The 114,967-nt window shown below is 72.1% G+C and carries 95 protein-coding genes, 3 pseudogenes and 1 riboswitch (2 of these 99 only partly in view); of the genes and pseudogenes, 62 read left to right on the forward strand and 36 right to left on the reverse strand.

Annotation, left to right across the window (positions count from 1 at the left end; genetic code table 11):
• Positions 1–1,103, forward strand: partial view of an FAD-dependent oxidoreductase gene (locus tag AMK22_RS07360; protein WP_073782507.1) — the 3' portion only. It extends 169 nt beyond the left edge of the window; 1,103 of the gene's 1,272 nt are visible here — the last part of the coding sequence; its start codon lies beyond the left edge, outside the window; its stop codon occupies positions 1,101–1,103.
• Positions 1,104–1,168: 65 nt separating this feature from the next.
• On the opposite strand, the gene AMK22_RS07365 is transcribed toward AMK22_RS07360, so the two are convergent.
• Positions 1,169–2,569 carry an amino acid permease gene (locus AMK22_RS07365; RefSeq protein ID WP_073782509.1) on the reverse strand — a complete coding sequence of 467 codons (1,401 nt, stop codon included), beginning with the start codon at positions 2,567–2,569 and terminating at the stop codon, positions 1,169–1,171.
• 360 nt (positions 2,570–2,929) lie between these two features.
• Here AMK22_RS07365 and AMK22_RS07370 point away from each other — a divergent pair, with 360 nt between their 5' ends.
• Entirely contained in the window at positions 2,930–3,670 is a 741-nt protein-coding gene (locus tag AMK22_RS07370) for a class I SAM-dependent DNA methyltransferase (RefSeq protein ID WP_073782511.1), read from the forward strand.
• A gap of 16 nt (positions 3,671–3,686) precedes the next feature.
• Here the strand turns inward: AMK22_RS07370 and AMK22_RS07375 are convergent, their stop codons facing one another.
• On the reverse strand, positions 3,687–7,487 hold the full coding sequence (locus AMK22_RS07375; protein ID WP_073782513.1) for a CHAT domain-containing tetratricopeptide repeat protein: 3,801 nt from the start codon (positions 7,485–7,487) through the stop codon (positions 3,687–3,689).
• An 81-nt stretch (positions 7,488–7,568) separates the two neighbouring features.
• Here AMK22_RS07375 and AMK22_RS07380 point away from each other — a divergent pair, with 81 nt between their 5' ends.
• Positions 7,569–7,964: a hypothetical protein gene (locus tag AMK22_RS07380; protein ID WP_073782515.1), complete on the forward strand. Its 396-nt coding sequence runs from the start codon at positions 7,569–7,571 to the stop codon at positions 7,962–7,964.
• A gap of 10 nt (positions 7,965–7,974) precedes the next feature.
• Positions 7,975–8,901, forward strand: coding sequence for a hypothetical protein (locus tag AMK22_RS07385; RefSeq protein ID WP_073782517.1), 927 nt, complete (start codon positions 7,975–7,977; stop codon positions 8,899–8,901).
• Positions 8,902–9,113: 212 nt separating this feature from the next.
• Here the strand turns inward: AMK22_RS07385 and AMK22_RS07390 are convergent, their stop codons facing one another.
• Together AMK22_RS07390 and AMK22_RS07395 are read right to left on the reverse strand one after the other, a co-directional pair.
• The gene (locus AMK22_RS07390) at positions 9,114–11,357 is read right to left on the reverse strand and encodes a serine/threonine-protein kinase (protein ID WP_073782518.1); all 2,244 of its coding nucleotides are present in this window, start codon (positions 11,355–11,357) and stop codon (positions 9,114–9,116) included.
• Between the two features lie 234 nt (positions 11,358–11,591).
• The gene (locus tag AMK22_RS07395; RefSeq protein ID WP_073782859.1) at positions 11,592–12,014 is read right to left on the reverse strand and encodes a secondary thiamine-phosphate synthase enzyme YjbQ; all 423 of its coding nucleotides are present in this window, start codon (positions 12,012–12,014) and stop codon (positions 11,592–11,594) included.
• Positions 12,015–12,216: 202 nt separating this feature from the next.
• On the opposite strand from AMK22_RS07395, the gene AMK22_RS07400 reads away from it, so the two are divergent.
• Positions 12,217–13,425: an NAD(P)-binding domain-containing protein gene (locus tag AMK22_RS07400; RefSeq protein ID WP_079185978.1), complete on the forward strand. Its 1,209-nt coding sequence runs from the start codon at positions 12,217–12,219 to the stop codon at positions 13,423–13,425.
• A gap of 296 nt (positions 13,426–13,721) precedes the next feature.
• On the opposite strand, the gene AMK22_RS07405 is transcribed toward AMK22_RS07400, so the two are convergent.
• Positions 13,722–15,527 carry an ABC transporter ATP-binding protein gene (locus AMK22_RS07405; protein ID WP_073782520.1) on the reverse strand — a complete coding sequence of 602 codons (1,806 nt, stop codon included), beginning with the start codon at positions 15,525–15,527 and terminating at the stop codon, positions 13,722–13,724.
• 167 nt (positions 15,528–15,694) lie between these two features.
• Here AMK22_RS07405 and AMK22_RS07410 point away from each other — a divergent pair, with 167 nt between their 5' ends.
• The 5 genes from AMK22_RS07410 to AMK22_RS07430 all read left to right on the forward strand — a co-directional run bounded on the left by AMK22_RS07410 (position 15,695) and on the right by AMK22_RS07430 (position 24,803).
• Positions 15,695–16,138: a MarR family winged helix-turn-helix transcriptional regulator gene (locus AMK22_RS07410; protein WP_073782522.1), complete on the forward strand. Its 444-nt coding sequence runs from the start codon at positions 15,695–15,697 to the stop codon at positions 16,136–16,138.
• A gap of 94 nt (positions 16,139–16,232) precedes the next feature.
• Positions 16,233–19,184, forward strand: a complete 2,952-nt coding sequence (locus AMK22_RS07415) for an FAD-binding and (Fe-S)-binding domain-containing protein (protein ID WP_073782523.1) — start codon at positions 16,233–16,235, stop codon at positions 19,182–19,184.
• A 259-nt stretch (positions 19,185–19,443) separates the two neighbouring features.
• The gene (locus tag AMK22_RS07420; RefSeq protein WP_079185960.1) at positions 19,444–20,940 is read left to right on the forward strand and encodes a Gfo/Idh/MocA family protein; all 1,497 of its coding nucleotides are present in this window, start codon (positions 19,444–19,446) and stop codon (positions 20,938–20,940) included.
• Between the two features lie 186 nt (positions 20,941–21,126).
• On the forward strand, positions 21,127–23,025 hold the full coding sequence (locus AMK22_RS07425) for an ABC transporter transmembrane domain-containing protein (RefSeq protein WP_073782524.1): 1,899 nt from the start codon (positions 21,127–21,129) through the stop codon (positions 23,023–23,025).
• Positions 23,022–24,803, forward strand: a complete 1,782-nt coding sequence (locus AMK22_RS07430; RefSeq protein WP_073782525.1) for an ABC transporter ATP-binding protein — start codon at positions 23,022–23,024, stop codon at positions 24,801–24,803. Before AMK22_RS07425 ends, AMK22_RS07430 begins: the two co-directional genes overlap by 4 nt.
• A 62-nt stretch (positions 24,804–24,865) precedes the next feature.
• Here the strand turns inward: AMK22_RS07430 and AMK22_RS07435 are convergent, their stop codons facing one another.
• Positions 24,866–25,657, reverse strand: a complete 792-nt coding sequence (locus AMK22_RS07435) for a metal-dependent hydrolase (protein WP_073782526.1) — start codon at positions 25,655–25,657, stop codon at positions 24,866–24,868.
• A 140-nt stretch (positions 25,658–25,797) separates the two neighbouring features.
• On the opposite strand from AMK22_RS07435, the gene AMK22_RS07440 reads away from it, so the two are divergent.
• Both AMK22_RS07440 and AMK22_RS07445 read left to right on the forward strand, forming a co-directional pair.
• The gene (locus AMK22_RS07440) at positions 25,798–28,311 is read left to right on the forward strand and encodes a DEAD/DEAH box helicase (protein WP_073782863.1); all 2,514 of its coding nucleotides are present in this window, start codon (positions 25,798–25,800) and stop codon (positions 28,309–28,311) included.
• Positions 28,312–28,360: 49 nt separating this feature from the next.
• Positions 28,361–29,233, forward strand: a complete 873-nt coding sequence (locus AMK22_RS07445; RefSeq protein ID WP_073782527.1) for an acyl-CoA thioesterase — start codon at positions 28,361–28,363, stop codon at positions 29,231–29,233.
• Between the two features lie 10 nt (positions 29,234–29,243).
• Here AMK22_RS07445 and AMK22_RS07450 read toward each other — a convergent pair whose 3' ends face one another.
• Positions 29,244–29,483, reverse strand: a complete 240-nt coding sequence (locus AMK22_RS07450) for a DUF6011 domain-containing protein (RefSeq protein ID WP_073782528.1) — start codon at positions 29,481–29,483, stop codon at positions 29,244–29,246.
• A 164-nt stretch (positions 29,484–29,647) separates the two neighbouring features.
• On the opposite strand from AMK22_RS07450, the gene AMK22_RS07455 reads away from it, so the two are divergent.
• Positions 29,648–30,136 carry a glutathione peroxidase gene (locus tag AMK22_RS07455; RefSeq protein WP_073782529.1) on the forward strand — a complete coding sequence of 163 codons (489 nt, stop codon included), beginning with the start codon at positions 29,648–29,650 and terminating at the stop codon, positions 30,134–30,136.
• A gap of 48 nt (positions 30,137–30,184) precedes the next feature.
• Here AMK22_RS07455 and AMK22_RS07460 read toward each other — a convergent pair whose 3' ends face one another.
• Positions 30,185–31,411 carry an acyl-CoA dehydrogenase family protein gene (locus tag AMK22_RS07460; protein WP_073782530.1) on the reverse strand — a complete coding sequence of 409 codons (1,227 nt, stop codon included), beginning with the start codon at positions 31,409–31,411 and terminating at the stop codon, positions 30,185–30,187.
• Between the two features lie 172 nt (positions 31,412–31,583).
• Between AMK22_RS07460 and AMK22_RS07465 the strand changes: the two genes are divergently transcribed.
• Positions 31,584–32,234, forward strand: a complete 651-nt coding sequence (locus AMK22_RS07465) for a TetR family transcriptional regulator (RefSeq protein ID WP_073782531.1) — start codon at positions 31,584–31,586, stop codon at positions 32,232–32,234.
• Positions 32,235–32,289: 55 nt separating this feature from the next.
• Here AMK22_RS07465 and def read toward each other — a convergent pair whose 3' ends face one another.
• Entirely contained in the window at positions 32,290–32,844 is a 555-nt protein-coding gene (gene def, locus AMK22_RS07470; protein ID WP_073782532.1) for a peptide deformylase, read from the reverse strand.
• 105 nt (positions 32,845–32,949) lie between these two features.
• Here def and AMK22_RS07475 point away from each other — a divergent pair, with 105 nt between their 5' ends.
• From AMK22_RS07475 to AMK22_RS38160, 5 genes are all read left to right on the forward strand, one after another.
• Entirely contained in the window at positions 32,950–34,188 is a 1,239-nt protein-coding gene (locus AMK22_RS07475; protein WP_073782533.1) for a Mur ligase family protein, read from the forward strand.
• Positions 34,189–34,222: 34 nt separating this feature from the next.
• The gene (locus AMK22_RS07480) at positions 34,223–34,951 is read left to right on the forward strand and encodes a type 1 glutamine amidotransferase (protein ID WP_073782534.1); all 729 of its coding nucleotides are present in this window, start codon (positions 34,223–34,225) and stop codon (positions 34,949–34,951) included.
• A gap of 143 nt (positions 34,952–35,094) precedes the next feature.
• Complete coding sequence (locus AMK22_RS07485) at positions 35,095–36,120, forward strand: 6-phosphofructokinase (RefSeq protein ID WP_073782535.1); 1,026 nt, start codon at positions 35,095–35,097, stop codon at positions 36,118–36,120.
• A 114-nt stretch (positions 36,121–36,234) separates the two neighbouring features.
• The gene (locus AMK22_RS07490) at positions 36,235–37,185 is read left to right on the forward strand and encodes a cytochrome c oxidase assembly protein (protein WP_073782536.1); all 951 of its coding nucleotides are present in this window, start codon (positions 36,235–36,237) and stop codon (positions 37,183–37,185) included.
• 66 nt (positions 37,186–37,251) lie between these two features.
• A complete protein-coding gene (locus AMK22_RS38160; RefSeq protein WP_107430486.1) occupies positions 37,252–37,410 on the forward strand; it encodes a hypothetical protein in 159 nt (52 codons plus the stop codon).
• Positions 37,411–37,445: 35 nt separating this feature from the next.
• On the opposite strand, the gene AMK22_RS07495 is transcribed toward AMK22_RS38160, so the two are convergent.
• Positions 37,446–37,841 (reverse strand): SSI family serine proteinase inhibitor, encoded by a 396-nt coding sequence (locus tag AMK22_RS07495; protein WP_073782537.1) that lies wholly within the window; start codon positions 37,839–37,841, stop codon positions 37,446–37,448.
• Positions 37,842–38,089: 248 nt separating this feature from the next.
• Positions 38,090–39,694: an alkaline phosphatase D family protein gene (locus AMK22_RS07500; RefSeq protein WP_242433864.1), complete on the reverse strand. Its 1,605-nt coding sequence runs from the start codon at positions 39,692–39,694 to the stop codon at positions 38,090–38,092.
• A gap of 308 nt (positions 39,695–40,002) precedes the next feature.
• On the opposite strand from AMK22_RS07500, the gene AMK22_RS07505 reads away from it, so the two are divergent.
• The 6 genes from AMK22_RS07505 (at position 40,003) to AMK22_RS07530 (ending at position 51,396) form a co-directional block, all read left to right on the forward strand.
• Positions 40,003–42,885: an alpha-L-rhamnosidase gene (locus AMK22_RS07505; protein WP_143203523.1), complete on the forward strand. Its 2,883-nt coding sequence runs from the start codon at positions 40,003–40,005 to the stop codon at positions 42,883–42,885.
• A complete protein-coding gene (locus tag AMK22_RS07510; protein ID WP_073782540.1) occupies positions 42,882–44,189 on the forward strand; it encodes an ABC transporter substrate-binding protein in 1,308 nt (435 codons plus the stop codon). Before AMK22_RS07505 ends, AMK22_RS07510 begins: the two co-directional genes overlap by 4 nt.
• Entirely contained in the window at positions 44,186–45,145 is a 960-nt protein-coding gene (locus tag AMK22_RS07515) for a carbohydrate ABC transporter permease (RefSeq protein ID WP_073782542.1), read from the forward strand. Before AMK22_RS07510 ends, AMK22_RS07515 begins: the two co-directional genes overlap by 4 nt.
• Positions 45,142–46,038, forward strand: coding sequence for a carbohydrate ABC transporter permease (locus AMK22_RS07520; RefSeq protein WP_242433865.1), 897 nt, complete (start codon positions 45,142–45,144; stop codon positions 46,036–46,038). The genes AMK22_RS07515 and AMK22_RS07520 overlap by 4 nt, the downstream gene beginning before the upstream one ends.
• Positions 46,039–46,047: 9 nt before the next feature.
• Positions 46,048–50,127, forward strand: a complete 4,080-nt coding sequence (locus tag AMK22_RS39955; RefSeq protein ID WP_073782544.1) for a hypothetical protein — start codon at positions 46,048–46,050, stop codon at positions 50,125–50,127.
• Between the two features lie 219 nt (positions 50,128–50,346).
• Entirely contained in the window at positions 50,347–51,396 is a 1,050-nt protein-coding gene (locus AMK22_RS07530) for an NAD-dependent epimerase/dehydratase family protein (RefSeq protein WP_073782546.1), read from the forward strand.
• Between the two features lie 91 nt (positions 51,397–51,487).
• On the opposite strand, the gene AMK22_RS07535 is transcribed toward AMK22_RS07530, so the two are convergent.
• Together AMK22_RS07535 and AMK22_RS07540 are read right to left on the reverse strand one after the other, a co-directional pair.
• Positions 51,488–53,065 carry an alpha/beta hydrolase gene (locus tag AMK22_RS07535; RefSeq protein WP_073782548.1) on the reverse strand — a complete coding sequence of 526 codons (1,578 nt, stop codon included), beginning with the start codon at positions 53,063–53,065 and terminating at the stop codon, positions 51,488–51,490.
• A 422-nt stretch (positions 53,066–53,487) separates the two neighbouring features.
• Positions 53,488–53,805, reverse strand: coding sequence for a type II toxin-antitoxin system Phd/YefM family antitoxin (locus tag AMK22_RS07540; protein ID WP_073782867.1), 318 nt, complete (start codon positions 53,803–53,805; stop codon positions 53,488–53,490).
• Positions 53,806–53,905: 100 nt separating this feature from the next.
• On the opposite strand from AMK22_RS07540, the gene AMK22_RS07545 reads away from it, so the two are divergent.
• From AMK22_RS07545 to AMK22_RS07555, 3 genes are all read left to right on the forward strand, one after another.
• Positions 53,906–54,544, forward strand: coding sequence for an ATP-dependent Clp protease proteolytic subunit (locus AMK22_RS07545; protein ID WP_073782550.1), 639 nt, complete (start codon positions 53,906–53,908; stop codon positions 54,542–54,544).
• A 7-nt stretch (positions 54,545–54,551) separates the two neighbouring features.
• Positions 54,552–54,863 (forward strand): hypothetical protein, encoded by a 312-nt coding sequence (locus AMK22_RS07550; protein WP_073782552.1) that lies wholly within the window; start codon positions 54,552–54,554, stop codon positions 54,861–54,863.
• A gap of 365 nt (positions 54,864–55,228) precedes the next feature.
• A riboswitch (cyclic di-AMP (ydaO/yuaA leader) is annotated at positions 55,229–55,393 on the forward strand.
• 3 nt (positions 55,394–55,396) lie between these two features.
• Positions 55,397–55,870, forward strand: coding sequence for a C40 family peptidase (locus tag AMK22_RS07555; protein ID WP_073782554.1), 474 nt, complete (start codon positions 55,397–55,399; stop codon positions 55,868–55,870).
• A gap of 120 nt (positions 55,871–55,990) precedes the next feature.
• Here AMK22_RS07555 and AMK22_RS07560 read toward each other — a convergent pair whose 3' ends face one another.
• Entirely contained in the window at positions 55,991–56,422 is a 432-nt protein-coding gene (locus tag AMK22_RS07560; protein ID WP_073782869.1) for an ATP-binding protein, read from the reverse strand.
• A 303-nt stretch (positions 56,423–56,725) separates the two neighbouring features.
• On the reverse strand, positions 56,726–57,868 hold the full coding sequence (locus tag AMK22_RS07565) for an 8-amino-7-oxononanoate synthase (RefSeq protein WP_073782556.1): 1,143 nt from the start codon (positions 57,866–57,868) through the stop codon (positions 56,726–56,728).
• Positions 57,869–58,010: 142 nt separating this feature from the next.
• On the opposite strand from AMK22_RS07565, the gene bioB reads away from it, so the two are divergent.
• The 3 genes from bioB to bioD are packed head-to-tail and all read left to right on the forward strand — an operon-like array spanning position 58,011 to position 61,222.
• On the forward strand, positions 58,011–59,234 hold the full coding sequence (gene bioB, locus AMK22_RS07570; protein WP_073782558.1) for a biotin synthase BioB: 1,224 nt from the start codon (positions 58,011–58,013) through the stop codon (positions 59,232–59,234).
• The gene (locus AMK22_RS07575; protein WP_073782560.1) at positions 59,227–60,531 is read left to right on the forward strand and encodes an adenosylmethionine--8-amino-7-oxononanoate transaminase; all 1,305 of its coding nucleotides are present in this window, start codon (positions 59,227–59,229) and stop codon (positions 60,529–60,531) included. Before bioB ends, AMK22_RS07575 begins: the two co-directional genes overlap by 8 nt.
• A 1-nt stretch (position 60,532) precedes the next feature.
• Positions 60,533–61,222 carry a dethiobiotin synthase gene (bioD, locus tag AMK22_RS07580; RefSeq protein WP_073782563.1) on the forward strand — a complete coding sequence of 230 codons (690 nt, stop codon included), beginning with the start codon at positions 60,533–60,535 and terminating at the stop codon, positions 61,220–61,222.
• A gap of 119 nt (positions 61,223–61,341) precedes the next feature.
• Here bioD and AMK22_RS07585 read toward each other — a convergent pair whose 3' ends face one another.
• Genes AMK22_RS07585 through AMK22_RS39430 form a run of 3 tightly spaced genes read right to left on the reverse strand, consistent with a single transcriptional unit; the run spans position 61,342 to position 62,087 of the window.
• Positions 61,342–61,713: a fic family toxin-antitoxin system, toxin component gene (locus AMK22_RS07585; protein WP_073782565.1), complete on the reverse strand. Its 372-nt coding sequence runs from the start codon at positions 61,711–61,713 to the stop codon at positions 61,342–61,344.
• Positions 61,710–61,937 carry an antitoxin gene (locus AMK22_RS07590; protein WP_073782567.1) on the reverse strand — a complete coding sequence of 76 codons (228 nt, stop codon included), beginning with the start codon at positions 61,935–61,937 and terminating at the stop codon, positions 61,710–61,712. Before AMK22_RS07590 ends, AMK22_RS07585 begins: the two co-directional genes overlap by 4 nt.
• 9 nt (positions 61,938–61,946) lie before the next feature.
• A complete protein-coding gene (locus AMK22_RS39430; protein ID WP_158072028.1) occupies positions 61,947–62,087 on the reverse strand; it encodes a hypothetical protein in 141 nt (46 codons plus the stop codon).
• Here AMK22_RS39430 and AMK22_RS07595 point away from each other — a divergent pair.
• From AMK22_RS07595 to mug, 6 genes are all read left to right on the forward strand, one after another.
• Entirely contained in the window at positions 62,086–62,550 is a 465-nt protein-coding gene (locus tag AMK22_RS07595) for a GNAT family N-acetyltransferase (protein WP_073782569.1), read from the forward strand. The genes AMK22_RS39430 and AMK22_RS07595 overlap by 2 nt on opposite strands.
• A 247-nt stretch (positions 62,551–62,797) precedes the next feature.
• Entirely contained in the window at positions 62,798–64,138 is a 1,341-nt protein-coding gene (locus AMK22_RS07600; protein WP_073782571.1) for a hemolysin family protein, read from the forward strand.
• Positions 64,135–65,154 carry a hemolysin family protein gene (locus tag AMK22_RS07605; RefSeq protein ID WP_073782573.1) on the forward strand — a complete coding sequence of 340 codons (1,020 nt, stop codon included), beginning with the start codon at positions 64,135–64,137 and terminating at the stop codon, positions 65,152–65,154. Before AMK22_RS07600 ends, AMK22_RS07605 begins: the two co-directional genes overlap by 4 nt.
• 253 nt (positions 65,155–65,407) lie before the next feature.
• The gene (locus AMK22_RS07610) at positions 65,408–66,256 is read left to right on the forward strand and encodes an SGNH/GDSL hydrolase family protein (RefSeq protein WP_073782575.1); all 849 of its coding nucleotides are present in this window, start codon (positions 65,408–65,410) and stop codon (positions 66,254–66,256) included.
• 68 nt (positions 66,257–66,324) lie between these two features.
• Positions 66,325–67,758 (forward strand): adenylosuccinate lyase, encoded by a 1,434-nt coding sequence (gene purB / locus AMK22_RS07615; protein ID WP_073782577.1) that lies wholly within the window; start codon positions 66,325–66,327, stop codon positions 67,756–67,758.
• A gap of 19 nt (positions 67,759–67,777) precedes the next feature.
• Positions 67,778–68,332 carry a G/U mismatch-specific DNA glycosylase gene (mug, locus tag AMK22_RS07620; protein ID WP_073782579.1) on the forward strand — a complete coding sequence of 185 codons (555 nt, stop codon included), beginning with the start codon at positions 67,778–67,780 and terminating at the stop codon, positions 68,330–68,332.
• A 222-nt stretch (positions 68,333–68,554) separates the two neighbouring features.
• On the opposite strand, the gene AMK22_RS07625 is transcribed toward mug, so the two are convergent.
• From AMK22_RS07625 to AMK22_RS07635, 3 genes are all read right to left on the reverse strand, one after another.
• Entirely contained in the window at positions 68,555–68,992 is a 438-nt protein-coding gene (locus tag AMK22_RS07625) for a hypothetical protein (protein ID WP_073782581.1), read from the reverse strand.
• A gap of 184 nt (positions 68,993–69,176) precedes the next feature.
• Positions 69,177–69,914: an ABC transporter permease gene (locus AMK22_RS07630; protein WP_199883147.1), complete on the reverse strand. Its 738-nt coding sequence runs from the start codon at positions 69,912–69,914 to the stop codon at positions 69,177–69,179.
• A 2-nt stretch (positions 69,915–69,916) separates the two neighbouring features.
• Positions 69,917–70,855 (reverse strand): ABC transporter ATP-binding protein, encoded by a 939-nt coding sequence (locus AMK22_RS07635; RefSeq protein WP_073782585.1) that lies wholly within the window; start codon positions 70,853–70,855, stop codon positions 69,917–69,919.
• A 108-nt stretch (positions 70,856–70,963) separates the two neighbouring features.
• Here AMK22_RS07635 and AMK22_RS07640 point away from each other — a divergent pair, with 108 nt between their 5' ends.
• The 3 genes from AMK22_RS07640 to AMK22_RS07650 all read left to right on the forward strand — a co-directional run bounded on the left by AMK22_RS07640 (position 70,964) and on the right by AMK22_RS07650 (position 74,048).
• Positions 70,964–72,136 carry a sensor histidine kinase gene (locus AMK22_RS07640; RefSeq protein ID WP_073782587.1) on the forward strand — a complete coding sequence of 391 codons (1,173 nt, stop codon included), beginning with the start codon at positions 70,964–70,966 and terminating at the stop codon, positions 72,134–72,136.
• A 4-nt stretch (positions 72,137–72,140) separates the two neighbouring features.
• The gene (locus AMK22_RS07645) at positions 72,141–72,791 is read left to right on the forward strand and encodes a response regulator transcription factor (RefSeq protein ID WP_073782589.1); all 651 of its coding nucleotides are present in this window, start codon (positions 72,141–72,143) and stop codon (positions 72,789–72,791) included.
• Positions 72,792–72,890: 99 nt separating this feature from the next.
• Positions 72,891–74,048, forward strand: a complete 1,158-nt coding sequence (locus AMK22_RS07650; RefSeq protein ID WP_073782591.1) for an ROK family protein — start codon at positions 72,891–72,893, stop codon at positions 74,046–74,048.
• Positions 74,049–74,193: 145 nt separating this feature from the next.
• Here the strand turns inward: AMK22_RS07650 and AMK22_RS07655 are convergent, their stop codons facing one another.
• From AMK22_RS07655 to AMK22_RS07665, 3 genes and pseudogenes are all read right to left on the reverse strand, one after another.
• Positions 74,194–74,961 carry a GntR family transcriptional regulator gene (locus AMK22_RS07655; protein ID WP_073782593.1) on the reverse strand — a complete coding sequence of 256 codons (768 nt, stop codon included), beginning with the start codon at positions 74,959–74,961 and terminating at the stop codon, positions 74,194–74,196.
• 320 nt (positions 74,962–75,281) lie between these two features.
• Complete coding sequence (locus tag AMK22_RS07660) at positions 75,282–76,166, reverse strand: RNA polymerase sigma-70 factor (RefSeq protein WP_073782595.1); 885 nt, start codon at positions 76,164–76,166, stop codon at positions 75,282–75,284.
• A gap of 261 nt (positions 76,167–76,427) precedes the next feature.
• Positions 76,428–77,045 (reverse strand): annotated as a pseudogene (locus tag AMK22_RS07665) (EamA family transporter); the annotation flags it as partial.
• On the opposite strand from AMK22_RS07665, the pseudogene AMK22_RS07670 reads away from it, so the two are divergent.
• The 5 genes and pseudogenes from AMK22_RS07670 to AMK22_RS07690 all read left to right on the forward strand — a co-directional run.
• Positions 77,041–77,460 (forward strand): annotated as a pseudogene (locus AMK22_RS07670) (PLP-dependent aminotransferase family protein); the annotation flags it as partial. The pseudogenes AMK22_RS07665 and AMK22_RS07670 sit on opposite strands and share 5 nt — an antisense overlap.
• A gap of 400 nt (positions 77,461–77,860) precedes the next feature.
• A complete protein-coding gene (locus tag AMK22_RS07675) occupies positions 77,861–79,441 on the forward strand; it encodes an alkaline phosphatase D family protein (RefSeq protein WP_073782597.1) in 1,581 nt (526 codons plus the stop codon).
• A gap of 71 nt (positions 79,442–79,512) precedes the next feature.
• Positions 79,513–80,886, forward strand: coding sequence for an SWIM zinc finger family protein (locus AMK22_RS07680; RefSeq protein WP_073782599.1), 1,374 nt, complete (start codon positions 79,513–79,515; stop codon positions 80,884–80,886).
• The gene (locus AMK22_RS07685) at positions 80,883–83,582 is read left to right on the forward strand and encodes a DUF7824 domain-containing protein (protein ID WP_073782601.1); all 2,700 of its coding nucleotides are present in this window, start codon (positions 80,883–80,885) and stop codon (positions 83,580–83,582) included. The genes AMK22_RS07680 and AMK22_RS07685 overlap by 4 nt, the downstream gene beginning before the upstream one ends.
• Before the next feature lie 205 nt (positions 83,583–83,787).
• Complete coding sequence (locus AMK22_RS07690; RefSeq protein ID WP_073782603.1) at positions 83,788–85,269, forward strand: GNAT family N-acetyltransferase; 1,482 nt, start codon at positions 83,788–83,790, stop codon at positions 85,267–85,269.
• Positions 85,270–85,444: 175 nt separating this feature from the next.
• Here AMK22_RS07690 and AMK22_RS07695 read toward each other — a convergent pair whose 3' ends face one another.
• Positions 85,445–86,764, reverse strand: a complete 1,320-nt coding sequence (locus AMK22_RS07695; protein ID WP_079185962.1) for a trans-sulfuration enzyme family protein — start codon at positions 86,762–86,764, stop codon at positions 85,445–85,447.
• Between the two features lie 59 nt (positions 86,765–86,823).
• Here AMK22_RS07695 and AMK22_RS07700 point away from each other — a divergent pair, with 59 nt between their 5' ends.
• The gene (locus AMK22_RS07700) at positions 86,824–87,321 is read left to right on the forward strand and encodes an Lrp/AsnC family transcriptional regulator (protein ID WP_073782871.1); all 498 of its coding nucleotides are present in this window, start codon (positions 86,824–86,826) and stop codon (positions 87,319–87,321) included.
• Between the two features lie 102 nt (positions 87,322–87,423).
• Positions 87,424–89,109 (forward strand): DUF885 domain-containing protein, encoded by a 1,686-nt coding sequence (locus tag AMK22_RS07705; RefSeq protein WP_073782873.1) that lies wholly within the window; start codon positions 87,424–87,426, stop codon positions 89,107–89,109.
• Positions 89,110–89,415: 306 nt separating this feature from the next.
• Here AMK22_RS07705 and AMK22_RS07710 read toward each other — a convergent pair whose 3' ends face one another.
• The 4 genes from AMK22_RS07710 to AMK22_RS07725 all read right to left on the reverse strand — a co-directional run bounded on the left by AMK22_RS07710 (position 89,416) and on the right by AMK22_RS07725 (position 95,696).
• The gene (locus AMK22_RS07710; RefSeq protein ID WP_073782605.1) at positions 89,416–92,595 is read right to left on the reverse strand and encodes an AAA family ATPase; all 3,180 of its coding nucleotides are present in this window, start codon (positions 92,593–92,595) and stop codon (positions 89,416–89,418) included.
• Complete coding sequence (locus tag AMK22_RS07715; protein ID WP_073782607.1) at positions 92,592–93,758, reverse strand: exonuclease SbcCD subunit D; 1,167 nt, start codon at positions 93,756–93,758, stop codon at positions 92,592–92,594. Before AMK22_RS07715 ends, AMK22_RS07710 begins: the two co-directional genes overlap by 4 nt.
• 198 nt (positions 93,759–93,956) lie before the next feature.
• Complete coding sequence (locus tag AMK22_RS07720; protein WP_073782609.1) at positions 93,957–94,904, reverse strand: ornithine cyclodeaminase family protein; 948 nt, start codon at positions 94,902–94,904, stop codon at positions 93,957–93,959.
• A gap of 165 nt (positions 94,905–95,069) precedes the next feature.
• The gene (locus AMK22_RS07725; protein WP_073782611.1) at positions 95,070–95,696 is read right to left on the reverse strand and encodes a YigZ family protein; all 627 of its coding nucleotides are present in this window, start codon (positions 95,694–95,696) and stop codon (positions 95,070–95,072) included.
• A gap of 58 nt (positions 95,697–95,754) precedes the next feature.
• Here AMK22_RS07725 and AMK22_RS07730 point away from each other — a divergent pair, with 58 nt between their 5' ends.
• Together AMK22_RS07730 and AMK22_RS07735 are read left to right on the forward strand one after the other, a co-directional pair.
• The gene (locus tag AMK22_RS07730; RefSeq protein WP_073782614.1) at positions 95,755–96,165 is read left to right on the forward strand and encodes a CoA-binding protein; all 411 of its coding nucleotides are present in this window, start codon (positions 95,755–95,757) and stop codon (positions 96,163–96,165) included.
• A 119-nt stretch (positions 96,166–96,284) separates the two neighbouring features.
• Positions 96,285–97,136: an aminoglycoside N(3)-acetyltransferase gene (locus AMK22_RS07735; protein ID WP_242433866.1), complete on the forward strand. Its 852-nt coding sequence runs from the start codon at positions 96,285–96,287 to the stop codon at positions 97,134–97,136.
• A gap of 12 nt (positions 97,137–97,148) precedes the next feature.
• On the opposite strand, the gene AMK22_RS07740 is transcribed toward AMK22_RS07735, so the two are convergent.
• Complete coding sequence (locus tag AMK22_RS07740) at positions 97,149–97,721, reverse strand: helix-turn-helix domain-containing protein (protein WP_073782616.1); 573 nt, start codon at positions 97,719–97,721, stop codon at positions 97,149–97,151.
• A gap of 104 nt (positions 97,722–97,825) precedes the next feature.
• On the reverse strand, positions 97,826–98,581 hold the full coding sequence (locus AMK22_RS07745) for an acyltransferase (protein WP_073782877.1): 756 nt from the start codon (positions 98,579–98,581) through the stop codon (positions 97,826–97,828).
• Positions 98,582–98,735: 154 nt separating this feature from the next.
• Between AMK22_RS07745 and AMK22_RS07750 the strand changes: the two genes are divergently transcribed.
• Positions 98,736–99,278, forward strand: coding sequence for a gamma carbonic anhydrase family protein (locus AMK22_RS07750; protein WP_073782618.1), 543 nt, complete (start codon positions 98,736–98,738; stop codon positions 99,276–99,278).
• Positions 99,279–99,614: 336 nt separating this feature from the next.
• Here the strand turns inward: AMK22_RS07750 and AMK22_RS07755 are convergent, their stop codons facing one another.
• Complete coding sequence (locus tag AMK22_RS07755) at positions 99,615–100,067, reverse strand: DUF4442 domain-containing protein (RefSeq protein ID WP_073782620.1); 453 nt, start codon at positions 100,065–100,067, stop codon at positions 99,615–99,617.
• 173 nt (positions 100,068–100,240) lie between these two features.
• Here AMK22_RS07755 and AMK22_RS07760 point away from each other — a divergent pair, with 173 nt between their 5' ends.
• Positions 100,241–101,311: a hypothetical protein gene (locus AMK22_RS07760; protein ID WP_073782622.1), complete on the forward strand. Its 1,071-nt coding sequence runs from the start codon at positions 100,241–100,243 to the stop codon at positions 101,309–101,311.
• Positions 101,312–101,399: 88 nt separating this feature from the next.
• On the forward strand, positions 101,400–102,716 hold the full coding sequence (locus AMK22_RS07765; protein ID WP_073782879.1) for an MFS transporter: 1,317 nt from the start codon (positions 101,400–101,402) through the stop codon (positions 102,714–102,716).
• Here the strand turns inward: AMK22_RS07765 and AMK22_RS07770 are convergent.
• The 3 genes and pseudogenes from AMK22_RS07770 to AMK22_RS07780 all read right to left on the reverse strand — a co-directional run.
• Complete coding sequence (locus tag AMK22_RS07770) at positions 102,678–103,523, reverse strand: spermidine synthase (protein ID WP_073782624.1); 846 nt, start codon at positions 103,521–103,523, stop codon at positions 102,678–102,680. The two genes, AMK22_RS07765 and AMK22_RS07770, sit on opposite strands and share 39 nt — an antisense overlap.
• Positions 103,524–103,545: 22 nt before the next feature.
• Positions 103,546–104,391 carry a patatin-like phospholipase family protein gene (locus tag AMK22_RS07775; RefSeq protein WP_073782626.1) on the reverse strand — a complete coding sequence of 282 codons (846 nt, stop codon included), beginning with the start codon at positions 104,389–104,391 and terminating at the stop codon, positions 103,546–103,548.
• A 73-nt stretch (positions 104,392–104,464) separates the two neighbouring features.
• A pseudogene (locus tag AMK22_RS07780) lies at positions 104,465–105,373 on the reverse strand (GTP-binding protein); the annotation flags it as partial.
• Between the two features lie 46 nt (positions 105,374–105,419).
• Between AMK22_RS07780 and AMK22_RS37325 the strand changes: the two are divergent.
• A complete protein-coding gene (locus tag AMK22_RS37325; RefSeq protein WP_158072029.1) occupies positions 105,420–106,910 on the forward strand; it encodes a recombinase family protein in 1,491 nt (496 codons plus the stop codon).
• Positions 106,911–106,964: 54 nt separating this feature from the next.
• Here the strand turns inward: AMK22_RS37325 and AMK22_RS07800 are convergent, their stop codons facing one another.
• Positions 106,965–107,183 (reverse strand): hypothetical protein, encoded by a 219-nt coding sequence (locus AMK22_RS07800; RefSeq protein WP_073782628.1) that lies wholly within the window; start codon positions 107,181–107,183, stop codon positions 106,965–106,967.
• Positions 107,184–107,335: 152 nt separating this feature from the next.
• On the opposite strand from AMK22_RS07800, the gene AMK22_RS07805 reads away from it, so the two are divergent.
• The 9 genes from AMK22_RS07805 to AMK22_RS07835 all read left to right on the forward strand — a co-directional run.
• On the forward strand, positions 107,336–108,088 hold the full coding sequence (locus AMK22_RS07805) for a hypothetical protein (RefSeq protein WP_073782630.1): 753 nt from the start codon (positions 107,336–107,338) through the stop codon (positions 108,086–108,088).
• A gap of 918 nt (positions 108,089–109,006) precedes the next feature.
• Complete coding sequence (locus tag AMK22_RS07810) at positions 109,007–109,264, forward strand: hypothetical protein (protein ID WP_073782632.1); 258 nt, start codon at positions 109,007–109,009, stop codon at positions 109,262–109,264.
• Between the two features lie 80 nt (positions 109,265–109,344).
• On the forward strand, positions 109,345–110,316 hold the full coding sequence (locus AMK22_RS07815) for a hypothetical protein (RefSeq protein ID WP_073782634.1): 972 nt from the start codon (positions 109,345–109,347) through the stop codon (positions 110,314–110,316).
• A 13-nt stretch (positions 110,317–110,329) separates the two neighbouring features.
• Positions 110,330–110,704, forward strand: coding sequence for a hypothetical protein (locus AMK22_RS39105; protein ID WP_143203524.1), 375 nt, complete (start codon positions 110,330–110,332; stop codon positions 110,702–110,704).
• A gap of 61 nt (positions 110,705–110,765) precedes the next feature.
• Positions 110,766–111,215, forward strand: coding sequence for a phage terminase small subunit (locus AMK22_RS42245; RefSeq protein ID WP_443333274.1), 450 nt, complete (start codon positions 110,766–110,768; stop codon positions 111,213–111,215).
• A gap of 134 nt (positions 111,216–111,349) precedes the next feature.
• Complete coding sequence (locus AMK22_RS39435) at positions 111,350–111,496, forward strand: hypothetical protein (RefSeq protein ID WP_158072030.1); 147 nt, start codon at positions 111,350–111,352, stop codon at positions 111,494–111,496.
• A 296-nt stretch (positions 111,497–111,792) separates the two neighbouring features.
• Entirely contained in the window at positions 111,793–112,119 is a 327-nt protein-coding gene (locus AMK22_RS39110) for a hypothetical protein (RefSeq protein WP_143203525.1), read from the forward strand.
• Positions 112,120–112,218: 99 nt separating this feature from the next.
• Positions 112,219–112,488: a hypothetical protein gene (locus AMK22_RS07830; RefSeq protein ID WP_073782637.1), complete on the forward strand. Its 270-nt coding sequence runs from the start codon at positions 112,219–112,221 to the stop codon at positions 112,486–112,488.
• Positions 112,481–114,967: the 5' portion of a peptidoglycan DD-metalloendopeptidase family protein gene (locus AMK22_RS07835; protein WP_073782638.1), read on the forward strand. It continues 2,181 nt past the right edge of the window; the window shows 2,487 of its 4,668 coding nt (coding positions 1–2,487); the start codon lies at positions 112,481–112,483; the stop codon falls past the right edge of the window. The genes AMK22_RS07830 and AMK22_RS07835 overlap by 8 nt, the downstream gene beginning before the upstream one ends.

Below are 114,967 nucleotides of genomic sequence, written 5' to 3' on the forward strand. Positions count from 1 at the left end.
ACCTGGGCCTGGCCGGACGGTTCGGCCGGCTGCCGCAGCGTCGGGTGACGACGGTCCAGGTGCCCCTCGGACCGGACCGCTCGCTGGTCACCGTCGGGGACATCGGCGCGTTGCGCGGCCCGTACAACTACATCGCGATGGTGCCGCAGTGGGATCTGCTGAACCTCCTCGTGGACGAGGCCGCGCGGGAGCCGTCCTTCTCTCTCCGGATGAACACCGAGGCGATCGGGTTCCTGTGGGAGCGCACCGGTTCACGTCCCGGCCGCGCGGGGCGCAGGGCTCGGGGAAGGGTCACCGGGGTGCGGTATCGCACGTCCGACGGCCGCGTCGGCGAGCTGCGCGCCACGCTCACCGTCGCCTGTGACGGCCGGTTCTCGCTGGCCCGGTCGCTGCCCGAACTGGGGCTGCGGAGCTTCGCCTGTCCGATGGACGCCTGGTGGTTCAGGCTGCCGCGGCGGGACGGCGACCCGCACGGGCTCGTGGGAGGCGTCGGCGACCGGTTCTTCAGCGCCATGATCGACCGCGGGGACTACTGGCAGTGCGCCACGATGATCCCGAAGGGGACCGACACGCGGCGCCGCGCCGCCGGCCTCGACCGGTTCCGGGGCGAGTTCGCGGCCGGCGTCCCCTGGCTCGCGGACCGCGTGCACACGCTCGGCTCGTGGGACGACGTGAAACTGCTCGACGTACGGCTCGACCGCCTGCACCGCTGGCACCGCCCCGGACTGCTGTGCATCGGCGACGCCGCGCACGCGATGTCACCGGTGTTCGGCATCGGGATCAACCTCGCGGTCGAGGACGCGGTGGCCGCCGCCCGGTACCTCGTCGGGCCGCTGCGCGAGGGCGCGGTCGGTCTGCGGACCGTGCGCCGGATCCAGCGCCGCCGTCTGCCGACGACCGTCGCGACGCAGACCCTTCAGCGCCTCGCCCACACGAACATCATCGAACCGGTCCTCTCGGGCCGCCCGGCGTTCGGCGACGCGAGGCGCGCCCAGCGGCTGAGCGAGCTCGTCACGACCTCGCGGTGGCTGAACCGTCTGCCTGCGTACTTCTTCGCCTACGGGGCCCTGCGCGAGCGCCCGCCCACCGCCTCGGTGCGCTGAACGCGCACGGCGGACCGGCGTCGGACATCACGCGCCGGACACCGGGGACGCGGGCGCGGGCGGGGTCAGGCGCGCGCCTTGCGGGCCGACATCCAGGCGTAGACGAGGACTCCCGCGAAGAGGAACAGCACGCCCTGATAGACGGCGGCGTAGCCGGAGCCCGCGAGGAGCCACATGGAGAAGCCGAAGGCGGCGAGGGCGAGCGCGGCGTCACGGGCGAGGCGGGCCGGGCGGACCCGGTCGCGCCGCCCCGAGGCGAGGAAGTACAGCTGGGCCGCCGTCGCCAGCAGGTACGGGACGGCAGCGGTGAAGGTCGTGATCAGCACCAGGATCTCGAACACCCGGGCCGACCCGGCCATGTAGTTGTAGACGGTCAGCAGGGAGGCGAGCACGGCCGCGACGACGACCCCGAAGGTGGGCACTCCGCGTCGCTTCACCACGAAGCGGTCGGGGAACAGCCCGTCGCGGGCCGCCGCGTACGCCGTCTGGGCGCTCAGCAGCGTCCAGCCGTTCAACGCGCCCACGATCGACACGAGCGCCGCGCAGGCGACCACCGCGCCGCCCCACGTACCGCCGAACATGACGTCGACGGCGTCGGTGAAGGGCGCCTTCGACGTGAGCAGCTCGTCGTGCGCGACGGTGCCGAAGACGGCGAGCGTGCCCAGCAGGTACACCAGCGCCGCACCGAGCGTGCCGAGGACCGTCGCCCGGCCGACGTTGCGCCGGGGGTCGCGCACCTCCCCCGCGCTGACCGCCGCCGACTCGACGCCGAGATAGCTGAAGAGCAGGATCGCGGCGGACGCGGAGACCGCGCCGAGGGCACTGCCGCCCGTGGCCCGGAAGGGGCCGAGGTTGTCCGCGTCGAAGAAGAACATCCCGCCGACCGCGACCAGCAGCAGGGGCACGAACTTCAGCACGGTGGAGACGAGCTGCACCGCGCCCACGTAGCGGGTCCCGGCGAGGTTGGCGAGGGCGGGCGCCCACTGCACCACGAGTGCGGCGGTCATCATCGGCCACGGCGAACCGTGCAGGGGCAGCAGCACGTCCAGGTAGCCCACGGCAGTGACGGCGAGCGCGGCGTTGCTCACCCAGGAGGTGATCCAGTACGACCAGGCGGCCAGGAAGCCCGCGAAGTCGCCGAATGCCTCGCGCACGTAGACGTACGGCCCGCCGGTGCGCGGGTCGCGCCGCGCGAGCCGTCCGAAGACGAGCGCGAGCGCGATGGCCCCGAGCGTGAGCACTCCGAAGGCGACGAGGCTGATGGTGCCGTACGGGGCGACGGACGCGGGGAGCAGGAAGATGCCGCCGCCGATGATGTTGCCCATGACCAGGGCGGTCGCCACCGGAAGCCCGAAGCGTCGGGCGTGCCGGCCGTCCCCTTCCCGCTCCGGGGGCCGCGAGGACCCCGGCGAGGCCGCGGAGGCCGGGGCCGGAGCCGATGGTGGAACGGTTCCGGTGTCGCGCATGGGTGGTGTGCCTTTCGTCCTTCCGGGATGCCGTCGCCCGCCCCCGCGGGCCGCGTCACGGCCCCCGGGCGGCGCCACGGCAGCGGGCGGGTGCGCGGGCGCACACCTCTGCCGTGGTCATCGCCCGGGGATTTCCTCCATGCTCGGATATCGGACACCTCAGACAAAATCACCGCCGAATGTTCGGCGAATCATCCGCTTCGACCGGAAAACGGACGGGTTCGAGCGCATGGGTCGGCGCATCCTTCACCGGGAGCCCCGGCACCGCCCTCACCAGGAGCCCCGGCACCGCCCGCGCCGGGCCCACCCGAATGGAAAACACGTCGACATCGCCCCTCGCCTCCGGCACAGTGACCGCCCATGACGAGCAGCGAGCTGTGGACCCGCGCGACCGCCGAACGCTACGACGCCGAGGAGAGCGAGAGGTCCTCGCCCGCCTTCCTCGGACCGACTCTCGACTTCCTCGCCGAACTCGCCGGGGACGGCCGGGCACTGGAGTTCGCCGTCGGAACCGGGCGGGTGGGCGTCCCGCTCCGGGAACGCGGCGTGCCGGTCGTGGGCATCGAACTGTCCGAACACATGGCCGCGGTCCTGCGGCGCAAGGTGGACGAGGAGACCCTTCCGGTCGCCGTCGGGGACATGGCCACGACCACCGTCCCGGGGAAGTTCAGCCTGGTCTACCTCGTGTACAACACGATCACCAACCTGCTCACCCAGGACGAGCAGGTCGAGTGCTTCCGGAACGCCGCCCGCCATCTGGCCCCCGGCGGCCGGTTCGTCGTCGAGCTGGAAGTACCGCCGCTGCGGTTCCTTCCGCCCGGACAGGTCGCGGTGCCGTTCGACGTCTCCGAACGACATCTCGGCTTCGACACCTTCGATCTGGCCGAGCAGATCCTCGTCTCGCACCACCTCACCCGCGACGGCGACGACGGCCGCTACCGCCGCGGCGAGTCCCGGCACCGGTACGCCTGGCCGGCGGAGCTCGACCTGATGGCACGGCTCGCGGGGCTCGAACGGGAACGACGCGTCGCGGACTGGAGCGGGGAGCCGTTCACCGAGGACTCCACGAAGCACGTCTCCGTGTGGCGCAAGCCGGTCTGAGGCCGCCGCCCGGTCCTCAGGGCCCCGCGTGCACCTGGCAGGCCCACAGGCTCGGGGTCCGCGGATAGGTGTCGCGCAGGGTGCGCACGGCCCGGTGCAGGGCCTCGGCCGCACGGGCGACGTCGAGTGCGCCGTCGCCCGTGTTCAGCGCTTCGTAGACGCTCAGCGCGACCTCGGCCCCGATGGCGTCGTCGACGTGCCACAGCGAGCCGACGACGTGGGGGAAGCCGGCCATCTGGAAGGCGCTGACGATGTGCACGGCCTCGTCGGCGAGCTCGGGGCTGGTGCGCAGGGTGTCGCAGGCGGAGAGGTAGGCGAGCCGGACCGACGGCAGCCGCAGCCGGGCCAGGTCGCGCACGGTCAGCGGGTGCGCGGTGTGGTCGTGCAGGACGAGCCTGCTGCCGGAGGGACGTTCCGGGTCGCCCAGGGCGTGGCAGGCGAAATGGGCGTGGGCGTGGTGGTGCAGGGCGGAGACGACCGCGGAGCGGGTGGCGTCCGCGTCCGCCAGCAGCGAGGCGCCGGGGAGGAGGCTGGCCAGCTGGTCCGCCTCCCGGCGTGCGCCCGGGAGCGGGGCCTGGCCGGTGGCCCCCGCGACGCTGACCACGAGCGTGCCGCCGCCCGCCGGGCGGGCGGCGCGGCGACGGGCGTGGTGCAGGGCCCGCAGTGTCGGTGTGTACGAGGAGACCACCCGGTCCAGGGCGCCCGCGGCGTCGACGGGGGCCGCCGCGTGCAGGGGCAGCGTGCCCAGGAGACCGCCGGGCGACCACCACACGCGGGTGGCCTCGGGGAGGCGGTCGAGGACCGGACCGGTGACCGCCCGCCACAGCCAGGCGAGGGTCTCCCGTACCTCCTGTTGGGCACGACGCGACTGCTTGCGGGAGGTCCCGGGTGTCTCGATGCGGACCAGTGCGTCCTGGAAGGTGCGCCGACGCGCCGCCGTCGTCCGCTGGTCGAGCCCGGGGAGGGGCACGGCGTCGATGGAGTGCTCGGTGACGACCAGGGCGTCGCTGCCGTACGGCGAGATGTTGACCAGGATCACCGGGCCCGCCGCGGCGGTCGCGCGCAGTTCGCGCTCGCCCCACTCACGCACCGGACGCAGCATGCCCAGCTCGGGATGTTCGGCGCGGATCCGGTCCGTGAGGTCCCGCCACTCGGCCGCCAGCCGCTGCCGCAGATCGGCGCGGGCGTCGGGGCCGGGCGGTCGTTCTTCGAGGAACTCCCGGGTGCCGGTCGCGGTGTCGAGGGCCTCCCGGAGCTCCTCGAAGCGGTCGGCGAGGTCCGGGGCGGTCGCCCGGAGCCGCGTCAGATCGCTGTCGGCGTCGAAGGCGTGGGAGAGGATCACGCCCCTGGCCTGTTCGAGCAGTCCGACCGCGAGCCCGGGCCGGCCACAGCGCACCGCGCAGGCCGCCGCCCGGGCACCCAGCCCGACGGTCCCGCTCAGCAGGAACTCCTGGTCGTCGCGGACGAGATGACGGGGCGCCACGGAATGCAACAGGTCGACCGCCAGGGCGTACCCGTCCAGGGCTCCTTCCCAGTCGCCCAGCTCCGCCCGGACATCGCCCCAGGCCCGCGCCGCGTCCATGCGCAGGGAGGGCGCGCACTGCTGCTCCAGGGCCGCCGACCGGAACACGTCGGCCGCCGCGGTCAGGTCGGATCCGCGGCGACGGCGGCCGGGCCTCCGGTCGCTCAGCATGCGGCCGAGGTTCGACAGGCGCAAGGTGCGGTGGGGGTGACCGGGCGGGGTGGCCTCGACGGCCCGGCGGAAGAGCGCGACCACTTCGTCGCGGAGCGCGGACGACACCAGGATGCGGGGGGTCAGGAGCCGTGCCCCCGCCGCCACCGTCAAAGCACCCGCCAGCTCGGGCGAGTTCGCGGGCAGCGCCGCGATCACCGCGTCGGCCAGCTCGCGCGCCTCGCGGGCGTCGCCGGTCCGCGGCGTCCGTGCGAAGCGTGCCATCAGGGCGATGGCGAGGTTGTGGCGCCGACGGGGCAGCAGCGGGTCGTCCTCCGGGGTGAGGGCGAGCGCCTCTCTGAGCAGCGGTACCGCCTCGTCGAGCCCGCCGACCGGATCGGCGGCGCGTTCGAGACCGATGACCAGACCGATCCCCGTCGAGCTCAGCAACGCCGCGCGGTGCGCACGGCCCAGGCCGGGCAGCGCGGCGGCCCGACGCCGGCACTCCTGGGCCTCCAGCAGGTCCTCGCCGTCCTCGGTCAGCTGGTGACGCAGGCCCAGCGCCGCACCGAGGTTGAGCAGCCGCACTCCGAGCATCCGGTGCCCCTCGGAGGTGAGTGCCACCGCCTCCCGATGGGCGCGCACCGCCTCGTTCAACTCCCCGGGATCTCCGGAGCGTTGATAGCCGGCGGTCAGCACCAGGCCGAGATCGTCGAGCGTGGTGGGGCGGTCCGGGTGCCCCGGCGGTGCGAGCGCCTCGGCCTGCCGCAGTCGGCGCAGCGCCTCCGCCAGATCCGGCCCGTTCGCCTCCGGGTCGCGCGTGTAGCGGGTGTACAGGGCCATCGCGGTGGCGAGAAGCGGTGGTCGGGAGCCGTCCGGCGGCTCCGTCGAGGCGGTGGCCGGGCCGATGAGGCCGAGCGCCGCGTCCAGATCGGCCCGAGCGCCGGTCGCGACGGAACGGGCGCGCAGGGCGTTGCCCAGCGCGTTGCGCAAGGCGGCGCTCCGACCGGGATGCGTGGCCGCCCGAAGCGCCTCGGTCAGCACCGCGACCGCCTCGTCCAGGTCCTCGGTCCGGCCTGTGTACTGTGCCCTCAGCACGAGGGCCATGCCCAGGTCATGGCCCGCCGTCGCGGGTTCCGGATCGCCGGGCAGTGCCCGGCGGCACAGCTCCACCACCTCGTCGCACTCCTCGGGCGTCGCGCCCTCCCGCTGCCGCAGCAGCAACAGCGCACGCTTCAGGACGTCGAGACCGTAGGGCGGCCGGGGACTCCCGGGGGCTGTTTGGGCCAGTGCGTCACGTGCGATGCCGACCGCCTCGTGCAGGTCCTCCGGGTCGTACGAGCGCAGGTAGCGGTCCAGGAGCCGGGCGCCCAGGGCATCGAGGGCGAGGAGCCGCTCGGGCGACCCGGCCGGGATGGCCTTGAGGGCGCGGTGGGCCAGCCGGACCGGATCCGCGGTCTCGGCCTCTCCGGACCTGTCCCGGAGCATGTCGCCGAACGGGTCCCCGAACGGCCAGGTCGTCCCGGCCAGGTCCAGCGCCCGGGACAGGCCCGCGCGCCGGTCCGTGTACCGGGGGTCGTACTCCGGCGTCGCGAGGACGGCGAGGCCGCCGCATCCGACCGCGGTGGCGAGCCGGATCTCGGGCGGGGGCAGCTCGGCGCCGAGGGCCGCGGCCAGTCGGTGGAGCCGGCGGACGTCTTCGGAGGCCCCCGGCGGCGGGTCGTACTGCCGTCCCTCCGCCACGATCAGCCACGCGGCGCACTGGGCCGCCCACTCGGCGGGTCCGTCCGCGTCCGCCGGGTCGGGGCGAACGGCGGGATCGGTGGCCGCGTATCGTGCCGCCAGCTCCGGCGGCACCAGCCCCGGATCGGCGACCCAGACCGGGAAGAGCAGTGTTCCCGCCATGCACCCGTGCACGCCGCCGTGCTCCCCCGGTCCGGCCATCGCGTGGGCGAAGCAGAGCCACCCGGCCGCGTGCCGGGCCTCCAGGTCGGTCCTGACGTCGGCGGTCCGCAGCAACCCCCGCAGTTCCGCGTCCGCCTCGGGGCCGAACACCACGGCCCCGTCCACCCCGCCGTCCGCGGTCCCGGCCCGCGCGAGGCGCGCACGGATCGCCCGCAGGAACCAGTCCCGGTCGTACCTCACCCCGCCGCTCCCCCCACCGTCCGATCTCCTCGTCACGTCCATGCACGCCCAACTCTGCCCGATCTACGGCACACTTGGACCATGACCGCGTCTTCCGACCTCCCTCGTGCCGATCCCAGGGCGGCGGCGTCGTTGTGCGTCCTGCTCGGCTCGCCGGACGCTCTGCGACAGCCCGGGGTCCGGGAGGCGGCCGAGCACGCGCGGGACCTGCTGCGGTCGGGCGCGGGCGCCGACGAACTCGCGGCCTGCTACCGCGCGCTGGACACGGCGTTGCGCCGGGCCGGGGACGCGCGCGGGCTGGTCGACGGATCCCGGAGCTGGACGGCCCCCGGCGTCTCGCCCCACATCAAGGTGGCCGTGTGCCCCGGACCGGCCCGGTGCCCGCGCGTCGAACGGGCCCGCGACCTGCTCCCCGCCCCGCACTGCGCGGTCAACGGCACGCGCATGCGCAAGGGCCGGCTGGGCTCCGCCCAGTGACCCCGCTCCCGTGAATCCCCTCCTCGCCACCCTGGGCGGCAAACTCACCGAACGCTGGCTGAACCTGCTGGTGCTCCCGGGCGCGCTCTTCCTCGCCGTCACGGCCGTCGGCACCGCCCTGGGTCACCGCCACTGGCACGACATCGACCGGCTGCGCACCGCTCTGGACGACCTCGCCACCAGGCCCGCCCTCGACCGCGCGGGCACCGCCGCGCTCCTGGTCGCCCTCATCCTGCTCGCCGCGACGGCGGCCTCGCTCGCCGCGCAGTTCCTCGGCGGCGTGATCGAGCGGTACTGGCTGCGCTTCGGCCGGGACCCGCTCTCGCGCGCCCTCACCGTCCGCCGCGTCCGCAGGTGGAGGGAGAGGGACGCGCGGCTCGGCGCGGCCGTCGGCCGCGCCGGCTGGACAGGTGCCGGGCCCGACGACACGGTGACGGTCCCGAGCGGCACACTGGCCCGGATCCAGTCCCTCACCGAGGCCCGCGACCGTGTCGCACTGCGCGAACCGGCCCGCCCCACCTGGTACGGCGACCGCATGCAGGCAACGGCCGACCGTGTCGAGGCGGCCTACGGAGTGGACCTCGCCGCCCTCTGGCCCCGGTTGTGGCTGGTCCTCCCCGAACCCGCCGTACGCCACATCCAGTCGGCCCACGACTCCTTCAGCGCCGCCGCCCGCCTCGCCGCCTGGGCCGTCGGCTACGCCCTGCTCGCCTGCTGGTGGTGGCCTGCCGTCCTGGCCGCCCTCGGCTGCGCTGCCGTGGCCCGCTCCCGTGCGCGCACCGCCCTGGACGCACTGGCGGGCCTCGTCGAGGCCGCCGTCGACGTCCACGGCCGCGAACTGGCCACCCGGGTCGGCCTGCTCCCGCCGGAGGCACAGGGGCTGCTGGCCCATGACACGGGGGACGGGATGTCTGCGGTGTTCAGAAAGGCCGAGTGACCGCCGCCGGTCCGTGACACCGACGCACCCGCCGTGGCCCGGCCGGTGAGCGGCCCCGGTCGTTGAGCGGTCCCGGTCGGTGAGCGGCCCCGGTCGGCCCAGGAGGCCGAGGCGCGCGGAAGGGCACCTCGGCGCCGGCCGCGTGGGCGACCGGGCGAGCCGCCGAGGTGTCCACACGGCGGGGAAGGCGGCGGCGCCCGGTGCCGCCCGGGTCAGCCCGACTTCGGCGGCTTCTGCGCGTCGAAGGCGAAGAGGGTGTTCTTGGCCGCGGCCACGATCACCGTACGCCCCGAAACGGTCACGCGCGGGCTCGCACCCTGCTCGCCCGTCAGACCATCGGCCCGCGGGTCCGTCGTCCACAGGGATTTGCCGTCGTACGGCGCCAGTGCGACCACCCGGCCGGTGGCCGAGCTGAAGTACAGCGCGTCGGCTCCCGCGACGGGACCCGACGCACCCTCCACGGCAGTCTGCCGCGACCACTTCTTCCGGCCGGTCGCGGGGTCGAGCGCCGTGACGAGACCGGTCTGCCCGCTCACGTAGACGGTGCCGTCCGCCATGCCGGGCGTCCCCGCGTATGTCTCGGCCAGCCGGGAGTACGTGACCTTCCGGGAGGCCGGGTCCACCCGCGCCACCCCGTCGTAGCCGGCCAGTGTCGCTCCTTCCTTGTGTCCCTGAAGGAGTACGAGCCTGCCGTCGGCGACGCCCATCGGCACGGCGGGGCCGTCGACCGCGATGGGCCCGCCCAGTGCCCCCGAGGATCGGTCGACCGTGCGCAGGGTGGGGTGGCGCACCTCCAAGGCATCCACCTCCGCATCCGTCGCGCACATCGCGAGGAGCTGTGGGCCCACCGGGACGGGAGCGCACTGCGCACCCGCGGGGAACGACGTCGTCCAGGCGATCTCACCGCTGTGCGCGTCCCGGGCCTCGAAGCGGGAGTTGGAAGCGTCGACCGTCACGACGGCGGAGCCGACCACGAGGGCGTCCTGGCTCCGACCCGTGACGGCCATCGACTGGGCGCCGGACGGCACGGACCACAGCTCCCGGCCGTTGTCGGCGTCGATGGCCACCACCTCGCTGGGAGGGTCCTGCGGGGCGTCCTGGGCGGCGATGCGGTATCCGAGCACCGTGTCGCCGGTGACGCCCACCAGGTGCATGCCCTGGACGGGGACACCCGGGCTCTTCGCCGTCCACACCCGCGAGCCGTCCAGGGTCCTGATACGGGTCGCGACGACACCGCCGCCCCCGCAGAACAGCGCGTCGCCGCGCGCGACGCAACGCAGTTCGTCGGGGATGTCCTCACGACCGCCCTGCACGGTCCTGCGCCACGGCTCGAAACCGTCCGGAAGCGCGGCACCCGGCGTCACGACGCCGTTGCCCTTGCCGCCGCCATCGTTCCCCCCGAAGCCGCCCGCCTTCAGCGCGGCGGCTCCCCCGCCGATCGCCGCCACCGCGACCGCGGCCGCGAGCACAGGACGCCATCGGCGACGCAGACGGCGGCCGACGGGGGTGCCGGTGCTCCCTGTGCCGGGACCGGCCGGGGCGGTGGTCGGGGCTGACGGCGCCGGGGTGTCCTGCGTCGCGAAGTGATGCTGAGTGATCACGTCGCGGGTGCAGCCCGCGCCGACCCCGTTCGCGTCGGTCCCACCGAGGTCGGCCGGCAGGTCCCGCAGCAGCACGAGGAGTTCGTCCGCGGAAGGGCGTCCCTCGGGCTCCTTGTCCAGGCATGATTCGACGACCGCGCGCAAAGCCGCCGGCACGGCGCCCAGCGACGGCTCCTCGTGCACCACCTGATATGCCGTCATGTATGGGCTGTCCGCATCGAACGGCCCGCGGCCCGTCGCCGAGTAGACCAGCAGCGTCCCCAGCGAGAAGACATCGGACCGCGGCCCCACACCACGCGGCGCCTGCAACTGCTCCGGCGACATGAAGGGCGGCGTACCGATGACCCGCCCTGTCATCGTCAACGTCTGCTGGTCCACGGCGCGCGAAATGCCGAAGTCGATGACGCGCGGGCCCTCGGGCGAGAGCACGACGTTCGAGGGCTTCAGGTCACGGTGGACGACCCCCACCCGGTGGATGTCGCGCAGTGCCTCCGCCAGCCCGATGGCGAGCCTCCTCAGCTCCGCTCCGTTCAGCGGGCCCTTCGTGGCGATGTGCTGGGCGAGCGTGTGCCCCTCGATATAGGTCGTCGCCATCCACGGCTGCTCGGCCTCAGGGGCAGCATCGACCACGGCGGCGGTGAACGCGCCGCTCACCCGCCTCGCCGCCGCCACCTCCTGCCGGAAACGGATGCGGAACTCGTCGTCCCCCGCGAACTGCTGGTGGATCAGTTTGATCGCGACAGGTCGCCCCGAACTCGTACGGGCCAGAAAGACCGTGCCCATGCCACCCGAGCCGAGCCGAGCCTCAAGCGGATAACCGCCGATCTCGACCGGATCACCTCCGCGCAGCGACACTCTTCCCGCCCTCCCGTCCCCCGTGCACCTCTGCCACCAGGGGCCTGCGTACCTGTCCTGCACACAAACTAGCCGCAGGGCAGTACGGCACAGCAAAGCGGGTGACGAACAGGAAGCCCAGAGCTGCTCCCGTGCCGCACACGACGAAGCCCCGCCAAGAGCATGACGGAGGTCCGTCGTGTCGTGGAACACCGCACGGTGCGGCCCGTCGCCACGGACCGACGAAGCGATGGACTAACCGACGAAGCTCAGTCGCACCTGACGGTCGGGATTGTCCTTGTTGGTGTCGACCAGGCACACCGACTGCCACGTCCCCAGTCCGAGTCGTCCGCCGATCACCGGCAGCGTCGCGTGCGGGGGCACGAGGGCGGGCAGCACGTGATCGCGTCCGTGTCCGGGCGAGCCGTGACGGTGCTGCCAGCGGTCGTCGGCGGGCAGCAGGGAGTGCAGGGCCGCGAGCAAATCCTCGTCACTGCCGGAACCCGTTTCGAGCACGGCGATTCCGGCGGTCGCATGCGGCACAAAGACATTGAGCAGCCCGTCCCTGGCGGCGGCGGTCCGGGCGAGGAACTCCTCGCAGTGACGCGTCAGATCGGTGACGGTCTCCGTCGTCCCGGTGGTGATGCGCAGGACGCTGGTGCTGAAGGGGGATGACATGCCTCCCATCTTGCCGCCCTCACGGCGAGGTCGCGCCGTCCACGCCTTCCGCACCCAAACGCGCCTTCCGCACCCAAACGCGCCTTCCGCGCGGGAACGCGCGGGGTTCCGCCGAACGGGGCTTTCGCGGCGGCGCAGGAAGATCCTCACCGTCGGCACGGTTAGTAGAAGCGTGAACAACACTGAGGTGGCCGCAGCGCACATGGTCGATGTCGTCGTGATCGGCGCCGGACAGGCGGGCCTGTCCGGCGCCTACCATCTGCGGCGCGCGGGCCTGGAACCCGACCGCGACTTCGTCGTACTGGACCACTCGCCGCGCCCCGGTGGCGCCTGGCAGTTCCGCTGGCCCTCGCTGACGTACGGCAAGGTGCACGGCATGCACGCGCTTCCCGGCATGGAGCTGACCGGCGCCGACGACGACCGGCCCTCCTCCGAGGTGATCGGCGCGTACTTCGACTCCTACGAGCGCGCCTTCGACCTGCGGGTCCACCGGCCGGTGGACGTGAGCGCGGTGCGCGAGGGCGACGGCGGCCGACTGCTCGTCGAGACGTCCGAGGGCACGTACGCCACCCGCGCCCTGATCAACGCCACCGGCACCTGGGACCGCCCGTTCTGGCCGCGCTACCCGGGGCAGGAGAGCTTCCGCGGGCGGCAGTTGCACACGGCGGACTACCCCGGGCCCGACGCGTTCGCCGGTCTGCGGGTGGTGGTGGTCGGCGGCGGTGCCTCCGGCACCCAGCACCTCATGGAGATCGCCGAAGTGGCGGCCGGGACGTACTGGGTGACGCGTCGGCCGCCGGTCTTCCGGGAGGGACCGTTCGACCAGGACCGGGGCCGGGCCGCCGTGGCGCTGGTGGAGGAACGGGTACGTCGCGGACTGCCGCCGCAGAGCGTGGTGAGCGTGACCGGCCTTCCGTTGAACGACGCCGTGCGACGGGCCCGCGCGGAGGGAGTGCTGGACCGGCTGCCGATGTTCGACCGGATCACGCCGACCGGGGTCGCCTGGGACGACGGCCGGACGGTCGACGCCGACGTCATCCTCTGGGCGACCGGGTTCCGGGCCGCCATCGATCACCTCGCGCCGCTGAGGCTGCGCGAACCCGGCGGCGGCATCGGGCTCGACGGCACGCGGGCGGTCAGGGACGCACGCGTCCATCTCGTCGGATACGGGCCGTCCGCCAGCACCATCGGCGCCAACCGGGCCGGGCGGGCCGCGGTGCGCGAGATCATGCGGCTCCTCGCGACACCGGCAACCGGCGTCGGCCGCGCGGGCACGGCCTCGGAAACGGCTTCGGCCCCGGAAGCGGGCGCGATCCATGCCGTCCTGCCGCGGACCCGTCGACCGGTACGACAGACAGCTCAACTCACAGAACACACGAACACGGGATCGGATGTTCGCTGGAACGCGTGATCGTTTCGCATTTCGTTGCTCAGCGCCCCCGCGACGGATGATGATTACAGGGCGCAAGCAACGGGCTGCAGACCGCGACTGCGCTGTCCCACATATGCACCATGTACAAGGAGAAAATCCTCATGAACATCCTCACCAACCTGCTCGCCGGCATCGTCCACTTCGTGGGTTGGCTCGTCTGATCGTTGTTCCGCCCGGCGCCGTCGCTCCCCGTCCCACGGGATCGGCGGCGCCGCCGCGTGTACGGGCCACTCGGGACCGCACACCCGGCCTCGCCGATCAGGTCGCCACCGGGGTCAGGTGGCCACCGGGGCCAGTCGGCTGTCGCGCCGGACGAGCGCGGCATAGCGGCCGTCCTGCCGGAGCAGCTCGTCGTGGGTGCCGCGTTCGGTCGCGCGACCGCCGTCGAGGACGACGATCTGGTCCGCGTCGCGGACGGTGGAGAGCCGGTGGGCGATGGTGATGGTGGTACGGCCCGCGGAAAGCGCGTCGATCGCTTCCTGAACCGCAAATTCCGTACGGGTGTCCAGGGCGCTCGTCGCCTCGTCGAGCACCAGCACCGGCGGATCGCGCAGGATGGTACGGGCGATGGCCAGGCGCTGCTTCTCGCCGCCCGAGAAGCGGTAGCCCCGCTCCCCGACCAGGGTGTCGTAGCCGTCGGGCAGTGCGGCGATGTGGTCGTGGATCTGCGCCGCGCGGGCGGCCGCCTCGATCTCGGTGTCGGTCGCGTCCGGTTTGGCGAAGCGCAGGTTGTCGGCGACCGAGGCATGGAAGAGGTACGTCTCCTGGGAGACCACCCCCACGGCCCGCGCCAGGGTGTCGAAGTCGAGCTCGCGCACGTCGACGCCGTCGATCAGGACCCGGCCGCCTGTGACGTCATAGAGCCGGGGCACGAGGTAGCTGAGGGTGGACTTGCCCGACCCGGTGGGTCCGACGATCGCCAGGCTGCCGCCCGCCGGTACGGTCACGTCGATGTCGCTGAGGGTCGGACCGTTCTTCTCGTCGTAACTGAAGTCGACGTGCTCGAAGCGGACCTCTCCGCGGATCCTCTCCAGCCGGACGGGGTGCTCGGGCTCGTTGATCTCCACGTCGAGGTCGAGGTATTCGAAGATCCGCTGGAAGAGCGCGAGGGACGTCTGCATCTGCACTCCGGTGGAGAGCAGGCTCACGGCCGGCCGGAACAGCGCCTGCTGGAGCGAGACGAAGGCGACGAGCGTGCCGATGGAGACGGCCGGACCGCCCGATCCCAGGGCCAGCCCCGCCGCCCAGTAGATGACGGCGGGCATGGCGGCCATGACGACGCCGATCGTCGCCATCCGCCACCGCCCGGCCATGCTGGAACGCACTTCGAGGTCGACCAGCTTCTCCGACTCCTCGGCGAAGCCCTTGGTGAGGGAGTCCGCCCGGCCCATCGTGCGGCCGAGCAGGATGCCGCTGACGGAGAGCGACTCGGTGACCGTCGCGGCCATGGCGGCCATCTGCTTCTGGCGGCGGGTGGTGATCTTCTTGCGTTCGCGGCCGACCTTGCGGCTGATCCACACGAAGACCGGCAGCAGGAGCAGCGAGACCAGGGTGAGCCGCCAGTCGAGCGCCAGCATGGCGACGACCGTGGCGACGACCGCGGTGAGGTTGGAGACCAGCGAGGTCGCGGTGGAGGTGACGGTCGCCTGCATGCCGCCGATGTCGTTGGCGATGCGGGACTGCACCTCGCCGGTCCTCGTCCGGGTGAAGAAGGCGAGCGGCATGCGCTGCAACTGGGCGTAGACCGCGGTGCGCAGATCGTGCATGACGCGCTGGCCGACCGTGGTGGAGATCAGCGTCTGCAGGACCCCGAGGACGCCGTTCATCACGGCGGCCACGATCATCCCGAGGGCGAGCAGCGACAGCAGTCCCGTGCGCGCCTGCGGAATGGCGGTGTCCAGGATCTCGCGCAGCAGGAACGGCGAGGCGACCGACACCAGGGACGAGGCTCCGACGAGCAGCGCCACCAGGGCGAGTCGGCCTCGGTAGGGACGGAACAGGCGCAGGATGCGACGCACCTCGGCGGGCGGGTGTTCTTCGTCCCGGGGCGGGGGCGTCCAGTTGATTTCGTCGGGTTTCATGGGCTCCTTCGACGGTGCGGGGTCGTGGGGACCCGGGGTCCGGCCGGTCCGGCATCCGGCCCCGGGGTGGTTCGGGTCCGGATCGAGGGCCGGGTCTCCAGCATTTCGAGAGCTTAGCTCATTGTTACCTTCACTCACAATGAATGTGGTCCTGATATTATTCCGTCATGGACTCCTCCGACGCAGACGGCGTACTCGCCGAGCAGTTGCTGCGGGTGACCCGCAGGCTCCAGCGGATCCAGAGTCGCCAGCTGGAGCCGATCGGCATCACTCCCGCGCAGTTCCGGCTGCTGCGCATCGTGGCCCATTACGACGGGCCGCCCCGGATGGCGGATCTGGCCCAGCGGCTGGACGTCGTCCCGCGCGCCGTGACGAGTCTGGTCGACGGCCTGGAGGCGAGCGGCCGGGTGCGCCGCGCCCCCGACCCGGACAACCGCCGGGTGATCCGGATCGAGATCACCGAGGAGGGTCTCGCCACCCTCCGGTCGCTGCGCGACGCGCGCCGGGCCGCCGCGGAGGAGATCCTGGCCCCATTGACCACCGATCAGCGCGAGGTGCTCGGCGGGCTGTTGTCCGCCCTGGTCAACGGCATGCCGGAGCGTCGCTGCTAAACCTGTGGGAACGCGCGTCCGGCCGGTCCGTGCCCGGCACGCACCGGCCGGACGTACCGAACGAACAGAACAGAACCGCCGAGGAGAGCCCGACATGCCGCTGCTGGAGCCGAAGCCCGAAGCACTGCGTCCCGGTGCGGTGCGCACGCCGTCCCCGGACCGGGTCCCCGACCGGCGGTCCCCGGGCACGCCCGAACCGCTCCGCAGCGCACTGATCGGCCTGCTGGGGGCCGAGAAGGTGCTGTGGAAGGTCTCCGACCTGGTGAAGTACGCCTCCGACGCCAGCCCCTACCGGTTCGTGCCCCAGGTCGTCGTGGTCCCGGAGGACATCGCCGACGTCGCGGCGATCCTGTCGTACGCGCACGACAACGGCCGCGAGGTCGTCTTCCGTGCGGCGGGCACCAGCCTGAACGGCCAGGCGCAGGGCGAGGACATCCTGGTCGACGTGCGCCACCACTGGGCGGGCATCGAGGTGCTGGACGGCGGCGCACGCGCCCGTGTCCGGCCCGGGACGACGATCGTGCGGGCCAACGCCACGCTCGCCCGCCACGGCCGGCTGCTCGGCCCCGACCCGGCCAGTGCCATCGCCTGCACGGTCGGCGGAGTCGTCGCCAACAACGCCTCGGGCATGACAGCGGGCACGACCCGCAATTCGTACCGCACCGTCTCCTCCCTCACGTTCGTCCTGCCGAGCGGCACGGTCGTCGACACGGGCGCCCCCTCGGCGGACGAGGACCTGGCCCGGGCCGAGCCCCGGCTCTGCGAGGAACTGCTGGCGCTGAAGGCGGAGATCGAGGCGGACGCCGAGCTGACCGCGCGCATCCGGGCCAAGTACGAGATCAAGAACACCAACGGCTACCGCCTCGACGCCTTCCTGGACGGGTCGACGCCCGTCGAGATCCTGCGGGGGCTGATGGTCGGCTCCGAGGGCACCTTCGGCTTCATCTCCGAGGTCGTCTTCGACACGCTTCCGCTGGACCGGCGCGTCTCCACCGGCCTGCTGTTCTTCCCCTCCCTGACCGCGGCGGCGGCGGCCGTGCCGCACTTCAACGCGGCGGGGGCGATCGCCGTCGAGCTGATGGACGGCAACACGCTGCGCGCGTCGGTAAGCGTCCAGGGCGTGCCCGCGGACTGGGCCGGGCTCCCGAAGGAGACCACGGCGCTGCTGGTGGAGTTCCGGGCCCCGGACGAAGCGGGACAGGAGGCGTACGAGCGGGCCGCCGCGTCCGTCGTCGAGGGGCTCGACCTGGTCGCGCCGGTGGCCTCGGTGACCAATGAGTTCACCCGTGACGCCCAGGTCATCTCGGGTTACTGGAAGGCCCGCAAGGCGTTCGTCACCGCGGTCGGCGGATCGCGGCCCTCGGGGACGACGCTGATCACGGAGGACTTCGCGGTGCCTCCCTCCCGGCTGGCCGAGGCCTGCGAGGCCCTGCTCGCGCTCCAGGCGGAACATGGTTTCGACGCCGCCGTCGCCGGGCACGCGGCGCACGGCAACCTCCACTTCCTGCTCGCCTTCGACGCGGCGAAGCCGTCCGACGTCGAGCGCTACGCCGCGTTCATGGACGACTTCTGCCGACTGACGGTGGAACGCTTCGACGGCTCCCTGAAGGCCGAGCACGCCACCGGCCGCAACATCGCCCCGTTCCTGGAGCTGGAGTGGGGCCCGAAGGCCACCGAGCTGATGTGGCGCACGAAGCAGGTCATCGACCCGGACGGGGTACTGGCCCCGCGCATCGTCCTCGACCGCGACCCCAGGGCCCATCTGCGCGGACTGAAGACCATCCCCAAGGTGGAACTGATCGCGGACCCCTGCATCGAGTGCGGCTTCTGCGAACCCACCTGCCCCAGCCACGACCTGACCACGTCCCCGCGCCAGCGCATCGTGCTGCGCCGGGAGATGATGCGGCAGACGGGCGGCTCACCGGTGGAGTCGCGGCTGCTGGACGCGTACGGCTACGACGCCGTCGACACCTGCGCGGGCGACTCGACGTGCAAGCTGGCCTGCCCGGTCGGCATCGACACGGGCGCCATGATGAAGGACTTCCGCCACCGTCGGCACTCGCCGCGCGAGGAGCGGATCGCGGCGCTCACCGCGAAGAACTTCAAGGCGGTCGAGGCGGCGGCACGCCTCGCGGTCGCCGCGGCCGACCGGATCGGCGACCGCATCGGCGACGGACCGCTGGAGACGATCACCGGGCTCGCCCGCAAGGCCGTACGCCCCGATCTGATGCCCGAATGGCTTCCCGAGACCCCGGGCGCCGCCGCCCGGAAGCTCCCCCGCACCTCCCGCGTCGGGGCGAAGGCCGTCTACTACCCGGCGTGCGTGAACCGCATCTTCGGCGGCCCGGAGGGCCATCGCGGCCCGTCCCTGCCGCAGGCCGTCGTCGCCGTTTCCGCCCGCGCCGGGAAGCCGGTGTGGATCCCGGACGACGTCGCGGGCACCTGCTGCGCGACGATCTGGCACTCGAAGGGGTACGACGAGGGCAACACCGTGATGGCCAACCGCATCGTGGAAGCGGCCTGGGGCTGGACGGCCGGCGGCAGGCTGCCCCTGGTCGTCGACGCCTCGTCGTGCACGCTGGGCATCGCCCACGAGGTGGTGCCGTACCTCACCGACGACAACAGGGAGCTGCACCGGGAGCTGACCATCGTCGACTCCCTGGTCTGGGCGGCCGACGAACTGCTCCCCGGGCTGACGGTGCTCCGCAAGGTCGATTCGGCGGTGCTGCACCCGACGTGTTCCATGCAGCATCTGGGCGATGTGGAGCAGTTGCGCACGGTCGCGGAGGCCTGCGCGCAGGAGGTCGTGATCCCCGACGACGCCGGATGCTGCGCCTTCGCGGGCGACCGCGGGATGCTGCACAAGGAGTTGACGGAGTCGGCCACGGCCAAGGAGGCGGCGGAGGTGAACACCCGTGAGTACGACGCGTACCTCTCCGCCAACCGCATGTGCGAGATCGGCATGGACCGGGCCACGGGCCACTCGTACTACTCCGTGCTGATGGAACTGGAACGGGCGACGCGGCCGGGAGCGGTCGTGCGCTGACCCGCGCGGGGCCGCCCGGCGACCGCCTCACGGCCGGTCGTCCGACGGCCCGCCGACGTCCTCACCCGCCGGGTGGGTCCGGTCATGACCGGTCCCACCCGGCTTTCGCACGGGCACGAGGCCCGTGGTTCACGAAAGTCCATGGTTTGGGACCAGGAGTCCAATCGTTCCCCTTGCGCGTCGACGGACTCGACGACCAAGGTCCTCCACGAGGTTCATTCACCGGCCGCGCACGTCAGACCCCCCTTCTGGAGGATCGATGAACGACGCAGCACAGCACGACGACGGTACGCAGCACGACGCCACGCAGCACGGGAATCCCCGGCACCACGGCGCGGAGAGCGGCGACCCGGGCCCGATGAGCCGCCGCTCCGTCCTGTGGACGACCGCCTCGGTGGCCGGTGCCGGGCTCGCGCTCGGCGGTCTCGGCGCCGGGACCGCGTCCGCCGCCCCCGTCCCGGACCCGCAGTCGGCCGGCGCGGAACAGGCGTCCGCGCCGCGGCGCCAGGGGCGCACCATGGTGGGGGTTCCGTTCGACCGGCGCTCCACCGTCCGGGTCGGACTGGTCGGGCTCGGCAACCGCGGTGGCAGCATGATCGACCTCTTCCTCGCCATGGAAGGCGTACGGGTCGTCGCCGTCTGCGACCCGGTCAGGGCCAAGGCCGAGCGAGCGGCGGCGAAGGTGGGTGCCGCGGGGCAGCCGTCGCCCGCCGTCTACACCAACGGCGAGAACGACTACGAGAACCTCTGCAGGCGCGGGGACATCGACTTCGTCTACGTGGCGACGCCCTGGGACTTCCATTTCGAGATGGCGAGGACCGCCCTGCTGAACGGCAAGCACGTCGGCGTGGAGTGCCCGATCGCGCTCCGGCTGGACGAGCTCTGGGAGTTGGTCGACCTCTCCGAGCGCACCAGGCGTCACTGCATGCAGTTGGAGAACTGCTGTTACGGGCGCAACGAGATGCGTGTGCTGCGCATGGCGCACGCCGGGCTCTTCGGCGATCTGCTGCACGGCGCGGGCGCGTACAACCACGACCTGCGCGGCCTGATGTTCGATCCGGAATACTACGAGGGCCCGTGGCGCAGACTGTGGCACACCCGGCTGCGCGGGGACCTCTACCCCAACCACGGCTTCGGTCCGGTCGCCAACTACATGGACATCAACCGCGGCGACCGTGCGGTCAGCATCACCAGCGTCGGCTCCCCGTCGCTGGGACTCGCCGAGTACCGCAGGAACAACATGCCGCCCGGCGACCCGAGCTGGAAGGAGACCTACATCGAGTCCGACCGTACGATCAGTCTCGTCCAGACCGCCAAGGGCCGGGTCATCCGGCTGGAACACGACGTGTCGACCCCGCACCCGTACTCGCGGATCAACAGTCTCGGCGGGACGAAGGGCGTCTTCGAGGACTACCCCGCGCGCATCTACATCGAGCCCGACCACACGAACGACGCCTGGGGCGACTTCTCCCGGTACGCCCAGTGGGACCACTGGCTCTGGAAGGAACACGCCAACCCGCCGGGCGGACACGGCGGAATGGACTACCTGCTGGTGTTCCGGCTGATGCAGTGCATGCGGCTGGGCCTCGTCCCGGACTTCGACGTGTACGACGCGGCGACCTGGACGGCGCCCGTGCCGCTGAGCCATCTGTCCATCAAGGCGAAGGGCGCGCCGCAGCAGATCCCCGACTTCACGCGCGGTGAATGGAAGAAGGCCCGTTCCGGCATGGATTCGGAGCAGCCGGAGCAGATCTGACGGTCCGTGCGCGGGCCGCGGGGCCCCGGCTCCGCGGCCCTCCTCCGCCGCCGGTGCGGCGGCCGGGGCATGTCCAGAACGACTCCCCCGGGAAAAATCGATTGCTCCGGCCGCCGGGCCGGGGACAACCTGGGTCGGGTTTGCGGCTTTCTCCGAGCCGTCCGGCACACCGACCCCTGGGACGTCATGAAGATTCGCGATCTTCCGTACTCGGATCCCGGCGTTCCCGACGTCCGCTCGGGCCCGCGTTTCCTGCTCTGGCTGGGGCGCGGTCAACTCCGCGGCCAGTTCAAGGCGATGGGGTGGGGGCTGCTCCACCAGTGCGCGCTGGCCGGGTTCTCGCCCGCGGTCGGGTTCGCCGTACAGGCGGCCGTCGACCGTTCCGGCGCCCGGCTCGCGTGGTCGGGCGCCCTGTTCGCCGTCCTGGGCGTGCTGATCGCGCTGGGCGACACCATGCTCCACCGGACCGCCGTCACCAACTGGATCACCGCCGCCGCGCGCGTCCAGCAACTGCTGGCGCGCAAGACGGCGGAGCTGGGTTCGGCACTGACCCGCCGCGTCGCCGCAGGCGAGGTCGTCGCCGTGTCCACCGGCGACGTCGAGAAGATCGGCTGGTTCGTCGAGGCGCTCTCCCGCTTCGTCGCGGCCGTCGCCGCGATCGTGCTGATCTGCACGGCGCTCGTCGTCCATCTGCCCGCGCTGGGCGTCCTGGTGGCGCTCGCCGTGCCGTTGCTGGCCCTGGCCGTGCTGCCGCTGCTCCCCCGGGCCGCCCGGCGCGCCGATCTCCAGCGCGAGAAGGCGGGACGGGCGACCGAGCTGGCCTCGGACACCGTGGCCGGGCTGCGGGTGCTGCGCGGGATCGGGGGCGAGGAGCTGTTCCTCGGCCGTTACCGCCACGCCTCGCAGGAGGTCCGCCGGGCGGCGGTGCACAGCGCGCGGATGTGGTCGCTGATCTCGGCGGTCCAGGTGCTGCTTCCGGGGCTGCTGCTCATCTCGCTGGTCGGGTACGGGGCGGCGCTGGCCCGCGACGGCCGGATCGAGGTCGGGCAGCTGGTCACGGTGTACAGCGCGGCGGCGCTGATGCTGTTCCCGCTCCGTCGCGTCGAGGAGATCGCGATGGCGTACTCCTTCTCCCGGCCCTCCGCCCGCCGCGCGGTGCGGGTGCTCTCGCTGCGCCGCAGCGACTCGCCCGCGACCACCGGCTCCCCGGCTGCCACAGCCGCGCCTTTCGGCGACCTGTACGACCCGGTCACCGGGCTGCTGGCACCGGCCGGTCTGCTCACCGCGGTGGTCTGCGGCGATCCGGACGAGGCGGGCCGCCTGGCCGAACGGCTCGGTGGCCACGCCCCTGCGGGAACGGGCGCCGGCACGGACACCGCGACCGGCACCGGCCCGGACGAGGGCGTGCCGGAACGTACGGGGGCCGGTGCCGCGACCGGGCCGCAGCCGCCGTCCGTCCTCCTCGGGGGCGTGGCCCTGGACGAACTCCCGCTGGACACGGCCCGGACCGCCGTACTGGTCCAGGACAAGGATCCGGTGCTGCTCTCCGGCACCCTGCGCGAGCTGCTGGACGTCCCTTCGTCCGGGCGGGTGCCCGCCGACGAGGCGTTGTCGGCCGCCCGGTGCGGCGATGTGCTGGACGCGCTGGCGCAGGCGCCCACCGCCTCGGGCGGCGACCCGATGACGGCCCGCATCACCGAGCGCGGCCGTTCGCTCTCGGGCGGGCAGCGCCAGCGGCTCGCCCTGGCGCGTTCTCTGGTGACGGATCCGGAGGTGCTGGTCCTCGACGAGCCGACCTCGGCCGTCGACTCCCACACGGAGGCCGGGGTCGCCACCGGGATCAAGGAGGTGCGCCGGGGGCGCACCACCGTGGTGCTCGCCTCCTCGCCGCTGCTGCTCGACGCGGCGGACCGGGTGGCGCTGGTGCGCCGGGGCACGGTCGTCGCGGTCGGAACGCACCGTGAACTGCTGCACACGCAACCGCGCTACCGGGCGGTGGTCACGCGCGAGACGGACGAGGAGATCGCTGACCGGGCCGCCCGGGGCCCGCACGAAGCCGACGAGGAAATCGAGGAGCGGGCATGATCGGCGTCGCGAGACCCTCCCACGACCCGGCGGCGCCGGAGTCGGCGACGACCCTGCCGGTGGGCACCCCCGCCACGGTGCGGAGCTACGTGCGGGAGCTGCTGCGGCGCCATCGCGGGCCGTTCGCCCTGCTCGTCTCGTTCAACGCCGTCGCGGTGATCGCCTCGGTCGTCGGCCCGTACCTGCTGGGCGGGCTGGTCCAGGACCTCGCCGACGGCGTCGGTGACCTGCGCCTGGAGCGCACGGTCACGGTGTTCGCGCTGGCGCTCGTCGTGCAGACGGTCTTCACCCGGCTGATGCGGCTGCGCAGCGCGATGCTCGGTGAGGAGATGCTCGCCGATCTGCGCGAGGACTTCCTCGTGCGGTCGGTGCGGCTGCCGCCGGGTGTGCTGGAGCGCGCGGGTACGGGCGATCTCCTGTCCCGGATCACCACGGACATCGACCGGCTGGCCGAGGCGATGCGCGAGGCCGTGCCGCAGCTGACGATCGGCGTGGTGTGGGCCGGGCTGCTGATCGCCGCGCTCACGGCGACGGCCCCTCCGCTGGCGCTCTCGGTCCTGGTCGCGCTGCCGCTGCTGGTCGTGGGCTGCCGCTGGTACTTCCGGCGGGCGCCTTCCGCGTACCGTTCGGAGGCCGCCGGATACGCGGCGGTGGCAGCGGTCCTCGCGGAGACGGTGGACGCCGGGCGGACCGTGGAGGCCCACCGCCTGGGAGCGCGGCGGGTGGCCCTGTCGGACACCCGCGTCGGGCAGTGGACCGCGTGGGAGAGGTACACGCTGTTCCTGCGTTCCGTGCTGTTCCCCGTCATCAACGCCACCTATGTGCTGATCCTCGGTGCGGTGCTGATGCTCGGCGGCTGGTTCGTGCTGGAGGGCTGGCTGACCGTCGGCCAGCTGACGACGGGTGCGCTGCTGGCGCAGATGATGGTCGACCCGATCGGGCTGATCCTGCGCTGGTACGACGAGCTGCAGGTGGCGCAGGTGTCGCTGGCGCGACTGGTCGGCGTCCGGGACATCGAACCGGACGCGGGCGACGCCGGGGTCGTCCCGGACGGCCGGGACGTACGGGCCGACGAGGTGCGCTTCGGCTACCGCGCCGGGCTGGACGTCCTGCACCGGGTGTCCCTGGACGTGGCGCCGGGCACACGTCTGGCGCTGGTCGGTCCGTCCGGGGCGGGCAAGTCCACCCTGGGCCGGCTGCTGGCGGGGATCTACTCCCCGCGCACCGGTGAGGTCACGCTGGGCGGGGCGCGGTTGTCGCGGATGAGGGCGGAGGACGTACGGACGCATGTGGCGCTGGTCAACCAGGAGCACCACGTGTTCGTCGGGTCGCTGCGGGACAATCTGCTGCTGGCGCGGGCGGGTGCCGAGGACGCGGAGCTGTGGGCGTCGCTCGCGGCGGTCGACGCGGACGGCTGGGCGAGGGCCCTGGAGGAGGGGCTGGACACCGAGGTCGGTTCCGGCGGTCTGGCGCTGACCCCGGCCCAGGCCCAGCAGATCGCCCTGGCCCGGCTGGTCCTGGCCGATCCGCACACGCTGGTGCTGGACGAGGCCACGTCGTTGCTGGATCCGCGGGCCGCCCGGCATCTGGAGCGGTCACTGGCCCGCGTTCTGCAGGGCCGTACGGTCGTGGCGATCGCCCACCGGCTGCACACCGCGCACGACGCGGACGTGATCGCGGTGGTGGAGGACGGCCGGATCAGCGAGCTGGGCAGCCATGACGCGCTGGTGGCGGCGGACGGCGCGTACGCGGCGCTGTGGCGGTCCTGGCACGGCTGAGGCGGCGGACCCGGCCGCCCCTCGCGCGCCCCGACCGCCGCGGCCGGGGCGCGCGGCGCGGGTCAGAAGATGTTCAGCGCGGCCGCCCCGCCCAGCCCGCCGAGCACCATGAACACGGGCATCAGTACCTTCAGCTCGACCCAGCTGCCGGCCCTGAACCGCATGGCCTTCGGCGGTCCGATCGGGTACCAGCGCTTGCGGCCCACCGGTATCGGCCACAGGATCGGGCAGCCCGAGACGGTCAGCGCGTCGCCGATGTCGTGGACGAGGGCGCCGAGCACGATCGGGAGCCCGAGCCACAGGTACTCCTGGCCGGGGGCGGTGAACAGCCAGTCCGATCCGTTCCCCGGCTGGTCCAGCACGCCCGCCAGGATCCAGGCGCTGGTCGCGCCGAGCAGCCACACCAGCACGTCGCTGGACATCCGGGCGGCCCGCCACAGCAGCCCTTCGACGGCCAGCACCAGGTGGACGAAGAGGATCCCGAGGACCGCCCACCGGCCGCCGGTGATCGCCGCGAGGGAGGCCCCGGCACCGACCAGGACCGCCCAGAGCCAGGTGTGCGTCAGGGTCCGGTGACCGCCGTTCCTGCGCGGGTCGCCGGAGCCCCGGGTGGCCTTGTACACGGCGTGCGAGAGCGTGTCGACGACCTCGCAGAGCCACCGGGAGACCGGCCCGAAGGAGCGGGAGATCGTCGCGGACTTGTGGTCGAGGTCCGGGGCGAGCGCCGCCCCGGCGGTGATCAACGCCCCGACGACGAGCACCGGCCACGGCATCGCGTGGTCCGTCGCCGAGACCGCCGCGCCCACCCCCAGCCAGGCCGCCGCCCCGGACAGTGAGTGTGCCGGTCCCATCATGGTGCTTCCCGCCCCCAGTTCCATGTCGCCGCCACGACCGCTGCGGCGCGGCCGAGTTGAGTGGGAAAGCGTATCGTCCGTGATCTTCATACAGTCGTCCGGTTCCCTCATCCGGGCGGAAGGCAGGCAAGATGGGGGGCGTGACCCTTATCGATCAGCTGCCCCCGACCGACGACCCCGACGCCCTCTTCGAGGCTTTCTCGTCATGGACCGAGACCCGGGGCATCACCCTCTATCCGGCTCAGGAGGAGGCGCTGATCGAGGTGGTGTCCGGGGCGAACGTGATCCTTTCCACCCCGACCGGCTCCGGGAAGAGCCTGGTCGCGGCGGGTGCGCACTTCACGGCACTGGCCCAGGACAAGGTCACCTTCTACACCGCGCCGATCAAGGCCCTGGTCTCGGAGAAGTTCTTCGACCTGTGCAAACTGTTCGGCACGGAGAACGTGGGCATGCTCACCGGCGACGCCTCGGTCAACGCCGACGCCCCGGTGATCTGCTGCACGGCCGAGGTGCTGGCGTCCATCGCGCTGCGTGACGGGAAGTACGCGGACATCGGCCAGGTCGTGATGGACGAGTTCCACTTCTACGCCGAGCCGGACCGCGGCTGGGCGTGGCAGATCCCGCTGCTGGAGCTGCCGCAGGCCCAGTTCGTCCTGATGTCGGCCACGCTCGGCGACGTCAGGATGTTCGAGGAGGACCTGACCCGCCGTACCGGCCGCCCCACGTCCGTGATCCGCTCCGCCACCCGGCCGGTGCCGCTCAGCTACGAGTACCGGCTGACCCCGATCACCGAGACGCTCACCGAGCTCCTCGACACCCGGCAGGCGCCCGTCTACATCGTGCACTTCACCCAGGCCGCGGCCGTCGAGCGGGCGCAGTCGCTGATGAGCATCAACATGTGCACGAAGGAGGAGAAGGAGAAGATCGCCGATCTGATCGGCAACTTCCGCTTCACCACCAAGTTCGGCCGGAACCTGTCGCGCTACGTGCGGCACGGCATCGGGGTGCACCACGCGGGCATGCTGCCGAAGTACCGGCGCCTGGTGGAGAAACTCGCCCAGGCCGGTCTGCTGAAGGTGATCTGCGGTACGGACACGCTCGGTGTCGGCGTCAACGTCCCCATCCGCACCGTGCTGTTCACGGCGCTCACCAAGTACGACGGCACCCGTGTGCGCACGCTGCGCGCCCGGGAGTTCCACCAGATCGCGGGCCGGGCCGGGCGTGCCGGTTTCGACACGGCGGGCTTCGTCGTGGCACAGGCGCCCGAGCACGTCATCGAGAACGAGAAGGCGGTCAGGAAGGCGGGCGACGACCCGAAGAAGAAGCGCAAGGTGGTCCGCAAGAAGGCCCCGGAGGGCTTCGTCGCCTGGTCGGAGACCACCTTCGACAAGCTGATCCAGTCCGATCCGGAGCCGCTCACCTCCCGCTTCAAGGTGACGCACACGATGCTGCTGTCCGTGATCGCGCGCCCCGGCAACGCCTTCGAGGCGATGCGGCGCATGCTGGAGGACAACCACGAGCCGCGCAAGGCGCAGCTGCGCCACATCCGCCGGGCCATCGCGATCTACCGCTCGCTGCTGGACGGCGGTGTGGTGGAGCGGCTCGACGAGCCGGACGCGGAGGGCAGGATCGTCCGGCTCACCGTCGACCTCCAGCACGACTTCGCGCTCAACCAGCCGCTGTCCACCTTCGCGCTCGCCGCGTTCGACCTGCTGGACCCCGAATCCCCCTCGTATGCCCTGGACATGGTCTCCGTCGTCGAGTCGACGCTCGACGACCCGCGCCAGATCCTCGCCGCGCAGCAGAACAAGGCGCGCGGCGAGGCGGTCGGGCAGATGAAGGCCGACGGCGTCGAGTACGAGGAGCGGATGGAGCTGCTCCAGGAGGTCACGTACCCGAAGCCGCTGAGCGAGCTGCTGTGGCACGCGTACGACGTCTACCGCAGGAGCCACCCGTGGGTCGGCGACCACCCGGTGTCGCCGAAGTCCGTGATCCGTGACATGTACGAACGCGCCATGACGTTCACGGAGTTCACCTCCCACTACGAGCTGGCCCGCACCGAGGGCATCGTGCTGCGCTACCTCGCGAGCGCGTACAAGGCGCTGGAGCACACCGTCCCGGACGACCTCAAGTCCGAGGACCTCCAGGACCTGATCGCCTGGCTCGGCGAGATGGTCCGCCAGGTGGACTCCAGTCTGCTCGACGAGTGGGAACAGCTCGCCAACCCGGAGCTGGAGACCGCCGAGGAGGCGCAGGAGAAGGCCGACGAGGTCAAGCCGGTCACGGCCAACGCCCGCGCGTTCCGGGTGCTGGTGCGCAACGCGATGTTCCGCCGGGTCGAGCTGGCCGCGCTGGATCAGGTCGCCGAACTGGGCGAGCTGGACGGCGAGTCGGGCTGGGACGAGGACGCGTGGGGCGAGGCGATGGACGCCTACTGGGACGAGTACGACGACCTGGGCACCGGCCCGGACGCGCGCGGCCCGAAGCTGCTGAGGATCGAGGAGGATCCCGCGCACGGCGTGTGGCGGGTCCGGCAGACGTTCGCCGACCCGAACGGCGACCACGACTGGGGCATCGGCGCGGAGATCGATCTGGCCGCCTCCGACGAGGAGGGGCGCGCCGTCGTCCGTGTCACCTCCGTCGGCCAGTTGTGAGGGCGTACGCCATGAGGGCCGCGCCGCTGCGAGAGTGGAGACGAACCGCATGACGAACCCCGCCGAGCGTCTGGTCGACCTGCTCGATCTGGAACGGATCGAGGTCGACATCTTCCGGGGGCGCAGCCCCCACGAGTCGCTGCAACGGGTGTTCGGCGGCCAGGTCGCCGGGCAGGCGCTGGTCGCGGCCGGGCGGACCACGGACGGGGACCGGCCGGTGCATTCGCTGCACGCGTACTTCCTGCGTCCGGGGCGCCCGGGGGTGCCGATCGTCTACCAGGTGGAGCGCATCCGGGACGGCCGGTCGTTCACCACCCGCCGGGTCACGGCCGTTCAGCAGGGCCGGACGATCTTCAGCCTGACGGCGTCGTTCCACCGTCCGGAGGAGGCCGGTTTCGAGCATCAGCTGCCGCCCGCCCGGGAGGTTCCCGGCCCCGAGGAGCTGCCGACGGTCGCCGAGGAGGTGCGGGCGCATCTCGGGGAGCTGCCGGAGGCGCTGGAGCGGATGGCCCGCCGCCAGCCGTTCGACATCCGGTACGTCGACCGGCTGCGCTGGACGCGGGACGAGGTGAAGGGGGCGGATCCGCGCAGCGCGGTGTGGATGCGCGCGGTCGGGCCGCTGGGCGACGATCCGCTGGTGCACACCTGCGCGTTGACGTACGCCAGTGACATGACGCTGCTCGACGCGGTCCGGCTCCCGGTGGAACCGCTGTGGGGTCCGCGCGGCTTCGACATGGCGTCGCTGGACCACGCGATGTGGTTCCACCGGCCGTTCCGGGCGGACGAGTGGTTCCTCTACGACCAGGAGTCGCCGATCGCGACCGGCGGCCGGGGGCTGGCGCGCGGCCGGATCTACGACCGCGCGGGCAACCTGCTGGTGTCCGTGGTGCAGGAGGGGCTGTTCCGGACCCTCGGCTCGTAGTCGTACCGCTTCAGACGCCGGGCAGCGGGTCCTGCTCGACCTCGTGGCGGCGGGTGCGGATGTCCGGGGGCGCGGGGTGCAGTTTGACATCGCAGGAGGGGCCGAGTCCGGTACGGCGCGACTCCGTCCCCGTGAGGGGGCGGCCGCACAGGCGACAGCGCACCGTCCGTCGGAGGGGGGTCCGGCCGGCTGTGCCGTTCTCGGCCGCGGGCTCGGCGCCTGGTTCGAAGAGGGGTTCTGCGGGGTCCACGGCACGATCGTCCCAGGCGGGCGTCTGCTCTGCGACTTCCCGGCGACACACGACGCGAGGAGTTCACGGGTGAGCGCCCCGGGAGACCCGGCGTTCGAGTTCGTGTCGATCAGCTCGCGGGCAGGACAATGGCTGTTGGAAGCCACCCTCACAAGGAGCGCCGCATGCCCCTGTACGACATCCCCCTGCGCACCCTCTCCGGCGAGCCCACCTCGCTCGCCGAATACCGCGGCCGCGCGGTCCTGTTGGTGAACGTCGCGTCCCAGTGCGGGCTCACCCCGCAGTACGCGGGCCTGGAACGGCTGCAGAAGGCGTACGCGGACCGGGGCTTCACCGTGCTGGGCGTGCCGTGCAACCAGTTCGCCGGCCAGGAGCCCGGGAGCGCCGAGGAGATCCGGACCTTCTGCTCGACGACGTACGGGGTCACCTTCCCGTTGCTGGAGAAGACCGAGGTGAACGGTGAGGGACGCCACCCGCTCTACGCCGAGCTGACCGCGCTGACGGACGCGGACGGCGAGGCGGGCGACGTGCAGTGGAACTTCGAGAAGTTCCTCATCTCGCCGACGGGCGAGCCCGTCGCGCGGCTGCGTCCGGGCACGGACCCGGAGGCCGCGGAGCTGGTGGCCGCCATCGAGGCCCAGCTGCCCGCCTGACGGCCGGCTGCGCGCGGGCCCGCACCTCCCGCGGGCCCGTGCGGAGGGTCAGCGGATCTGCATGCCGGAGAGGGTGCGGGCGATCACCAGGCGCTGGATCTCGCTCGTGCCCTCGAAGATGGTGTAGATCGCCGCGTCCCGGTGCATCCGTTCCACCGGGTACTCGCGGGTGAAGCCGTTGCCGCCGAGGATCTGGACGGCCTGTGCGGTGACCTTCTTGGCCGTCTCGCTCGCGTAGAGCTTGGACATGGAGCCCTCGGCCGAGGTGAACGGCTTGCCGGTGGCGGCCATCCAGGACGCCCGCCAGACCAGCAGCCGGGCCGCGTCGATCTGCGTGCGCATGTCCGCGAGCTGGAAGGCGATGCCCTGGTTGTCGATGATCGGCCGGCCGAACTGGGTGCGGGTCTTCGCGTAGTCCAGCGCCACCTCGTAGGCGGCGCGGGCGGTGCCGACCGCCATGGCGCCGACGGAGGGGCGGGACGCCTCGAACGTGGCCATCGCCGCGTTCTTCACCCGCTCACCGCCGGACGCGGCGCGCTCCCGGGCCCTGGCCAGCCGCTGGTCGAGCTTCTCCTTGCCGCCGAGCAGGCAGTGCCCGGGGACGCGCACGTCCTCCAGGACCACCTCGGCGGTGTGCGAGGCGCGGATGCCGTGCTTCTTGAACTTCTGGCCCTGGGAGAGGCCGGGGGTGTTCGGCGGCACGATGAACGAGGCGTGCCCCTTGGAACCGAGCTCGGGTTCGACCACGGCGACGACGACGTGCACGTTGGCTATGCCGCCGTTGGTCGCCCAGGTCTTGGTGCCGTTCAGCACCCACTCGTCCTTCGCCCGGTCGTACACCGCGCGGGTGCGCATCGAGGCGACGTCGGAACCGGCGTCCGGTTCGGAGGAGCAGAACGCCGCGACCTTGACGTCGTCGGCGTCGCCGTACATCTGCGGGATCCAGGTGCCGATCTGCTCCTCGGTGCCGTTGGCGAGGACGCCCACGGCCGCCAGGCCCGTACCGACGATCGACAGGGCGATGCCCGCGTCGCCCCAGAACAGCTCCTCCATCGCCATCGGGATGCCGAGCCCGGTGGGGTCGAAGAACTGCTGGGCGTAGAAGTCGAGGGAGTAGATGCCGACCTTGGCCGCCTCCTGGATGATCGGCCAGGGGGTTTCCTCACGCTCGTCCCACTCCGGGGCCGCCGGGCGGATCACGTCGGCGGCGAAGCCGTGGAGCCAGTCGCGCACCTGCTTCTGGTCGTCGTTGAGTTCGAGCGTGAACTCGGCCATGTTGCCCCTCCAGGTATTGCCCTGAAATCAATGGTTACTTGCGGTAACAGAAGTCTGTTACCGGTAAGTAGCCCGTGTCAACCGGACGGGTGCCGATCCGCGCCCCGCGGGGTGGGGTGTTACGTTGCGCAGGCACGACGCACGGGAACGGCGGGGGCGGGGAGAGGGCGACATGGAGACCACACGACGGGCCGAGCGGCAACGGACAGCGGCCGAGAACCGCCGCCGCGAGCTGCTGGAGGCCGCCGACCGCGTGGTGCTCAGGGACGGGCCGGGCGCCTCGATGAACGCCATCGCCGCCGAGGCCGGGATCACCAAGCCCATCCTCTACCGGCACTTCGGCGACAAGGGCGGCCTCTACCGCGCCCTCGCCAAGCGCCACACCGACGCCCTGCTGATCGCCCTGCGGGCGGCGCTCGACGCGCCCGCCGAGCGCCGCCGGCGCGTGGAGTCGACGCTCGACACCTATCTCGCGGCCATCGAGGCCCGGCCCCAGGTCTACCGCTTCCTGATGCACCCCTCCGACGACTCGGCGGCCTCGGCGGAGCGGGGCTTCGACGTCGGACGGCACTCCGCCCCGCTGCTGCGCAGACTCGGCGAGGAGCTCGCCAAGGTGATCGCCGAGCGGGTGGACCTGGGACCGGACGGCGAGGTGATGGCCCGCATCTGGGGTCATGGCATCGTCGGCATGATGCACGCCGCGGGAGACTGGTGGCTGGGGGAACGGCCCTGTTCCCGCGAACAGTTGGTACGCAGCCTGGCGGATCTGCTGTGGGGCAGGCTGGCAGCCGTGGACGACCGGCCCGGGGGCCCGGGGTTCTGAGGGCGCGGCCGACCGCACCCCGCGCCCGGCTCGCTCGTGCCGCACCCCCTCCGCGTCAGCCGCCCCGCGCCCAGGGTGCCCGGCGGGCCGCGCGCAGCGCCCTGGACCGGCGCAGCCCGGTGAGCCGGTCGGTGTAGACCCTTCCGTCGAGGTGGTCGCACTCGTGCTGGAGGCAGCGGGCGAAGAAGCCGGTCCCGGTGATCAGGACGGGCTCGCCCCCGAGGGTCGTGCCCTCGACGACGGCCCGGTCGAAACGCTGGGTACCGGCCTCGATGCCGGGGAGCGAGAGACAGCCCTCCGGGCCGCGCACGGTGACGCCGTCCGCCTCGACCAGGCGCGGGTTGACGACGTGTCCGAGGTGCCGGACGTCCTCGTCGTCGGGGCAGTCGTAGACGAACACGCGCAGCGGCACACCGATCTGATTGGCCGCGAGCCCCACGCCGCCTGCCGCGTACATGGTGGCGTACAGGTCCTCGACGAGGCGGGCGAGCGAGGGGCCGAAGTCCGTGACGGGATCGCAGGCGCCATGCAGCACCGGGTCTCCGAGCAGGCTCATGGCGCGAACCAGTCCGGAACTGCCGGGGATCGGGCGGTTTCGCATGGCGGCCATCGTACGTTCCGGCCGCCCCGGGCGGTCCCGCCGGTGCCGAGGTGCGGTGTCCGGGCCGGACATCGATAGGCTGGGCGCGGACCGATGCAAGGAGGATCTAGGACGATGGCAGGCAACACGGAGCCGCTGTCGCCGCGGGCCAAGCTGGCCGTGACGGCGGGCAAGGCCGCGGCGGCGGTGTCGCGCGCCGCGGGGCGCGGCAGCGGATCGGTGATCGGCGGCCGGGTGGCGCTCAAGCTCGACCCCGACCTGCTGGGGCGGCTGGCGCAGCACCTGGACGTGATCCTCGTGTCGGCGACGAACGGCAAGACGACGACGACCCGGCTGATCGCCGAGGCGCTGCGGGCCGCGGGTCCGGTCGTGTCCAACGCGCTCGGCGCGAACATGCCGGCCGGCATCACCTCGGCGCTGGCGGGCGGCTCGGACGCGCAGTACGGCGTGATAGAGGTCGACGAGAAGTACCTCGCCGGGGTCGCGCGCGACACGACGCCCAAGGTGATCGCGCTGCTCAACCTCTCCCGCGACCAGCTGGACCGCGCCGCGGAGACCCGGATGCTCGCGGAGAAGTGGCGCGAGGGCCTGTCCGGCTCGAAGGCCGTGATCGTCGCCAACGCGGACGACCCGCTGATCGTCTGGGCGGCGTCCTCGTCCCCCAACGTGGTGTGGGTGGCGGCGGGTCAGGCGTGGAAGGACGACGCCTGGTCCTGCCCGTCGTGCGGCGGTGTGATGCAGCGCCCCGGTGACGACTGGTTCTGCGGCGAGTGCGGATTCCGCCGCCCCGCCCCCAGCTGGGTCCTGCACGGCGACTACGTCCTGGACCCGCACGGTTCGGCCTGGCCGATCCACCTCCAGCTGCCCGGCCGTGCCAACAAGGCCAACGCGGCCACGTCGGCCGCAGTGGCCGCGGTCTTCGGTGTGCCGCCGCAGGTCGCGCTGGAGCGCATGTACCAGGTACAGGCCGTGGCCGGCCGCTACGACGTCGTGACGTTCCTCGGCCGCGAACTGCGGCTGCTGCTGGCGAAGAACCCGGCCGGCTGGCTGGAGACGTTCTCCCTGATCGATCCGCCGCCGACCCCGGTGGTCCTGTCCGTCAACGCCCGCGGCGCGGACGGCACCGACACCTCCTGGCTGTGGGACGTGGACTACACCCAGCTCGCCGGCCACCCGATCTTCGTGCTCGGCGACCGCAAGCTGGACCTCGCGGTCCGGCTTGAGGTGGCCGGGCTCGACTTCCGGGTCTGCGAGAGCCTCGACGAGGCCGTGCAGCAGGCCCCGCCCGGCCGTATCGAGGTCATCGCCAACTACACCGCCTTCCAGGACCTGCGCCGTCGTGTCGGCAACTGACCCCGGCCCCGGCCACCTCCGGAGAGGACGAAGCATGAGCAACAACGGTCTGCGTGTCGTCTGGGTGTACCCGGACCTTCTCAGCACCTACGGCGACCAGGGCAACGCGCTGGTGGTCGAGCGCCGGGCGCGGCAGCGCGGCCTCGACGTGCACCGCGTCGACGTCCGCAGCGACCAGCCGATCCCGACGTCCGGCGACATCTACCTGGTCGGGGGCGGCGAGGACCGGCCGCAGCGCCTGGCCGCGGAGCGGCTGCGCCGCGACGGCGGACTGAACCGGGCCGCGTCCAACGGCGCGATCATCTTCTCGGTCTGCGCCGGGTACCAGATCCTCGGCCACGAGTTCATCAACGACCTCGGTGAGCGCGAGCCCGGTCTCGGGCTGCTCGACGTGGTCTCCACCCGCGGCGAGGGGGACCGGTGCGTCGGCGACGTGCTCGCCGACATCGACCCGCGGCTCGGCCTGCCGCCGCTGACCGGGTTCGAGAACCACCAGGGCGTCACCCACCTCGGGCCGACGGCGCGGCCGTTCGCCCGGGTGCAGTTCGGCCGGGGCAACGGCACCGGGGACGGCACCGAGGGCGCGTACAACGACACCGTCTTCGGCACGTACATGCACGGGCCCGTGATGGCGCGCAACCCGCTGATCGCGGACCTCCTGCTGAAGCTGGCGCTGGATGTCAACGCCCTGCCGCCGACGGACGACCGCTGGTACGAGGCGCTGCGCGCCGAGCGCATCGCCTCGGCGACCCAGCCCGCCTGATGAGGCACTTTTCGCTCAGCTGAGCGGCGTCCAGCAGGCGGACGCCCGGTTCGGTCCCGCCACCCCGCGCCGGTAGGGTGGCGGGCATCCAACCGGACGACGGGGTCCGGTCGTCGGCCCACGTTGCAAAGGTTTCCCGGGCAATGCGAATTGGTGTACTCACCTCCGGCGGCGACTGCCCCGGCCTGAACGCCGTCATCCGTTCCGTCGTGCACCGCGCGGTGGTCGACCACGGCGACGAGGTCATCGGCTTCCACGACGGGTGGAAGGGCCTCCTGGAGTGCGACTACCGCAAGCTCGACCTCGACTCGGTCGCCGGCATCCTCGCCCGCGGCGGCACGATCCTCGGTTCCTCCCGGGTCCAGCCCGCCCATCTGCGCGGCGGCGTCGAGCAGGCCAGGGGGCACGTCGCCGACCTCGGTCTCGACGTGATCATCCCGATCGGCGGCGAGGGCACGCTGAAGGCGGCCCATCTGCTCTCCGAGGCAGGCCTGCCGATCGTCGGCGTCCCCAAGACCATCGACAACGACATCGCCGCCACCGACGTGACCTTCGGCTTCGACACCGCCGTCGGTGTGGCCACCGAGGCACTCGACCGGCTCAAGACCACCGCGGAATCGCACCAGCGGGTGCTGATCGTCGAGGTCATGGGCCGCCACACCGGCTGGATCGCCCTGCACTCGGGCATGGCGGCCGGGGCGCACGCCATCGTCGTGCCGGAGCGGCCCTTCGACATCGACGAGCTGACCAAGGTGGTCGGCAAGCGCTTCTCGGCCGGCAAGAAGTTCGCGATCGTCGTCGTCGCGGAGGGCGCCAAGCCGCGCGAGGGCTCCATGCAGTTCGAGCAGGGCGCCAAGGACATCTACGGGCACGAGCGGTTCGCCGGCGTCGCCACGCAGCTCTCCACCGAGCTGGAGCAGCGTCTGGGCAAGGAGGCCCGCCCGGTGATCCTCGGTCATGTGCAGCGCGGCGGCACCCCGACGGCGTACGACCGTGTGCTCGCCACCCGCTTCGGCTGGCACGCGGTGGAGGCGGCGCATCGCGGCGAGTTCGGGATGATGACGGCGCTGCGGGGCACGGACATCACGATGGTGCCGCTGGCGCGGGCCGTCGAGACGCTGAAGACGGTTCCGGCCGAGCGGTACGCCGAGGCCGAGTGCGTGCTCTGACCTCCTCCCCTCGCCCCGCACAACCGCCCCCGGTCGCAGCCGTGACCGGGGGCGGTTCTACTCTGGTCGGGACAACCGGCGCGTATCGGGGACGTCCACAGCGGGAGTGAACAGATGGATCACAGCGGGCACGGCATGAACATGGATCTGCCGCCGTTCACGCTGGAACGGGGGCTGCAGTTCTCCCCCGACGCGTTCTTCCTCATCGGCTGCCTTCTCGCACTCGGCCTGTACGGGTACGGCGTGCTGCGGCTGCGCGGGCGCGGGGACGCCTGGCCGGTGGGGCGGACGGTCTTCTTCTTCGTGGGCGTGCTGAGCATCGCCCTGGTGATGTGCACCAAGCTGAACGACTACGGCATGGTCATGTTCAGCGTGCACATGGTGCAGCACATGGTGATCAGCATGCTGTCGCCGATCCTGGTGCTGCTGGGGGCCCCGGTGACCCTGGCGCTGCGCGCGCTGCCGGTCGCGGGCCGCGGCCGTACCGGCCCGCGCGAGCTGCTGCTCAAGCTGCTGCACAGCCGGTACATGAGGGTCATCACGCATCCGGTCTTCACGATCCCGATGTTCATCGCCAGCCTGTACGCCCTGTACTTCACTCCGCTGTTCGACTTCCTGATGGAGTCGAAGACCGGGCACATCGCGATGATGGTGCACTTCCTCGCGGTCGGTCTGGTGTTCTTCTGGCCGATCATGGGCGTGGACCCGGGTCCGCACCGGCCGGGGTACGTGATGCGGATGCTGGAGCTGTTCGCGGGAATGCCGTTCCACGCGTTCTTCGGCATCGCGCTGATGATGGCCACGACGCCGATGGTCGACACGTACGAGCACCCGCCGGCCTCGCTCGGCATCGACGCGCTGAGCGATCAGAGCGCGGCGGGAGGCATCGCCTGGGCGTTCAGCGAGATTCCCTCGGTGCTGGTGCTGATCGCGCTGGTCTTCCAGTGGTACCGCTCCGAGCAGCGGGCGGCGAGGCGTTCCGACCGCGCGGAGGAGCGGAACGGCGACCGGGAGCTGCAGGCGTACAACGCCTATCTCGCCTCCTTGCAGGCGCGCGGGCGGTAGCGGCGGGCCCGCCTCCGGGGTGACGATGGCACCCACGGCCGCGTGGCCGGTGAGGAGGGTGCGGACATGTCCGGGTCCACGAAGTCCATGGGCGTGATCACCTTGGTCGCCCTGGTGGTGGTCACCGCGTACACGGTGGCGCTGGGGAGCAGCGGCTGGCTCTGGTTCGGCTGGGTGGTGCTCGGGCTGATCACCCTGGGGATGGCCGCGACGCGCCGGTCCTGAGCCGCCGCCCTCCTGCCCGGCCCCGGCGGTCCGGTTCAGAACCGGAAGACGGGCCCGGTGGCGACGTCCGTCTCGCAGGGGTTGGGGAAGGTCCGGCGCCAGGAGACGCGGCGTCCGTCCCAGGTGCCGGTGGCCTCGGCCGTCACCGGGTCGGACTCCTTGGTGCACAGGTGCGGGTCGCCGGGCAGGGCGTCGAGATCGCCGTCCGCCGCCGCGAGGTCCGCACAGGCGGCGACCGCGTGGGGGTGGTGGGTGCCGGGCACCGGCGGGCAGAGCAGTCGGACGCCCCTGATCCAGGTGTTCCCGCCGCCCGAGACGGTGAGGAGGAGGTCCCCCTTCGCCACCGGCTTCCCGGGCGGGACGGCCACCGCGGGGGCCGCGGCGGTGAGGGTGATCAGTGCGGCGGTGGCGAGTACGGTGCGCAGACGCATCGGGGTTCTCCTGTGGCGGGGGTACGGCCGTCCCCGGGCGGACCGGGCGTGTCCCGGACGGGCCGGGCGCGCTGCCCTCGGGGAACCCCGCATGGTGCTCGTGGGAGCTCGCCCGGACAAGGCGCCACGCCGCCGGTGCCCCGTCCGGGCGCGGGCCGTGCGCCCGGACGGGGCACCGGGCGGTCCGCGTCACGGTGCGCCGCCCGCGACGGCGTCGGCTCCCCCGGCAGGAGACTGCGATGTCCCCGTCAGGCGGGCCGGACCCCGGGGCGGCCCGCCTCCGTCACGAGCGAGAGGCGGGTCGAGACGGGGGCGCCGGGCGTGGTGACGTACGGGAGCACCCGGAAGTCGGCCCGGCACCGCTCCTGGGTGAGCGAGCAGCGCACGTAGCCGCGTTGGAAGTTGGTGAACCTGATGTGCTCGTTCGCGGCGAGGAGCCGGGCGCCGGACGGGTCGAGGTCCATGCCGTCCTTCGAGGTGGAGATGGACGAGCCGACGAACTCGACACCGAGCGTGGGTGATTCCGGGTCGTCGAAGTCGCGCTTGAGGTCGGCGGCGAGGTGGCGGTGCATGTCGCCGGTGAGCACGACGGGGTTGTTCACGGAGCGGTCGGTGATCTCCTTGAACAGCCGCCTGCGCGCGTCGACGTAGCCGTCCCAGAAGTCCATCACGAACGACTGGCCGGGGCCGGGATCGGTGTCGACCTGGGACACCGGGATCTGCTGGGAGATCATGTTCCAGGTGGTGTCGGAGCGGCCGAGGCCCCGGTACAGCCACTGTTCCTGCTCCGGGCCGAGGACGGTCCGGCCGGGTGCCAGCCGCTCCGCGCAGCCGCTCCTGGTGCCGTCGCCGCAGGGCTGGTCGTCGCGGAAGAGCCTGGTGTCGAGGATGTGGAAGGTGGCCATCCGGCCGTAGCGCAGGCGGCGGTACATCCGGGCCTCGAAGCCGTTCGGCCTGTTCCCCAGCCTCAGCGGCAGATGTTCGTAGTACGCCTGGAAGGCCGCCGCCGCGCGACGCCGGAAGACCACCGGGTCCTGGTCGGGTTCGTCGTCGGTCTTGGACCGGTCCCGCGCCCAGTTGTCCTCCACCTCGTGGTCGTCCCAGACGAGGGCGAACGGATGGGCCCGGTGGGCGGCCATGAGGTCGGGGTCGAAGCGGTGCAGGGCGTGGCGGTTGCGGTACTCCACGAGGGTTGTCGGCTCGGGGCGCAGTTCGGCGGCGACGGGGACGCCGCGCACGCCGCCCATGGCGTCGATGGGGTTCTCGTAGATGTAGTCGCCGAGGTGCAGGACCAGGTCGATGTCCTCCGCGGCGAGGTGCCGGTAGGCAGTGTAGAAGCCCTCGAACCACGCCTGGCAGGAGACGAAGGCGAAGCCGAGTTCCTTGGGGCGGCTGCCCGGCGCGGGCGCGGTGCGGGTGCGGCCGACGGGGCTCAGCACCCCGCCGGCGCGGAAGCGGTAGTAGTAGTGCCGCCCCGGTCGCAGTCCGGAGACCTCGACGTGGACGGAGTGGGCGAGTTCCGGCACCGCCCGCGTGCTCCCCCGGCGCACGACGGTCCGGAAGCGTTCGTCCTGGGCGACCTCCCATCGGACGTCGACGGATTTCGGGGGCATGCCGCCGGTCCCGTCGGGGGTCAGGGGCCGGGGTGCCAGACGCGTCCACAGCACCACCCCGTCCGGCCAGGGATCGCCCGAGGCCACTCCCAGGGCGAACGGGTCGTCCCGGAAGGGCGTGCCGCCCCACGCGTCGGACGCGGTCAGCCCGGCGGCGGCGAGGGCCATGCCGGCCGTTCCGCCGAGCATCGCCCGTCGCCCGAACCCCCTGGCGCCGCCCACCCCACTGTTCATTCGCATGGAACTCGTCCCTTCGTCGGGCGGGATCCCGTCCGGTACGAGGTGGGATCGGTACGTGATTTCACGTCCGCCCATGTGGTAATCACACGCTGAATATCACACGGGATCAACCGCCACAAGACCGCACGCTGGGGGCGCAATGCCCTTCGGGGAAGGGCAGTTGGGCGGAGTTCGACCAGGTGACGGGGCGTCCCGGACGGGGCCGGAGCATACCCTTGACACCCCTTTGAGGTGCTCCTAATCTCCACGCCACAGAATGGCCGTTACATTTCACATCGGGAAACTCGGGGCGACGGAAGGACGTGCTCGTGTCCGATTCCTCGGCAGTGGACGCGCCCGTTCCCCGCTCCGCCGAAGGCGGCCCCGAGGAGCACCCCGGGGCACGGCCGCTCGGACTGTCCGGGCTGCGGTGCGAGCACCGCACCACGCCTCTGGGAATCGACGAACCGTCACCGCGGCTGTCCTGGCGGTCGGCGTCCGGGCTGCGCGGCGACGACCCCGTGGCCCACCGGGTCCGGGTCGCCGAGCACCTCGCGGACCTGGACGGGGACGAGCATCTGCTGTGGGACACCGGCCGGGTGACGGACGACGGCGCGATCGCCGTCGTGTACGCGGGGCCCGCCCTGCGGGAGCACACCCGCTACCACTGGCGGGTGTCCGTCTGGACCGCCCGCGCGGCACGGCCCGTCGACGCCACGTCCTGGTTCGAGACCGCCTTTGTCGGCGGCGCGCCCTGGCGTGCCTCCTGGATCGCCCACGACCCGGGTCCGGTCGCCGTGATGGACGCCCCCACCGAGGGCTCCCTCGCGCTCGACAGCCACGGGCTCGCACCGTGCCCCCTGTTGCGGCGCGCCTTCACCGCCCCGGCCGTCGCGCGCGCCCGGCTCCATGTCACTGCCCGCGGCCTGTACGAGGTCCGGCTCAACGGGGCACGGATCGGGGACGCCGAACTCGCGCCCGGCTGGACCGATTACAACCGCCGCGTCCAGTACCAGACCTACGACGTCACCGCCCTGCTGCGGGACGGCGAGAACGTGCTCTCCGCGACCCTCGCCGACGGCTGGTGGAGCGGGTTCGTCGGCTTCGAGCCGCGCAGGGCCGGAGCCCATTACGGCTCGTTCCCCCGGTTCCTGGCCGAACTCCACCTCACCGGAGCGGACGGCCGGAGCAACGCCGTCGTCACCGACGGCACCTGGCGCACCGGGGCCGGAACCGTGCGTCACGCGGACCTGCTGATGGGCGAGTGCCACGACCTGCGGTACGCGGCCGAGGGCTGGGAGCTGCCCGGCTTCGACGACTCCGGCTGGTCACCGGCGCTGGTCACGGACACCGACCACCGGCTGCTCGTGGCGTCCGTCGACGAGCCCGTCCGGGCGACGGCCCGGCTCGGCCCGCGTGCGGTCACCCGCCTCTCCCCCGACACGCATGTGGTCGACTTCGGGCAGAACCTCGCGGGCCGCGTGCGGCTGCGGATCGGTGAACTGGCCGCCGGGGCGCGGGTGGTGATCCGTCATGCCGAGGCGCTGGACGGGTCGGGCGGTCTATACACGGCGAATCTGCGCACCGCGGCCGCGACCGACGTGCTCGTCGGGGACGGCCGCCGGGACATCGTGTTCGAGCCGCGTTTCACCTATCACGGGTTCCGTTACGCCGAGATCCGCGGGCTTCCGGAACTCGCCGCCGACGACGTCGTCGCCGTGGCCCTGCACAGCGACACGCCGTGGGCCGGGGAGTTCGACTGCTCGGACCCCGAGCTGCGGCGCCTCCACGACTGTGTGGTGTGGGGGCAGCGCTCGAACTTCGTGAGCGTCCCCACGGACTGTCCGCAACGCGACGAGCGGCTCGGCTGGATGGCCGACGCGCAGGTGTTCCTGCCGACGGCCGCGCTCAACGCGGACGTGGCCGCGTTCTTCACCAAGTGGCTGCGCGACGTGGACGACGCCCGCACCCCCGACGGCGGGTTCGGCAACGTGGCCCCGCGCCTGGCCGGGGTCGCGGACGAGGGGGCGCCCGGCTGGGGCGACGCCGGGGTGATCATTCCGTGGCACCTCCACCGGGTCTACGACGACGACCGGTTCCTGTCCCGTGCGCTGGACGGCATGTGCGCCTGGGTGGAGCTGATCCGCCGTCACAACCCGGATCTGGTCTGGCGGGGACGGGTGGGCCCGCACTTCTCCGACTGGCTCGCCCCCGGCACCCCCACCCCCCGCGACGTCGTCGCCACGGCGTACTTCGCGCACAGTGCCCGGCTGACCGCGCGGGCCGCGGGCGTCCTGGGCCGCGAGGAGGTCGCGGCCCGCCACCACCGGCTGGCCGACGCCGTCCGCGCCACGTTCACGGAGCGCTTCGTCACCGTCGCGCACTCCCCGGGCGGCGGCCGGCCGACGGTACGCGTCGCCGGGGACACCCAGACCGGCTGTCTCCTCGCGCTCGCCTTCGACCTGGTGCCCCCCGGCCTCGTCGCCGGGGTCGCGGACCGGCTCGCCGAACTCGTGGAGGCGGCGGGGCCCGCCCTGCTGACCGGGTTCCTCGGGGTCGCGCTCGCTGCGCCCGTCCTCGACGCGCACGGACGGGCCGACCTCGCCCACGCGCTCCTGCTGCGCGACGAGGTCCCGTCGTGGCGGTTCCCGCTGCGGCACGGCGCCACCACCGTCTGGGAGCGCTGGGACGGGTGGACCCCGGACGCGGGCTTCCGGGCGCCGTCGATGAACTCCTTCAACCACTACGCGCTCGGTTCGATCGGCGAGTGGCTGTACCGGGGTGTCGCGGGGCTCGACCAGGCGCCGGACTCGACCGGCTACCGGCACCTGCGGATCCGGCCACGGCCCGGCCCCCTGCGCCACGCACGGGCCCGTCATGAGTCGGTGCGCGGCACGATCGAGGTGAGCTGGGAGCGCGACGGCGGCCGGATCTCGCTGCGCGTCCTGGTGCCGCCCGGCTCCACCGCCGATGTGTACGTGCCCACCACGGACCCCCGCTCGGTCCGGGAGTCGGGAGCGGTGCCGGGTGCCGACGACGCCCATGTCACCGAGCTCGCGTCGACCGCGGACCACGTCCTGTACCGGGTGTCCTCCGGCGTCTACCGCTTCACCGCCGCCCTTCCGCCGCCGGGCCCGCACGCCGCGTCCGCCCCGGTCCGCCCCGCACCAGCACCTCCGCCCGCCCGTTCGCACGAGGAGGACACACCATGACGACGGGTTCCCAGGACCGGCCCGGCCGGGGCGCGTTCGGCCGCCGGGGGTTCCTCCGGGCCGGTGGCTCGCTCGCGGCGCTCGTGGCGCTTCCGCCCGTGCTGACGGCCTGTTCCTCATCGGACGACGGTTCCGGGGAGCTGCGTGTGGTGGGCGTCGCCGACCAGCAGAAGCCCTTGGAGGAGATGGTCGGGCGGTACCGCGCCTCCCACCCCGCCGTCCGGTTCGCGACCTCCTTCGCGCCCACGGACCAGGTGCAGACGCTGGTGCGCACAAGGCTCGCCGGGGGCAACGCCCCCGACGTCCACGTGCTCTACCCCGGCAGCGGCAGCGCCATGTCGATGGCCGAACTGGCCCGCGCCGGGCTGCTCGCCGACCTCAGCGGCCAGCCGTGGACCGAGGAGGTCCCGGAGAACTTCCGCTCCGCGTACCGGCGCGAGGGCAGGACGTACCTGTACTCGGCGGGAAGCAGCGTCATCGGCGCCATCCACAACAAGCGGGTCTTCGCCGAGGCGGGCGTCGAACCGCCCCGGACCTGGAGCGAACTCCTCGACGTGTGCGCCAGGCTGAAGGCGAGGGGCGTGGTGCCGATCGCACTCGGCGCGCAGACGCCCTGGGTCACCCAGCTGATCACGTACGCCCTGGTGCCCAACGCCGTCCACGCGAAGAACCCCCGCTTCGACGCCGACATGGCCGCGGGGCGGGCGCACTTCCGCGGCTCCGGGTGGGCCGACGCGCTGGGCAGGTACCAGGAACTGCAGCGCTCCGGCTTCTTCAACGCGAACCCCAACGGCACGACCTACGAGCAGCAGACCGCGATGGTCGCGGGCGGGAAGGCGGCGATGGCCGTGCAGGTATCCGCCGTGCTCGCCGGCTTCCGTCAGGCCGCCAGGACACCGGACGACCTCGGCATGTTCCCGTTCCCCGGCAACGACGACGCGGCGGACCAGTGGATCCCGGCGGGCGTCGTCGTCGGCCTCGGCGTCTCCGCGCACTCCCGGAGAGCGGCGTCTGCGAAGTCGTTCGTCGAGTTCCTGGGCCGGCAGGAGAACGTCGACCGCTGGGCGCGTTCCGTGGCCGCGATCCCGTTCAGACGCGGCCCCGCCACCCGTGTCGATCCCGTGCTCGAGGAATTCCTGCCGCTCATCGACGCCGGCCGGGCGGTCCCGTTCATGGACCAGAACTGGCCCAACCCCGAGGTGCAGCCCGCCCACTTCGCCGCCGTGCAGGACCTCCTCGCGGGGAAGACGGACGTCGACGGCGCCCTGGGACGGATGGACGAGGCGTACGGGAGGACGCCGTGACGGGCACGTTCGAGCGGTCCGCGCCCGCCGCCACCGGCCGGTCCGGTGCCGGGCCGCGGCCCGGCGCCCGCCCGGCCCGGCACCGCGACCACACCGCCCCGCCCTGGCGTTTCGTGGTCCCGGCGCTCGTCGTGTACGGCGTCGTCGTGCTGTACCCGAGCCTGGCCGGGGTGATGTACGCCTTCACCGACTGGTCCGGCATCGGCGGCTTCTCGTTCACCGGCCTGGGCAACTTCCGCACCCTGCTCGACGACGAGCGCGCGCTGGGGTCCGTCGGCAACACCCTGCTGCTCACCGTCGTCGTGGTCGTCGTCCAGAACGGCATCGGACTGCTGCTCGCGCTGGGCGTCCACGCCCGCCTCAGGTCCCGGGCCGTGCTGCGGCTGGTCTTCTTCGCACCGGCCGTCGTCAGCCCCGTCATGGTCGCGATCCTGTGGAAGTACGTCTACAACCCGGACAACGGCGCCGGTCTCAACGGCCTCCTGGGGGCGGTCGGGCTCGGCGGGCTGCGCCAGGACTGGCTGGGCGATCCCTCGCTCGCCCTGTGGTCCGTCGCGGCCGTGGTCGTGTGGCAGTACGCCGGGTACTCGATGGTCGTCTTCCTCGCCGGGCTCCAGGGCGTGCCCGCCGAACTGCACGAGGCCGCGCGCATCGACGGCGCCGGTGCCTGGCAGCGCTTCCGCCACGTCACCTGGCCCCTGCTGGCACCGGCCCTGACCATCAACGTGATGCTGTCGACCATCGGCGGGCTCAAACTCTTCGACCAGGTCTACGCCGCCACCAACGGCGGCCCCGGCACGGCCAGCGAGACCCTGTCGACCGTGCTGTACAAGGAGGCGTTCGTCTACGGGAAGTTCGGCTACAGCACCGCCGTGGCACTGGTCCTCGCCCTGTTCGTCGCCGCGGTCTCGCTGGTCCAGCTCCGGGCCCTGCGCGCGAGGGAGGTCACCGCGTGAACGCCGCGCCGGCCCCGCCGTCCGTGAAGGCGCGTCCCGGACGCGGGCACCGGATCCGGAGCCGGGCCGCCTCCCGGCGCGGATACGGGCCCTACGTCCTGGAACTCGTCATGGCGGCCGTCGCCGTCGTGTTCCTGTTCCCGGTGTACGCGCTGGTCACCCTGGCGCTGAAGGACCCCCGGCAGATCGCGGACTCGCCGCTCGCCCCGCCCTCGCCGCCCACGCTCGCCAACTTCGGCGACGCCTGGTCCTCCGCGTCGCTCGGCCCGGCCCTGGTCAACAGCACGGTCATCACCGCCACGAGCCTGCTGCTCCTCGTCGTCCTGGGCTCCACCGCGGCCTGTTTCCTCGCGCGCCGCGCCCGCGGCGTCGGCCACGGGCTGTACGTCCTCTTCCTGCTCGGCATCGTGCTGCCGTTCCAACTGGGCATGATCCCGCTCTACGAGCTCGTCGACGGCCTGGGCTGGCTCGGCACGTACCAGGGCATGGTGCTCTTCTACACGGGCATCCAGCTGCCGTTCACCGTCTTCCTGTACACCGGATTCATCCGGGCCCTGCCGTCGGACTACGCGCAGGCGGCGCTCATCGACGGCTGCGACCACCTCCAGGCGTTCACCCGGGTCGTCTTCCCCCTGCTGCGCCCCGTGACCGGCACGGTGATCATTCTGAACGCCGTGTTCGTCTGGAACGACTTCTTCACCCCGCTGCTGTATCTGGGCGGGTCCGACAAGGAGACCGTGCCCGTGGGGGTGTTCGCCTTCGTCGGCCAGTACGTCTCCGACCACGGGCTCGTCTTCGCCGGACTCGTGCTGGCCGCGCTGCCGGTCCTGGTGGTGTTCGCGTTCCTCCAGCGCTATGTGATCAAGGGATTCGCGGGCGGTCTCAAGGGCTGAGGGGAACTCATGACGGATCGGGACGGACCGCCGCTGCCCCCGTGCGTCGCCGAGGTCGTCACCGATCCCCCGCGCGCCTTCTCGCCCGTCGCCCTGTGGTGGTGGAGCGGGGAACCGCTCGAACGCTCCCGGTTGCGGGCACAGCTGGAACGGTTCACGCGGGGCGGGGTGCACCAGGTCGTCCTGATCGGCCTGGCGCCGTCGGGGCCGCTGTTCGGCTCCGACGCGGACGACCCGCCATTCATGTCCGAGGCGTGGTGGTCGCTGGTCGACGGCGTGTGCGAGGACGCGCGGGCGCTCGGCGCGCGTCTGTGGTTCTACGACCAGCTCGGCTTCTCCGGCGCCGACCTCCAGGCACGTCTCGTCGACGAGGAGCCCGCCCACGCGGGGCGCGGCCTCGACCGGCTGCGGTCCGTCGTCACCTCCACGGCGGCACGGCCGGGCGAACTGCGGTGCCCGCCGGGCGCCCGGCCGCTCGCGGGGCGCGCCGAACCGGTCGACTCCGCCGGACGCGTCGTCGGACCTGCGGTCCGGGTCGCGGTGGACGACGGCGTCGTACGGGCGCCGGGCCCCGGCCGCTGGAGGCTGACGCTCCATCACCACACCGCGCTCGGTTTCGACTACCTCGGCATCCGGGCGTGCGCGGCGCTGCTGGACCGGGTGCACGGGGAATTCGAGCGCCGCCTCGGCGACCGGCTGGGGAGCGTGGTCGTCGGCTCGTTCCAGGACGAGCTGCCGGCGCTGCCCACCTGGTCCACCGGTTTCGCCGACACCTTCCTGCGGCGGCGCGGCTACGACCTCGTCGAACGGCTGGACGCCCTGTACGAGGACGGGGCGGATCCGGACCCCGCGCTCGTCCGGCACGACTACCAGACCACCCGCGCCGAGCTGGCCGAGCAGGCCTTCTTCCGGCCGCTGGCGGACTGGCACGCACGGCACGGCCTGCTCGTGGGCTGCGACCAGCAGGATCCGGCCCGTGCCGGACACCCCGTCGCGGGCGTGGAGCTGTACGCCGACTACGCCCGCACCCACCGCTGGTTCCCGGCGCCCGGCAGCGACCATCACGGGGACGCGCGCATCCACTCCTCGCTCGCCCATCTGTACGACCGGCCGCGCACCTGGATCGAGGCATTCCACTCCACCGGCTGGGGCGGCACCCCGGAGGAGACGTTCGACTGGCTGCTGCCGTGGCTCCGTGCCGGTGCGACCCTCTACAACCCGCATGCCGTGTACGGCACTACGAAGGGCGGCTGGTGGGAGTGGGCGCCTCCGGCGACCGACTGGCGGCAGCCCTACTGGTGTCACCACCGTGTCCTCGCCGACGCGGTGACCCGGCTCTGCGCGCTGCTGAGCCTCGGCCGCCATCTGTGCGACGTCGCGGTCCTGCTGCCCACCACCACGGCACAGGCCGGCACGGCCCTGGACGGTGTCACGGAGGCGGCGGCGCGGGCCCAGTCGGCCTATCTGGAACTCGTCGGGGACATGGCCTGGTTCACGGCCCGGCCGGGGATCCTGGACCGTCTCGGTCTCGACGCGGACGTCATCGACGACGCCTCGCTGACGCGTGCGCGGGTGGTCGCGCCGCCCGGCGGGGAGGCGCGGCTGAGGGTCGCGCAGGAGGCGTATTCGGCGCTCGTGCTGCCCGCGTGCACGGTCCTCGAACACGGCACGGCCCGCAGGATCGTCGAATTCGCCTCCGCGGGCGGCACGTTGGTCGCGGTCGGCGCCCTCCCCGAACGGGTCGTCGGCCCCGACCGCGACGGACTGCGGGAGGAGCTGGGCGCGTGCTTCACGGACGGCCGTGCCGTGTTCCTCCCCGGGACCGACGACGAGGGCGCGCTCGCGGCGGCGTTCGCGCGGGTGGATCCGGCCGTCCGCGCCCCGGTGCCGGCGCTCGCGCGTCGTACGGACGATGCCACGGTGGTGTTCCTGACGGCGGCGGCCCCGCGGGCGACCCGGGCGTCCGTCGCGACGCCGGACGCGCGCGGGGCCGCATTGGGATGGCTGGACGCCCGGTACGACTTCGATCCGGGCCGCTACGCGCGCCGCGCGCGGGTTCGGGTGCGGGACGTGGCGGGACCGGCCGTCCTGGTGGACCCGTTCGGCTCCGCGCCCCGGGCGCTACCGGTGCGTGCCCTCCCGCTCTCGGACGGCGGCGCGCGGGCCGTGGAGGTCGACGTCCCCTTCGACACGGGCCCGGCCGCCGTGCTGGTCTTCCCCGACCGGCTCCCGGCCTCGGTGCCCGCCGCTCCCCGGCCGCCCCGTCCCGTCCCCGGACCGGCCGTCGTCGAGATCCCTGCCGACGCGGACTGGGACGTCGTGCTGGTGCCGACCCTCGACAACACCTGGGGCGACTTCGCCCGCCCCGCGTCCGGTCCGCCCACCGGCCCGGCGGTCACCGAGTGCCGGACCTTCCGGCACCGGGTGGAGGCGGCCGGGGAGGACGGGGTGCGCGACGGGTGGGCCCGGCCGGACCTCGGGCGCGGACCGGTCACGGACACCGTCCACGCGACGTTCGGCCCGCACGCCGTCGTGGACCGGGACGGGCCGGGTCACGGCACCCGGTCGGTCCTGGTGTGGTCCGATTCCCTGGGCATCCGCAAGGACCCGGTCCACCGCGCCGTTCTGGGGCCCAAGGGGCATGTCCCGGAGGAGTTCGTCCACCTCGGTCCCACCGCCGCCGGAGAGGTGGTGCGCCTGCGCACGGAGCTGTTCCTCGACGCCGCCTTCGACGGCCATCTCGCGATCGGGGCCGCCGGGGCGAAGCGGGCGCGGTTCGACGGCGTGCCCGTGCCGCTGGACGACGGGGGCCATCTCGCGACGGGGCCGGTCCGGGCGGCGGCGGGCCGCCATCTGCTGGAGCTGGAACTGACGCCCGATCAGGACACCGACCTCCGTGCGTATGTGGCGCTCGTGCGCGATCCGGGGCGCTGTCGGCGCCCGGAGTGGATCCATGCCTCGGGGCCGATGGGAACGACGGTCCGGCTCCCGGCGGTCCCCGTCCGGGCCGTCGTCCAGGTGGCATCGCGCGTGCCCTGCGTCGTGCGTGTCAACGGACGGGTCGTGGGCCGACAGGGCGGATTCGACCCGTACGCCGCGCACGCGGTGCCGCGGGTGCGGCGGCACGAGGTGGCGGGGGCCCTGCGCGTCGGCGACAACGAGATCACCGTGCAAGCGTCGCCCGGGGCCGACCGGGCGGTCCTGGTGGACGCGTTCTTCGAGGACGGGCGCGGCGGCCCGGTCACGGCGCTGCACAGCGATGCCGGCTGGTGGGCGGGAACGGCGGCGGGGCGGGTGCCGGTCGCGGTCCGTCGTGAGCAGGTGGGCGATCCGGCTGCCCTGCATCTGCGCCGCCGTCCGCATCCGCTGCCGGGTGCCGCCTGGCTGGATCCGGACGCGGACGACGGGACGGTGCTGCCGGTCCGGTTCGCGGTGCCCGGCGGCCGGGGGGCGGTGGAGTGGCTGTGGTGCGAGCTGCCTCCGGGGGCCGCGCGGCTGTCGGCGCAGGTGCGCGGCGCGACGCGGGTGTTCGTGGACGGTGCCGAATGCGCCGTGTCCGTGGCCGTCGGCGCGCGGGGCGTGCGGACCGTCTCGGTGGAACTGCCGGCCACCGGTCCTCTCGGACCCCGCACGGCCGCCCTGCGCATCCGGACGGTCCCGGGCCGGGAGGGGGGCGCGGCCCTGGCCGGTCCGCTGCGCTGCGAGGTCGGTCCCGGGCGGATGCGCGTCGGCGACTGGGAGACGCGGGGACTGGCCGAGTACAGCGGGGGGGTGCGGTACCGCCGTGTGGTGACCGTGCCCGGCGGAACCGGCGGGGACCGGGTGTCGCTGGATCTCGGACGGGTCCGCGGAACGGCCGAGGTGCGGGTCGGCGGCGTCCTCGCCGGGGTGCGGGTGTGCTCCCCGTACGTGTTCGATCTGACCGGACTCGCCGACCCTGGGGACAACGTCCTCGACGTCCTCGTGTTCAACACGCTGGCGCCACACCTGGACGCGACGAGCCCGACCCACTTCGTCTTCCCGGGCCAGCGCGTGAGCGGGCTGCTGGGTCCGGTGGTGCTGCGGGTCGGTGGTCCCGCTCCGGTGTGAGCGCGGCGCACCGCCCACGCGCATCGCATCCGCGTCCCCGGCGGGCCCGGAGCGCTCCGGGCGGGAGGGCGGGCGCTTCGGGCGGCACCCTCCCGGTGCACGCACGCGGCAGGCCCGTCCGACGAACCGCTGGAGTTCCCCGAACCGTCACGCCGACAGCGAATCCGCGCTCGGTGAACTCCACTGCCACGGGCGGTGGTTCCGGCCTAGCGTCGCCTCATGAGCATGGGAAGCGCATGGGTACTGGGAGCGACGGGACAGATCGGGCGGGCGGCCGTGCGGGCGCTCGTCGAGGACGGCTGGGAGGTGACGGCCGCTTCGCGCGGCGGTGGCAGGGACGAGCGGTGGGACGGCGCGGTGCGCGCGGTGGCCCTCGACCGGAACGAGGACGGGGCGCTCGCGGCGGCGCTGGGCGACGGCTGCGACGTACTGGTCGACGCCGTGGCGTACGGGGCGGACCACGCCCGGCAGTTGACCGGTCTCGCGGACCGGATCGGTTCGGCGGTGGTCATCTCCAGCGGCGCGGTGTACGCGGACGAGCGGGGGCGCGGCTTCGACACGCAAGACGAACCCGACGGGGCTCCGCGCTACCCCGTGCCGATCCCCGAGACGCAGTGCACCGTGCCCCCGGGCGACGCCACGTACGCGACGCGGAAGGTGCGACTGGAGCGGGATCTGCTGGCGGCGGGCGAGGCACTGCCGGTGACGCTGCTGCGGGCGGGCGCGATCCACGGGCCGTACTGCCGTTCGCCCCGCGAGCTGTATTTCGTGAAGCGGGTCCTGGACGGCCGGGCGCGGCGGGTGCTCGCCTTCGGGGGCGCGTCCCGCTTCCACCCCATCCATGTCTCCAACCTGGCCGAGCTGATCCGGCTGTCCGCGCGACGGCCCGGTTCGCGGGTGCTCAACGCCGGGGATCCGCAGACGCCGACGGTCGCGGAGATCGGCGAGGCCGTCGACGCGGTGCTCGGCCGACGGACCGAGAACGTGCTGATGACGGGCGCGCCCGGGAAGGACGGGGTCGGCTCCACCCCGTGGACCATTGCCCATCCCGTCGTGTACGACATGGCGGCCGCGGAGCGCGAACTCGGATACCGGCCGGTGACCGGGTACGTGGAGTCCCTTCCGGAGACAGTCGAATGGCTTGCCGGCCGGCTGGAGGGCAGGGACTGGACGGAGGCGTTCCCCGTCCTGCTCCGGTCGTACGGAAGGCAGCTGTTCGACTACGACGCGGAGGACGCCTGGCTGGAGGCGTACGACCGCGGGGCATGAGACGCGGTGCCGCGCACGGCACGGGCGGCCGGTGGTCGAAACCACCGGCCGCCCGTGGCCCTTCACTCGCGTCGCGGTCGTGCTCGCGTCACTACGGCTTCGGTGTGGCGTGCGGGTCGCAGGTCACGTCGGCGCGGTCGGTCTTGCCGGTGAGCAGGTAGGCGTCCACCCGCTCGTTGACGCAGGGGTTGACCAGGCCGGTCACACCGTGCGAACCGGCGTTCCGCTCGGTGATGAGGCGCGAGCCCTTGAAGCGCTTGTGCAGTTCGACGGCGCCCACGTACGGGGTGGCGGCGTCGCGCTCGGACTGCACGATCAGCACCGGAGGAAGTCCCTTGCCGGTCTTCACGTTCAGCGGGCTCTGCTGCTTGGCCGACCAGGTCGCGCACGGCAGGTTCATCCAGGCGTTGGCCCAGGTCATGAACGGGTACTGCTCGTGCAGCCGGGTGTTGTCGCGGTCCCACTTCCGCCAGTTCGTGGGCCACTTGGCGTCCGTGCACTCGACGGCCGTGTACACGGCGTTGCCGTTCTCCGACGCGATGTTCCCCTTGATGTCCGACATGTCCGGGGCCGCGGCGTCGACGAGTGCCTGGGTGTCACCCTTCAGGTACTCGCTCCAGGTCCGGGCGACGGGCACCCAGGAGGAGTCGTAGTAGGGGGCGCTCTGGAAGAAGCCGATGAGTTCGGCGGGGCCGACCACTCCGCCGATCGGGTTCTTCTTGGCGGCGGCACGCAGCGTCAGCCACGCCTGCTCGACCTTCTCGGGGGTGTCGCCGATGTGGAAGACGGAGTCGTTCTTCGCGACCCATGCCTTCCAGTCGTCCCAGCGCTTCTGGAAGGCGATGTCCTGGTTGAGGTTGGCCTGGTACCAGATGTTGTCCCGCGCCGGATCGACGACGCTGTCGACGATCATGCGGCGGACGTGGTCGGGGAACAGGGTGCCGTAGACGGCGCCCAGGTAGGTGCCGTAGGACACGCCGAGGAAGTTGAGCTTGTTCTCGCCGAGGGCGGCACGGATGACGTCCAGGTCGCGTGCGGTGTTCGGCGTGGTCATGTGCGGCAGCATGTCGCCGCTGCGTTCGGCGCAGCCGTCCGCGTACTCGGCGGCGAGCTTGCGCTGGGCGAGCTTGTCGGCCTCGGAGTCGGGTACGGGGTCGGCCTTGGGGGCCTTGACGAACTCCTGGGGGTCGATGCAGGAGATGGGCGCGGAGTGCCCGACGCCGCGGGGGTCGAAGCCCACGAAGTCGTACGCCTTCGCCGTGTTCGTCCAGAGCGGGCTCTTGTTGGTGATCCGGGTCGGGAACCTCAGGCCCGAACCGCCGGGTCCCCCCGGGTTGTAGAGCAGGGCGCCCTGCCGTTCGCCCTTGGTGCCGGTGCTGACGTGCCGGTCGACGGCCAGCCGGATCTGCTTGCCGTCGGGCCGGGCGTAGTCGAGCGGCACGGTCACCCAGCCGCACTGGATCGGCTTGGCCAGACCCCAGTCGGCCGGGCAGTCCTTCCAGTCGATGCCGGACCGGGCCGCCCGGGCCGCGGCCAGTTCGACACCGCGCGCCTCGGACACGCGGTGGTGACGCCCCTCGGCTGTGGCCGTCGGCGCGGTCACCGCGCCCGATATGAGCATGCCCGCCACCAGGGCACCGGCCGAGCCGAGAGCTGCTGTGCGTCTCAAGTGGAACCTCCCCCAGGCCTGAAGTGCCGCCGGTGGCGACGTGATTCATCCAGGACCTCTCGCGGATCCTGTCGGCTGTGAGGTTCCTGAGAACAGGCCGCGTACCCACTTCTTTACCGAATCGATAACCGGACGCCCGTATCCCGCTGAGCGGTGTTCGGCGCCCACCGGGCCTCTCGCGCTCCGCGGCCCCCTGCGCCCCACCTCCTCGCAGGCCCCGGGGGATGCGGCTCCGTGCCGTACGCGTCGAGCGCGCGGCGTCGGCACGTGGCGGGCTGCCGGACGCGCGAGCTGGTCGACAAGCCCCCTCGGGGGCGTCGCGGAGCGCGCGCCGGCTCAGCGCGTACGGCGCGCCCCCGAGCGCCCGTCACCTCGGCGCGCGCGGCGCCCGCGCGGCGCGGGTCATCGGCGGTGCGCCCGGCTCAGCGCCCCGGCTCGTCGCGCCCCGCACGCTCCTCGTGTCCCGCGTGCCCCGTTCCCGTGTGCTCCGCCGCGATGCCGAACCGTCGGCGTTCGCCGGGAGCGGACACCGAGGAGCCGATCGAGGAGACCGAGCTGATCACCCGCTCCTCGGCGGCCTTCGCTCCGCTTTCCAGTCGCTCCAGGTCAGCGGCCGAGACGAGGGCGACGAGCGGTTTGCCGTGCCGCGTCACGACCACGCGCTCGCCGCCGTAGACGACGCGGTTGATCAGTTCGGCGAGCTCAGCTCGGGCTTGCGTCACCGGAATCTCGTAGGCCATGCTCCCCATCATAGCCTTCTGTACGTCCTGTACATTTTTTACAGATGCGGACGCGAGCCCGGTCCAGAGCCGCGTGCATCCTGCGAGGAGAGGCAACGCCATGCCGTTCCGCCCCACCGCCCGACACGTGCTGCCCGAGTTCACCGAGCGCACACCCCACGGGACCCGCACCTTCGACCCGTACTCCAAGCTGCTCGCCGAGCGGATCGTCCTGCTCGGCACCGAGGTCGACGACACCGCGGCCAGTGATCTGATCGCGCAGTTCATGTACCTGGAACACGCCGCCCCTGACCGGCCCGTCTCCCTCTACATCAACTCCCCGGGAGGCTCGTTCGCGGCCATGACCGCCGTCCACGACACGATGGAGTACCTCACCTGCGAGGTGGAGACGTACTGCCTGGGCCGGGCCGACGCCTGGGCCGCCGTCCTGCTCGCCGCGGGCGCCCCGGGGCGGCGGCACGTACTGCCGGGGGCGCGCGTCGTGATGCGCCAGCCCGCGCTCGCCGAGCCCGTCCACGGCCGGCCGTCCGATCTGGAGATCGAGGCGCGGGAACTGGAACGGGTCCGCGAGACGCTCGTCACCCTGCTGGCCCGTCACACGGGCCGCGACGCCGGGCGGATCGACGAGGACATCGAGCGCGACCTCGTTCTCGACGCTGCGGGCGCCCGGGCCTACGGCCTGGTGGACCACGTCGTGGAGAGCCGGAAGACGTCGTTCCCGTCGCCCGGCTCGCGGTGAGGACCCGATGCGCCCGTCCGATCCTCCCCCGCTTCCGGCGCTGACCCGTGCGGAGGGGGAGTTCATCGACTGCTACCTCGACGTCCTCGACCAACTGGGCCGGATCAACCCGGCCCGCGGCAGCGACACCTACGGGGCACTGCGCGCCGCGCAGGCGCTGGCCTCGCACGCCCGGGCACTGCGGGACGCCCTGGCGCTGATGCACGAACGCGGCGAGACGCGGATCCACGCCGGGACCCTGGCACGGGCGCTGCGCGCCCTGGACGGGGAACGCCGGTCCGCTCGCGTCACCCTGCCCCCCGTGACACCCGGTCGATAGGTCGCCCGTTCGCTCCGCGGGTCGATCCCCCGTCAACTCCGCCGCACGACACGCCCGATGTGCAATCTGATTTTCCTACTCTTTTCAGAGTAAGAAACGGCGTTTTCGGCGAAATCTCGACTTGCGGACTCCTGGGGGCGGTGGGCGAAATCCGCCCTCCCGCCCCTGGTGGGCGACCGGTTGGCATGCGCGGCGCGCCATCCAAATGCGTCAGCTCCACTCGAGCGGTTCAGTCGTGAGGACTCTCACATATCGCCGTTTCAGCTCGGAAATCCGACTGTCGGTGAGTCAAGATCCCTGGGACGACAAGCCCCCGCCACCGCGGCGGGGCGGTCCGAGCGGACGCCGAGTCCTGCCGCCGCCCGGATGACTGGTCGACAGAAGTGGATCGGCAGGAGTGGAGGACCCAAGCACAACGGGTCGACCGGAACATCGGTCGTCCCTCGGGGTGAAGCCGCCGAGCGCGGCCGGGCACCTTCGCCAGCCCGAACCCGACAGGTCATCCTTCACAGGCGGCTGACGAAGGGTTGCGCATGACTGCGCAGGTTCATGTCCCGTCTCTGCTCGCCCGGGCCGGTACGGCCTCGGTTCTGACACTGGCCGCCGTCGGCGGCACCATGCTCGCCCCGGGCGCCGTCACGGAGGCCCAGGCGGCCACCCCGTCGCTCAAGGCGCTCAACGTCGCGGCGTCGAAGAAGGGCTCGCCGTACAGGTGGGGCGCCACCGGCCCTCACCGCTTCGACTGCTCCGGGCTGACGGTCTACTCGTTCAAGAAGGCGGGCAAGAAGCTCCCCCGCACCGCCCAGCAGCAGTACAACAGGACCCGCCACGTCTCGGCCTCGAACCGCAAGCGCGGAGACCTGGTCTTCTTCCACTACGGCCGAAGCGTCTACCACGTCGGGATCTACGCCGGGCACAACAAGATCTGGCACTCGCCTAGGACCGGCGCGGTGGTCCGGCTGGAGAAGATCTGGTCGAAGAGCGTCTACTACGGACGCGTCCGCTGACCCACGGTCCCGGGGCCGGAGCCGCCGAACGGCTCCGGTCCGCAAGGCCGGGCACGTGCGGCACGAGAGAAACCGGTCGGCCGGACGGTCGGCCCGAAAGACGGTCGGCCCGAAGGACGGTCAGTCCGGCGCGGAGGCGTCCCACGGGAGCTCGATCCATACCGTCTTGCCCCCGTCCGAGGTGGGTGTGACGGAGAGCCGGCCACCGCACTCCTCGGCCAGCATCCGGATGATCACCATGCCCCGCCCGTTGTCCTGCTGGACGGCGACGGGCAGCCGGCGGGGCCGGCGCGGATGGCTGTCCGTCACTCCCAGGAGCAGCAGTTCCTCCCGCTCCAGCCTCAGATCGACGGTGAAGGTGGGCGACTGCCCGAAGGTGTGCTGGACCGCGTTGGTCGCGAGTTCCGAGACGACGAGCCGCAGGGCGTCGGCGAGTTCGGTGTCCGCGGCCAGTCCCCATTCGGTGAGCACCCGGGACACGTGTCCACGGGCCGCCGGGACCGAGGCCGGCTCGCTCGGCAGAGTGATGCTTGCTTCCCGCTGGTCCGCCATGCCGAGCCACCCCTCTCCCACCCGGACCGACATGCGCCCGGTCCTGGTTGCGCTTCGCGCCAGACTGCCACTCGTCCCGCCCTCTGTGACGCCGATCCACCAAGATGTGCGGATATCTGTCGCTCGATGCGGTGAACTCCGTCCCGGAAATCCGTACGTGCGCGCCACGCCGTCCGGTCGGTACGAATCACTCGGCAGGAGAGGGACGAGGCCCGCGTGTGCGACGGCGTGGCAGGGACGGCGGGCGGCGGGGGCGAGGGGGTCCGGGAGCGTCCGTGGTCCCCCGACCGGCTCCGGGGCCCGTCAGCCCACGGGGGCGGTGCGCCGTACGGTCTCCACCGCCACCGCGATCTGCTCGTCGGTCAGGTCGGCGCGCGCGGTCAGCCGCAGCCGGGAGACGCCGTCCGGCACCGACGGCGGCCGGAAGCACCCGACCACGACCCCCTCCGCGCGGCAGTCCGCCGCCCAGCGCACCGCCGCGTCCGCCGACGGGGCCCGTACGGAGACCACGGCGGCGTCCGGACGCACGGCTGCCAGACCGGCCGCGGTCAGCCGCCCGTACAGCCCCGCGGCGACCTCGCGGACCCGCCCGGTGCGTTCCGGTTCCCGGCCGAGCAGGCGCAGGCCGGCGAGCGCGGCGCCCGCGGCGGCCGGCGCGAGGCCCGTGTCGAAGATGAACGTCCGGGCCGTATTGACGAGGTGTTCGATCACCCGGGCGGGACCGAGGACCGCTCCGCCCTGGCTGCCGAGGGACTTGGAGAGGGTGAGCGTGGCGACGACTCCCTGGTCGCCCGCGAGGCTCGCGGCGGCGAGCGCGCCCCGGCCGCCCTCCCCCAGCACCCCCAGGCCGTGCGCGTCGTCGACGAGCAATGCGGCCCCCTCCGCCCGGCAGGCCGCGGCGAGCGCCGGCAGCGGCGCGGCGTCGCCGTCGACCGAGAAGACCGAGTCGGTGACCGCCAGCGCGCGCCCTTCGTGCGTCCGCAGGGCCTTGCGCACGGCGTCGGGGTCGGAGTGCGGGACGACGACGGTCCCGGCCCGGGACAACCGGCACCCGTCGACGATCGAGGCGTGGTTGCCCGCGTCGGAGACGATCAGCGAGTCGCGGCCGGTGAGGGCGGTGAGGGCGGCCAGATTGGCCGCGTACCCCGACGACAGCACCAGCGCCGCCTCGAACCCGCAGAATTCGGCCAGTTCGCGTTCGAGTTCGGCATGCAGATCGGTGGAGCCGGTGACAAGCCGTGAACCGGTCGCCCCGCCGCCCCAGCGGCGTGCGGCCTCGGCCGCCGCCCCGGTGACCTCGGGGTGCCGGGTGAGGCCCAGGTAGTCGTTGCTCGCGAGATCCAGGGACGCCGTCTCGGCGGGCCGCGGGCGGAGCGTACGGACGAGTCCGGCGTCCGCGCGGCGGCGTGCCGCGTCGTCGATCCAGTCGAACGGGGCGTAGGACATGAGCGGTCCCTTTTGTAGGCAGTTCACAGACCCTAACCGCGGGAACAGCGGGTCATGGTGTGGCAATACACACACCCTTCCCGGGGTGTGTTGTCCGGTTCCTCCTTGGCGACAGGGCGGGCCATGGGACAGGATCAACGCCATGGACCTCCTGAACACGCTGGTGGACAAGGGGCTGCGGCGCGAGCTGCCGACCCGCGAAGAAGCCCTCGCCGTACTGGCGACCTCGGACGACGACCTGCTCGACGTGGTGGCCGCGGCCGGAAAGGTGCGCCGTCAGTGGTTCGGGCGGCGGGTGAAACTGAACTACCTGGTCAATCTCAAGTCCGGGCTCTGCCCCGAGGACTGCTCGTACTGCTCGCAGCGGCTCGGTTCGAAGGCCGGGATCCTCAAGTACACGTGGCTGAAACCGGACGAGGCGTCGAAGGCCGCCGCGGCCGGGGTGGCGGGGGGCGCCAAGCGGGTGTGCCTGGTGGCGAGCGGCCGCGGTCCGACGGACCGCGACGTCGACCGGGTGTCGGAGACCATCGAGGCGATCAAGGACCAGAACGACGGCGTCGAGGTGTGCGCCTGCCTCGGGCTGCTCACCGACGGGCAGGCCGAGCGGCTGCGTTCGGCGGGCGCCGACGCGTACAACCACAACCTCAACACGTCCGAGGAAACGTACGGGGCCATCACCACCACGCACACCTACACGGACCGGGTGGAGACCGTGCGGCAGGCGCAGGCCGCCGGCCTCTCGGCGTGCTCCGGGCTGATCGCGGGGATGGGCGAGAGCGACGCCGACCTGGTCGACGTGGTCTTCTCACTGCGCGAACTGGACCCGGACTCGGTGCCGGTGAACTTCCTGATCCCGTTCGAGGGGACCCCGCTGGCGAAGGAGTGGAACCTCACCCCGCAGCGGTGTCTGCGCATCCTGGCGATGGTCCGGTTCGTCTGCCCGGACGTGGAGGTACGGCTCGCGGGCGGGCGCGAGGTGCATCTGCGCTCGTTGCAGCCGCTGGCCCTGCATCTGGTCAACTCGATCTTCCTGGGCGACTACCTCACCAGCGAGGGGCAGGCCGGGCAGGCGGACCTGGACATGATCGCGGACGCCGGTTTCGAGGTGGAGGGCGCGGACACGTCGACGCTTCCCGCGCACCGGGCCGCGGCGGGCGGCTGCGACGGGCACGACGGGGGGTGTGCGCCGTGCGGCGACACGCCCGCGGAAGCCGCCGGCTGTGGCGACGCGCCCCCGCAAGCCGCCGGCTGTGGTGACGCGCCCGCCGAGGCCGTCATCGGTGGTGCCGACGCCCCGGCCGCGCGTCCGGATCTGGTGGCGGTGCGGCGGCGCGGCGCGGGTACGGATCTCGCTCCCAATGCCTGAGTCCTTCTCCCCCGCCGAACTGCGGTCGCTGGACCGCGCCCACGTCTGGCATCCCTACGGCCCGATGCCGGGACGCCAGGATCCGCTGGTCGTGGAGTCCGCGTCCGGCGTACGGCTGCGGCTGGCCGAACCGGCCCACGGGCACCGCGAGTTGGTCGACGGCATGTCGTCGTGGTGGTCGGCGGTGCACGGCTACAACCACCCGGTGCTCAACGCGGCGGCACGCGGCCAGCTGGACCGGATGAGCCATGTGATGTTCGGGGGGCTCACCCACGAGCCCGCGGTCCGGCTGGCCGCCCGGCTGGTCGAGATCACCCCGGAGCCGCTGCGGCACGTCTTCCTCGCCGACTCGGGTTCGGTGTCGGTCGAGGTCGCGGTGAAGATGTGCCTGCAGTACTGGCGCTCGGTGGGGCGACCCGCCAAGCAGCGGCTGCTGACCTGGCGCGGCGGCTATCACGGGGACACCTGGCAGCCGATGTCGGTGTGCGACCCCGAGGGCGGCATGCACGAGCTGTGGTCGGGCGTGCTGCCCCGGCAGGTCTTCGCGGACGCGCCGCCGGGCGGCTTCCACTCGGAACCGGACCCGGAGTACGCACGCCAACTGCGGGAACTGATCGCGGAGCACGCGGACCGGCTGGCGGCGGTGATCGTGGAGCCGGTGGTGCAGGGTGCGGGCGGGATGCGCTTCCACTCCCCCGCCTACCTGACGGTGCTGCGCGAGGCGTGCGACGCGCACGACGTCCTGCTGGTGTTCGACGAGATCGCCACGGGGTTCGGCCGTACGGGGACGTTGTTCGCGGCCGGTCACACGGGGGTCTCACCGGATGTCATGTGCGTGGGCAAGGCGTTGACCGGCGGATATCTGACGATGGCGGCGACGCTGTGCACCTCACGGGTCGCCGAGGGCATCTCGCGGGGCGAGGTGCCGGTGCTGGCGCACGGTCCGACGTTCATGGGCAATCCGCTGGCCGCGGCCGTGGCGTGCGCGTCGGTGGATCTGCTGCTGGACGGGGACTGGCAGCGGGACGTCGAGCGGATCGGTGCGGGGCTGCGGGACGGTCTCGCCCCGGCGGCGGACCTGCCCGGGGTGCGGGAGGTGCGGACGCTGGGCGCGATCGGCGTCGTTCAGCTCGACCACGAGGTGGACATGGCCGCCGCGACCCGTGCGGCGGTACGGGAAGGGGTGTGGCTGCGGCCATTCCGCGATCTCGTCTACACCATGCCGCCGTATGTGACCGACGACGACGACGTGGCGCGGATCTGCCGGGCCGTGTGCGCGGCCGCGAGGGAGGGCTGAGATGAGCGTTCTGGTGGTGTCGGGCACCGACACCGAGATCGGCAAGACCGTCGTGACCGCCGCCGTGGCGGCGGCGTGGCGGGACCGGCGCGTCGCGGTCCTCAAGCCCGCGCAGACGGGTCTGGCGCCCGGTGAGCCGGGGGATGTCGCGGAGGTGGCACGGCTGGCGGGCGGCCATGTGACGGCGGTCGAACTCGCGCGCTTCCCGGAGCCGTTGGCGCCCGCCACGGCCGCCCGGAGGGCCGGCCTCCCGCCGGTGCGCCCGTACGAGATCGCCGAGGCCGCCGAGAAGCTGGCGACCGAGCACGACGTGGTGCTGATCGAGGGCGCGGGCGGTCTGCTGGTCCGTTTCGACGACACGGGCTCGACCCTCGCCGACGCGGCCCGGCTGCTGTCCGCGCCCGTGCTGGTCGTGGCGCGGGCCGGGCTGGGCACGCTCAACGCCACCGCCCTGACCTCGGAGGCCCTGCGGGGCCGGGAGCTGGAGTGCCTCGGTGTGGTGGTGGGCAGCATGCCCGCCGAACCGGACCTCGCTGCCCGCTGCAACGTGGCGGACCTCCCGGTGGCGGCGGGCGCCCCGCTGCTGGGGGCGGTACCGGCCGGGGCGGGGGCGCTGGCGCCCGCCGACTTCCGTGCAGCGGCCGGGGGTTGGCTGGCCGCCGAACTGGGCGGAACCCGGAACGCCGGATGAGCGACCGGGCCGTGGTGCGGCCGACTGCCGCCCCGGTCCGGCGCCCGCCGTCGCCCGGCGCCCGCCGTCGCCCGCCGTCGCCGGGCGTGCGCCACGAGGGGCGGGCCCGGCAGGGGCCGTCAGTGGCTCCATTGCCGCAGTTCGTCGGCGATGGCCCGGACGTCCGCCTTTCCCTCCTTCACCAGTCGCGCCAGGTCCCGCACCCGTTCCGGGGAGGTGACGACCCGCTGCCCGGACGCGACCAGGTAGCCGTACGCGACGGCCGAGGAGAACATGGCGTTGGAGTGTTCCAGCGCGGGGACGTGGATCAGCAGCTGCAGGAGAGCCGCCGCCCTGGAGTGCGGGTCGCTGTAGACGGGGCTGCCGAAGATCTCCGCGTCGTGCCGGGCCACCGCGGCGACGAGCGCACCCCAGTCGACGACCTGCGGATCGCCCGGAGTCTTGTGCTCGGCCACCATCAGCAGCCAGGAAAGATCGATCCGGAGGTTCAACGCGCGCCTTCGCGCTCCGGACCGAACTCCTCCGCGAAGACCGCCTGGTACTTCTCCATGAAGTCACCCGCGGCCTCGACGAACGCATGCTCCACCGTGCCGGCGTCCTGTTTCACGAGTTCCTCTGTGCAACGGTTCACACTCGTCCCCCTCTGCGGCGCGCGCTGCCGCGCCGCCTCGGCGGTGGCCTCGTCCACTCTCACGTTCAGCTGGGTCCTGGACACGAAATCACGCTAGCGCCGGTGCGTCGGCACCAGCAAGGAGAAGCACGCGGGGCCCGGAGGCAGGGCTCGCCGGGTACCGAGGGTCCACGACGCCCCGGCGTCGAAATGCCGCTGGTCGAGCGGGGAGACGGTCTGCTTGGCTCGGGCCATGGACGATCCGCGCATCCGTTGCGCCACCCCCTCCGACATCGACGACGTGCTCCGGTTCTGGCGAGCGGCCGCGAAGGGCACGAGCATCAGCGACGACCACGACGGCGTGGCCCGGCTCATCGCACGGGATCCCGAAGCGCTGCTCCTCGCGGAACGCGCCGACGTTCTCGTGGGAACGGTGATTGCCGGATTCGACGGCTGGCGGTGCTCGGTCCACCGGCTGGCCGTACACCCCGACCGCCGCCGTCAAGGCATCGCCACCGCCTTGTTGGCGGCTGCGGAGGAACGATTCGCCAACCTGGGCGGGCGACGGGTCGACGCCATGGTCCTGGAGGCCAACGAGCGGGGGCACCGCACATGGGCCGCGGCCGGATACCACCGCGAGGACCACTGGCGACGCTGGGTCAGGCCACTTTGGCCGGGAACCGGCACCGGCGTCGAAGCCCGGGAGCACCACTCGTGAACACCGACGAGCGGCCCGGAGCAGCGTCGCGCCCCACGACACCACCGGTGGGTCGAGATACTTCCCGCGGAAATAGCGAGCGTTTTTGCCGATCCTTTACCATGGATGGCTCCTGACCGATTCCTTTCGAAAGGTGTGTACGTCCGCCCATGGGCGAGCCCCCCAGTTGTAGACACAGCCGAAACAGACGCAGCCGACATCGAGCGGTCCGCCCGTCCCTGCCCGACCATGGGACGGAGGTGACCCGATGACCGAAGTGCTTCTGCTGCTCGTCGCGGTGCTGCTCTCCCTCGCGTGCGGCGCCTTCGTCGCGGCCGAGTTCTCGCTGACGACGGTCGAGCGCGGTCAACTCGAACGCGCCGTCGAGCAAGGGGAACGGGGCGCGGCGAGCGCCATGAAGGCCGTGCGCGGTCTCACCTTCCAGCTGTCCGGCGCCCAGCTCGGCATCACGGTCACCAACCTGGTGGTCGGCATGCTCTCCGAACCGTCCATCGCGAAACTGATCCGCGGGCCGGTGGAGGCCGTGGGCCTGCCCCCGGGCGTGGCGTCGTCCGTGGCACTCGTGCTGGGAACCGCCCTGTCCACGGTGTTCCTGATGGTCGTCGGCGAACTCGTCCCGAAGAACTGGGCGATCTCCTCGCCGCTCGCGGTGGCGAAGGCCGTGGCGACCCCGCAGCGGGCCTTCACCGCCGTGTTCCGGCCGTTCATCAGCCACCTCAACAACACGGCGAACCGGATCGTGCGCCGCTTCGGCCTGGAACCCGCCGAGGAACTGGCCTCGGCCCGCGGCCCGCAGGAGCTCGTGGCGCTGGCCCGGCACTCCGCGAAGGAGGGCGCCCTGGAGGCGGACACCGCCGAACTGTTCGTCCGCACCCTCAACCTGGCGGAGCTCACGGCACAGAACGTCATGACGCCTCGGGTGCAGGTCACCGCCCTGGACGTGCGGGCGACCGCCGAGGACGTCGCGAACGCCACCCGCGCGACCGGCCTGTCCCGTTTCCCCGTCTACCGCGGCAACCTCGACACGGTCGTCGGCGTGGCACACATCAAGGACGTGCTGGCCATCCCGGCCGAGCAGCGGTCCCGTACGCGTGTCTCGCAGATGCTGCGCGAGCCCCTGCTCGTGCCGGAGACCCTCACCGTGGACCGGCTTCTCGACCAGCTGTCCGGCAAGCTCGCGATGGCCGTCGTCATCGACGAGTACGGGGGCACGGCGGGCGTCGTGACCCTGGAGGACATCGTCGAGGAGGTCGTCGGCGAGGTGCGTGACGAGCACGACCCGCACGAGACGCCCGACCTGGCACCGGCCGGTGAGGACGCCGACGGACGGACCCTCTGGTCGGCCGACGGCGCCGCGCGTCTCGACCAGCTGCAGAGGATCGGGCTACGGGTGCCGGACGGCCCGTACGAGACACTCGCCGGGCTCGTCGCCACCGAGGTCGGGCGCATCCCGGCCGCGGGCGACTCCGTCGAAATGGCCGGCTGGCGGATCGACGTCGTGGACGCCTCCGGCCGCCGGGCCGCGCGGGCCCTGCTGCACGCGCCGCTGCCCGGCGAGGACCACGAACGGACGGAGGACGCACGATGACCGCCGTCCAGCTCTTCATCGGCCTGATGACCCTGGTCGTCAACGCCTTCTTCGTCGGCGCGGAGTTCGCGCTGATCTCCGTGCGCCGCAGCCAGGTCGAACCACAGGCCGAGGCAGGGAACCGGCGGGCCCGAAGTGTCATATGGGGCCTGGAACACGTGTCGGCACTGCTCGCCGCGGCACAGCTGGGCATCACACTGTGCACGCTGGTCCTCGGTGTCGTCGCCGAACCGGCCATCGCCCATCTGCTCGAGCCCGTCTTCGACGTGGTGGGGGTGCCCGGCGGACTGATCCACCCGATCTCGTTCGTGATCGCCCTGTCCGTCGCGACGTATCTGCACATGCTGCTCGGCGAGATGGTGCCGAAGAACATCGCCCTGGCCGAGCCCGTACGGGCCGCCCTGCTGCTCGGGCCGCCGCTGGTGGCCCTCGCCAGGGCGCTGCGCCCGGTGATCTTCACCGTGAACGCCTTCGCGAACGGGCTGCTGAAGCTCCTGCGGGTCGAGGCGAAGAACGAGGTCGCCGCCACGTTCTCGGACGACGAACTGGCCCGGCTGGTGAAGGACGCCGGGGCCGCCGGTCTCGTCGACGACCGCTCGGCCGAACGCCTGCACCACGCCCTCGAACTGGGCCGGCGGCCGGTGCGGGAGGTGGCACTGCCGGTGGACCGGGTGACCTACACCAGGATCGGAACGACGCCGGAGCAGCTGGAGCGGCTGTCGCACGAGACGGGCTTCTCCCGCTTCCCGGTGATGGACAGCGAGGGTCGCATCCTGGGCTACCTCCATGTGAAGGACGCGCTGGACGCCACCCCGCGCGACCTGCCGTTCCCCGTGACGGCGATGCGGCCGATCGCCAGGGTGCGCGCCGGGACCCCGCTCGACGATGTGCTGACGGCGCTGCGCCGCAGCCGCACGCATCTGGCGGCGGTGCTCGACGAACACGGCCGGCTGGCGGGGATGGTCACGATGGAGGACGTCCTGCGCGAGCTGGTGGGGCGGCCGCAGGCGCACTGACCCGTCCGCCGGGCCGCGGTCGGACGTCCGCGGCCCGGCGGACGGGGAACGGGGCGCCGTGCGGCGCGCCGGTTCGGCGGCCCGTTTCCCCGGCCGCCGGGCCCTCTGCCGACGAACGGGGAACGGGTGCGTCGGGGGCGTGGGGGGTCCGGCCCGGCCCGCGGTGGGGGGTCCGGGCCGGAACGCGGCGGGTCGGGACAGGTCGAGGCTGTCCGGAAGGGGTCGGGTCACCCCGCGATACGATCGCATCGCCATGGAGATGAATGCCTCATACACCAGTCTGGTCGCGGTCGGCGACTCGTTCACCGAGGGCATGTCGGACCTGCTGCCCGACGGCACGTACCGGGGCTGGGCCGATGTTCTCGCCGGCCGGCTCGCGGTCCGCGCGCCGGGATTCCGCTACGCCAACCTGGCGGTACGAGGCAAGCTGATCGGCCAGATCGTCGACGAACAGGTCGAGGCCGCCGCCGCTCTGCGCGCGGACGTCGTGACGCTCGTCGGCGGGCTCAACGACGCACTGCGGCCCAAGTGCGACATGGGCATGGTCCGTGGACGGCTCGAAGAGGCGGTCGAACGCCTCGCGCCCACGTGCGGGAAGCTCGTGCTGATGCGCAGCCCCGGCCGCAACGGTCCGGTGATGGAACGTTTCCGTCCGCGCATGGAAGAGCTGTTCTCCCTGGTCGACGCGCTGGCCGCCCGCCACGGCGCGGCCGTCGTCGACCTCTACGGGGCGCCGTCCCTGGGCGATCCCCGGCTCTGGGACGTCGACCGTCTGCATCTGACGGCCGACGGGCACCGCAGGGTGGCCGAGGCGGTCTGGCAGACGCTGGGGCTGCCGCCGGAGAGCGACTGGCGGACGCCGCTCCCGGAGGGTGCTCCCGCGAAATGGGTGGTGCGGCGCGTCGAGGACGTCCGCTTCGCCCGTCGGCACCTGCTGCCGTGGGTCGGCCGTCGGCTGACCGGCCGCTCCTCCGGGGACGGGCGTACGGGCGCGCAGTACAGCGCCGAACTGGGGCGGGCGTTCTGGGTCACCCCCGGGCGTGACGGCGACCCCGGCCCGGTGGCGACGTGGCACAAGGTGGACGTGACCCCGCTCTCGTAGCAACCCACAAACCCGGCCACGGCGCTGGCCTGCACAAACCGCCAGTAGAATCCGGTCATGTGACTGCTGTGTCTGCGAAGCCTCGCATCCCCAATGTCCTGGCCGGCCGCTATGCCTCCACGGAGCTGGCCGTCCTCTGGTCCCCCGAGCAGAAGGTGAAGCTGGAGCGCCGGCTGTGGCTGGCGGTGCTGCGCGCGCAGAAGGACCTCGGGATCGAGGTGCCGGACGCCGCCCTGGCCGCTTACGAGCGGGTCCTCGACGAGGTCGACCTGGCCTCGATCGCCGAGCGCGAGAAGGTCACCCGGCACGACGTCAAGGCCCGGATCGAGGAGTTCAACGCCCTCGCCGGACATGAGCAGGTCCACAAGGGCATGACCTCCCGGGACCTCACCGAGAACGTCGAGCAGCTCCAGATCCGGCTCTCCCTGGAACTCATGCGCGACCGCACGGTGGCGGTGCTGGCCCGGCTGGGCAAGCTGGCGGCGGAGTACCGCGAGCTGGTCATGGCCGGCCGCTCCCACAACGTCGCCGCGCAGGCGACCACGCTCGGCAAGCGGTTCGCGACCGCTGCGGACGAGCTCCTGGCGGCGTACGGACGGCTCGAGGACCTGCTGGGCCGCTACCCGCTGCGCGGCATCAAGGGCCCCGTGGGCACGGCCCAGGACATGCTCGACCTGCTGGGCGGCGACTCCGCGAAGCTCGCCGACCTGGAGCGGCGCATCGCCGAGCACCTCGGCTTCGCCCACGCCTTCACCTCCGTCGGACAGGTCTACCCCCGCTCGCTCGACTACGACGTCGTGACCGCGCTGGTGCAGTTGGCCGCGGCACCGTCGTCCCTCGCCAAGACGATCCGCCTGATGGCCGGGCACGAGCTGGTGACCGAGGGCTTCAAGCCCGGTCAGGTGGGCTCGTCCGCGATGCCGCACAAGATGAACACCCGCTCCTGCGAGCGCGTCAACGGCCTGATGGTCGTCCTGCGCGGCTACGCGTCGATGACCGGCGAGCTGGCGGGCGACCAGTGGAACGAGGGCGACGTGTCGTGCTCCGTGGTCCGCCGGGTCGCCCTCCCCGACGCGTTCTTCGCGTTCGACGGGCTGCTGGAGACCTTCCTGACGGTGCTCGACGAGTTCGGGGCCTTCCCGGCCGTCGTCGCCCGCGAGCTCGACCGTTATCTGCCGTTCCTCGCCACCACCAAGGTCCTGATGGGTGCGGTCCGCGCCGGCGTCGGCCGTGAGGTCGCCCACGAGGCGATCAAGGAGCACGCGGTCGCCTCGGCCCTGGCCATGCGCGAACAGGGGGCCGAGCGCAACGAGTTGCTCGACAAGCTGGCCACCGACGAGCGCATCCCGCTCGACCGCGCCCAGCTGGACGCCCTCATGGCCGACAAGCTCTCCTTCACGGGCGCGGCGGGCGACCAGGTCACCACGCTGATCTCCCGCATCGAGGAGATCAGCGAGCGGCACCCCGAGGCCGCCGCATACACACCGGGCTCCATCCTCTGACGATCGACCACCTGCGCCGATGACACCCGAGGAGCTCCAGGCCGCCCGCGACCGCACCGTTCCCGATGTGGTCGCGGACGGCCTGCGTGTGCTGTTCTGCGGGATCAACCCGAGTCTGACGACCGGGGCGACCGGTCATCACTTCGCCCACCCCGGCAACCGTTTCTGGCCCGTGCTCCACCGGTCGGGGTTCACCCCCCGGCTGCTGAGTCCGACGGAGCAGACCGAACTGCTGCGGTACGGCCTGGGCATCACCAATGTGGTCGCCCGGGCCACCGCACGCGCCGACGAACTGTCCGCCGAGGAGTTCCGCGAGGGCGGGCGGATCCTGGCGGCCAAGGTCGAACGGTTGCGACCGAAGTGGCTGGCGGTCGTGGGTGTCACCGCGTACCGCACCGCGTTCGGGAGGCGGACGGCCCGGATCGGTCCGCAGGACCACACGGTCGGCGGCGCCCGTGTCTGGGCCCTCCCCAACCCCAGTGGTCTCAACGCCCACTGGACGACTCCGACGATGGCGGAGGAGTACGGGCGCCTGCGCGCCGCCGTCGAGCACGGCGACCCCGCCACCGCGTGAAGCCCGCCGCGCCAGGACCTCACCACGCGAGAACCCCACCGCGCGGCCCTGCCCGTGTGAGAGCCCGCCGGTCGCCACACCCGGCGCCACGGCCACCGGCCACCGCGCCCAGGCCCGTGGCCTCGCGGAGCGGCCCGTCTTCCCCATGCCCCCGGGCGGGCCGAGACCGTGGGACCCCCGTGGTCATGTCCCCGGGTCACGGTGCGGGCGGGGACGCCCGCGTCACGGCGGATCGATCTCCGTCACCACGACGTTCAGCTCGCAGCCCGGCCCGTCCTCCTCCAGGTACAGGCCCAGCGCGATCCACCGGTCGTCGATCCGCCACAGCTGGAGGTACTCGCAGCCCGCGACCGTCCCGGCCCACGCCTCCGGGATCTCCTCCCCTGCCGTCATCCGCTCCTGCGCACTCCACAGACTGATCACCTGCGGCTCGCCCCAACGGCTCGTGAGCAGGGTCAGCAGCGCATCGTGCTCCGCGAGGCACTGCGCTCGGTGTTGCAGCCGTGCCGCCTCGTCGTCGTCCCAGTGGTCGACGTCCGCGTGCAAGGACGCCGTGTGATAGCCGGGCCCGCTGACTCCCGAACCCGACCGGATGCGCTCCGCGGGAAAGACACGGGTCCGCATCCCGTCGATGAGGCGAAGGTGATGTGCGGTGGTCATGCCGTCAGTAAACCGCCCAGCACTGACATTCGACCCCGCGGCCCCGGGCCTTGAAGGTCCCTCAGCCCTTTCCGTGCCCTCCTCCGTCTTCCCGGCGCCCCGGAAGCAGGGATCCGGGTCCGGCATGGACGTGGACATCGGCGTGGGCGTGACGCAGCTCGTGGCCACCGATGCGGCGGCGGGACTACACGTCCCTGCGTCGGATCGCCCACCAGCCCGCCAGCAGCGCGGCCGCCGCCCAGGCCGCGGTCACGGCGAGTCCGCCCCACGGTCCGAGGCTGCCCTCGGGATTCTGCTGGAGCACCAACTGACCGGCCCGGTCGGGCAGGTACTGCGCGGCGCCACCCGCGATGTCGCCGACCACGAAGGAGACGATGAGGATGAACGGTATGAGGAGGCTGAGCACGGCCACGGCGCTGCGCAGCAGCACCGCCAGGCCGGCGGCGAACAACGCCATCAGGGCCAGGTAGATCCCGCCGCCGAAGGCGGCCCGCAATGCCCCGGGCTCACCCAGATCGATCGCGTACTCCCCCAGGAACAACTGCCCCACCAGGAAGGCGCTGAAGCTGGTGGCGAGGCCGACGACCAGGGCGAGCGCACCGACGAGCGCCACCTTCACCCCGTAGAGAAGGGTGCGGTGCGGCACGGCGGTCAGGGAGATCCGCAGGGCCCCGTTGACGTACTCGGACGAGATCGCGGTCGCGCCGAAGCCGATGGCCGCCACCTGCCCGAGGTTCAGGGCGTAGAAGGCGCCGAGGACCGGATCTGCGCCCGCGTCGTCCGCCTCCGCCCGGCCGACGGTGGCGAACACGAGCACGGTGACGACGAGGGTCACGAGAAGCACCGCTATCAGGGATCCGATCACGGACCGCACCGATCTGATCTTGATCCACTCGGAGTGGAACACTGCCGCGGTCGACATGGTCAGGCCTCCTGAAGGTCGGTGGACGGGGCCGACGCGGACGCGAAGTCCATGGCGTCGGAGGTGAGGTCGAGGTAGGCCTGCTCCAGTGTCGGGCGCTCGTCGAGGAGTTCGAGGATCGCGATGCCGTGCGCGGCGGCCACGGCACCGATCTCGGCGGCTTGTGCGCCTTCGACGCTCAGACTCCCGTCGTCGCCCGGAACGGGCTTGTGTCCCTTGCCGATCAGTGCCTCCCGGAGCCGGGCGGGATCCGTCGTACGCACGCGCACCACGGGGCGGCTTCGGGACTCCAGGAAGTCCCGCATCGGCAGGTCCGCGAGGAGTCGGCCGCGGCCGAGCACCACGAGATGATCCGCGAACGAGGACGTCTCGTTCATCAGATGGCTGGACACCAGGACCGTGCGGCCTTCCCGGGCGAGACGCCTCATCAGCTCACGAATCCAGACGATGCCTTCCGGGTCCAGCCCGTTCGACGGCTCGTCGAGCATCACGACCTCCGGGTCGCCGAGCAGGGCCGCCGCTATGCCCAGTCGCTGGCGCATGCCCAGTGAGAACGTCTTGATGCGCGCGCCGCCGACCGCGCCGAGTCCCGCCTCGTCCAGGACCTCGTCCACTCTGCGGGCGCCCATGCCGTTGCTCACCGCGAGGGCGAGCAGATGATCCCGCGCGGTGCGCGAGCCGTGGGCGGCCTGGGCGTCGAGCAGAGCCCCTATACGCCGCAGTGGATTGTCGAGCGTGATGTAGGGCTGCCCGCCGACCGTCGCCGTACCCGCGGTGGGCCGGTCCAGTCCGAGCACGAGTCGCATGGTGGTGGACTTGCCGGCACCGTTGGGGCCGAGGAAGCCGGTGACCCGGCCCGGGCGCACGCTGAATGTGAGCCGGTCCACGGCGCGGGTCGTGCCGTATTCCTTCGTGAGTTCGTGGACGTCGATGCTGGTCATGTCGTCAGCTTGGCGGTCCTGCAGGGGCACCGGCCTCCCCCGTGGGAGGGGATCTTCTCCCTCGCTCGGGGGAGTCGCCCGGCCCGGACGGACTGGCACGATGGCCGCATGCTCCGCCACATCCGACCGTTGGCCACGTCCGCCACCTACACCCGGTGGCTGCACCTCCTCATCCCGCTGGCCATCTGCAGCGTGTGGATGTTCGTCTCCATGGACACTCCGTGGGTGCTCGTGGTCCTGGCCATACCGGTGGGGTTGCTGCCGGGCATGCGGCTGGCGGAAGGGGTGCAGGCCCAGCTGCTGCTCACGCCCGCGGAGCGCGGCAGCCCCCACGCGGCGATCTCGGCCGCGGCCGCGGCCGACTGGGCGGACCGCTGGCGCACCGTCCTCTGGCTGGAGTTGCGACTGGTGTTCGGCGTCGCGGTGGGTGTTGCCACTGTCTGGCTGCCGATGATCACGGTGGACCTTGTCATCAGCGGTACCGGCGGCAACACGGAACAGAGTTGGCTGACAGCCGGGCTGCAGCCGCATTGGTGGCATCTCCTGCTGACTCCCCTGCCCCTCCTGGTACTGCTGGCCGTGGTCGTGGCGAGTGGTGAGCTGATCACCCTGGCCGCCCGCACCCTCCTCGGCCCATCGCCGGTACAGCGGCTCACCGCCTTGGAGGAGCGCACCGAACAGCTGCTGGAGCGCAATCGCATCGCGCGGGAGTTGCACGACTCCATCGGGCACGCGTTGACCGTCGCCGTCGTGCAGGCGGGTGCGGCCCGGGCGGCCGGTGATCCGGAGTTCACGGCGCGGGCACTGACCGCGATCGAGGAGACCGGCAGGGACGCGCTCGACGATCTGGAGCGGGTCCTGCGGGTGCTGCGTGAAGCGGGGGCGCCGACGGGACGGCAACCGACGCTGGTGGAGGCGGACCGGCTTCTGGACTCCGCGCGCCGGTCGGGGGCGAAGGTCGACGCGGACGTGTCCGGTCCGTTGGCGGAGGTTCCCGCGACGGTGTCCCGTGAGGGCTATCGCATCCTTCAGGAATCGCTCACCAACGTTCTCCGTCACGCCGGGACCGTTCCCGTCCGTGTGCGGATCAGCGTCGCGAACGGCCGGCTGGAGCTGAACGTGACCAACCCGCTGGGTGATTCGACGGGTTCGACGGGTGGCGGGAGCGGGCTGCGGGGCATCCGCGAGAGGGCCGCACTGCTGGGAGGAAAGGCCAGGACGGGTCCGCACAGGGGCGAGTGGAGGGTGTACGTGAGCCTCCCGTCGCACGGCCTAGGCTGATCGGATGGCGGTTACCGTTCTTCTGGTCGACGACGAACCCCTCGTCCGTGCTGGGCTGCGCGCGGTCCTCGATGCGCAGCCCGACATCGAAGTGGTGGGCGAGGCGGACGACGGCGCGGCAGTCGTCCCCCTGCTGCGTCGACTGCGTCCCGATGTGGTGGCCATGGACGTCAGAATGCCTCTGATGGACGGCATAGAGGCGACCCGACTGGTGCTGCGCACCGTGCCGGACCCGCCGAAGATCCTGGTGGTCACCACGTTCGAGAACGACGAGTACGTGTACGAGGCGTTGCGTGCGGGAGCGGACGGCTTCCTGCTCAAGCGGGCACGGCCGACCGAGATCATCCATGCGGTGCGTCTGGTCGCGGAGGGCCAGTCGTTGCTGTTCCCGGCGGCGGTGCGGCAGCTCGCCGCGCAGTACGGCACGAACAAGGCACGGGCGGTCATGGAGCGGGCGTCGCTCACCGAGCGGGAGGCGGCGGTGCTGCGGCTGATGGCCAGGGGGCTGTCGAACGCGGAGATCGCCGCCAAGCTCGTGGTGGGCGTGGAGACGGTGAAGACCCATGTCAGCGCCGTGCTGGCCAAGTTGGGCGCCAGGGACCGCACCCAGGCGGTGATCGCGGCGTACGAGTCCGGGTTCGTCGCCCCGAGCTGAGCCCCGCGGCTCCGGATGCCCGTTGAGGCCCTCGGTCGCCCGGCACCCGGGCAGCGAGTACCATCCGCCTGACATGCGCACGAGCTGGGAGGACAGACCGTGGGGCGGCTGACCGGTGGTGATCCATCGCTGTTGCGACGGATCAATTCCGCAGTGGTATTGCACGCCCTCCGGGGCGCCGAATCGCCCACGCTCACGGACCTGACCCGGATCACGGGTCTGTCCAGGCCGACGGTCGAGGGCGTCATGGAAGGGCTCTTGGAGGCCGGACTGGTCGTCGAGTCGATGCCCGACGGTGGCGAGGCCCGTCGGCAGGGACGCCCGGCGCGACGCTTCAGATTCCGCGCCGAGGCCGGTCATCTGCTCGGCATCGAGATCGGTCCGCATCGCGTCTCCGCCCTGCTCTCCGAGCTGGACGGCCGGATCACCGGGGCGGGTTCACGCGAGGTGTCGGAGACGGCGTGCGCCGACGACCGGCTCGAAAAGGTCCGCGTGATGGTGGCCGACGTCCTGCGGCGGACGGGGGTTGCCCGGAGCAGTCTGCGTGCCGTCGGGGTCGGCAGCCCGGGCATCGTGGAGGCCGACGGAACGGTTCGGCTGGGCACCGCGCTGCCGGACTGGACGGGGCTGGCGCTGGGTGAGCGGCTGCGGCGTTCGTTCCGCTGCCCCGTCATCGTGGAGAACGACGCCAACGCCGCGGCGGTGGCGGAGCACTGGAAGGGGGCTGCCACCGAGTCCGACGACATCGTGTTCGTCCTGGCCGGTCTGAGCCCGGGTGCCGGATCGCTGATCGGCGGGCGGCTGCACCGCGGCTACGGCGGCGCGGCGGGCGAGATCGGCGCCCTGCACCTCCTGGGCCGCGAGGCCACGCCGGAAAGGCTCCTCTCCACGACGGACAGGCCCCTGGATCCATTGGACGAGGCCGCCGTCGCGGCCGTGTTCGCGGAGGCACGGCGCGGGGACGCACGGGCTCAAGCGGCGGTCGAGCGGTACATCCAGCGTCTGGTGCACGATGTCGCGGCGCTGGTACTGGCCCTGGACCCGGAGCTGGTGGTGGTCGGCGGATGGGCCGCGGGGCTGGACGGTGTGCTGGAGCCGCTCCGCCACGAACTGGCCCGCTACTGCCTCCGGCCGCCGCGTGTGACGCTGTCGTTGCTCGGTGAGGCCGCGGTGGCCACGGGTGCCCTGCGACTGGCTCTCGATCACGTCGAGGAGCAGCTCTTCGCTGTGGAGGGAACGGTGACGTCCCGCCGCTGAGCGCGACGGGCCGTTCACGTACACCGCAGGCGCGTCCCGACGGCCCGCTCACGTACGTCCGGGGCGGGGTGGGCGGGCTCGGGAGCGTTCCGTCCGAGCCGTCCCGGGTGGTGTCGTCCGGGACGCCCGCCGCTCACGGCCGGGGTCAGGACGCCTGACGCTCCTGACCGTGGTGGCTGATCTCCAGATCGCCCGAGTCACCGAAGGTGAGCCGGCAGGTGTCGGCGCGGTAGGTGGCGACGGAGAGCGCCGCGGTACCGCCCGCCACCAGGTAACGGGTGGTGACGACGAGGACGGGGGAGCCTGGAAGCCGGTCGAGTTCCTTGGCGTCGTCCGCGCGCGCCGAACCGAGCTCCACCGACCGGTCCTGCCCGTCGAGGCCGAGGCGCTGCAGTTCGCGCAGGACACCGCGGGCCCGGGCGGGGCCGGACGACGCATCGATCGCCGGCAGTCCGGGCACCGACGACGACGGGACGTAGAGCAGCTCCGCGGCGATCGTCTGCGCCTGGGCGACACGGATGCGGCGGACGATGTGGACCGGTTCGTCACCGCCCACACCGAGCACGGACGCCACCGACGCCGGCGCGACCGCGGTCGTGCAGCCCACCGGCTGCCATGCCTCGCCGCCCCCGCCGCCCGACCAGTCGCGCTTCCCCGTGGAGACCGCGACCCCGACGCGCGGCGGCGCGACGGTGGTGCCGACGCCTCGGCGGCGCTGCAGCCTGCCCTCCAGTTCGAGCTGTTCCAGAGCCTGCCGGAGCGTGGCACGGGCGACTCCGAACCGAGCAGCGAGGTCACGCTCGTTGGGCAGGATCTCTCCCACCGCAAAGTCCGAGTCGAGTGCCTCGCTGAGCACGGTCTTGAGGTGCCAGTACTTCGGCTCCTGCACCGATTCCAGCTGCGTGGTCCCCACCCTGTCCTCCGCAATCGCCCAGCGGCTTTTCCGCGACGTTATTTATTAAAGGTTCCTGCCTTAACGGTGAGACCATAGGACGGGATACCACCTTGGTCAAGACCAATCCTCCTGTGGTCACGCAGCGAAATGAGCCCCTGCCGCAGAGCGTTCACAGGACGTTCGTGGTGCCGTGAGCCGCCCGCAGCAGAAAGGCCCCGCGGCGGGGTGGGCCGCGGGGCCCGGGATGGGCGCCGGGAGGATCGGGACGACCCGTGACCGTCAGGCCCCGGCGGCCGTCACATCCCCGGTGGACGGGTGCCGGGATGCGAGGAGGCCGGTCATTGGTCGACCAGACCGACGAGTTTGTCAGGGTTGCGCACGATGTACACGCACTGGATGAGCCCGTTCCTGAGCTCGATCTGGACGGCGGAGTCCGGCTTTCCGCCCGAGAGCACGATCACGGCGGGACGACCGTTGAGCTCCACGGCCCGTATGTCGAACTCCTGGGGCCGGTCGCGGACAACGGCGCAGAGGAAGCGGCTCACCTTGTCGGCGCCCTCGATGACGCGCAACGGCGCCTTGGCCTTTCCCCCGCTGTCCCCGACGAGCCGCACATCGGTGGCGAGCATCGCCAGCAGCCGCTCGATGTCACCGCCCGCCGCCGCGGCGAGGAACCGTTCCGTGAGGTCACGACGGTGGGCCGGGTCCACGTCGTAGCGCGGCTTTCGCTCGTCGACGTGGCGCCGGGCGCGCCCCGCGAGCTGACGCACGGCGGCCTCCGAGCGTTCCAGGGCCGTGGCGATCTCGGCGTACGGGAAACCGAACGCCTCACGCAGCACGAAGACGGCCCGTTCCAGCGGCGACAGGGATTCGAGGACGACGAGAACGGCGAGGGACACCGAGTCCGCGAGAACGGCCCGTTCCGCCGTGTCGGGTACCCAGGGGCCGAAGTCGGTGACGAGGGGTTCCGGCAGCCAGGGCCCCACGTACGCCTCGCGCTGCGACCGCACCTGCCGCAGCCGGTCGACGGCGAGACGGGTGGTGATCCGGACGAGATAGGCGCGCGGCTCCCGTACGTCCTCGCGGGAGGCGGACGACCAGCGCAGCCATGCCTCCTGCACCACGTCCTCGGCGTCGGCGATCCGGCCCAGCATGCGGTAGGCGACTCCGATGAGCACGCAACGGTGGGTCTCGAAGACGTCGGTGGCGGTGTCGGCTGTCACCCGTCCATTGTCACCCGTCCATCCCAGCGGACGCTCGGAACACTGTCCAGCACCGGCCGTCCGGCTCCCCTCGAACTGCGGTTCGCACGAAGGCGCTTGCCCCCGTCCCGCGGTCCGAGTCCGCTCCGCCCCCGTTCCGTTCACACCCGACGCACGCGTGCCACGTCGCAACGAACGCAACAGCCCTGCCCCACCACCCCGTTCGGCCTCCACCGCCCCGAAGACCTCCACCGCCCCGAAGACCTCCACCGTGTCCGACGGTCATCCGCTGCGAGGACCGGCCGTACGCTCTCCCGCCGCCGGGAAGCCGGGGCCGGGGCCGGCCGGGCAGTCCCCGTTGCCGGGTCGTTGCGGCTGCCCGGTCACGGGGACCTCCCGCGGAACGACGGACCGGCGCCGCGGGAAGCGCGGAGCACGCGTGACGCCGGGCGCCGTGCCGGTGCCTGGCGCGGTGCGGCGCCTGGGCAGCACGCCGGAGCCGAGCGCCACGCCCAGCCCGACCAGCACACTCCCGACGGCCTGCGCAACCCCGTAGGAGCCGGTCCCCACGAGTGGCGCGGTGAGGGCGGCGGAGACCGGGATCAGCCCGGAGAAGAGCGTGGCGCGCTCGGCGCCGATCCGCTGCACGCCCATGTACCAGCAGACGAAGCCGACGACCGTGACGACCACCGCCTGCCAGAGCAGGGCGGCGGCTTCGCCGGTCGTGGGTGTCCGGTCGACGCCGATGCCGTCCGTCACCAGGCCGAGCAGCAGAGATTCCACCGCGGCGATCCCGCACACCGCGGCCGACAGCAGTCTCGGCCCCAGCGGTCCCACCGGCCGCAGTACGGGCACCGCGAGAACGGCGAAACCCGTCTCACCGGCCAGCGCACCGGCCGCCCGCAAGCGCACGATGGACCTGGGCAACCCGGCCGTCGATCAGGCCGTCCTCGCCGAGTTCATCCGCACGGGCGGCTACGACCGGCAGTTGCGCCGCTGCCAACGGGCCTACCGCGAGCGCCGCGACGCCCTGGTCGCCGTGCTGGCGGAGTGCTTTCCCGGAACGGCCGTGAGCGGCATCGCCGCCGGGCTGCACGTCATCGCGCGGCTCCCCGAACGCTACGGGCCCGAGCCGTCGTTCATGAGGCGCGCGAACGCGGCAGGGGTGGCCCTGCGCCCCCTGAGCGACTGCGAGACGGTGCCCTCCGGGAGCCGGACGGTGGATCTGCTGCTCGGCCATGCGCACCTGACGCCGCATGAGATCACGCGAGGGATAAGGCTGCTGGCATCCGTCCACCGGGAGCCCGGCGGGTGACAACGGGTTCGGGCGAGAGGCATCGGGTGACCGCGCGCGAGAACGGGATACCGACGGGCGGGACAACGACGTCCGCGGGATCTCCGGCTACGGGAGCAGCGGCAACGGCAGCAGCAAGGCAACGGAAGAATCCGTGGCAGGCGGAACCACGGCGACGGCCGTGGCAGGCAGGACGGCCGCGCCGGACACGGGGGCCGAGACCGACGGGACGCCGGTGACGGCCTGACGCCCGGGATGAAGGTGACGGCCGTGACGGCCTCGTCATCCGGGACGACGGTGACGGCCGCTTTCTGGTGTTCACCTGGGATTGGTGTGCGCGCAGCCGACGGGCACGAGGGTGGGGTCGGCCGACCGGCCCACCCCTGGTCCACCGACGCACCCGCCCGTGGAGGCGCCCCCGATGCCGAACCGTCCTCTTGTTCCGTCCCTCGACCGTCGCGGTGTGCTGCGCGGTTCCCTCGCCGTGTCGGCCGCGCTGTCGCTGCCCGCGGTGGGGGCCGCGGCCCCCGCGTTCGCCCTCTCCGGCAGGCCGCGCGCCGCGTGGGGCGTGCAGGTGGGCGACGTCACCGCCTCGTCGGCGCTGGTCTGGGTCCGTTCGGACCGTCCGGCCAGGATGATCGTGGAGACGTCGGCCACGGAGTCCTTCCGGCGCTCACGCACCTGGCACGGTCCGCTTCTCGGCGCCGGAAGCGACTTCACCGGGACCACGCCGCTGTACGGGCTCCCGGCGGGCGAGCAGGTGCACTACCGGGTGACGCTGGCCGATCCGGCGGACCCGCGCCGCACCGGAAGGCCGGTGCACGGGACGTTCCGGACGGCGCCCGCCCGGCGCCGGGACGGGGTGCGCTTCCTGTGGTCCGGCGACATCGCGGGCCAGGGCTGGGGCATCAATCCGGACATCGGCGGCTACACCGTCTACGAGGAGATGCGCCGCCTCGACCCCGACTTCTTCCTGTGCAGTGGCGACAACATCTACGCGGACGGGGTGATCGAGCCCAGCGTGACGCTGCCCGACGGGCGCGTCTGGCGCAACGTCACCACCGAGGAGAAGTCGAAGGTCGCCGAGACGCTGGCCGAGTACCGGGGGAACTTCCGCTACAACCTTCTCGACACCAACCTCCGACGGTTCAACGCCCAGGTGCCCTCGATCGTCCAGTGGGACGACCACGAGGTGCGCAACAACTGGTATCCCGGACAGATCCTCGACGACTCCCGCTACACCGAGAAGAACATCGATGTGCTGGCGGCCCGTTCGACACGGGCGTTCCGCGAGTACTTCCCCGTGTCCACGCTGCGTGCCGCGTCCGGCGAGGGCCGGATGCACCGCGTCGTGCGGCACGGTCCGCTGCTCGACGTGTTCGTCCTCGACATGCGGTCCTTCCGCAACGCCAACTCCCCCGGCCGGCAGCCGGACGACGCCACCGGCATCCTCGGCGCCGGGCAGCTGCGCTGGCTCGAGCAGGAGCTGTCACGGTCCCGCGCGGTGTGGAAGGTGATCGCCGCCGACATGCCGTTGGGGCTGGTGGTCACCGACGGAGCGACCGACTTCGAGGCGGTCGCCCAGGGCGATCCCGGGCAGCCGCTGGGCCGGGAGCTCCAGATCGCGGAACTGCTCCGGTACATCAAGCACCGGCGGATCACCGGCACGGTCTGGCTGACGGCCGACGTGCACTACACGTCGGCCCAGCACTACGTGCCCGAGCGTGCGGCGTTCAAGGACTTCGCGCCGTTCTGGGAGTTCGTTTCGGGCCCGCTGGCGGCCGGTCAGTTCCCGGCGAACGCGCTGGACGCGACGTTCGGTCCCGACCGGGTCTTCGTGCGGGCACCCGATCGCGCGAACGTGTCGCCGATGGAGTCCCCGCAGTTGTTCGGCGAGGTCGACATCGACGGCGACAGCGGTGAGTTGACCGTACGACTGCGCGCCCAGGGTGGTTCCGTGCTGTTCAGCAAGGTGCTGCGGCCGGGCCTCGTCGGGCAGTGAGGCGTCCCCGACCGCCGTCTCCGGACGGCGGTCGGGGACCCGTTGTCAGTGGTGGGTCCTACGGTTTTTCCATGACCCGATCCGTTCAGGCATTGGCCTACGCACGCCCGTCCGCCGTGGAGTCCTCACAGGCCGGGCGGCTGCTCGGTCTGGAGACCTCCGGTGGACTCACTCCCCGGGGTTCCGAGCCCCATCCCCGGTTCTTCTCCGGATTCCTCACCTCGCCGAGCATCGCCGCCCGCGGCCTGCTGGCCGTGGCGGACGTGGCGTCCGCGCGCTACTACCAGCGGACCCTGCCCGCCTCGCTCGATCCCGTGGTGACGGGCAACGGCGATCGGTTGCGTTTCGAGTCGTTCTCCGGCTGCTGCGGCGTGTACGCGCGGCTCGACGTGCTGCGCGAGGGGCTGGACGGCGCGGAGACGGGGCACGGTACGACGAACGTGGATGTCAACAACCCGCTGCGGGAGGCCCTTTCCCGGATATCGGGTGACGATCCGCTGCACATGCGGGTGGGTCCGGAGGAGATGGCCGTCACCACGCTGGACGGACCGGTCGTGGAGAAGAAGGTGCCGCTGCCCGACCGGTGGCTGCGCGGCTTCGCGGAGGCCCAGGTGGTGTCGGCCGGTTTCGATCTGCGGGCCGAGCTGCCCGCCGCCGAGGCCGTGCGGTTCCTGCGGTCGCTGCCGCGCACGTCGGGGAACGCCTCGCGCGGCGCGCGCTGGGTGATCCCGGCGGGGAAGACGCTGCGGCCGACGACACGGCCGGTGGCGGGGGCGGTGTGTCTGCCGGGCCCCGAGCGGCTGGTGGCGTTTCAGCGGGTGCTGCGTCATGCGACGTCCCTGCGGGTGTACGGGCCGGTGGCCGACGGCGCGGCGACCGCGAGCGCCTGGGAGGCGGTGCTTCCCGGCATGCGGCTCACGCTCGCGCTGTCGCCCGAGGCCTCGCGCGGCTTCTCCGGCGAGGGCGGGGTGCTGGAGGCACTGGCCACCGAGGACGCCGCGGCCGACGCCGAGCTGGTGTCGCTGCTGCTGGCCTGGGAGCCGCGTATCGAGCCCGCCGACCTGGCGGAGCAGTCGGGTCTGACGGTGGAGCGGGTACGGGCCGCGCTCACCCGGCTGGGGACGGCGGGCCGGGTCGGCTACGACCTCGCGGACGCCGCCTATTTCCATCGTGAGCTGCCGTACGACGCGAACCGCGTCGAGCGGCACAACCCGCGTCTGGTCGCGGCCCGGGAACTGGCCGGCTCCGGAGCGGTCGCGCTCGACGGGGACGTGGCGGTCGTCTCCTCGGGCGAGCGTCGTTACCAAGTGAGGGAGAAGGACGGAATGCTCGGCTGTACCTGCCAGTGGTGGATCGACTATCGGGGCCGCCGGGGCCCCTGCAAGCACGCCCTGGCCGTGCGGATGGTCCGTCGTGGTGCGCCGGTCGCCGGAGGTGCGCGATGAAGGACCTGCTCACCGCCGTCCGGGAAGGGCACGTGAAGGACGTCCCGGGCCTGCTGGCCGGACTGGACCGGGCCGAACGCCGGGCGGCCCTCGTGGAGTTGAAGGCCCTGCGCAAGGAGGCACGGGGCTGGCACTGGAACGAGCGGGAGAGGTCACGCGACGCCCTGTTCGTGGCCGGCGCGGGTTGCCACACGGGGGCGGCGGCGTGCGCCACCTGGCTGGGGGGCCGGGATCTGGTGGGGTGGCGACGGACCCCCTTCTTCCGGGTCGTCGAGGTGCTGGGGGACCGCGACCCCGCCTGGGTCGCCGATGTGGCCCATCGGCTCGCGGCGCGGCCCGCGGCGGTGGAGTCCGCGTACGAACTCGTCGTCGGCCTGGTGAAGCTCGCAGGGTGTCCGGTCCCCACCACGGACGCCTTCGTGCGCGGCTGGGCGGAGCACGTGTCCACCGCTCCCTGGCGGACGCGCAAGACGCGCCCCTTGACCGACATCCTCCGCGCCGACCCGTACCTGCCGGTTCTCCTCCCCCGCGTCTTCGAGTTGCCGGAGCTGCCGTCGTCGATGATCTGGTTCGACGAGACGACGCAGAATCCGTGCCAGTGGCCGGTGGCGCTGCTCGCTCTCGTCGACGAGGGTCTCGTCGAACGGACGCCGCTCGTGGAGAAGTCCCTTACACGGTTGCTCCGGGGCGGGAAGCCCGCGGAACAGCGGTTCTGCCTGGCGTTGTTGCGGCGCCTGGAACTGACCGAGCAGGAGGAGACCGGGCATCTCGCCGACTGGGCCGCCATGGCGGCGGACGGGATCTCCACCGTGGCCGGCCACGCCCAGGAGGTGCTCGGCCGGATGGACGAGCGCGGCGAGCTGCCGGTGCGGTCGCTGGCGGAGGTCTCGGGTGCCGTGCTGTTCCGCACCGAGAAGAAGCTGGTCCGGTCCCAGCTCGTGCTGATCGGCAAGGTCTTGCGGCGCGACCCGTCGACGGCCGACGAACTGCTGCCCGCCGTCGCCGAGGTCTTCGGGCACGAGGACATCGGCCTTCAGGAGCGGGCACTGAAGCTCGTGACGCGCCACCTCTCCTCCACCGGTGAGACGACACGGGAAGAACTTGCCCTTTCGGCCGCACAGTTGAGCCCGGTGCATCAGGAAGCCGCGGCCGCGGCCCTCGGTGCCCTGCCCGGCGACCGGCCGACTGCGGAACCGTACGAGGAAGCACTTCCGCTCCCTCCCGTGCCGCGGCCTCTCGCGCCCGCCCCGGCCACGCTGCCCGAACTCATCGAGGAAGTGGCGCTCCTGACGGGTGATCTGCGGTCCGGATTCGGCGGCTCCGGCGCCCCCTTCGACGTGTCGGCGTTCGAGCGGACACTGGACGGGCTGGTGCGGCACGCCCATGCCGACCGGACGGCACTGGGCGACGCGCTGCGTGAGGCGCTGACAGGTCAGTGGCGGATCGACAGCGAGCCCAGCCCTCATCTCAGGCGGTGGCTCATCTCGCGCTCGGGCATCGAGATCGTCGTGGCCACGCTCCTCGGCGGGGAGTCGGCGCGGGCCGTGGCAGCCGACCGTCCGTCGCGGGAGCCCGATTGGAGGTGTGCCCACGCGGCACTGGACGGGATCCGCAAGGCCCGTCTGTGGGAGGCGGCCGACGCCGTGCTCGACGGCGGGGTGCCGTTCCTGCTGGCCGTACCCACATCGCACACCGGTTCCCTCGATCCGGCCGTGCTGGTGGAGCGGCTGCGCGCGTACCAGCGGCTGGGCGTCCGGCCCGGTGACGTCGATTTCGGTCAGGCCCTGCTCCGCGTACCCCGCGGCGAGGCACAGCACGAGGCAGCGGTGGCGGCCGCGGCTCTCGGCACGCCGGGGGGCGACCTTCTGGCGGCGTGGCTGCGCGCCGACGAACCGCTCGCCCGGGTACGCCGCTTCGACCTGGAGAAGCGGACCCATACGGCCGGCGGGCTGGTGTCGACGCCGGGCACCTGGACGCACCGCGCGCTGATGGCCAGTGAGGAAAACCCGTTCGTCCGGCGGGAGTTCCCCCGCCTCTTTCACTGGCTGGGGAAGCCGCACATTCCCACGCATCATGTGTGCTACCACTGGGGCGAACGGCCGGAGGGCTGGATCTCGTCCCTGCCCCAGGACGCGGAGACGCTGGCCGCCTGGATGCTGCCGAACATCTCGATCGGCACGGTCGAGGAGATACGGGACACCACGCGTCCGCTGCCGTCGCTCGCCGAGCTCGACGCGCCCGCGGGCGAGGCGGTCCATCTGGCGGTCGCGTACGGTCTGGCGTGCAGGCACCAGGAGGACCGACTCTCCGCGGTGGACGCCCTGCTGGTACTCGCCGCGCGCCAACAGCTGGACGCCCCACTGCTGGGCGAGCAGCTGACGACCCTCCTCGAACTCGGGCTGGCGAAGCCGAACCGGGTCGCGGAGTCGGTCCGCACCGCCGCCACCACCGGCGGGTACCGGACGACGCTCTCCGTGCTCGCCGCGCTCCTGCCCGGACTGCTCGCCCGCCAGAAGGCTCCGCGTGGGCTGAGTGATCTGCTCGCCGTGGCCGCCGAATGCGCGGAACACTGCGGCGCGGTGCGGGCCGAACCGATACCCGGGCTCGCCGAGACGGCGGCCCGCGGCGGCTCCTCGCAACTGGTACGGCAGGCGGCGCGTCTGCAGGCCGCCTGGGGGAAAGCGGGACCGGCGTGACCGCCTCGACCGTCGAGGCGTGACCCGCATGCGCGAACCGCGCAAAGCGTGGTCGGACACTGTCCGGACCGGCACCGGTCCGGACGGGCCGCAATTGATCAAGGCGATTTTGCGCCAAAACGGATGTTAGAGGTCAGATGCTCACTTAACCCATCGGTCACAGACTGTTCGCGATCGGGCAACACCGCTCGGTCACAGTGAACTCATGACCGACAGGACATCCAACACGACCTCCCGCCGCCCGCACCACTGGCGCCGGGACCTGATCGAGCCGGCCGCGCTGTTCACCGCCGTGGCGGTGGCCGACGCGATCGCCAACCTGATCGGGCACCAGCCCGACGGACCGTATCTCCTGGTCGCCTCGGCCGTGGCCCTGACCATGACCGCGGCGTTCCACACCTGGTGGGCGCGGCGCCACAGTCACGCTCCCCCGCCGACCGGGAGCGGTATCGTCGCCGACGACGTCGGCGATGCCGACGGGCCGCCCGGCCACCGCGTCGAGGCCGCGGACGGGCCCGGCTCCGCCGATGATGTCGCGGCGACGGTGATCGTGCCCGAGCCGGCGGGACCCGGGTCGGCCCCGGGCGCCGAGGGCACGGTGCTGTGGCGGATGCGTACCACCGTGCGGGACGCACCGGGGAGTCTCGCCGCACTGTGCCTGGCGCTCGCCCGGCACCGGGTCGACATCCTCACGTTGCAGACGCACCCGCTGGCGCGCGGAACCGTCGACGAGTTCCTGCTGCGCGCCCCCGCGTCCCTCCGGGCCCGGCAACTGAGCCGGTCCGTCTCCGCCGCCGGGGGCGGGTCCACCTGGATCGAGCGGGCCGACGCCCACGACCTGGTGGACACCCCGACGCGGGTGCTCGGCCTCGCCACACGCACGGCACTGGACGCAGCGGAACTGCCCCTCGCCCTGCGCCAGTTGCTGGGCCGCTGCACGATCCGCTCGCTGCCCCCGGTCCCGGTCACCGGTCGCGCGCAGAACAGGGACACGCCCCCGACGGAGGGAGTGCTGGAGGAAACGGTGATGCGGCTGCGAGACCCGTCCGGGGGCACGATCACCGTCGAGCGACCGTATCTGCCGTTCACGCCGACCGAGTTCGCCCGGGCGCGGGCCCTGGTGGAACTGGACGTCCGGCTGGGCCCCCGCGTACCGCGCACCGAACACGTGCTCGCGCTCCCCGAGGGCAACGAGATCACCGTGCGCCGTGCCGACCAGGACGATCTGGAGGCGGCCCGGGCCATGCACGACCGCTGCTCCGACCGGACGCTCGCCCTGCGCTATCACGGCCCGGTGCGCGACGCCGACCGCTACCTGGACCATCTGCTGAGCCCCCGATTCGGCCGCACCCTGGCCGCGCAGACCGCCTCGGGACGCCTGGTCGCCCTGGGCCACCTTCTGTGGGACGGCGACGAGACCGAGGTCGCCCTGCTCGTCGAGGACGACTGGCAGCGGCGCGGAATCGGTTCCGAGCTGCTTCGCCGACTGGTGGCGCTCGCCGTCGAGGCGGGCTGCGAGAACGTCTACGCGGTCACCCGGGCCTCCAACACCGGCATGGTCGCGGCCATGCGTGCGCTGGCCCTGCCGCTGGACTACCAGATCGAGGAAGGCACGCTCGTCATCACCGCCCGGCTGGACGCGACACCGGCCCGTTCGCTGCCGCCGTACGAGCAAGCCGGTCACTGACCACCAGGCCCATCACCGACCACCGGGCCGGCCACGGGGAAGGGAGCCCCGCACCGACCGACGAGCACGATCGGCGATCCGACGGCCCGCTCCGGCCACGCGCGCGACGGCCGGGGGCGTGTGGACCCCCGCCCACACGCCCCCGGCCGTCCTCGCCGGGCCGGACCTCGCCCCCTTACGAGGCCGGGCCTGTCCCGACGGCCCGGACCGCTCCGGGACCCCGGTCCGCTCCGGAAACGGAAGCGGCCTCGGACACGCCGTTCGTCCCGGGCGCACCGACCATCCCGGACACGTGGACCGTCCGCGACGCCGGTTCCCGTTCACCGGGACTCGCCTCGTCGCAGTCCAGCGCCCGGGAGAGGTCGGCCCACAGGTCCTCGACGTCCTCCAGCCCGACCGACATGCGCAGGAGCCGGTCCCCGACGCCGGACGCCTGACGGTCCCCCTCCTCCACGATGCGGTGGCTGATGGACGCCGGGTGCTGGATCAGGGTGTCGACGCTGCCGAGGCTGACCGCCGGGGTGATGAGCCGTACGGCCGAGATCACCCGGTGGGGATCGTTGTGCACCTCGAACGAGACCATCGCCCCGCCCAGTTCCGGGTAGTGGACCCGGGCGACGCGCGGGTGGGCCGCCAGCCTGCGCGACAGTTCCGCGGCGGTGGCGGAGGCCGCCCGCACCCGCACCGGGAGCGTCGCGAGGCCGCGCAGCAGCAGGTACCCGGCCATCGGGTGCAGCACGCCGCCGGTGGCGAAGCGCACCTGCCGCAGACGCGCCGCGAACTCCTCGTCGCAGGCGACGACGCCGCCCATCACGTCGCCGTGTCCTCCGAGGTACTTGGTGGCGCTGTGCAGCACGATCCGGGCGCCGTGCTCCACCGGCCGCTGGAGCACGGGCGTGGCGAAGGTGTTGTCGACGAGCAGCGGCACCGACCCGCAGGAGTGCGCGATCGCCCGGATGTCGACCTCGGCGAGCGTGGGGTTGGCGGGCGTCTCCACCATCACCAGACCCGTGTCCGGCCGGATCGCCTCGGCGATGCCCGCCGGATCGGTCCAGGTCACCTCGGTGCCCAGCAGACCGGTGCCGAGGAGATGGTCGCTGCAGCCGTAGAGCGGACGGACGGCGACCACGTGACGCAGTCCCATGCTCGCCCGGACCAGCAGCACGGCGGTGAGCGCCGCCATTCCGCTGGCGAACGACACGGCGCTCTCCGCCCCTTCGAGCCGGGCGAGCGCGTCCTCGAACCGGGCGGTCGTCGGATTGTCCAGGCGCGCGTAGACGGGCGGACCGTCGGGCCTGGCGCCGTTCGCGGCGAAGGCGTCGATCCGCCGGGCCTCGCCCCGGGAGTCGTACGAGGGGTAGGTGGTGGACAGGTCGATCGGCGGAGTGTGCAGGCCGAGTGCCGCGAGATCGTCACGGCCCGCGTGCACGGCTTCGGTGGCGAGCGCCCGCGACCGGGGGGTCGCCGAGGGCGCCATGAAGGAGTCGGTGTCCATGACATCACTCTGAACATCACCCGGAACTTGCCGGGATGGTCCCGTGCTACGTTCGGCAGATGTCCGAATCCGTCGTTCTCGACCCGGTGGACCTGCACATTCTGCGGCTGCTGCAGAACGATGCCCGGACCACCTACCGCGAACTGGCCGCCGAGGTCGGTGTCGCCCCGTCGACCTGTCTGGACCGGGTGGCCAGATTGCGTCGTTCCGGGGTCATCCTCGGCCACCGGTTGCGCCTCGACCCGGCGCGGATCGGCCGGGGGCTGGAGGCCCTGCTCTCCGTGCAGGTGCGCCCGCACCGCAGGGAGCTGATCGGTCCGTTCGTCGAACGGATCAGGGCGCTGCCGGAGTCCCGCGCGCTCTTCCATCTGACCGGGCCCGACGACTACCTGGTCCATGTCGCGGTCGCCGACACCGCGGACCTTCAGCGTCTGGTGCTGGACGAGTTCACGTCACGGCGTGAGGTGGCCCGGGTCGAGACCCGGCTGATCTTCCAGCAGTGGGAGTGCGGACCGCTGCTGCCGCCGGTGGCGGGAGCACAGGGAACAGGTCCCTGAGCCGGAGCACGGAGCGCAGGTCCCCGAGCCGGAGCGCAGGGAACAGGACCCTGGGTCCGAATGCTGATGACGCGGAGGCCCTCGCCGTACGAGGATGTCCGCATGTCAGAAATTGCCGGCAGCGCACTGCCCCGCCAGGTCGCCGACGCCTACGTCGACGCATACATCGAACTCGACCCGATCTCCGGCACGTACCTAGGTGTCGCGGCGAGTTCGCGGCACCTCCCCGATTTCTCCCCCGCCGGGCAGGAGGCCCGTGCGGAGCTCGCCCGCACCACCCTCGCGAGGCTCGACGCCGCCGAACGGCTGCCCGGCGCGGACACCGACGCCGAACGCCGCTGCGGCCGTCTGCTCCGCGAGCGCCTCATGGCGGAACTCGCCGTCCACGAGGCGGACGAGGGGCTGCGCACGGTCTCCAACATCCACTCTCCGGCGCACAGCATCCGCGAGGTGTTCACGGTGACGCCGACCGAGACCGACGAGGACTGGGCGGCGGTCGTGGAACGGCTGCGCGCGGTTCCCGCCGCGCTGGAGGGGTACCGCGAGTCGCTGGCGCTCGGCCTGGAGCGCGGGCTGTACGGGGGGCCGCGCGCCACCGCGACGTTCATCGGCCAGCTCGACGAGTGGGCCGGTGACGACGGGGCGGGCTTCTTCGAGGAGTTCGCCGCCGCGGGTCCCGCGCCGCTGCGCGCCGAGCTGGACGAGGCCGCCGCGCGGGCGACGAAGTCGGTCGCGGAACTGCGGGACTGGATGCGCGAGGTGTACGCCCCCGCGGTCGAGGGTGCGCCGGACATCGTGGGCCGCGAGCGGTACGCGCGCTGGTCGCGCTACTTCAACGGCACGGACCTGGACCTCGACGAGGCATACGCGTACGGCTGGTCCGAGTACCACCGGCTGCTCGCCGAGATGAGGACGGAGGCCGGGAAGATCCTGCCCGGCGCGGGTCCCTGGGAGGCGCTGGCCCACCTCGACGTCCACGGCAAGCACATCGAGGGCGTGGACGAGGTCCGGACCTGGCTCCAGAACCTGATGGACGAGGCCATCGAGGCGCTCGACGGGACGCATTTCGAACTCGCCGAACGGGTGCGGAAGGTGGAGTCCCACATCGCCCCGCCCGGCGGTGCCGCGGCTCCGTACTACACGGGCCCGTCCGAGGACTTCTCCCGCCCCGGCCGCACCTGGCTCCCCACCATGGGCGAGACCCGCTTCCCCGTCTACGACCTGGTCTCGACCTGGTACCACGAGGGTGTGCCCGGCCACCACCTGCAGCTCGCGCAGTGGACGCACGTCGCCGACAGCCTCTCCCGCTACCAGGCGTCGATCGGCCAGGTCAGCGCCAACTGCGAGGGCTGGGCGCTGTACGCCGAGCGGCTCATGGACGAACTGGGCTTCCTGCCCGACGCCGAGCGCCGCCTCGGCTACCTGGACGCGCAGATGATGCGCGCGTGCCGGGTGATCGTGGACATCGGCATGCACGCCGAGATGGAGATCCCCGCGGACTCCCCGTTCCACCCCGGCGAGCGGTGGACCCCCGACCTGGCCCAGGAGTTCTTCGGCAACCACAGCGGCCGTCCGGCCGACTTCGTGGAGAGCGAGCTCACCCGCTACCTCTCGATGCCGGGGCAGGCCATCGGTTACAAGCTGGGCGAGCGCGCGTGGCTGCTCGGCCGGGAGAACGCGCGCACGGCGCACGGCGACGCGTTCGACGCGAAGGCGTGGCACATGGCCGCGCTCTCGCAGGGTCCGCTCGGACTCGACGACCTGGTGGACGAGCTGTCCAAGCTCTGACCGGACGTCCACGCTCCGACCGGACGGGGATCCGTCCAGGCTCCGACCGGACGTTCGGACTCCGACGGGACCGTGCGATCAACCTCTCCTCCCCGGCGGCCGGGCGGCGGTGCCGGAGCGGGGAGAGGGTGATCGCACGCGTCCGCCCGCGTCGGCCGGCACCCGGGTCCCCGGAGGCCGGGCGGCGTGGGCGTGGGACCGGCCCCGGCACGGCCGCCCCCACACGACCGGCCCCGGCGCTGCCGACCGCACGGCGGGCTTCGGCGTGACGAAGACGGGCGGTCGAAAGCCGCCCGCCGTCAGCCGTCAGCCGTCGGCCGTGCCCGACGCGCGGTGCCGTACCGCCGATCCGTCGCGCTCCTTCACCACTTCGAGCTGGGTGGGGATACGGCGGCGCAGATCGGCCACGTGGCTGACGATGCCGACGCTGCGGTCCCGTTCGCGCAGCGAGTCCAGGACGTCGAGCACCTCGTCGAGCGTCTGGTCGTCCAGGCTGCCGAAGCCCTCGTCGATGAAGAGCGTGTCCAGCCGTACGCCGCCCGCCTCGTCGGTGACGACATCGGCGAGGCCGAGCGCGAGAGCCAGCGAGGCGAAGAACGTCTCGCCTCCCGAGAGCGTCGCCGTGTCGCGTTCGCGGCCGGTCCAGGCGTCGACCACGTGCAGACCGAGACCGGACCTGCGGCTTCCGGTCCGGGCGTCGGAATGGACCAGGGTGTACCGGCCGGACGACATGCGTTCCAGCCGCGCGGTGGCCGCGGCGGCGACCTGTTCGAGCCGTGCGGCCAGTACGTAGGATTCCAGCCGCATCTTGCGCTCGTTGTCCGCCGAGGTACCGGCGGTGAGCGCGGCCAGCCGTGCCACCCGGTCGTACTCCTCGCGCAGCGGGCCGAGCTCGCGCACCCCGTTCGTGGCAGCGCGCGACAGCCGGGCCAGTTCGGCACAGCGCTCCCGTGCGGCGGACAGCGCGGCCGACGCCTCCCGCAGCAGCCGCTCGGCGGCATCGCAAACGGCCCGCGCGGCGTCCACCGCGGCCGGCGGCCCGTCGGCGGCGGTACGGGCCGCGGTCTCGGCGAGGCGGTCGGTGACGGCGGCGGACTCCGACTGCCAGGCATCGGTCAGCCGCTGGAGTTCACGCTGTTCGGCGTCGGTCAGCAGGCTCGCGGCGGCGTCCTGCGGGGTGTCGAACCCGGCCCGGAACGCGGCGTCGGCGAGTCGGCCGTCGGCCTCCTTGCGACGCTGTGCGGCCGCCTCCTCCTCGCGTACCGCCATGGCGGCCGCGGCGAGCAGCCCGGCCCTTCGCTCCAGCAGCTCCGCGTGCTCGGCGACGCTGGCGCGGTCGCCCCGCGCGACCGCCAAATCGGCTTCCAGCGAAGCCTGTTCCCGGTCCAGCCCCTCCCGCAGAGAAGTCCGGGCCGCGACCCGGCGCTCGGCCGACCGCAGCCCTTCCAGCCGCTCGGAGTGTTCCCGCTCGGCGGCCGCCAGTGCCTCGCGCGCCGCGTGCGTCCCGGCGGCGGTCCGGTGCGCCTCGGCGTGCCGGTCGGTCAGCCCCTCGACGAGTTCGGCGAGTTCGGCGACGGAGGGATCGGCGGCGGGTTCCACGGCGGGCTCGGAGGGGGACGGCGTCGTCCGTGCCAGCGCCCCGTCGCCCACCGGGGCCCCCGGCACGGCCGGCTCCGCACCCGCGGCCCCGGCGACGCGCCCGGCACCGGCCCGTTCGACGGCATCCGCTCCGTCCCTCGGCTGCGGCACGGCCGACCGCGCCGCGGTCCGGGCCGTCAGGTGCTGCTCGCGCAGGATCCCCAGCTCCCGGTCGGCCCGGGTGCGCACGTCCTCGGCCCGCCGGTGGGCGTCCAGGGCCCGTTCCTCGGCGGCCCGGTCGACATGGCCGTCGCTCGCGCGCGCGGGGGCGGGGTGGTCCCTCGATCCGCACACCGTGCAGTGCTCGCCGTCCACCAGTTCCGCGGCCAGTTCCGCGGCGATGTCGCGCAGACGCCGTTCGCGCAGCTCCAGCCAGGACTCGTGGGCACCGACGGCGCGCTCCCGGGCCATGGCCAGCCGCTCGACGGCGGCCGACACCTCCAGGGCGAGCGCGTCGCGTCGCCGGGCCGCCTCCCACCGGGCCCGAACGGGTTCCAGCCGTCCCGCGAGCTGTTCCGCGCGGGTCGCCGCCTCCTGGGCCTCCTCGATCCGGGCCCGCAGGGCGTGCCGGGCCGCCTCCCAGCCGGCCAGCCAGCCCTTCGCCTCCTGGATCAGCTCGTCGTCCGCCCGGGCCTGTCGCTCCAGCCCGGCACGTTCCGCGTCGATCTCCGCGCTGCGCCGCTCGGCGCGCTTCGCGGCGTCCAGTCCGCCGAGTTCCTGACGGAGCCCGCGCTCCAGTTCGGCCAGTTGTTCGGCGCCCGCCTCGGCGAAGGAGGCGGGCAGCGGCGCGCGGGCGCGGTCCCGGGCCTCCCGGGCGGCGTGGTAGGCGCGCTCGGCCTCCTCGCGCAGTTCCAGGGCGGGGGCGACCTGGTCCGCCTTGCGGGCGCGGGCGAGCCGTTCACGGCGCCGGTCGTGGTCGGGACGGCCGGTTTCGAGCGCGGCGGCGCGGCGCCGGGTCTCCTCGTACCGCTGCTGGAGCGCGGCACGTTCGCGTTCGGCGTCGAGGGCCAGACGTGCGGACTCCTGTCGGCCCTCGGCGAGGGCCAGCACGGACGCGGCGATGTCGAGCCGTTCCCGGGCGCCGCTACGGGCCTGCGCGGCCCACTCCAGCACGCTCGCGGCGAGCCCGGGGTCACCGGGCCGGAGGCCGGGGAGCACCGCCTCGCGCGCGGCCGGACCGGCGGCCTGGGCGATCCGCTGAGCGGTTGCGAGGACGCGTTCGTCCCCGGCCCTGACCTGGGCCTCGGCGGCACGGCGGAGCTCGGCGAGCCGGTCCTCGACGGCGGCGAAGCGACGGGTGTCGAAGAGCCTGCCGAGCAGTTTGCCCCGCGCCTCGGCGTCGGCCCTCAGAAAGCGCGCGAAGTCGCCCTGCGGCAGGAGCACCACCTGGCAGAACTGGTCGCGGCTCATCCCGATCAGCTGCGTGATCTCCTCGCCGATCTCCTGGTGCGAGCGGCTGAGCGACCGTCGGCCGCCGTCCGGCTCGTACTCGCGCAGGCGGCTCTGCGCCTTCTCCGTCGTGAAGCCGTCGCCCTTCTTCTTGGGGCGGGGCTGGGCCGGACGCCGGGTGACTTCGAGGCGCCGGCCGCCGACGGTCAGGTCGAGAGTCACCTCGGTGGGTACGTCCACCGGGGCGTGGTCGCTGCGCAGCGAGCCGCCGGGGGTCTGGCGGACGCCGGGCACCGAGCCGTACAGGGCGTAGCACACGGCGTCGAGGACCGAGGTCTTCCCTGCGCCGGTCGGCCCGTGCAGCAGGAAGAGCCCGGCCGAGGAGAGCGTGTCGAAGTCGATGTGCTGGGTGCCGCCGAACGGCCCGAAGGCCGTGAGCGTGAGCCTGTGCAGCCTCACCGGTTCACCTCGCGCAGCGTGTCGTCCACCCGGACGTGGTCGAAGGCACCGCGCAGCACGGCGCGTTCCCGCTCGTCCGCCGCCGCACCGCCGCGCACGTGTGCCACGAAGTCCTCCGCGATCTGCTGATCGTCGCGCCCCTGGAGGCGCTGTGCGTACGAGGCGAGCGGGTCGTCGGGGGCCCGGTCGGGGTCGAACACGAGACTGAGGGTGTGGGGGAAGCGTCCGGCGAGTCGGGCCATCGGTTCGGTGGGGCGCACCGGGTCGGTGAGCGTGGCCTCGACCCAGGAGTCCCGGTGGCGTTCCAGCGCGGGGTCGTCGAGGAGGGAGTCGAGTCGGCCGCGGAGTCTGGCGAGCGGTCGGGGCACCGGGCAGTCGACGCGTTCGGCGGTGATGCCGCCCGAGGCGTCGAGGTCGACGAGCCACATCGTCTTGCGGTGGGTGGCCTCGGAGAAGGAGTAGGCGAGCGGTGAACCGGAGTAGCGGATCCGCTCGGTGACGGTCTGGCAGCCGTGGAGGTGTCCGAGCGCCACGTAGTCGACGCCGTGGAAGACTCCGGCGGGTACGGCGGCGACCCCGCCGACGGTGATGTCGCGTTCGCTGTCGCTGGGTTCCCCGCCCGCGACGAAGGCGTGGGCGAGCACGACGGACCTGGTGCCTCCGGGCCGTTCGGCGAGGTCGGCGCGCACCCGTTCCATGGCGGCGCCCAGCACCGCCTCGTGTCCGGCGCGCTCCGCCCCGAGGACGTCCTTGACCAGGGCGGGTTCCAGATAGGGCAGTCCGTAGAACGCCACGTCGCCGTGGGTGTCGCGCAGGACGACGGGGGTGGCGCAGTGGGCGGGGTCGGTCCGCAGATGGATTCCGGCCCGCCCGATCAGCCCGGCGCCGACACCGAGCCTGCGCGCCGAGTCGTGGTTCCCGGAGATCATCACGGTGGGCACCCCGGCGGCGGCGAGCCGGTGCAGCGCGTCGTCGAAGAGCTCGACGGCGGACAGCGGGGGCACGGCCCGGTCGTACACGTCACCCGCCACGACGACCGCGTCCACCTCGTGCTCGTGCACCGTGGCCACCAGGTGGTCCAGGTGGGCCGCCTGGGCTTCGAGCAGGGAGACCCGGTGGAAGGACCGGCCCAGGTGCCAGTCCGATGTGTGCAGAATTCTCACGTGTCGGCTCCGCCCTGCGTCATCTTCTTCCTCCGCCCCCGCGTCCGGTTCCGCGCCCGGCGCACACCACGATCGGCCCGCCTGCCGACGCGGCTTCGTGATCCGCGCCGATCGCCCGCCGCGACCGCTTCCGTACCGGTGAGCACACTGTTCTCACCGCTCACAGTGTCCCACCGGCATCGGCCGCCCACGGCGCCTTCAGCCGAGAAGATCGACCGGCGTCCCGACGCCGAGCCGTTCCGCCTGCCGGTAGGCGGCCCAGGCGACGGCCAGGTCCTGCCAGGGGAGCCCGACGGGTGCGTATACGGAGCGTGCGGTGTCCGGGACGCGGCCGGGACGGGTGCCGTCGAGCAGTTCGCCGAGCGTGGCGTGCACGGCGTCGGGCGGCAGTCCCGCCACGGCCAGGGCTCCCGCGGTCGCGGCGAGTTCGCGGTCGTCGACGACGAGGAGGGCGGAGCCGAGCAGGTCGGCGGAGAGTTCCTGTTTGCCGGGCTCGTCGGCACCGAGTGTGGTGAAGTGCTGGCCGGGACGGGTGTCGGCGAGGCCCAGCAGCGGGGTCCGCGACCAGGTGGCGAGCAGGACGACGTCCGCGGCGGCGGCGACCTCGGCCGCCGAGCCGAGGACACGGCCCCGGTGCCGGCCGGCGAAGCCTGCCGCGCGCTCCGGGTCGGTGTCGTGCACCACCAGGTCGCGGAATTCGCGCAGGCTCCGAACGCCACGGACCATGATCTCGGCCTGCGCGCCCGCTCCGACGACGCCGAGCACCGCTTCGCCCGCCGGATCGGGTGCGGCGAGGACATGGGTGCCGAGGGCCGCGGCGAGGCCGGTCCGCCAGGCCGTGACGGTGGCGGAGTCGAGCAGGGCGAGGAGTTCGCCGTCCCGTCCGCTGTGCAGGCAGATCACACCGCGCAGCGCGGGCCGGGCGCCCGGGAACTTGGCGTTGACCTTGACGGTGTACGCGTCGACGCCCGGCAGCAGTCCGGGCATCAGGGCCGTCGCCGTGCCCGGGAACGGGAGGTCCGTACGGATCCGCCGACCGGCGACGGTGGAGGCACCGGCCCGGCGGAAGCCGTCGCGCAGGGCCTCCAGACAGGCGTCCGGTTCGAGCACGGCCAGGAGATCGCTGTTGGTCAGAAGCCGGGTCATGGCCCCATTGTCCGATGCGGCCGACGGGCTCCCGCCCGTGCCCCCGCACCGGGACGTCGCGTGCGCGAGGCCGTCGGGACGGACGCCCCGGCGAGCCGTCCCGGCCGGTCCTCCCCGCCGGGCGCCTGCGTCACGCGTCCCCGTACGCCCCGCCGGGCGCCTACGTCACGCGTCCCCGTACGCCTCGCCGCCGAGTTCCAGCCGGGCCTCGCCCGCCGTCGCATCGGCGAGCCAGCCGCGGAACGATTCCACGTCGGAGTCGGGCAGTCCGACCTCGATGACGACGGCCTCCGCGTACCGGACCTCGCGCACGGACCGGCCGGTGGCCCGCAGATCGTTCTCCAGCCTGCCGGCCCGCTGATGCCCGATGGTGATCGTGGCGAGGCGGAACCGCTGCCGGGTGATGGTGCCGAGGGAGTCGAGGGCCTCGCCGACCACTCCCCCGTACGCCCGGATCAGGCCCCCCGCTCCGAGTTTCACGCCCCCGTAGTAGCGGGTGACGACGGCGACGACGTAGCGCATCTCCCGGCGGGTCAGCATCTGCAGCATCGGGACACCGGCGGTGCCGCCCGGTTCTCCGTCGTCGCCGGCCTTCTGCACGGACGCATCGGCGCCGATCACGTAGGCGAAGCAGTGGTGGGTGGCGGTGGGGTGCTCGGCGCGTACGCGTGCGACGAAGTCCTGCGCCTCCTGTTCGGTGGCGGCGGGGGCGAGCGCGCAGATGAAACGTGACCGGTTGATCTCGGTCTCGTGCACGCCCGCGCGGGCGACGGTCCGGTACTGCTCCTGCATCCGGCCAGCCTATGCCCCTTCCGGGAACAGCCGGAGACCGCCGTCCGTTGTCCCGGTCATGTACGCAGACTCGGAGACGATCCGCAGGATTCTTCTGGACACGGGCGACACCTGGGCCGTGGTCGGCCTCTCCGACAACCCGTCGCGGGCGGCCCATCGTGTCGCCGAGGTGCTTCAGCGCTTCGGCAAGCGGGTGGTCCCGGTGCATCCGAAGGCGGAGCCGGTCCACGGCGAGCAGGGGTACGCCTCGCTGGCGGACATCCCGTTCCCGGTGGACGTGGTGGACGTCTTCGTCAACAGCGGGCTGGCGGGCGGCGTGGCCGACGAGGCGGTGGCGATCGGCGCGAAGGCGGTCTGGTTCCAGCTCGGCGTGATCGACACCGAGGCGTACGAACGCACGCGCGCGGCCGGGCTCGACATGATCATGGACCGCTGCCCCGCGATCGAGATCCCCGCGCTGCGCGGTTAGGGCCTGTCTCCAACGGCCGCCTGCCGTGCGGCGCCCGGCACGTGCGGTCGTGGCGGCCCGTCCCCCGTCCGGATGTGCGTGGTGTGCACATCGGTGGGCGGCTGGGAGAATGACGGGCTGTGACCACTGTGCCGTCGCCGACCGCCCCCCACTCCCGAGCGGGGCTCGCGAAGCAACTGTCCGAGCTGGGAGTGGCGCGGGGCCGCGTCCTGATGGTCCATGCCTCGATGCGTGCGGTGGGCCCGGTGAGCGGCGGCGTCCGGGCGGTGGTGGGAGCGTTGCGGGACGCGCTCGGCGAGGGCGGCACGCTCGTCGTCCCGTCCTTCACCCCGGAGAACTCGGACACCTCTCCGCAGTACCTCGACCGGGTGCGCGGTCTGACCGACCGGGAGCGGGAGGCCCTGCGGGCGCGGATGCCCGCCTTCGACCCGGCGACGACGGCCGCGCCGTCGATGGGCCTGCTCCCGGAGACCGTACGGCTCACCGAGGGGGCGGTGCGCAGCGACCATCCTCAGACGTCCTTCACCGCGCTCGGCCCCCAGGCCGGGGAGCTGACGGCGGGCCACCGTCCCGACTGCCACCTCGGCGAGGACTCCCCGCTGGCCCGTCTCCACGAGCTGCGCGCCCAGGTGCTGCTGCTGGGCACCGGGTTCGACACCTGCACCGCGTTCCACCTGGGCGAGTATCGGATGCCGTCCCCGCCCCGTCGCCGCTACCGCTGCGTGGTGGGGTCCGGAGGGCGGCGCCAGTGGTGGGAGTACGAGGACGTCGCGCTGGACGACGGCGATTTCGCCGTGCTGGGAGCCGAGTTCGCGTGCGCGGACGGTGGTGCGGGGGTACGGAGCGGTCCGGTCGGTTCGTCGACGAGCCTGCTCTTCCGCCTGGACGCCGCCGTCGATTTCGCGGCCCGCCGTCTGCCCTCGCTCCGTGCCGGTGTCGCGGACCGTGCGCCGTGCCGCACGGACGGCTGACGGACGCGGCGTTCAGCGCGCGGGCGGGATGGAGACCGCCATGGTGGCCTCGGCCGGTTCGATGCCGTCGTTGCGGTAGGTGTGCGCGTGGTGCGCCTCGAACGTGGCGGAGACACCGGCGGGTAGGGCGTACGGGGTGCCGTCGACGACGAGGGTGAGCTCGCCCGCCGTGACGTGGAGCAGTTCGACGGCGCCCTCCGGGTGCGGGTCAAAGGTGCGGCTGTCGCCGGGCATCAGGCGCCACGTCCACAGTTCGAGCGGTCCCCGGGCCTCCGTGCCGACGCGCAGGACGGCGGAACTCCCCGCCGGCGTCGACCACATGCGTACCGCCCGGTCCCCGCGCACGAGGCGGACCGGCGGCACCGGTTCGTGGTCCAGCAGCGTGGTGATCCCGACCCCCAGCGCATCGGCCAGCTTCACCGTCGTACCGACACTCGGGTTGGTGCGGGCCTGCTCGATCTGGATGATCATGCCGCGGCTGACCCCGGCGCGGGCGGCCAGGGCGTCCAGGGTGAAGCCGCGTTCGCTTCGCCAGCGCTTGAGGTTGCGGGCCAGCGACTGGGTGAGCCGATCGAGGTCAGACACGTTCCGTCCAGGACTCCGGGGACGAGGGCCGACGACGGCGGCACCGCGGTGCGGCGCGACCGACGATGCACGGCACTGTACTGCGCCGTCCGGTCCGGCCGTCCTCAGCCGACGGGCGGGCCGGGGGTCTCGCCGGGCTCCGCCAGCGCGAGCAGCTGCTCGGGGGTGGCGTCCGCCGGGATCGGCACCGGTGCGGGGGTGCGCAGCGGCGGCTGCCAGCCCTTCTCCGGGTCCCAGCTGCGCACGACACGGGCGGGGGCCCCGGCCACCACCGCGTGGTCGGGCACGTGGCCGCGTACGACGGCGCCCGCGGCCACCACCACGTTGCGTCCGAGGGTGGCCCCCGGGAGTATCACCGATCCGGTGCCGATCCAGCAGCCGGGTCCTATGGCGACCGGCTCCATGCGGGGCCACTGCCGGCCGATCGGCTCGTGCGGATCGTCGTAGCTGTGGTTGGTGGACGTGATGTAGACGTACGGTCCGCAGTACGTGTCGGAGCCGATGGTGACCCGGGTGTCGGCGACGACATGGCTTCCCCTGCCGAGCACCACACCGTCGCCGAGGGTCAGGATCGGTTCGGGTCCCAGGTCCAGATCGGGCATGAGTCCCGCGGTGAGCGTGACCTGTTCGCCTATCACGCAGTGGGCGCCCAGTTCGATCCACTTCTCGCCGAAGACGGTGCCCTGCGGAAAGGCCAGCCGGGTCCCGTCGCCGATCCGGCCGAACCGCAGTCCACCGGGGTGCTCCGCGGTGACCGCGCCCCACTCCCGCACCCGGCGCCAGCCGTGGTGGACGGCGCGGGAGAGGACGCGCCGCCGCCAGGCGGCGAGAGGGGAGAACGTGTTCCTGTTATTCGGCACCCGCACACGGTAGTCGGCGGCGTGCGGCCCGATCGCCGCGAGCACCTGTGATGTTCACCCCACTCGGGGACGGTCCGTCGCCGGTCGCATAGCGTTCCTCCGACGCGATCGGACATCCGGGAACGCGCACCGGCTGAGCACGGAGGAACGGGCGATGGCAGAGCAGGCGTTGGCGACGGGAATCGGCGGCAAGGAACCGGAGGTCGACGCGGACGCCTTCACCGCGCCGACGTCCGTCGTGATCGGCGATGTCACGCTGGCGGCGGGCTCCAGCGTCTGGTACCACGCCGTCCTGCGCGCCGACTGCGGCCCCATCGTGGTGGGCGCGGACAGCAACGTCCAGGACAACTGCAGCGTCCACACCGACCCCGGCTTCGCCGTCACCGTCGGCGAGCGTGTCTCGGTCGGGCACAACGCGGTGCTCCACGGCTGCGTCGTCGAGGACGACGTCCTGGTCGGCATGGGGGCCACGGTCCTCAACGGCGCCCGCATCGGGGCGGGTTCGCTGATCGCGGCGCAGGCGCTGGTGCCGCAGGGGATGCAGGTGCCGCCGGGCTCCCTGGTCGCGGGAGTGCCCGCCAAGGTCAAGCGGCAGTTGACCGAGGAGGAACGCGAGGGCATCAGGTTCAACGCGGCGGGCTACGTCGGACTGGCGAAGGCGCACCGCCGTGCGCACGAGGACAGCGCCGGGCGATGACCCGAGGGGACGACCGGGGGCTCGGGCCGGAATCCGCCGGGCGGTGGGCGATCCGCCGCCCGCCCTGGGTCCGTCACCGCAGCCCGCTCACGGAACGCCGAGGCCCTCCAGCCCGATGACGACGCCCACCAGGACGTGCACACCGACGGCCGGGACCGTCTCCGGCCATTCCTGGACGTGCCACGCCGGTTCCTCCCGTGGTGTCCCGTGCTCCGCCGGTCAACTCCTCGGCGCACGGCGGGCATGCCACCCGTACGCCGCCCGCGCGGACGGCGTACGGGACTGCCGCTCCCCCGTTCGCCAGAGGTGCGGCAGCCCCGTACGGGCGGCCCGGGATCAGGCGTTGGGACGCAGCGTCCAGACGACTGTCATCTCGCCGGTCACCGCGCCGTCCGCACGCCGTATCTCGATGGCCACGGGGAATTCGGGCCGCTCCCCGCGGTCCAGTTCCGCGACGACGTCGGCCACCGGCCGGCCCAGGGTCGCCGTCGCCGTGACCTCTCCCATGGCCAGCTTCTTGTAGCCGATCTCCGCCCGCACGGCCAGTGGCACGGCGCGCGACAACTGGTCGCCGAAGGCGGCCAGGACGATCGCGCCGCTCGCCGATTCCGCGAGCGTGAACATCGCTCCGGCGTGGGGGCCGCCGATGTGGTTGTGGTACTCGGCCTGGTCCGGCAGCCGGACCACCGCGCGTTCGGCGGTCGTCTCCAGGAACTCCAGACGAAGGGTACGGGCCATGGGGACCGTGGCGGCGAGCATCTCGCCGACGGTCGACTGTGCAGCACTCATGACTTGATGTTACTTGTGAGTAGTCCGGCTGTGCCATCCCCGCTTCCCCGCCCCCGTCCCGTTCCCCCGTGGCTCCTCGCGGGTCCCCCGTCCCCTGCCCGCCGCTTCCTTCACCATCCGCTCACGGGGGCGGACGTAGCCGTCCCGGCGCGGCCCCCTTATTGTTTCCAGCCATGTGGCCAGGACAGCAGCCGCCCGGGGGCGAGCACAACCCGCAGGACCAGAACCCGAACCCGTACCAGCAGCCGGGGTACCAGCAGCCGAACCCCTATCAGCAGCCGGGATACCAGCAGCAGGGACAGCCCGGGCAGCACCCGGGACATCCGCAGCAGGGGCAACAGCCCGGCTACGGCTACCCGCAGCCGAACCCGTACCAGCAGCCGACCGTTCCGCAGTACGCGGTTCCCGGTCCGCCCGGCGCTCCGCAGCCCGGCAACGACAAGAAGAAGACCACCGCCGTGGCGATCGTCGCGGCCACCGCCGTCGTGGTGGCCGCGGCGGTCACCGGTGTCGTCGTGCTGAACAAGGACGACGACAAGGACAAGGACGTCGCCGACGACAAGAGGACCTCGGCTCCCGCCGACCCGTCCGAGTCCGCGGCCTCGCCGGAGGCGAACCCGCGCGGCGGCGACGACGCCAAGCCCCTCGTCGCGGGCTGGAAGGTGGTCACCAACCCCAAGTGGGGCACGCGGTTCGACGTGCCCGGGGACTGGGAGGTCGGTGCTCCCGGCACATTCTCGTTCTTCGAGGACGAGAAGAAGGGCGACCATTCGCCCCTGATCGGTTTCACCGGACCGTCGTACCTCCAGAAGAAGTGGTGCGTGGACGACTCCGACAAGAACGGCGTCGAGGAGACCTCCAGCCTGGCCAGTGCCGGCAGCAGGGGCGCCCAGGGGGCCACCGACGCCGCCAAGAACGCCCACAGCGAGGCCGGCACCTGGGCATGGGGCGCGTTCGCGCAGCACATGCCGCAGAGCACCATCAAGTTCACCCCGGCCCGGCAGTACACCACCAAGTCGGGGCTCACCGGCCAGGTCGTCACCGCCACCGCTCCCGGCGTCACGAAGCGCCAGAAGTGCGACAGCGACGGCAAGACGATCGCCTTCACCTTCAAGAACAAGAACGGCGAATTCGCGTCCTGGGTGCTGTACGCGGCCGCCAACGTGCCGGACGAACTCCCGGACACCACCATCGAGAAGATCCTGAGCACCGTGCGGCTGACGGACGTCGCCCCGTCCTCCTGACGCCTCCCGCGGCCGTTCGTGGGGGCGATCCCCGGGGGCGCCGTTTATTCGATTGGCACGAGGGGGCCTCGGCAGCGATAGTCCCGTGGTGAACGTCACCTCCGCCGCCGATGCCCCCGAACTCCCCGCACGCCGCTCCGGCCGCAACTACCGACTGCTGACCGCCGCCGCGATCATCACCGGCCTGGGTACCCATGGCGCGCTGATCGCGGCGGCGTTCGCCGTTCTCCAGTCCGGCGGGGACGGGGGCGACGTCGGCCTGGTGGCCGCCGCCAGGGCCACGCCGCTGGTGCTGTTCCTGCTGATCGGCGGGGCGATCGCGGACCGGCTGCCGCGCCACCGGGTGATGGTGGCGGCGAACGCCCTGAACTGCGTCTCGCAGGCCGTCTTCGCCTGGCTGGTGCTGGCGGGCGACCCCGAACTGTGGCAGATGATGCTGCTCACCGCTCTGTGCGGGACCGGACAGGCGTTCTTCAACCCGGCGGCCGAGGGCATGCTGATGTCGAGCGTCGACCGGGAACAGGCGAGCCGGGCGTTCGCCCTCTTCCGGATGGCCATGCAGGGCGCGACGATCGGCGGTGCCGCGCTCGGCGGCGCCATGATCGCGGCCATGGACCCGGGATGGGTGCTGGCCGTCGACGCGGCGGCCTTCGCCGTGGCCGGGGTGTTGCGCGCCTTCCTGGACGTCGGTCACATCCCGGCACGCGAACCCGGCGGCGGTCTGCTCTCCGATCTGCGGGACGGCTGGCGGGAGTTCATCGGACGCCCGTGGCTGTGGAGCATCGTCGCGCAGTTCTCCGTGGTGGTCGCCGCCGTGGCGGCCGCCGAGTCGGTGTACGGGCCGCTGGTGGCCCGGGACGAACTGGGCGGCCCCCGGCCCTGGGGCTTCGCGCTCGCCGCGTTCGGCGCCGGCACACTGGGCGGGGCGCTCCTGATGACGCGCTGGAAGCCCCGTCGGATGCTGCTGGTAGGAACGCTCTGCGTGTTCCCGCTGGCCCTGCCGTCGGCGGCGCTGGCAGTACCGCTGCAGGTGGTCGGCCTGTGCCTGGTGATGTTCGTCAGCGGCGTCTGCATCGAGGTGTTCGGGGTGGCGTGGATGACGACCCTGCACCAGGAGATCCCGGAGGAGAAACTGTCGCGGGTCTCGGCCTACGACTGGTTCGGTTCGGTGGCGATGATGCCGCTCGCCACCGCGCTCGCCGGTCCGGTGGAGATGCTGGTCGGGCGGAGCCAGGCGCTGTGGGGCTGCGCGGCGCTGATCGTGCTGGTCACCGGGGCCGTGCTGTTCGTGCCCGAAGTACGCCGGCTGACCCGCGCTCCCGCCACCACCGCAGCGGCGGGAGCGGTGGCCCCGCGGGAGCCGGTCTCAGCCGATCCCGAAGGCGCCGTCGGGCGGCTCGGGTGAGGCGACCGCCTCACCGTCCCGGACCGGCCGGGCTGCCCCGGTGAACCGGGTGAGCGTCGGGCCGTGCTCGACCCGGGCGGGGAACACGTCGGCGGCGCAGCGGCGGGTCAGCGCCTCGGTGTCGACGGGGTGCCGGGAGGCCACGAGTACGGCGTTGCCGAAGCGCCGGCCGCGCAGCACGGCGGGCTCGGCGATCAGTGCGAGCTCCTCGAAGACGGCCCCGAAGGTGGCCAGTTGGGAGCGGAGGAAGTCGAAGGGGGCGCCGTCCGCGAGGTTGGCGGCGTAGGTTCCCCCGTCGCGCAGCGCCCGGCGGGCGGCCCGCGCGTACTCGACGGTGGTGAGGTGGGCGGGCACGCGGGTGCCGCCGAAGACGTCCGCGACCAGGAGGTCGACGGAGCCGGGCGGGGTCCCATCCAGCAGGCCGCGGGCGTCGGCGCCGTGCACCGTGATCCCGGCGCCGTCGGGGACCGGGAGGTGTTCGGCGACCAGCGCGAGGAGCCCGAGGTCGGCCTCGGCGACGTCCTGACGGGATCCGGGCCTGGTCGCGGCGACGTAGCGGGGCAGCGTGAGGGCGCCGCCGCCGAGGTGGAGCACGTCGAGCGGCGCGCCCGGTGCTGCGGCCAGGTCCACGACATGGGCGAGCCGCCGCACGTACTCGAACTCGAGATGCTCCGGCGCGTCGAGGTCGACGTACGACTGGGGCGCGCCGTCGACGGTGAGCAGCCAGGCCCGGTCCCGGTCCACGTCGGGGAGGAGTCTGGCGGTGCCCTGGTCCACGTCCCGGATGACGGGTATCGGCTCGTTCACCCTCCCATTGTGGGGTGCCGGATCATCTGCTCACGACCGCGGCGACGGCGTCGGCGTGCGCCGCCGCCTGGGCCAGTCCGGCGCGGGCCGCCGCCGCCCTGCGACTCGGGTCCAGGGGATTGCGGCCGAAGGCGCGCTTCGCCGCCGGGTCCGGGGTGACGACCTCGACGCGGGCGCCCCGCGCGGCGAGCCGGTCCGCCTGCGAGCGCGGCGAGGCGATGACCTTGTTGCCACTCGCCGTCGGGGCGATGATCACGACGCGCTCATAGCCCTCGGCGAGCTGGGCGTTGGCCGGGGAGTGCACGCCGCCGTCGATCCAGGACCGGCCGCCCGCGGTGGCGACGGGCCAGACCGCCGGGACCGCGCAGCTCGCGGTGACGGCGTCCACGAGCGCCACCCCACCGCTCCTGTCGAAGGCGTGGAGCTCGCCGCTGACCGCGTCGACGGCGGTGATGAGCAGAGGGCGCTCGGGCCAGTCCGACGAGGGGAGGCAGTCGGCGATCGCCGCGCGCCGTTCCTCCGCCGTGATGCCGGCCTTGGACCGGGCGGCGATCCCCGCCAGTTTGCGGCCGTACGCCTCGGGCGTGCGCGCCGACAGCACGGCCCCCGCGTAGCGCAGCAACGCCGCCGCACCGAGCCGTCCGCCGGTCATGCCCCGCGGGTCGGAGAGCTGGAGTTCGTAGAGTTCGGCGAGGCCGAGCGCACCGGAGGCCACTTGCGCGCCGACCACCGCGCCCGCCGAACTGCCGATGATCAGATCTGCGGCGGTCGGGTCCGCTCCCGCCTGGGCGAGCCCGTACAGAATGCCGGTCTCCCAGGCGCTGCCGGTGACGCCGCCGGCACCGAGTACCAGTGCTGTGTCTGCCATGCCGTCAGTCTTGCCCACGGCACGGGGCCCGCCTCCCCCGGGGTGGGGGAGGGGGGCCCGGCCGGTGCGGACGTCAGAGCACCGCGGTGACGGTGCCGGCGCCGACCGTACGGCCGCCCTCGCGGATCGCGAAGCCGAGTCCGGTCTCCAACGGTACGTCGCGGCCCAGTTCGACGGTGACGTCGACCGTGTCGCCGGGGCGCGCCACCGCCGCCGGGCCGAGGTCGATGTCGCCGACGACGTCCGCGGTGCGGATGTAGAACTGCGGCCGGTAGCCGGTGGCGACCGGGGTGCTGCGGCCGCCCTCGCGGGCCGTCAGGACGTACACCTGCGCCGTGAACCGGCGACGGGGCGTCACACTGCCGGGGGCCGCGACGACATGACCGCGGCGGACCCGGTCTCGCTCGACGCCGCGCAGCAGCAGGGCCACGTTGTCACCGGCCTCGGCGGACTCCATCGGCTTGCCGAACGTCTCCAGTCCGGTGACGACCGTCTCGATGTCCGGGCCCGGCACCGTCACCCGGTCGCCGACCCGTACCGTGCCGCGCTCGACGGCTCCGGTGACGACGGTGCCTCGGCCGGTGATGGTCAGGACGTTCTCCACCGGGAGCAGGAACGGGGCGTCCGTGTAGCGCACCGGCATCGGCACGTACGTGTCGACCGCGTCCAGCAGCGCCTCGACGGCCGAGGTCCAGCGCGGGTCGCCCTCCAGGGCCTTCAGGCCCGACACCCGTACGACGGGGGCGGACTGGCCGCCGTAGCCGTGCGCGGTGAGCAGCTCGCGGACCTCCAGCTCGACGAGGTCGGTCAGTTCGGGGTCGCCCGCGTCCGCCTTGTTGAGGGCGACGACGATGTGGTCGACGCCGACCTGACGGGCCAGCAGGACGTGCTCGGCGGTCTGCGGCATGATCCCGTCGAGCGCGGACACGACGAGGATCGCACCGTCGAGCTGGGCGGCGCCGGTGACCATGTTCTTGATGTACGTGGGTCGCCTACCCTGTCATGACAGTTCGTGAGGGGTGGACGCGTTGGATGAGATTGATCTGTACCTACGCAAGAGCATCATCGTGAGGGAGGGCACCGAAGCTCTCACCTTCCGTACTCAGGAAGAGCGCGGACGTGAATGGGCACGGCAGAACAACTACACCGTGCGCAAGGTGTGGAAGGACAACCTGTCGGCGTGGACTGACGTTAAGCGACCCGACTTTGAGCGTGCGCTAACCGCTCTTCGTCGCAAGGAAGTGCCCGCACTCTGGGTGTACGCACTGGATCGCTTCGACCGAAAGGGCGCAGGATCGGTAGTGCAGATCCTTGATTCCGGCGCCAGGTTGATTTGCGATTACGAGAGACTGGATAGCGCCAACCCCCGTGACCGCGAGCGAATCATCAGCGATGCCGAGCGAGCAAAAGCGGTATCCGATCTCACATCTCACCGTGTTCGCGACACGAAGCAGGGGCAGCGTCGTCGGGGAGAGTGGATTGGGGCAGCCCCCTACGGTCTCCGAAAGGACAAGCGCGGGAAGTTGCACCACGCCAAGGGGTGGGATGTGGTAGTTCGAATCCTCACCGACGCATCCGACGGGATATCGCCCCGACGCATCGGCAGGGGCTTGACTCTGGACGGTGTGAGGTCCCCAAAGGGCGGTGACTGGAGCGCGTCCACCATCCGGCGAATCATCTACAACCCGGTGTACGAGGGTTTTCAGGTCGTCGCGCTATCACGCAAGTACACATGGCCCGTCGCGTACAGAGACGAGCGGGGGGAGCGCGTCAAGGTATTCGCTGACGGTGTCGACCCGGCACCGCCTGAACTCGTCGCAAAGGCCCGGCGCGTTCACGCCGGTCACCAACGAGGGGCCCTGGGCTCACGTGTTGGGCGTGCCACGCACCTGCTGACGGACCTACTTCGGTGCGCAGGGTGCGGGGCGAGGATGCCGACGAGCGGGCGATCCTACGTCTGCGACGCGCACGCAATGGGGAAGCTGTGTCCGGCACCCGCCTCCGCCATGCGCGTGCGCATAGAGGAGTACGTCTACCAGCGATGGGTCTCGGCTGTCAGTGCGGCCGACATCAACTCCGGCGACCCCCTGATGGTCGCTGTTGCGGAGCGATGGGCGGCACTCACAGCACCCGAGGAGACGGAAGAGGTATACGAGGCTCTAGGAGCCGTCAAGGCCGCGGAGACGGCCCTTGAACGTCTCGCCAACGACCGGGCGAACGGCATCTACGACGGCGCTATGGGGAAACACTTCCCTCGCCTCGTCGCGGAAGCTGAGGAGACGCTGACTGAGGCGCGGGCGCGGTACGAAGCACTCAGTGGCCAAGCCGTCGACCTGACGATGTTCGACGACGCGGTTCTTCTCGAAGAGGCGTGGGAGGCCGCAGACCTACCGCTGCGACGCGACCTGATCCGGGTAGCCATCGACAAGATCACCGTCACACAGGCCGCTCGACGTGGCGCCCCATTCGATGGGGACACCCGATGCGATATCGAGTGGGCTACACCAGAGACCGAGTAGACGCAGCACAGAACGGCCCCGTCGACGAGGACGGGGCCGTTCCCATGTTCGTGTCTACTCAGCCGGCGTGGACCAGGGTCCCGCCGGGGGCCGCTCGGGGAGCTTGGCGCCGGGGCGTCGCATGTACCAGTTCAGGAATTCGCGGATCACCTGCGTCCGCGGGCTCCGTCCAGTGGGGTGCATGGCTCTTGCGGCCTCCAGGAACGGCGCCCACTCGGTGGCGTCAGGCACCCGGATGTTCTTCGGCTTCTCGTAGGCACGTGGTGTCGGCATGACATCAGGCTAGCAGTTCTGTACCTACAAGATGCGCGAGATTCGGGCTTGCGTTGTACCTACAAACTGTCTAGCTTTGTACCTACAACGCAGCGACGCCCCGCAGTCCGGGAAGACAGGGCGGGGCGTCGCTCCTACAAGAGGAGACACCAGTGTACGCAACCCTCACCCCGGCCCAGCGCGATGGGACCGCCTGTATCGAGTGCGGCGACGAAACCGCCCCCATGGTCCCGCTCCCGGCCCTCGTCGACGGCGGCCAGGTGTTCCAATGCACCAGCCACACTGACGCCGACGACACCCCGGCCGACGTCTGCTACATCTGCTTCTCCGAGTCCGGCCCCTTCGTCCGCGTAGGCGAGGGAGACGATGAAGCCGCCGTGTGCCTGGACCACGTCGACGAGACCCCGGAGCGGAACGTGCTTGTCGTCGGCCCGATCCGCACCCGAGCCGACCGGGAACGCCTCAGGGAGTTCGCCCGCACCGTCGCCACGGAGTTGGGCGCAATGGCGACCTGGGCGACGTCGAGCGGCTTCGACGTTCGCCAGTACGAAGCCATATACGACATGGGAGGCCCGGCGTCGACGGGGGACTACGTGAGCACTCTCCTGAAGGGTGAGGCACTGCTCGCGGGCATCCCTGTCAGGGAGCGGCAGCATCCCGAGGCACTCGCGGAGTGCGTGTGCGGGCAGTCGACGACGGTTCGGTCCGTGGTCCGGGCGGACGGCGACGTCTGGTGCCAGGAATGCCGGGATATCTCGTCGTGCGCCCACTGTCTTGAGTGGTTCGACACCGACGAAATGGTGATCACCGAGTCCGGTACCGCGTGGATCCCGCTCCACCCCGAGTGCCACGAGGGGGACGCCTGGAAGGCGCCCCAGAGTGGTCGCCTGGCGATCGCCGCGTAGCTCACCCTGTGTGACAACGGCCCCGCGCCCATTCCGGGTGGCGGGGCTCTGTCGCGTCCGCTCTCCCCTCGTCGGTCGACGTCCTCCGCCTCCCGCAGGTCAAACTACGGCCCCGCGCGCCTACTTGGCTCACACTGTGAGGTACTTCCGGGAAAGGACCGTAATTTGACCTCGGGTACTGAGAGCTACATTTCGTCGCCCGAACTCACTCTCCGCCACCGGCTCGGGGGTCAGATTGGCCAAAGTGTCAAACTGACCCCCTATCTCAGTTTCTCCTTACACGCGTTAGAGGGTTTTGAAAAATAGAGTTAGTTTGTCAATTTGGCACCCACCCTGCCTGGAGGCCCCTCGTCGACGAGGAGTCGGGGCGGAGGAGAGGGAGGCGGCGGCTCTGAAAGCCGCAGGCGCCGTTCTGAGGCGCCGTGAGGGGCGTGCGCCAGAAAAGGGATTCACCGAGCCCCCTGAAGCGCTCCAGAGGGCCGTCTAGCGCGTTCTAGGGGCACGCGCGCCGACTGGTCGGCACGGGCGGGCGGTGCTCTCTGGCTCGTATCTCGCATTGCGAGACGGAGGTAACTGTCTCGTAACTAATATTGCGGCAAGCCGGGCAAACTACCGCACTGAGCGACACCCTCCCCCGATAACTCATGTAGAGGGGCTCGCGCTTCAGTAGAGATTACGGAGCGTAGTTACCCCCGCCATGCCGCGCCGCCCCGTACTTCCTCTCGCGGGATGTCGGCGCGTGGCCCCGGCGTTCGAGCCGCTGACGTTGACCGTGATTCTCCTCCGCGTCCGTCGGCGTGCTCCGCCGGGGTCTCTGATCTCTTTTCAAAGCGCTGCCCACGGGCGGCGCTCCTCTTTTTTTCAAGCCGTTGGCAGGACGAAAGGTCGTCAGAACGGCAGAACACCTTTGGAGGAACCATGCGCTGCATCGACGTGCCCGACGCTCCCCGGCGGCAGTGTCCCGGCTGCTTCCGGACGCTCGCCGTGAACGGCAACAACTTTCATGCCGACGCCCTGTGTGCCGACGGCTTCACCCGCAAGTGTGCCGACTGCCGGAATGCGGCGGAGCGCCTCCGGTACCGCCTGGAAGCGCCGGAGCGTGCCAGGAGGGTACGGGAGCGCCGCGCGGAGCGGCGGGCGTACTTCGAGTCGACCGGCCGATACGAGGCCGCCTGAGCGCCGCACAGCCACACCTTGACCTACACAGCCCCTGCCGTCGGCGGGGGATTTTCTATGCCCGACCGAGAGGAAACGAAATGCCAGCCGTTACCAACCCCGAGGAACTTGCGGCACTGGAGGCAGTACCCGACATCGAGCGCACGCGGAAGCTTCATGCGTCCGCGGAGGACCGTCTCCGTCGGCACCGGGCCGGAGAGACGCCCGACGAGGCGCGCAACCGCGTGGTGGAGGAGGCCGTCAACAGCTTCATCACCTCCGGCACATGGCCGCGTGACGTCGGCTCGAAGGCCGCGAAGGCGAACACCGAAGCGGTGGAGTGGGAAGCGGAGCGCCTGGCGCTCAAGCGTGCCGTCGACGCTGCCGAAGACCTGGCCCACGACACCCGGCAGGTACTCAGTGACGACGCCCTGGAGTTCCTGGGGACGCGACTGGCGGGGATCCTGAGCGCAGTCAGGACGGCCGCGGAAGCTCTCGGCGACGTCCGATCCGCAGAGGGCGCTATTAAGGCCGGAGGGGCCGCCGTGGAGGCGTGGGGCACCCTCTCCGTGCTCCTGGAGGACTACCGCAACGTGCGGCGCGCACAGTGGTCGTTCCTGATGCCGCAGCGACACCGCCTGGACTTGCCGGGCGTGCACGAAGAGAGCAGCCGCGAGCTGAAGGCGTGGCAGCGTGACGGGCACGGTCACGTCGCGGGTTTCGACCCCGACAACGTGCCGGCCGACGCGCTCTCCGCCATGAAGTCCGGCCAGTACACCATCGGCTACCTGCGGTGGATCGCGTCGGCCGGCACTGCGTATGTGCCCCGGTCGCGCGAAGATCTGAAGCTGGAGGTTATGGCGACGAACGCGCGCCATGAAGTCGTCTACGACGACAACGGGCCGATCCAGCGCGACCCGTACGCCTGGCACGAGACGCCGATCCCGGCCCCGCGCCCTGCGGAGGTCTATCCGCATTCCACGGTGCCGCAGATGGACTACTCCAAGCCGCAGCCACCGAAGCCGACCCCCAACGCGACGGTGAGCGACGAGCGCGCACCGCGAACCTTCTGAGAGGCGACCAGCTATGACTGACCCCAACACCCCAACTCCCCTCGCTGGGGACGCACTTGAGCTTGCCAAGCTCCGCGCCGGACTGACCGCCGGGCTCACCCCGGAGCAGTCCGCGCGCCTGATCGGGTCAACGGAGGACGAACTCACGGCGGACGCTCAGACGCTCGCTGCCGAGTTCTCCACCACGAACCCTGCGCCTCCCGCTCCCCGTGTCGGCGGACCGCGTGGCGTCGACGTCACTCCGGCTGAAGGGGCTTCCGCGGGTGCTGCCCGTTACCGGCGTAAGGCGGGGCTGGACGAGGACGGGCGGCGCCCGCAGGTACCGCAGCGGAGCGGCACGGAGCGCACCGCCAACCCCTTTGCCGCACCTTCCTACACCATGAGCTGACGTCGACGGGGGCTCCGTAAATCGACTTACGGGGCCCCTCGTTCAATGAAAGGAGGGGCCCATGGTTGCCCCTGGACCCCGTCAGAAGCCATGGACGCCGCATTCCCGTGCTCACCGTGGCGCCTCACGGAGCGGCGCCGTTGGCCCCATTGTGCTCCCTCTCGCCGGGTGTGACGACCCGATCCCGGACATGCCCGCTGGGCGCGCGTGGACGGAGCCGGAGCGGACGATGTGGGATGAGCTGTGGCAGAGCCCACAGGCGACGCAGTATGACGACTCGTTCGTCCCTATCGTCGCGCTCTATGTCCGCGTCGTGTGTGACGCGTTCTCGGGACGCGTGACGGCCGGACTGGCGCAGGAGGCGCGGCACCTGGCCGACCACCTTGGCCTCAGTCCGGCGGGCATGAAGTCGCTGGGCTGGAGGATGGAAGAGGTTGACGCACGCACGGGCGAGATACACGACGCGCCTGTTGCAGACATCGCAGCGCGACGAGCGCGGATCACTGCATGAGTGCGCGACGCGCCGCCATCCGTGCACGCCTGGCGCAGCATGGGGCCGCGAGTGGCGGGCATCGGCCCGCGTGTCCGCCCGAGCTACGCAGGTGCATCGTGTGGCAGTGGCTCGATCCCGACGAGGTAGACGACGTGAGGGCGGCTGGAATGGGCTCACTGCGCGTCTTCACAGCATGGCGCCGCTGGCTCGACGCACGCCAGGCGTACGCCGACGAGGAAGGCCAGTCGGTGATGCAGGCGTGCGGGCCAACGAGCCGGCCGACGCTCGAACGCCCCTGACCTGCGATTTCCTGACGGTCACCCCAGGGGGTGATCCCCTTCGGGGTGCCTCGGCTACCGGAAGAGTGCTGGGCCGCGCGGTCTGACAACCGGTTGGAGGTCGCCCCCGGGGCCCCTTCAGCCGCCCGTCTGACGCCCCTGGGCGCCCCTCTGCCGCTCTCTGACGCCTTCCGCACGGTCCATCGTGCGCGCCGGACGATCGTCCGCGAGGCAGGGACGACCCCGAACGAGTAACACCAAGAGATAGTAAAGCCGCAGGTGAGCGGCCTAGAAGTGTGACACGACAGGAGACCGCCATGTCCACCCAACCGCCTATCTGCCCCCGCGCAGGCTGCCGACTGCCCCGATGGGTGAAGCGGGACCGTAGGGGCAACCCGGTACTCACGGACTGGTGTTCAGCCTGGTGCCGTCACTGGGACAGCGCAGCGAAGAACGCGCTCTACAACGACGACGCCCGTCAGGCTGCGACGCTGATGGAGGCCGTGGCCGTTCTCGACTCCCGCAAGTCCGGCGGGGATCCGGTGCACGGCGTGCAGATCATCGACAGCACCCGATGGGTGGTCCACACGGACGCCCATGCGTCGGCGAGGCGGCACCGTCGACCCGCGCATGCAGCCGCCTGACAGCTCACCGGGGCCCGCCCCCAAGCAACAACCCATACGACCCCTGATCGGCCCGTAGCGGACGCGCTACGGGCCTTTTCCATGCCCTCCGGAGGGCCCATGAAGACCACCGAAAACACCGTGTGTGCCCGTGACGGCTGCGGGTTCATCGTCGAACCCGTTCTCGTCGCCGACATGCCGCTGCCAGCGACGCACTGTGGCGACGCATGCAGGGACTATGAATGGCTCCGCCAGGGCCTTGACGCCCTGGAGCCCACGCCCGACGTCGTCGAGCTGTACGGCAACTTGCGGGAGGTCGCGGAGATTCTGAACGCGCGCACCGACCCCACCGAGATAGGCCCGCTGCCGGGGGTGTGGTCAGATGCCTGATCTGGACATCGTGGGCGGTGCGGCGGTCGACGTCGTCCCGGTAATCCCACAGTTCCATTCACGCCTCAAGGCCATGGTCCTGCCCATCGCGGACCGGGTCGGTGAAGAGGCCGGGGAGCGCATGGGGCGGGCCATGTCCCGTTCCCTGGCGCAGAACCTCACAGTGGCCATCCCCAACGCGATCACCCGAGCCGGCCAAGCCGGACGAGCGGCAGCGACGCGCCAAGGGGATGACACGGCAGGGGCGTTCGCCTCATCGATGCGGCGGCACCTCCAAGCAGCGTTTCGCAGCATGCCCAGGCTCGATATCCGCCTCTCCGACACTGGGGTTGACGCGGAGCTTGCCCGACTCCGTGCGAGGCTCGAACAGCTCTCAAATCGCCGTATAGGCATCGACGTGGACGCGGGAACGGCCCGCGCTGAAGTGGAGCGGATCGAACGGGAGCTCCAGCGTCTCGGAGCTGAACACCCCAACATCCGAATCCGCACCGATACAGCCGCTGCCCGCGCGGCACTCGCTGCGATGAGAGCCGAGATCGACGCAGCAAATCGCAGGGAGATTAACGTCCCCGTCCGCGTCGATACGACCCAGGCGACCGCCGCACTGATGTCTCTGGGCATGCAAGCGGCTGCACTGGCCGCAATCCCCCTCGGCCCCATCCTCGCCGCCGGACTCGGAGCCGTGGCGGCAATGGCCACCGCCGCTGGAGCGGGTATCGGGGCGACGGCACTCGTCGCGGTACCGGCCATCAAGGGTGTGACCGAGGCTTTGCGTCTGAAGACTGCCGCGGAGGACGAGGCCGCACAGGCAACCGATCGGAGTGCCGCATCGTCGTCGCAGGCTGCGAACCGTGCGCTCCAACTCGTAGGTGCGCAGGCACAGTTGGCGTCAGCGCATCGCAACGCCGCACAGTCCGCCGTGCAGGCCAACCGTCAGGTTGAAGCCGCCGAACGGGCCGTCGCGGACGCCGCGCAGCGTGCGGCAGAGCAGCGCCAGGCGGCGGCCGACGGCGTGCGTCGAGCGGAGCAATCGCTCACCGACGCCAAGCGCACCGCTCGGGACGCGGAGACAGAACTCACCCGCGCCAGGCAGGATGCCGCCGCACAGCTTGCAGCGCTGAACGATCGCCTACTTGATGGCTACCTCGATCAGCGGGAGGCAGCCCTGAGGGTCAAGCAAGCCCAACAGGAGTTGACTGCCACACTGGCCGACGCTGACGCGGGTAGGGCAACACAGCTTCAGGTTGAAGCTGCTCAACTCGCCTTTGACCGTGCACAGTTGAACGCCAAGCAGACGTCACAGTCGTTCGACGAGCTTCAGAAGTCGGCAGCCAAGCAGAAGCGGGCCGGCGTAGAGGGCTCCGACGCCGTCAAGGCAGCGACAGAACGCGTCCGCCAGGCGCAGCGGGGCGTGGTCGACCAGACCGACGCACTCCGTAAGGCGCAGGCAGCAGCGTCGAAGGCGTCCGTCGACGGTGCGCGCGCTGTGGCCGATGCGCAGGAGCGCGTAGCCGACGCCACTCGCAACGCCGCGAACGCGCAAGCGTCAGCAGCGGAGAGCATCGCGAACGCCCAACGGGGCCTCCAGCGGGCACAGCTCTCGACGGCCGACGCAACGGGCGTCGCGACCACGAAACAGGACGAGTACCGCCAGGCACTTGCGGACATGACTCCCGCCGCGCGACAGCTCTTCGACGCCATCGCGGGCCCCCGCGGGCTGAAGGTTGCATTCGACGAATGGCAGAAGTCTCTTCAGCCCGCAGTTCTGCCACTCTTCACGCGGGGCGTCGACGGGGCGAAGAATTCCCTGCCCGGCCTCACGCCAATGGTCCTGGCTGCTGCACGTGGAATTGACTCCCTCATGGACTCCGCGTCGGCCGAGATGAAGGCGCCGTTCTGGCACGAGTTCAAGGCTGATCTCACCGACAGTATCGAGCCCGCAATCAAGGGACTCGGGAAGACGATCGGACTCGTCCTGAAGGGTTCCGCAGGGGTCGTTGATGCCTTCCTGCCGCACATGGACGGAATCGCTGATCGGTCCACCAAGATCGGTGAGCGCTTCGCCAAGTGGGGGACGAACCTCAAGGGCTCCCCGGAGTTCGAGAAGTTCCTCCAGTACGTCAAGGACACGGCACCTGGGGTAGCCGAGTTCATCGGGGATATCCTGAGCGCGGCCCTCGACGTGTCAAAGGCGCTCGCACCTCTCAGTGCAAAGCTCTTCGACGCACTTGGACCCGTCTTTGAGGCGATTTCGTGGACGGCGGAGAACGCGCCGGAGTTTATTCAGCTCCTGTGGGGGATCTACTTCGTCACGAAGGCCATCAGGGTCGGGATGGCTGCATTCGCGGTGGCCATGTTCCTGTACGAGTCGGTCGTGATCCTGGCCACCATCGCCACGAGCGGATGGGCCGTGGCACTGAACGCGACGGGTATTGTCCCGATCATCAAGGCGATCATTCTCGTCGTCGCACTCCTTGCG

Origin of the sequence: Streptomyces sp. CB01580 (assembly GCF_001905795.1) — a bacterium.
Classification (GTDB): Bacteria; Actinomycetota; Actinomycetes; order Streptomycetales; family Streptomycetaceae; genus Streptomyces.

Excerpts from the sequence above, each read along its gene's own strand:
- AMK22_RS07455 (WP_073782529.1), top strand. The coding sequence starts at position 29,648 with ATGCCCCTGTACGACATCCCCCTGCGCACCCTCTCCGGCGAGCCCACC.
- AMK22_RS07465 (WP_073782531.1), top strand. The coding sequence starts at position 31,584 with ATGGAGACCACACGACGGGCCGAGCGGCAACGGACAGCGGCCGAGAAC.
- AMK22_RS07675 (WP_073782597.1), top strand. The coding sequence starts at position 77,861 with ATGCCGAACCGTCCTCTTGTTCCGTCCCTCGACCGTCGCGGTGTGCTG.
- AMK22_RS07445 (WP_073782527.1), top strand. The coding sequence starts at position 28,361 with ATGACGAACCCCGCCGAGCGTCTGGTCGACCTGCTCGATCTGGAACGG.
- AMK22_RS07775 (WP_073782626.1), bottom strand. The coding sequence starts at position 104,391 with ATGGCAGACACAGCACTGGTACTCGGTGCCGGCGGCGTCACCGGCAGC.
- AMK22_RS07555 (WP_073782554.1), top strand. The coding sequence starts at position 55,397 with ATGACTGCGCAGGTTCATGTCCCGTCTCTGCTCGCCCGGGCCGGTACG.
- AMK22_RS07415 (WP_073782523.1), top strand. The coding sequence starts at position 16,233 with ATGCCGCTGCTGGAGCCGAAGCCCGAAGCACTGCGTCCCGGTGCGGTG.
- AMK22_RS39955 (WP_073782544.1), top strand. The coding sequence starts at position 46,048 with ATGACGGATCGGGACGGACCGCCGCTGCCCCCGTGCGTCGCCGAGGTC.
- AMK22_RS07690 (WP_073782603.1), top strand. The coding sequence starts at position 83,788 with ATGACCGACAGGACATCCAACACGACCTCCCGCCGCCCGCACCACTGG.
- AMK22_RS07750 (WP_073782618.1), top strand. The coding sequence starts at position 98,736 with ATGGCAGAGCAGGCGTTGGCGACGGGAATCGGCGGCAAGGAACCGGAG.
- AMK22_RS07680 (WP_073782599.1), top strand. The coding sequence starts at position 79,513 with ATGACCCGATCCGTTCAGGCATTGGCCTACGCACGCCCGTCCGCCGTG.
- AMK22_RS07815 (WP_073782634.1), top strand. The coding sequence starts at position 109,345 with ATGCCAGCCGTTACCAACCCCGAGGAACTTGCGGCACTGGAGGCAGTA.
- AMK22_RS07760 (WP_073782622.1), top strand. The coding sequence starts at position 100,241 with ATGTGGCCAGGACAGCAGCCGCCCGGGGGCGAGCACAACCCGCAGGAC.
- AMK22_RS07755 (WP_073782620.1), bottom strand. The coding sequence starts at position 100,067 with ATGAGTGCTGCACAGTCGACCGTCGGCGAGATGCTCGCCGCCACGGTC.
- AMK22_RS07405 (WP_073782520.1), bottom strand. The coding sequence starts at position 15,527 with ATGAAACCCGACGAAATCAACTGGACGCCCCCGCCCCGGGACGAAGAA.
- AMK22_RS07645 (WP_073782589.1), top strand. The coding sequence starts at position 72,141 with ATGGCGGTTACCGTTCTTCTGGTCGACGACGAACCCCTCGTCCGTGCT.
- AMK22_RS07485 (WP_073782535.1), top strand. The coding sequence starts at position 35,095 with ATGCGAATTGGTGTACTCACCTCCGGCGGCGACTGCCCCGGCCTGAAC.
- AMK22_RS07480 (WP_073782534.1), top strand. The coding sequence starts at position 34,223 with ATGAGCAACAACGGTCTGCGTGTCGTCTGGGTGTACCCGGACCTTCTC.
- bioD (WP_073782563.1), top strand. The coding sequence starts at position 60,533 with ATGAGCGTTCTGGTGGTGTCGGGCACCGACACCGAGATCGGCAAGACC.
- AMK22_RS07365 (WP_073782509.1), bottom strand. The coding sequence starts at position 2,569 with ATGCGCGACACCGGAACCGTTCCACCATCGGCTCCGGCCCCGGCCTCC.
- AMK22_RS07695 (WP_079185962.1), bottom strand. The coding sequence starts at position 86,764 with ATGGACACCGACTCCTTCATGGCGCCCTCGGCGACCCCCCGGTCGCGG.
- AMK22_RS07705 (WP_073782873.1), top strand. The coding sequence starts at position 87,424 with ATGTCAGAAATTGCCGGCAGCGCACTGCCCCGCCAGGTCGCCGACGCC.
- AMK22_RS07370 (WP_073782511.1), top strand. The coding sequence starts at position 2,930 with ATGACGAGCAGCGAGCTGTGGACCCGCGCGACCGCCGAACGCTACGAC.
- AMK22_RS07575 (WP_073782560.1), top strand. The coding sequence starts at position 59,227 with ATGCCTGAGTCCTTCTCCCCCGCCGAACTGCGGTCGCTGGACCGCGCC.
- AMK22_RS07430 (WP_073782525.1), top strand. The coding sequence starts at position 23,022 with ATGATCGGCGTCGCGAGACCCTCCCACGACCCGGCGGCGCCGGAGTCG.
- AMK22_RS07635 (WP_073782585.1), bottom strand. The coding sequence starts at position 70,855 with ATGACCAGCATCGACGTCCACGAACTCACGAAGGAATACGGCACGACC.
- AMK22_RS39105 (WP_143203524.1), top strand. The coding sequence starts at position 110,330 with ATGACTGACCCCAACACCCCAACTCCCCTCGCTGGGGACGCACTTGAG.
- AMK22_RS07810 (WP_073782632.1), top strand. The coding sequence starts at position 109,007 with ATGCGCTGCATCGACGTGCCCGACGCTCCCCGGCGGCAGTGTCCCGGC.
- AMK22_RS07625 (WP_073782581.1), bottom strand. The coding sequence starts at position 68,992 with ATGACCACCGCACATCACCTTCGCCTCATCGACGGGATGCGGACCCGT.
- mug (WP_073782579.1), top strand. The coding sequence starts at position 67,778 with ATGACACCCGAGGAGCTCCAGGCCGCCCGCGACCGCACCGTTCCCGAT.
- AMK22_RS07605 (WP_073782573.1), top strand. The coding sequence starts at position 64,135 with ATGACCGCCGTCCAGCTCTTCATCGGCCTGATGACCCTGGTCGTCAAC.
- AMK22_RS07600 (WP_073782571.1), top strand. The coding sequence starts at position 62,798 with ATGACCGAAGTGCTTCTGCTGCTCGTCGCGGTGCTGCTCTCCCTCGCG.
- AMK22_RS07410 (WP_073782522.1), top strand. The coding sequence starts at position 15,695 with ATGGACTCCTCCGACGCAGACGGCGTACTCGCCGAGCAGTTGCTGCGG.
- AMK22_RS07420 (WP_079185960.1), top strand. The coding sequence starts at position 19,444 with ATGAACGACGCAGCACAGCACGACGACGGTACGCAGCACGACGCCACG.
- AMK22_RS07800 (WP_073782628.1), bottom strand. The coding sequence starts at position 107,183 with ATGCCGACACCACGTGCCTACGAGAAGCCGAAGAACATCCGGGTGCCT.
- AMK22_RS07500 (WP_242433864.1), bottom strand. The coding sequence starts at position 39,694 with ATGCGAATGAACAGTGGGGTGGGCGGCGCCAGGGGGTTCGGGCGACGG.
- AMK22_RS39430 (WP_158072028.1), bottom strand. The coding sequence starts at position 62,087 with ATGGCCCGAGCCAAGCAGACCGTCTCCCCGCTCGACCAGCGGCATTTC.
- AMK22_RS38160 (WP_107430486.1), top strand. The coding sequence starts at position 37,252 with ATGTCCGGGTCCACGAAGTCCATGGGCGTGATCACCTTGGTCGCCCTG.
- AMK22_RS07425 (WP_073782524.1), top strand. The coding sequence starts at position 21,127 with ATGAAGATTCGCGATCTTCCGTACTCGGATCCCGGCGTTCCCGACGTC.
- AMK22_RS07730 (WP_073782614.1), top strand. The coding sequence starts at position 95,755 with ATGTACGCAGACTCGGAGACGATCCGCAGGATTCTTCTGGACACGGGC.
- AMK22_RS07540 (WP_073782867.1), bottom strand. The coding sequence starts at position 53,805 with ATGGCCTACGAGATTCCGGTGACGCAAGCCCGAGCTGAGCTCGCCGAA.
- AMK22_RS07565 (WP_073782556.1), bottom strand. The coding sequence starts at position 57,868 with ATGTCCTACGCCCCGTTCGACTGGATCGACGACGCGGCACGCCGCCGC.
- AMK22_RS07475 (WP_073782533.1), top strand. The coding sequence starts at position 32,950 with ATGGCAGGCAACACGGAGCCGCTGTCGCCGCGGGCCAAGCTGGCCGTG.
- AMK22_RS07545 (WP_073782550.1), top strand. The coding sequence starts at position 53,906 with ATGCCGTTCCGCCCCACCGCCCGACACGTGCTGCCCGAGTTCACCGAG.
- AMK22_RS07560 (WP_073782869.1), bottom strand. The coding sequence starts at position 56,422 with ATGGCGGACCAGCGGGAAGCAAGCATCACTCTGCCGAGCGAGCCGGCC.
- AMK22_RS07725 (WP_073782611.1), bottom strand. The coding sequence starts at position 95,696 with ATGCAGGAGCAGTACCGGACCGTCGCCCGCGCGGGCGTGCACGAGACC.
- AMK22_RS07435 (WP_073782526.1), bottom strand. The coding sequence starts at position 25,657 with ATGATGGGACCGGCACACTCACTGTCCGGGGCGGCGGCCTGGCTGGGG.
- AMK22_RS07830 (WP_073782637.1), top strand. The coding sequence starts at position 112,219 with ATGAAGACCACCGAAAACACCGTGTGTGCCCGTGACGGCTGCGGGTTC.
- AMK22_RS39110 (WP_143203525.1), top strand. The coding sequence starts at position 111,793 with ATGTCCACCCAACCGCCTATCTGCCCCCGCGCAGGCTGCCGACTGCCC.
- bioB (WP_073782558.1), top strand. The coding sequence starts at position 58,011 with ATGGACCTCCTGAACACGCTGGTGGACAAGGGGCTGCGGCGCGAGCTG.
- AMK22_RS07685 (WP_073782601.1), top strand. The coding sequence starts at position 80,883 with ATGAAGGACCTGCTCACCGCCGTCCGGGAAGGGCACGTGAAGGACGTC.
- AMK22_RS07595 (WP_073782569.1), top strand. The coding sequence starts at position 62,086 with ATGGACGATCCGCGCATCCGTTGCGCCACCCCCTCCGACATCGACGAC.
- AMK22_RS07460 (WP_073782530.1), bottom strand. The coding sequence starts at position 31,411 with ATGGCCGAGTTCACGCTCGAACTCAACGACGACCAGAAGCAGGTGCGC.
- AMK22_RS07550 (WP_073782552.1), top strand. The coding sequence starts at position 54,552 with ATGCGCCCGTCCGATCCTCCCCCGCTTCCGGCGCTGACCCGTGCGGAG.
- AMK22_RS07630 (WP_199883147.1), bottom strand. The coding sequence starts at position 69,914 with ATGTCGACCGCGGCAGTGTTCCACTCCGAGTGGATCAAGATCAGATCG.
- AMK22_RS42245 (WP_443333274.1), top strand. The coding sequence starts at position 110,766 with ATGGTTGCCCCTGGACCCCGTCAGAAGCCATGGACGCCGCATTCCCGT.
- AMK22_RS07700 (WP_073782871.1), top strand. The coding sequence starts at position 86,824 with ATGTCCGAATCCGTCGTTCTCGACCCGGTGGACCTGCACATTCTGCGG.
- AMK22_RS07490 (WP_073782536.1), top strand. The coding sequence starts at position 36,235 with ATGGATCACAGCGGGCACGGCATGAACATGGATCTGCCGCCGTTCACG.
- AMK22_RS07530 (WP_073782546.1), top strand. The coding sequence starts at position 50,347 with ATGAGCATGGGAAGCGCATGGGTACTGGGAGCGACGGGACAGATCGGG.
- AMK22_RS07640 (WP_073782587.1), top strand. The coding sequence starts at position 70,964 with ATGCTCCGCCACATCCGACCGTTGGCCACGTCCGCCACCTACACCCGG.
- AMK22_RS07610 (WP_073782575.1), top strand. The coding sequence starts at position 65,408 with ATGGAGATGAATGCCTCATACACCAGTCTGGTCGCGGTCGGCGACTCG.
- AMK22_RS07510 (WP_073782540.1), top strand. The coding sequence starts at position 42,882 with ATGACGACGGGTTCCCAGGACCGGCCCGGCCGGGGCGCGTTCGGCCGC.
- def (WP_073782532.1), bottom strand. The coding sequence starts at position 32,844 with ATGGCCGCCATGCGAAACCGCCCGATCCCCGGCAGTTCCGGACTGGTT.
- AMK22_RS07720 (WP_073782609.1), bottom strand. The coding sequence starts at position 94,904 with ATGACCCGGCTTCTGACCAACAGCGATCTCCTGGCCGTGCTCGAACCG.
- AMK22_RS07400 (WP_079185978.1), top strand. The coding sequence starts at position 12,217 with ATGGTCGATGTCGTCGTGATCGGCGCCGGACAGGCGGGCCTGTCCGGC.
- AMK22_RS07380 (WP_073782515.1), top strand. The coding sequence starts at position 7,569 with ATGACCGCGTCTTCCGACCTCCCTCGTGCCGATCCCAGGGCGGCGGCG.
- AMK22_RS07495 (WP_073782537.1), bottom strand. The coding sequence starts at position 37,841 with ATGCGTCTGCGCACCGTACTCGCCACCGCCGCACTGATCACCCTCACC.
- AMK22_RS07395 (WP_073782859.1), bottom strand. The coding sequence starts at position 12,014 with ATGTCATCCCCCTTCAGCACCAGCGTCCTGCGCATCACCACCGGGACG.